Here is an 85,705-nt window from a genome sequence, read left to right as displayed (position 1 = left end):
AAGCAGTGTTTCAATGATGGCATGATGATTCCGGTTTCGCACAACGCCACTCTCAAACCAATACTTCCCATGACAACCGAACTTCATATCCTCGCCTGGACGCTAGTGCTCGCCCTTATTCAGGTGCTGCTGCCATCGGTGGTGCGCACCCGCGAGACGGGGATCGGACATAACGGCGGACCGCGCGACCAGCCGGGGCCGCCCGTCGGCAAGGTGACCGGGCGTCTGATGCGTGCCCAGAGCAACCTGTTCGAGACCTTGCCCGTGTTCGCCATCGCCATCCTGATCGCGCACATGGCCGGCCGTGAAGGTACGCTGACGCTTTACGGCGCGTGGTTGTACATCGTCGCGCGCGTGGTCTACGTGCCCTTGTATGCGGCGGGAATTCCGTTCCTGCGCTCGCTCGTATGGATGGTTTCGCTTTTCGGCATCGTTCTCGTTCTCGTCCCTATCATCTGATCTGAAACTGGAGTCCAGTCAATGACTGCTTTGCTTACCACCATCGACGTGGAATCTGCGCCAAATCCCGAGTACGCCGTGATCCTGATGCACGGCCTGGGCGCCGACGCCAACGATTTCATCCCGCTCGTGCCCGAGCTGCGCCTGGGTGATTTGCCCGCCGTGCGTTTCGTTTTCCCGAACGCTACTGAAATGCCGGTGACCGGCAACAACGGTTATGTGATGCGGGCGTGGTACGACATTTTGTCGTTCGAAGGCGTGAACCACCGGGTCGATGAAGCCGGGTTGAAGGCATCGTGTGAACGGATTCGCGAACTGATCGCGCGGGAGAACGAGCGTGGCATCCCGACCTCGAAGATCTTCCTGGCCGGGTTTTCGCAAGGTGGGGCAATGACGTACACGGCAGGGCTCACTCATCCCGAGAAACTGGCGGGACTGATCGTGCTGTCTGGTTACGTGCCGTCGCCAGGTTTGATCGATGCGTCGTTTAGCGAAGCAAATCGCGATACGCCGATATTCGCCGCACATGGCACGCAAGACCCCGTGCTACCCATTGAACTGGCGACTCAAGGCCGCGACTTCGCGCTCGCGCACGGTTGCAAGCTGGAATGGCATACCTACCCGATGCCGCATTCAGTCTGTGCTGAAGAAGTCGAAGCCTTGCGCGTGTGGCTAGGGGCAAGGCTCTCCAGTTAAAGTTAAAGCGTCTTGAGCAAGGTGTTTTTGTATAGATCGAGCATGCCCGCCGCATCCACGCCGATGCAAACCGACTGCGTCGGACGGGTGTCCCAGTCCGGCGCGGGAACGCGCATGGTCGACGGTTTTTGTATCGTCTGACCCGTCGCGATACCGTTGGTCAGCACCCGCACGGGGCCGTGGCGCACCGTATAAAGATGCGGCGCCAGCACGTACGCTACCGCCGATGAATCATGCACGTAGATGCCTTCGAGTCCGGCGCTGTCGTGGTGAAACTGCGCGTAATGCCTTGATACGTCCCACACGAAACGGCCGGCCTCACCGGCGCCATCACGGATCGATGCCAGCCAGTCGTTCGGCATGATCGTGTTTTGCGTGACGTCGAGGCCGACGAGCGTGACCGGCCACGCCGCGCCAAGGACGAGATCTGCCGCATCCGGGTCGCACAGGATGTTGGCTTCAGCCGCCGGCGATACGTTGCCGAGCACGCCGGCCGTACCAAACGCGCCGCCCATGATGACGACCTGCTTCACCAGCGCGGCAATGTCCGGGTCGGCTTGCAGTGCGTGTGCGAGATTCGTCAATGGACCGACCGCGATCAGCGTCACTTCACCGGGAAGGGCGCGAATCGTATCGATCATGAATTGATGCGCGGGGCGCGGATCGAGCGTTGTATCGGCGGGCCGGTTCAGCTCGATATTGCCGAGGCCGTTGTCGCCATGAATCCAGCCGAGCGGCGCAGGCGGTGCGCGATGCAACGGCGCCGCCGCCCCGCGTGCGACCGGCACGCCGGGCGCAAAACGCGAGCGCAGGTAGAGCGCGTTGGCCGTGGTCGTTTCTATGGTTGCGTTGCCGAACACACTCGTGATGCCAAGGAGTTCGATCTCGGGATGCAGCGCCTGGAACACCAGCGCCATGGCGTCGTCGACACCTGGGTCGGTGTCGTAGATGACCTTATGCTTTGTCATAGGTAAAACGCGTCGGGGAGTTGTTCGCGGGCCGTGGTGTCGCGGATCGCGCCATTGAGGTTGCCAAGGCGGATGGTCAACTCGGGGCCGCCCAGTTCAATGATCACCTGACGGCATGCGCCGCAGGGCGCAATGGGTCCGTCCGTGTCGCCGATCACGGCGAGCGCTGCGAATTGGTCGCGCGTGTAGCCTGCGGCAATTGCGCTGAAAAACGCGGTACGTTCCGCACAATTGCACAATCCGTACGATGCATTCTCGACGTTGCAGCCATCGAATACACTGCCGTCTTTGGTGAGCAAGGCTGCACCCACCTTGAACCTGGAATAGGGTGCATAAGCGCGTTCGCGAGCGTTCTTCGCGCGTTCGAGCAACTCGTCCATCGTCATGATTTTCTCCTCAGTTCAGCGTCAGGAACATGCCCGCGATCGTCGCGCTCATCAGGTTCGAGAGCGTGGCGGCGAGCACGACCCGCAAGCCGTAGCGTGCCACTTCCGCGCGCCGCTCCGGCGCAACCGCGCTGAAGCCGCCGGTTAATACAGCGATCGACGAAAAGTTTGCGAAGCCGCACAGCGCGAAAGACAAGATCGCTATGGTACGCGGATCGAGTACCTGCAATCCAGCCGCGGCGACGCTGGCGGAGTCCTTCAAATACGGAGACAGCGACGCGTACGCCACGAACTCGTTGAGAATGAGTTTCTGCCCAAGGAAGTTGCCGGCGAGCGCGGCCTGATCCCAGGGCACGCCGATCAAATAGGCGATGGGCGCGAACACGGCGCCGAGCACGGATTGCATCGATACATTGGGGTCACCGAACCAGCCTCCAATGCCGCCCACAATCCCGTTCAACATCGCGATCAGGCCAACGAACGCAATCATCATGGCGCCGACCATGACCGCGATCTTCAGGCCGACGGTTGCTCCCGAACTGGCGGCTTCAATCACATTGGCCGGGCGTTTTTCATCGAAGTTCATGTTTTGAAGCGTGACGCGGCTGGCTTCGCTCGTCGGGTGGATGATCTTGGCGAACAGCAATCCGCCCGGTACGGCCATGAACGACGCAGCAAGCAGGTATTCGACCTTCACGCCGAGACCGGCATACCCTGCGAGCACCGAGCCCGCGACTGCAGCCATGCCGCTCGACATGACGGCGAACAATTCCGCGCTGGTCATGTCGCGTGCGAACGGCTTCACGACCGCCGGCATTTCGCTTTGACCGAGGAAGATGGTGGTGACGGCCGAGAACGATTCGATCTTCGATACCCCGAGCAGCTTCTGGAAGATCGTACCGAGCACGATCACGATCCATCGCATGATGCCGAGGTAATAGAGCACTGAGATCAGTGCGGTCACGAAGATGATGACAGGCAGCACGCGAACGGCGAAGACGAAACCGCCGCTGCCGAAGAGGTCGAACATCTTTGACTGGACCAGGCCGCCGAACAGGAACTCAATGCCTGCGTTGCCGTAGCCGAGTACATGATTTACCCCCGCCGCCGCCGCGGAGAGTACGTTCTTGCCGAAAGGAACGAACAGGATGAAGGCGCCAATGCCCACCTGCACCAGCAGTGCAGGCACGATGGTGCGCAGGCGAATGCCGCGGCGATTGGTGGAGAAGATGAAAGCGATGAGCAGCAGTACGGCGATGCCAAGCAGATTGCGCGCGATCAGGGCCATGTCTCGTTTATATGATTATCAGAGGAATGCGCGGATGCTACGCCAAGTGAAGCGTTTAGAGAATAGGGCGAGGTTCGACGAAACCGCGTGCTTGCGGGGTGTCTGCGGGAACCCGCCCTGACGCCTCGGGCAAACAAAAACCCTACGCGAATAGCTCGATGACCGGCCAGTCGCGCTCGGCTGCAATCGCTCGCAATTTCGCATCGGGGTTGGTTGCAACCGGATGCGTGACACGTTCCATTAGCGGGACGTCGTTGACGGAATCACTATAGAAATAGCTTGCCTCGAAATCGGTGAGTTTCAGTCCCTGCGAAGCCAGCCATTGCTCGGTGCGGACAATCTTGCCTTCGCGGAATGTCACCACACCCACCGAGCGCCCGGTGTAACGTCCGAGCGGATCATCGCCTTCAGTGCCCAGGTCGATTGCCAGCAGATGCTCAACGCCGAGCGCCTTTGCAATGGGCGCGGTGATGAACACATTGGTCGCCGTAACGATGCAGCACATGTGCCCCGCCTCAAGATGGCGGCGCAGCAGCGCAATCGCTTCAGGGCGGATAGCCGGTTCGATCACCGTCTTCATGAATGCCGCATGCCACGCGTCAAGCTGCGCTCGCGGATGACGCGCGAGCGGTGCAAGCGTCAGGTCCAGGTACTCATCCATGTTGAGCGTGCCGGCGACGTACTGCTGATAGTACGCATCGATTTCCTGCGCGTGGTCGGCACTGCCCTCGAAACCCAGCGTGGCGTAGAAGCGAGCCCACGACTGATCGCTGTCCAGCGGTAGCAATGTGTGATCCAGATCGAACAGCGCCAGAGTACGACTCATCCGTATAGCCCTTGATTGCAGGTGAAAAGCAGGTAAATAGCAGGTAAGCGGTGGGTAATCAGGTCGCCGGACCATACTGCCGGGCGCAGGCTACCCAGGCCGATTAGATCCTAGCTTTAAATACCCAAAAGTACAACAATGCAAAATTGTACAACTCATTTGCGTGGCATCATGGCACGGATGGCAGTACAGTCGGAACGAACAACGGACGTAGCCACATGTTGATCCTCTTGAATATTTTGTCGGGCGTCGCGTTGCTCGTGTGGGGCACGCATATTGTCCGGACCGGCATCCTGCGGGTCTTCGGCGCTGAATTGCGGCGCGTGTTGGGACGCAGTGCGAACAGCCGCTTCCGGGCGTTCGGCGCAGGCTTGTGCGTGACGAGTCTGGTCCAGAGCAGCAATGCGACCGCGGTGCTGGCTTCGTCGTTCGCGGCGCAAGGCCTGTTGCCGCTCGCTCCGGGACTCGCGATCATGCTCGGCGCAGATGTCGGCACCGCACTGATGTCGCGCGTGCTCACGCTCGATCTCTCGTGGCTGTCGCCCATCCTGCTGCTCGGCGGCGTGATCGCATTCCTGTCGTTCAAACAGACTCGCACGGGCCAGGTGGGGCGCACGGTTATCGGGCTGGGGCTGATCCTGCTGGCGCTGCACCTGATCGTGGAGGCCGCGCAGCCCGTGATGCAGGGCGAGGGCGTGAAGGTCATGTTCGGCGCGCTGACGGGTGACTCCATGCTCGACACGCTGGTAGGGGCGGCCTTCGCCATGATCTCCTACTCCAGTCTTGCGGCGGTCCTGCTGACGGCGACGCTGGCGTCCTCGGGCGTGATCTCGCTGAAGGTGGCGGTGTGCCTCGTGATTGGGGCTAACCTGGGTAGCGGCCTCCTGGCCGTGATCGGCACGCTGGGACAAAACCCGGCCGGCCGCCGTCTCGCGCTCGGTAACGTGCTGTTCAAGCTGGCCGGTGCATTGATCGTGCTGCCGTTCGCGCCGTGGATCGCACAAGGCATTGGCGCGTTGATCCCGTATCCGCGCGAGGCGGTGATCACATTCCATCTTCTATACAACCTGGTGCGCTGCGTAGCGTGCATGCCGCTGATCGATCCGGTCTCGCGCCTGTGTATCCGGCTGCTGCCGGACCGGCCCGAAGCGAACCCGGAACTACGGCCGCTGTATCTGGATCCTGTCGCGCTCTCCACGCCCACGCTTGCGCTGGCGAACGCCGCGCGCGAAGCGCTTCGCATAGGCGACATCATCCGTACCATGCTCGACAACCTGCTCGACATGATGCGGGCCAACGACCCGGTCAAGGCACGCTCGACCATCCGCATGGACGACGACGTCGATCAGCTCTATGCAGCGGTAAAGACCTATCTGGCGCGCATCTCGCGTGAGCAGCTTGACGAAGCGGATAGCCGGCGCTGGACCGACATCATTACGCTGACGATCAACCTGGAGCATGCTGGGGACATCATCGAGCGGGTGGTGACCAATATCCTTGAGAAGAAGATTACGCACCGGCTCGCGTTTTCGCCCGAGGGTCTGAGCGAGCTGGAAGACCTGCATTCGCGCGTGATCCTGACCTTGCAACTCGGCCTGAGCGTATTTCTTAATAGCGACTTGCGCAGCGCCGAGCGCTTGCTGGCCGAGAAGGAACGGTTTCGCGATCTCGAGCGCAGTTATTCGTATGCGCACCTGGATCGGCTGGCCGGGCAGAGCGCTCGCAGCATTGAAACCAGTGCGTTGCATCTCGACATCATCAGCGACCTCAAGCGCCTCAACTCGCTGTTCTGCTCGACGGCCTATCCGGTGCTCGACGCAGCCGGCGCGTTGCGCGACACGCGCTTGCGCCGCCGGGTGCTCGACGCCACCTACGGGAATGACGGCGTTTAAACGACGGCGTCTAAAACGCTAAGCCAGAATCACTTGCGGCAGCTTCTTGCGCAGTGACAGCAGCGCCGGACCTTCGGCGCCTTTCTTGTTGGTGATCAGGATATCCACGCGATTGATCGGGCAGAACGCAATCCTGCTGCACTGTCCGATCTTGCTGTAGTCGGCCAGGATCACGACCCGGTCGGCGTGCGCAACCATCGCACGGGCTACTTCGGTTTCCGCGTGATCGAAGTTGGTCGCACCATGCCGGTGATCGATGGCGACCGGCGAGAGCAACGCCACGTCAGCGCGATACCTGAGGATTTCGGAGACCGTCGTGCCGCCCACCGTGGCGAATGCCCGGTCGCTGATGGAGCCGCCTAGCAGGATGATCTCGTTGCTTGACTCGGTCTTTTCGCCGGTCGCCCGCATCTTCTGGGCGACGTCGATGGAGTTCGTGATGATGGTCAGGTTAGCCAGCTTCGCGAGTTCTTCGGCCAGGATGGCGGTGGTCGTGCCGGCATCGATGAACAAGGTTTGTCCACTGCTGACCAGCGCCGTGGCGGCCCGCGCGATGGCGTTCTTTGACTTGACGTGTGTATGGCTGCGCTCGGCGATCGGCGCTTCGTCAGCCGGACGCGTCACGCCGCCATGTACCCGCCGCAATTCACCCAATGCTTCCAGATCTACCAGATCGCGCCTGACCGTCTCGCGCGACACACCGAGCTCGGCCATGATGCGCTCGGTCGACACGCGTTCAAGCGTAGCGAGCAGCGCGCGAATTCTCTGATGACGATCTTCCTGCCACATGCTGTATTCCCGAGCGTTCAAGTCGAATGGATATTAGTGAAAACGAGCACACGCTGGCTGATGAAGTTGCAAGCGCAGTTGCAAACTGCCGATCCACGCTGATCCAGTTAGGCAGCCTAAGGCTTTGTGAGCGGACAATGTGTCGCCCGTGTGTCGCCAATATTAATTGGCTGCTGAGCGCCGTGCGTTAGTTCAGTTACTCGAAAATCCAGTGAAAGACTAACAAGAACTGGCGCTGCCAAGGTTGCATTTTTTTGGATACTTGCGAATTTGGGTATTTGATCTTAGTCTCTCCGTCACACTCGCGGATAGTTCCCTTCGACCTCCCGCAGTGCCTGAAACGAGTCCTGAATTGCTGTCTTTTTCACCGTCGTCATCGTTCTTAAACATTTGGCCGCCAGAGTCGCGTGCGCGTCAAATGTGAGTGCGCATTAAAAAACAAGTTTCGGACTATGCAGCATGGACGCAGCACGCAACTTTCCAAAAACGTAAGCACGAAGGCAGAGGATGGAAACATCATGAATCAAGACGGGTTGCGAGTGACCTCCACATTTCGCCGCTTGAGCGGCCGGGCATCCATCACGGCCGCTATCGCCGCCCTGACCGCGGTGGCGGGGCAGGCCGTGGCGGCGCCGCCGGCGTCCCTTATCGCTGCTGCGAAGAAGGAAGGCCAGTTGACCACGATCGCATTGCCGCACGACTGGTGCGGTTATGGCGCGTTGATCGAAGGCTTCAAGGCGAAGTACGGCATCACGGTGAACGAGCTGAATCCGGACGCTGGTTCGGGCGACGAAGTAGAAGCCATCAAGGCGAACAAGGGCAACACGGGACCGCAGGCGCCGGACGTGATCGACGTCGGCTTGTCGTTTGGACCGACGGCACAGGCCGCCGGCTTGCTGCAGCCCTACAAGGTGTCGACGTGGGCAAGCATTCCGGATTCGGCCAAGGAGAAGGACGGCTATTGGTACGGTGATTACTACGGCGTGCTGGCGTTTGAAGTGAACACCGACATGATCGACAAGGTCCCGGCTGATTGGGCCGACCTGCTCAAGTCCGACTACAAGAATGCAGTTGCGCTCGCGGGCGACCCGCGCTCCGCTAACCAGGCCATTCAAGCTGTGTATGCAGCCGGTCTGTCGCAAAGCAAGGGCGATGCATCGAAGGCGGGCGCTGCGGGCTTGAGCTTCTTCAGCACATTGAACAAGAACGGCAACTTCGTGCCGGTGATCGGCAAGGCCGCGTCGCTGGCGCAGGGCACCACGCCGATCATTGTGCGCTGGGACTACAACGCGCTGGCCGATCGCGATACGCTGAAGGGCAATCCGAAGGTGGCCGTAGTCGTGCCGAAGACGGGCGTGGTGGCCGGCGTCTACGTGCAGGGTATCAGCGCTTATGCACCGCACCCGAATGCTGCGAAGCTGTGGATGGAATACCTGTACTCGGACGAAGGCCAGATTGGCTGGCTCACCGGCTACTGTCATCCGATCCGCTTCAAGGATCTCGAAGCGAACAAGAAGATCCCGGCAGCGCTGCTCGCCAAGCTGCCGCCGCCGTCGGCCTACAAGAACGTGGTGTTCCCGACGCTCGACGAGCAAAACGCTTCGAAGGCGCTCATCACGAAGCAGTGGGATCAAGTGGTTGGCGCCAACGTGAAGTAACTGCCTGAGCCGTACACGATTGGTACACGAGGTAACGTAGTGCACGGTTAGCCGGACTTCACGTCCGGCTAACCTTCCGGTTCGCGCTTTGTGCTTTTCTCCAGCGCGGCCTGTCAGTCAAGAGCGACATCATGAGCACTTCATCGAAGATCGCCACGCCCATGTCCGGACATGAGGAGCGCGAGGGTCAGTCGAACCCGTCGCTCGGTCCCGGCATGAAGGCGGCGCGACGCGTGTCGCCCGCATGGAATTATCTCGGCGTCTTACCGTTTTTTGCGTTTGCCGTCTTGTTCTTGTTGCTGCCCACTGCATGGCTGATGGTCGGGGCATTCCAGGACCCGCAAGGCCATTTCACGCTTGAGAATTTCCGCCAGTTGCTGCAACCCAGCGTGCTCGACGCGTACTGGATCAGTTTCAAGGTCAGCGCGGCATCGGCGTTAGGCGGTGGCGTACTCGGACTCCTGCTGGCGTGGGCCGCTGTGCAGGGCAAGCTGCCGGTGTGGATTCGCCCGACTTTGATGACGTTTTCCGGCGTGGCGTCGAACTTCGCGGGCGTGCCGCTCGCGTTTGCGTTCATCTGCACGTTAGGGCGCGTCGGGCTCGTCACGGTGCTGCTGAAGAAGTACGTTGGCATCAACCTGTATTCAACAGGCTTCAGCATCCTGAGCTTCACGGGGCTGACGCTGACCTACCTGTACTTCCAGATTCCGCTGATGGTTCTCATCATCACGCCCGCGCTCGATGGCCTGAAGCGCGAATGGCGCGAGGCCTGCGATTGTCTGGGCGGCAGTGCTTACCATTACTGGATGTTCGTCGCGCTGCCCGTTCTCTGGCCGAGCGTACTCGGCGCCACGCTGCTGCTGTTCGCGAATGCGTTCGGCGCGGTGGCAACAGCATATGCGCTCACGGGCAGCTCGCTCAACATCGTGCCGATCGTGCTGTATGCGCAGATTCGCGGCGACGTGCTGCACAACGAAAATCTCGGTTATGCGCTCGCGCTCGGCATGGTGCTGGTGACCGGCTTGTCCAACGGTGGTTATATCTGGTTGCGCTCACGCGCTGAAAGGGGCCGTCGATGAGCAGCATTACCACAGCCAATCCGGCACCGGACAACAAGGTACGGGCCCAAACGCGGGCTGGCGCCTGGATCGCCATGATCGTTGGCGCGCTGTACTTCCTGCTGCCGCTCGCGGCCACCGTGGATTTCAGCTTGAAGATGCGGCGCGGTGAATACAGCTTCGACGCTTACCGCGTTGTCCTGACCGATCCTCATTTCCAGGCGTCGTTCGGCTACTCGATCATGATGGGCGTGTTCGCCATCGTGCTTGGCGTGCTGCTGGTTGTCCCGACCGCCTATTGGGTGCAGTTGCGCTTGCCGAAGCTGCGTCCGCTGATCGAGTTCATCACGCTGCTGCCGCTGGTGATTCCCGCTATCGTGATCGTGTTCGGCTATCTGCATATCTACAACAGCAGTTCGTTCCTGCCGCTCACCGGGAATGAACGCGCGACCGATTTCCTGCTGATGTGCGGGTACGTCACGCTGTGTTTGCCCTACATGTACCGCTCCGTCGACGCAGGCCTGCGTGCCGTCGATGTCCGCTCGCTCACCGAAGCCGCGGAATGCCTCGGGGCGAACTGGCCGACGATCCTCTTCAAGATCATCTTTCCGAATGTGCGCTCCGGGATCCTGTCGGGCGCGTTCCTGACCTTCGCGGTGGTCATCGGCGAATTCACGCTGGCGAGCTTGCTCAACCGTCCGGCGTTCGGGCCGTATCTGCAGCTGATTGGCGCGAACCGGGCGTATGAACCGTCGGCGCTCGCGATCATCGCATTTGCTATTACGTGGGCCTCGATGGGGCTTATTCAGGTCTTCGGCTCGGCGCGCGCTCTCGCCGGACAAAAAATTTAAAGGGCAGGCTTGTCATGGCACTTCTCGAGATCGAAAACCTTTCCAAGACGTTCGGTACGAACACAGTGCTGCATCAGTTCGATATGCAAATCGAACGCGGCGAATTCATCACCTTCCTCGGGCCGTCGGGTTGCGGCAAAACGACGGTGCTACGGATGATCGCCGGCTTTGAAACGCCCACGCGCGGTACGATCAAGCTCGCCGGTCGTGACGTCACCCATGTGCGCACGCGGCAACGCAAGGTCGGCATGGTGTTCCAGTCGTACGCGCTGTTTCCGAACATGACGGTGGCGGACAACATCGGCTTCGGGCTGAAGGTGCTGGGGCGGCCGCAGGCAGAGATCAAAGGGCGCGTGAAGGAAATGCTCGAGCTGATCAAGCTGCCTCACTTGGCCGATCGGTATCCGTGGCAAATGTCGGGTGGTCAGCAGCAACGGGTGGCACTTGCGCGCGCACTGGCCAACAAACCGCAGGTGCTGTTGCTCGACGAACCGCTCTCGGCTCTGGATGCAAAGATTCGCGTTTCGTTGCGTGAGGACATTCGCAGCCTGCAGCGCGAACTGGGCATTACTTCGATTTTCGTGACGCACGATCAGGAAGAGGCGCTGTCGATTTCTGACCGGATCGTGGTGATGAACGAAGGGCGCGTGGAGCAGATCGGCACACCGTCAGAGATCTATAACTTTCCGCGTACGCGGTTCGTGGCGTCGTTTGTCGGAACGTTGAACTTGCTATCGGGGCAGGTGGTGGATCCGGCAAGCGGGAAGATCGTGGTTGGCGGCCAGGAGTTGCGAACGTCGCACGCACTCAATTCCGGCGATGCCGGCAAGCAGCGGATGCTCGCCGTGCGCCCGGAGGCGATCGTGCTCGAAGCCCCGGCGAACGGTCGCAATACGCTTGCAGCTACCGTGGAGGAGGTCAATTTCCTTGGCGCCGTGGTGCGGATCAGAACACGCGTGGACCAGTCCGTGATTTCCCTCGATGTCTTCAACGACCCGAATCGGCGTCTACCGGAACGCGGACAACCTGTGGCACTTGGGTTCTCGCATGAAAACTTGCTGGTGCTGGAGGAGGGGGCTTGAGCAGTTGGCTAGCTGAAGCGCCGGAAGCGTTCTGAAGACAGGCGCCGGTTCAAGAGGCCGCTTTGCATTGCGCAGGCGGCCTTTTCGTTTGGACACGGACGGGACTGCAGGCCGGACGGTTAATTTCAGTAGCTACAAAAAGTAGTTGTGCAGCACTGCTTTATGCATCTACAATAAGTGGATGGAAATTGCATTCGATCGCGTGAAAGACGCCGCTAACTTGCAAAAGCACGGCGTCTCGCTGGTCGATGCAGTTCATCTTGACTGGTCGAGCCTGTTGACTACGACCGATACCCGCCGTGACTACGGTGAAGATCGGTATCAAGGCTTGGGAGATATTGCGGCCGGTTGTACTTCGTGGCGTTCACACCCCGTGACGACACCATGCGGGTTATCAGCTTTCGAAAAGCAAATAACCGGGAGATACACGACTATGAGCAAAATTAAATTGAGGCGAAACACGGCGGAAGAAGAAGCCGCGATCAATCGCGGTATTGCCGCTGACCCCGACGCGGAGTCGCTGTCGACGCAAGAGATGAAGGCGTTGCGCCCGTTGCCGGAAGTGATGGCCGAACGTCGCATGGGACGCCCTCCGAAAGAGCATCGGAAGGAGCAGGTCAGCGTGCGTTATGACGCGGATGTGATTGCGGCCTTCCGCGCGACGGGCGAAGGCTGGCAAACGCGCATGAACAACGCGCTGCGCACTTATCTCAGCGAGCATCCGTTAAAAGCGGCTTGAGCATAAACAAGAATCGGCGCGCGAACCGCGAACAAGCGTGGTCGCTTGGCGAGTCCTGAAGCTGCGCGCCGTTTCATTCTGAAAAAAATCGATAGAGAAGCATCAGGGCCGTTCCGGATCTCAGCGCCGGCATGGCCCTTGTTTTTTGGAGTGTCGTTACCGTCCGACACCCTTCCTAAAATCGGCACAATCTACGCGCTCGTCTCAAAATGTTAAGGTAGTGCTCGGTTTATTTTGAGACGGACAGCAAAAGCGTGATTTTCACCACCTATTTGAAGGCTCCTGGCGTTTGCATCGCCGCATCTATTCTCTTTCTTGGCGCCTGTGCGCCCTTGCCTCCCAACGACAACGCCAGCAGCGCGCAGCCCGCGTCAAGCGTCGCGCCGGTGGTCGCCGCCAAACTGCAACCCGCGGCACGACGTTCAGCGCAGGTCGATGCCTCCGGCGCGCCCGCCGCGCAAAGCATCGAAGTCGGCGGGCCTGCTGGCTACCATACGGAAGTCTCCATTACGCCGCCCAAGCAGGTCTGCGATCTGGACGCGTTTGCCGACGGTGTCGAATATGGCTACGCCTACACGTGGAATCGCCTCGTGATGGAGCAGGTGCGCGACGGCGGCAAGACCGCCAGTGCGCCGCCGCCCCAGTTCGATCCGTCAGCCATCCGTTTGCAGGACGAGCAGTACAAGATCGTGTGGAATGGCGACAAGCGGGTGAATGCGTGCGCGTCGGATGGTTATCTGATCGGGCGCATCGTGGGCACGCACAAGGCTTACACCGATCTCAAGGGCGCGGCGAGCTGATTCAGTCCCGCGTCGTTTAGTCGCATTTGTGGGCGTCGGCCACGTAGACTGACGCGCCCACGATATCGCCGTAAATTGTATATCCCGTCCCGTTCGCCGATGGTTCTGCGTCGATCAGCAACATGGTCTGGCCGTTCGCGCCGTGCACGGTGATTACATCGCCGTCCTGGTTCGGCGAATACTCGCCGGTCTTCAACGGCCGCGCGGCCCATTTCGCTTTGACGCAGGCCACGAACGGCAGCGTCTTGAGCTTCGATGTCCCCGAGCCGACGGGCACTGTCTTGATCAGCGAATCGTATTGGGTCACACAGGCGCTCAGGGCGAAGACGGCGACAGAAAGGGTCACGGCGGCGGCGAGGCGTTGCGTTTTCATACGGTAGAACCTTTTATCGATGATAAATGCCGCGCCTGAGGGTGTTCCCGGGGGCGTGCATCGGAGCCAAGATGCTAACCGCTCGCCCGATCAGGTGTGAAGAAAACCGCCGAAATCTGTGAAAAGCGGGTGCAAAACCGCTGCTGGACTTGTCCGAACGGCATAGACTCGCACACTTTTCTTAAGTCCCGTCAACCTACGCCGTTATACAGCCGTTGCTAACCGTAACGTTCTATTCAGGATTCTGAAATCTGAGTGAGCGTCGGATAGACGCGAAACGGTCCCGGCATCTGCCGATCAGAACCAAGAACCAACAAAACGCCTACAAGCCGCAAGGCCAGAAGGCGTTGAAGCAAGTCCGGTAATCAGCATGTCTCGCAGAAATAGTGTCAGTTCAAACCCGTTGTTGGAATCGCTGCTTCGTTGGTCGAAAGCGTGGCGATTACAGCGGTTCACCGCGCCTGTTTTGGCGCTGATCGTGTGTGCGTTGCTGCTGGTGGTGTTCCAGCATCTGTCGCACGCCGTCGACTATAAAACGGTCGTTCACGAATTGCGCGCGCTTCGCTTCGAAGCGTGGGCTGGGGCGCTTGCCGCCACCGTGCTGAGTTATGTGGCATTGGCTGGCCGCGACGCCGTCGGCCTGCGCTACCTCGACGTCAAAGTGCCCCGTTCGGTGCTGTGGGTCGGCTCGACAGTCGCTTCCGCACTGGGCAACGCGACCGGTTTCGGCGCGCTGACCGGCGGCGCGGTGCGCTGCCGCGTGTATGGCGTCGCAGGTGTCACGACCGCGCAGGTCGGCCGCCTGACGGTGTTCACGAGCGTCACGCTGGCGCTCGCGCTGGCGTTGATGACAGCGATCGGCATGGTGTGCGCCGCCAATACCTTGGCCGCCATGCTGCATGCATCGGCGGATATCTTGCGAGTCAGCGGCGGCGCGGTCCTGATCGGTTTCGCGGTCATGATCGTGCTGTGCCGCGCCGCTCCCCGGACCCTGCAAACGCGCTGGGGCTGGCTTGCTTTCACCATTCCGGCACGTCGCGACCTGGTTGCGCAGCTCTTGCTCGCCGCCCTTGATGTATGCGCCGCAGCGCTCGCGCTGTGGGCCGTGCTGCCGCACGCCCAAGTGGGCTTCGGCGAATTCCTGACGGTGTTTTCCGCGGCCATGCTGCTCGGCATGATCGGCCACACGCCCGGCGGTGTCGGCGTGTTCGAGGCTGCGATGGTGTTCGCGCTCGGCGGCAGCGTGAATACCCCCGAGATGCTGGCTGCGCTGCTCGCCTATCGCGCGATCTATTTCGGCCTGCCCTTGATCGCCGCCACGTTCGTCCTGGCGGCTTTCGAAGGCCGCGCGCTCAAGGGACGTTTCGCGTTTTTGAATCCATCGAATGTGTCGCAGCTCGCGCCTGTGTTCCTGAGCGTGGTGACCTTCGTGGTCGGCGGCATGCTCGTGATTTCCGGCGCCACGCCCGCGTTCGGCAAACGGATCGAGGCGCTGCAAGCCGTGTTGCCGTTGTGGGTGCTCGAAAGCTCGCAACTGCTGGGAAGCGTGCTGGGCGTCGTTCTGCTGTTCGTTGCGCGCGGTTTGCTGCGTCGTCTCGATGCCGCCTGGTGGCTCGCCATCACGCTCGCCGTGGCCAACCTGGCGTTGTCGATGGCAAAGGGGCTGGCGTTTGTCGAAACCGGCGTGCTCGCGATGCTGATCACGTTGTTGCTCGCTACCCGCGACCGCTTTAACCGGCGCTCGTCGCTGCTGGCTGAGCGCTTCACGGCGAGCTGGCTGGTGTCGGTGGGCATCGTGATCGGGCTGGCGGTCTGGATCATGTTGTTCGCTTTTCGCGATGTCAATTACAGCCGCGACCTCTGGTGGCAATTCGCCTTCGACGAACGCGCGCCGCGCGCGTTGCGCGCGACGCTCGCGGCGGGTTTGTTCGCGGCGCTGTTCGCCGTGTGGCAGTTACTGCGTCCGGCGGCCGGCCGCTTCGAGAAACCCGCGCCGCAAGACTTGCTCGATGCCGCGCGCATTTTCCGCGCGCAGGAACGCAGCGACGCCGGCCTCGCGATGATGGGCGACAAGAGTTTCCTCTTCTCGACCTCGCGCGAGGCGTTCCTGATGTACGCGAAACACGGCCGCACCTGGGCCGCGTTGCACGATCCGGTCGGGCCGCGCCGCGAATGGGCGGAGCTGATCCGCCGCTTCGTGGAAATGGCGCACGCGCACAATGGTCGCGCCGCGTTCTATCAGGTTCGCGCCGACGCACTTCCGCTTTACCTCGATGCCGGTCTCACGCTGATGAAACTCGGCGAGGAGGCGCATGTGGTGCTGGAAGATTTCGACCTGAAGGGCTCGCATCGCGCTCATTTGCGATACGCGCTGAAGCGTGGTGAACGTGATGGTTTCGACGTCGAAGTCATCGATAGCCAGCACGTGCCTGTCGCCATGCCGGTCCTGCGCGAGATATCAAACGCGTGGCTCGGCAGCCGCGAAGCGCGGGAAAAGAGCTTTTCGGTAGCGGCCTTCACCGACGATTACCTCGCTGCGCAGTCGGTGTTGCTGGTGCGCCAGGAAGGCAAGCCGGTCGCGTTCGTCACGTTCATGACAACCGACCTGAATACCGAAGCCACGGTCGGCGTGATGCGGCATGTGCCCGACGCGTCGCCGTACGCGATGGAATACCTGTTCACGAAGCTCGCGCTGCATTTGAAGCAGGCCGGGTTCCAGACCTTGAGCCTGGGCATTGCGCCGTTGTCCGGCATGCAGCCGACACCGCTTGCTTCGCCGTGGCATCGGCTGGCTGGCCTGGTTTGGCGGTTTGGCGGACGTTTCTATAATTTCCGGGGCTTGCGCGGTTTCAAGAGCAAGTTCCAGCCACGCTGGGAACCGCGTTATCTCGCGGCATCCGGCTCGGTCGGCGTGTTTTTCACACTCGCAGATCTCTCGTTGCTGGCGGGAGGCTGGCGTTCATGATTTTCTTCAAGAAGTTGGCGGTTGTTTTGCTGTTGTCGGTCTCAATGGCGCATGAAATGGCCCATGCCGGCACCTTGCCGGGCGGCCGCTATGGCGACGTGACATTCACGAAACCCACCGGTTCGATGCGCGGTTTTGTCGTGCTGTTCTCCGACAGAAACTGGACCCCCGCCGACACGCAAACCGCCGAGGCATTGGCCAAAAATGGCGCGATGGTGGTTGGCGTCGACACGGCGCGTTACGCGGCGAAGTTGCCAGCGGAGAAGGAGACTTGCCACAACCTGGTGGGCGATGCCGAGTCGGTCAGCCATCAGCTTGAACGCGAAGTGCAATCGAGCCGATATTTCTCGCCAATCCTGATGGGCACGGGCCAAGGCGGTGTGCTGGCCACGAAGATCCTGGCCCAGGCGCCGGACAATACAGTCGCGGGCGCACTTGCTTTGAATTCCGATCCGCAACTGGACGCGCGTTTCAACCTGTGCCCGCCCGATCCGACCATCACGCACGCGAAGGGTCTCCCCGGTTTCTTCGATAAAACCACGCAGCCCGCCACTAGCTCACAGGCCGATGCGCTGCTCGCGCTCGCCACGCCGCATCTGAAGGTGGAGCAACTCCGCGACGAAGACGTATCGGATTTGCCGCTCGTGGAACTGCCCGCCGCGCATCCGACGAACCTGCTTGCCATTGTGATTTCCGGCGACGGCGGCTGGCGCGATCTCGATAAAACCATCGCGGAGTCGTTGCAGAAGGATGGGGTATCGGTGATCGGCATCGACAGCTTGCGTTATTTCTGGAGCGCGAAGACGCCTGAGCAGACTGCCCACGACCTTGCACGCGTGATCCAGGCTTACAGCGCGCGCTGGCATTCTGAGCACGTTGCGCTGATCGGCTATTCGTTCGGCGCGGACGTGATGCCTTTCGCCTACAACCGGCTGCCGGATTCGGTGCGCGCGAAAGTGTCGTTTGTATCGTTGATGGGTTTTTCACCCGATGCCGATTTCCAGATCCGCGTCACCGGCTGGCTTGGCATGCCGGCCAGCAAGGACGCGTTTAAAGTTCGGCCCGAACTGGCGAAACTGCCGCCATCGATTGTGCAGTGTATCTACGGCGCGGCCGAGGAAGACACGCTCTGTCCCGCGCTGACGCAGACAGGCATCGAAGTGGTGAAGACCACAGGCGATCATCACTTCGGCGGCGATTACAACGTGCTCGCACGACGCATCCTGGCCAGCTGGCAGAAGCAGATCGCCGCGCGGACCTGACCCGGACCAGGCCGGACTACGCTCGATTACGCGGGCTGGAGCGGCCCGAGAAAATCGAGCTTTCCTACCGGTACCCCGAGGTGCCGGAGGATGTCGTAAGCCGTGACAATATGGAAATAGAAGTTCGCCAGCCCGAACTGGAACAAATACTCTGCACCGCTGAAATTCAGCTCGAAACCCTTTTGCTTGATGGTCACGACACGCGTGTCGGCGCCGTCAAACGTTGTGGCGTCGATACCTTTCAGGTACGCCGTCGTCTTCAGAATGCGCTCCCGCAGTTCCGCGAAGGTCGTTTCGGTGTCTTCGAAGCGGGGCGCGGCGACGCCTGACAAACGTTCCGCCGATGCCTTCGATGTATCGCTTGCGCGCTGGACTTGCGCCGCGAACGGCAGCATGTCGTCGAATAGCCGTGCGCTCGTGATGTCGGTGTCGCTCAAGCCTTTTTCTTTTGCGTGGGCGGCGGCTTTGTCGAGCAGGGAAGCGAGCACATCGAGGCTGCGGATGAAAACGGGAACGGTCGCGCGATACATTGAAACGGACATAAGGAGGCTCCTGATTTTGATGGGGCCACAAGCATACCGGGACGTCGCCCATAGCGCTTTTTCCGCCGCTTGAGCAGCGTGTTTCCACAGCACGTACGTGCGATTTTCACAGTTGATCCACGCGGGCTTCATGCTTTCGAAACGGCCGCCGCACTTGCTTCCAAAGGTGAAAAGCCGCACGCGCAATACGTCGCCCATGAGAAACTGTGCATTCGAATTGCCGCTAAACACGGCTATCATTGACATTTAAACGGCCGGGACGCCCGTCATGAGCTCAGACGATATAACTCAAGAAATACAACGCATCGACCGTGAGGCATTGCGCGAATTCATCGACCGGAAGTGGGACGACGAAATTCTCCCCGCGCTCACCGACTACATCGCGGTGCCCGCCAAGAGCCCGATGTTCGACCTCGATTGGGCTGGCAACGGGTTTATCGAACGCGTGATTACGGACGCTGCGCAATGGGCTGAACGGCAACCCGTTCGTGGCCTGAAAGTGGAAATCATCCGCTTACCCAATCGAACGCCCGTGATCTTTTTCGAAGCCCCGGCTACGCGTTCGAACAGCAGCGACACCATCGTCCTTTACGGCCATCTCGACAAACAGCCTGAGTTCGACGGCTGGCGTCGTGATCTCGGTCCGTGGTCGCCCAAGTATGAAGACGGCAAACTCTACGGACGCGGCGGCGCGGACGACGGATACGCCACGTACTCTTCAATCAGCGCGATCGCCGCGCTCGATGCGCAAGGCATTGAACGGCCGCGTTGCGTTGGCATTATCGAAACGTGTGAAGAATCGGGCAGCTACGACTTGCTGCCGTATATCGATGCATTGCGTGAGCGGCTCGGCAATGTGAGCCTCGTGATTTGCCTCGATTCCGGTGCAGGCAACTACGATCAGCTCTGGCTGACAACGTCGCTGCGCGGCCTGGTTGCGGGCGACCTGGAAGTGCAAGTGCTCGATGAAGGCATTCACTCCGGCACGAACGGCGGCATTGCGCCGTCCACGTTTCGCATCATGCGCCAGCTGCTGGAACGGCTTGAGGATTCCAGCACCGGCAACCTGCTGCCGAAGGGTTTTCATTGCGATATCCCGTCGCGCCGCTTGAGCGAAGCGGAAGCAACGGCCCGCATTCTCGGCGACGACGTATGGAAGAAACTCCCGTGGACCTGCGGCCAGAATGGCGGCACGGTGTTGCCCGTCACCACGGACCCGCGTGAAGCGCTGCTTGATTCCACGTGGCGGCCGTCGCTGGCGGTGACCGGGGCTGAAGGGCTGCCGTCGCTGATCAATGCGGGCAACGTGCTGCGCCCGCGTACCGCGTTCAAGTTGTCGTTGCGCCTGCCGCCGCTCGTCGAAGCCACGAAAGCGCTTGCCGAACTGAAGGCCATGCTCGAAGCCGATCCGCCCTACAACGCAAAGGTTACGTTCAAGCCCGAGCGCGGCGAAGCAACCGGCTGGAGCGCGCCCGACCTGTCGCCGTGGCTGGGTGACGCGCTCAATGACGCGTCGCGCCGGCATTTCGGCGCGGATGTTGCGTTCCTTGGTCAGGGCGGCACCATTCCGTTGATGAACACATTGCAGGAAGGCTTTCCGCGTTCGCAGTTCATGGTATGCGGCGTGCTGGGACCGAGGTCGAATGCGCACGGTCCGAACGAATTCCTGCATGTGCCTTTCGCGAAGAAACTCACGGCAACGGTGGCCGAGGTGATCGCGGCGACGCCTTGATGGCGGGAGCCCCATCCTGACTTTTTTAGACGGCGCGCAGCTTTTGCGCGCCGTTTTAGTTTGAGCGGTATGGTGACGAACCAGCGCGCCGGTTCGCCTGAACCGCAGTCATTCTTATATTGGAGACACAGTCGCATGAGCACTGAAACCACGCGCGAATCGCGCATCGCCCCGGAAACCTTGCACGCGTTTGTCAGCGCGATATGGACCCACGCCGGCAGCACGCCGCGCGAAGCGCAACTGGTCGCCGATCATTTGGTGATGGCGAATTTGTCGGGACACGATTCGCACGGCGTCGGCATGATTCCGCGCTATATGGCGTCGCTCGCGGACAACGAATTGCAGCTCAATACGCACGCTGAAGTTGTCCGCGATGTTGGCGCGGTGCTGACGATCGATGGCCGCAAGGGCTTCGGCCAGGTCGTGGCGTTTGAAGCGATGGAACTCGGTATCGAGCGGGCGAAAAAGCTCGGCGTGTGCGCGGTCGGTTTGCGCAATGCGCATCACATTGGGCGTATTGGGCATTGGGCGGAGCAGTGCGCGGCAGCCGGCCTTGTGTCGTTTCACTTCGTCAACGTGGCAGGTGATCCGCTGGTTGCGCCGTTTGGGGGGATCGACCGGCGCTTTGGCACGAACCCGTTTTGCGCCGCGTTTCCGCGCGAAGGCAACACGCCGCTGTTGCTCGACTTTGCGACCGCGGGGATCGCTTACGGCAAGACGCGCGTGGCCTTTAACAAGGGCGTGAAGGTCGCGCCCGGCTACCTGATCGACCATGCAGGCGTGCCGACCGTCGAACCGAAAGTCATGCATGAAGCACCGTTTGGTTCGCTCACGGCGATGGGCGCGCATAAAGGGTACGGCCTCGCCGCGATGTGCGAGATTTTCGGCGGCGCGCTGTCGGGCGGATTCACCACGCACGCGGACACGCTGGGGACGACGAACGCGATCATCAATTGCATGACATCGGTGATCGTCGATCCGAATGCCTTCGATGCCCCCAACGCGCAGGCTGAAGCCGATGCGTTCGTCGAATGGGTGAAGGCGTCGCCGCTGGCCGAGGGTACTGAGAGGATCATGGTGCCGGGCGAGCCGGAACAGGCGCGGCGGGCCGATCTCAACGCGAACGGCGTTCCCATCGATCCCACCACGTGGCAGCAAATCCGCGCCGCCGCTGTGCAATCGGGCATGCCGGCGGGCGAGATCGAAGAGTTTGTGCAAGCGTTTAAATGAGCGTGGGCGCGGGCGAGGATTCTTATACCCAGCCCGCGCCGCTTGAACGTACCGGTTAGCTCGTCTGCAACATCTCGTTGCTGATCCAGTCAGTCACCGACGTCCGCTTCGGTTCCCAGCCCAGCAGTTCCCGCGCGTGCTTGCCACGCACCCGGCTATTCGATCCCAGCCCGTACGACGCCATTTCGTAGCCCCATTCTTTCTTGGCTTCTTCGAGCGGCCAGTCTTGCGGCGCGCCGAGGCCGAGCGCTTTAGCCATCGCCGCCGTCATATCGCGGAAAGCCGCTTCGCCGCTTTCGACGAAATAGAACGTGCCAGCCGGCGATTTTTCAAGCGCACGCGCGTAGAGATCGGCGACATCGTCAATATGCACGTTCGACCAGATATTGCGTCCCGGCCCCACGTGCCGCACGATGCCGCTTTTTTGCGCCTGGGAAAGCAGACGCGGCAACTGCACGCTCTTCGCGTTGGCCATGGCGCCGTGGCCGTAGATCAGCGTGTTGCACAGCACGGAAGCGCGCACGCCGCGTTTGGCAGCGCCGAGCACGAGGGTATCGATGGCCACGCGCGCGGCTTTATCGGCGGTCGGTTCGGGCAGCGCGTCTTCGTAATAGATCTTGTCCGTTCCTTCGCCACCGGACGCATCGCCGACAATGCTTGAGCCGCTCGTGTGCAGCAGCGGTTTGTTCGAACCTTCGAGTCCTTCGATTAATGCCTCGACCGCACCGCGATGGTCGCTGCTGGCGGCATTGATGACACCATCGGCTGCTTTCGCCTGCGCAATCAGCAATTTCCGGTCGTCCAGGCCGCCGATGACGGGTTCAATGCCCAGCGTCTTGAGTTCGTCCGCCTGTTCCGGGCGACGAATGAGGCCGCTGACCTGATGGCCGTCGCGAACCAGGCGCGCTGCAATCGAGCCGCCGATAAAACCGCCTGCGCCAGTGACGAAAATCTTCATGTCCGTTCTCCAGGTAAGTCATATGGATTTGAGTCGATGCATGCAGTATCCGCGTCTTCGACTTTCGCAGAAACAGTGTTAGTCTCAAATCAATCTTGATTCAGAATCAACAATGAATAGATGAAAACGACGACCGAAGAATTGCTGGCGTTTGTCACCGTGATCGACAGCGGTTCGATCACAGCGGCCGCCGAGGCATTGCAGCAAACCGTGTCGGGCGTTAGCCGGGCACTGACGCGGCTGGAGCACAAACTGGACGCTACGCTGGTGCGGCGCACGACGCGCCGTTTGCAACTCACCGACGAAGGCGAACTCTTTCTTGTGCGCGCCCGCGCCATCCTCACCGCGATGGAAGATGCCGAGGAGTCGATCGCCCGGCAACGCGAGCGTCCGGCGGGGCGGCTGCGGGTCGATGCAGCGTCACCTTTCGTGCTCCATTGCATCGTGCCGCATGTTCAGGCGTTCGCCGCCGCGTATCCGGAGATTGTGCTGGAGCTGAGCAGCAATGAGCGGATTGTCGACTTGATGGAGCAACGCGTGGATATCGCGATCCGGATTGGTGCTTTGCAGGATTCCACGTTGCACGCACGTTCGCTTGGGAGCAGCCGGGTGCGCATCCTGGCGAGCCCGGGATATCTGGCTGAACACGGGGAGCCACGCACGGTGGCTGAGTTGCGGCGGCATCGGCTGATTGGTTTTACAGCGCCCGATAGCCTGAACGACTGGCCTTTAATCGATGACGACACCGAAAACCGCGACGCGGGCGGGCGCTTCCGGATCGTGCCGGACATTGCGGCATCGAGTGGCGAGACCATGCGGCAACTTGCGCTGGCCGGCGGCGGCATTGTGTCGCTGGCTGCGTACATGACCAACGCCGATGTAACCAGCGGACGCCTGCAGACCGTGATGGACCCCGTTCTGCTCGATGTCCGGCAGCCAATCAGCGCGGTGTTTTACCAGAGCGCCTCCATGGCGGGGCGCGCGAAAGCCTTCCTCGATTTCATCGCCGGACGGTTGGTGCTTTGATGCGCACGACGTATGCTGCCGTTTGTTTTCTTCCATTTCCTGAACGCTTATATGCCTATTGAACTCATCAACGCGCCAGGCCTGCCCATTCCCGCCGGCCATTACAGCCACGCGACCCGCGCGGGCAATCTTGTTTGTGTATCCGGACAATTGCCGATGCGTCCCGACGGCACCCACACCGGCGACTTGCCGTTCGAACAACAGGCCCAACAGGCGCTCGATAACGTCAGCACGGTGCTGGCGGCGGCCGGCGCGGGGTTGAAGGACGTGATCGAAGTGACGGTTTATCTCGTCGGCGTGGATCACTGGAAGACCTTCAACGAAATCTACGCGCGTCATTTCGGTGACTGGAAACCTGCTCGGGCTGTCGTTCCTGTCGGCGCACTGCATTACGGTTATCTGCTGGAAATCGCTGCGCGGGCCTGGGTGGAACCGGCTTGAGTGGTGGTCTCGAGTTAGCGGTCAGTTCGAACCAAGGCGAGCGCACAGTCGTTCGAATCCCGTTGGCGTAACGCGGCAGCGCTTTTATCATGGCGAGGTCGCGTTCTTACAGGTGACGTCATGATCCAACTCGTGCTGTTTCTGCTGGGCGTGGACTATTTGCGCCGCCGATGGGTCACGCTTGCCGTGGCCGGAGGCATCTGGCTGGTGATCGGGGTATCGGTGTTTATCGATGCCCTCGACGGCGTACTGTATTTTCCTATTCACGTCTTCGCCTGGCTGCTGCTCATTGAAGGTCTCGCGACGCTCGCCGTTGCCCATATTGGCGTGGGCGGCCAGCGCACGCTGCGTTACGTGAAAGGCGGCGCGTTCACGCTCGCCGCGCTGCTGATCATGGCGGGCAATCATCACGGCAACTTCGTTCTGTCGATGATCTTCGGCACGCTTTTTCTCGCCGATGGCCTGCTGCAAAGCGTGTCGGCCATCGTGGTGCGTTATAGCCGATGGAGGATCGTGCTGGCATTGGCCATTGTCGAGATCCTGCTCGCTGTATTTTTCTTCGAACCGTATCCCACGCATTACGTTGGCACCGCGCCTTACGCAATTGGGCTTGGACTCGCGTTCGGCGGCTGGAACATGCTGTGGATCGCGTTTCGCGTGCGCCGCATGGAAACCCTGCCGCCTGAAAACGAGAAGGCGCTGTCGCTCTCCGATGACGTCATCGCCGATCCCACCCTCGCCGAAAAATCCGCCACCGCAAAGGCTGCCGCCGGCGCGGTGGCGACTGAAGCGGACAGCCCGTTCGAATGGGACGGCCCTCCCGCCGCCGATGAAAAAGCGCTGACCGTGCATGTGTGGACGCCGGTCGGGTCCGCGCGGGCGCAGGCCAACCGGCGCCTGATCGTGGACCGCTACATTGCGGCCGTCGATGCCAACGGCGTCATCTCGACGGGCCACGCGGCGCTTGAGTCGCCCGAGGGCATTTACATCAGCCTATATCCGGGCGTCGAAATCGACCGTTCGCCGGATGAGTTCGGGCGCCTCTTGCGCGCGACTCGCGAGAACAACGTGCCGGGCACATTCCAGCCGGATTACGCGACGGAATCGAAGGCTTGGTGCGAATCCACGACCCGTGTGCGCATTCGCAATTACCGGCCGGACCGGCTGCAGGCGTTCTGGGACAAATATCGGCAGGATCCGACGTACAACCTCACGTACCGGAATTGTTCGAGCACGGTTTCCAAGGCGCTGGAAGCGGCGCTCGAAGGGGCGGTGGGGACATTCGATGGCCGCGATACCGGTTGGCGCGCGTTCCTGCGCCTGATCGTCACGCCGGAGTTATGGGTCGCGGCGCAGATCCGCAAGCGCGCGGCCACCATGGCCTGGACGCCCGGCCTGACATTGGACTATGCGAGGGCGCTGAGCATGCTGGCCGATCCGCGGCCATTCGGCTATCTCAAGATGGCGCGGCTCGCGGTGCGCAAGATGCTGCGCTCGCGGCGCGAATGGCGCGAGGAAGCGTCAGATGCCGCCGACGCCCGTGCGGGCCGGATCGACGGCTCGCGGGTGTCTTAGCGGGTGTGCGGCGTTCGCTTGGCGATCCCTTTCCAGTTGCACTGCCTACGTTCCTTGCAGCGGCGCGTGGTAGTGAGCGGTTCGTCGCCCGGGCATTTCACGGCCAAGGCCTTCACGGTCGCGGCGCTCGCGGCCGAGGCATTTGCTGCCGGGGCGTATGCGATTCAACCGTCCGCCACCCTGACGTATGCGCGGCTCAAGCGAGATCGAGCGTCGCTATCATGTCCCCTAGCGGCGCTTCGCCATTTGCCGCAAATGCACGGTCGCGCGCGACAACACCGTCAAGTGGCACCAGGTCGTGGACGCGCGTGATAAAGCGCAGGATCGAGTTCGTGTCATACACCGTATGGTCAACCACCCCTTTCTTCGCGAACGGCGCAATCACCAGGGCCGGAATGCGCGACCCCGGTCCCCATCGATCCCCTTTCGGCGGCGGCACGTGATCCCACCAGCCGCCGTTCTCGTCGTGCGTGATGATCACGACCGTGTTTTCCCATTGCGGCCCGCGCTGGATTCGCTCGACCAGGTTGGCGAGATGCCGGTCACCCGATTCGACATCGGCGTAACCCGCATGCATGTTCAGATTGCCCTGCGGTTTATAGAAGGTCACAGCCGGCAGGCGCCCCGCGTCAATATCCGCGATGAGTTTGTTCGTCGACGGATCGTCACCCAGACCCGCGTCGCGCAGATGTTGCGTGCGAGCCTGCGTGCCGGGCGCGAAGCTGCGGAAATAATTGAACGGTTGATGGTGATACTGGAAATCGGGAACCATGCCGGTGTCGCGATGCGTGAGCGCATAGTCCCAGCCGCCGCTGTACCACGCCCAGTCCACGCCTTTGTCCGACAAGCGGTCGCCGATGGTCGCGTAAGTCTGCGCCGGCAGCACGCGATAGTTCGATGGGTCCGCCAGCGCCGGATCGCCGCCTTCCGCAGGGCGAACATTGCTCGGCTGATACGGCGGCGCCATGGTGTTGACGGCATAGCCGTCGGCTGTGAGCGCGCCGTCGTTGACGTAGGACGGGGGGCCGTCCAGCGCCGATGCCGGTGAATCAGCCGCGAGCTTCAGCCGCGTGCCCAGCGGATCGCCGCCATCTACAACGGACAGGAGCTTTTTCGCGGGGCCGTTCTGTGCGTCCGGATAAAACGGGGCTTGCGCTGAAATCAGATAAATATGATTGAGCCAGGACCCGCCGAACGCGGCCATAAAGAAATTGTCGCACAGCACGTTATTCTGGGCGATGTTCCAGAGCTTCAGCGATTCAGCGGAATTGCGGTAATGCCCCATGACCAGGCCGCCGGAATCGCCCCATGCGGCGAACTGGTTATTGCGGCCCGCGTTGATCTGCATCTGGTTCTGATAAAAACGATGCACGAGATCGCGCGTAATCACGCCGTTGGGCAGCGGCTGTCCCTCAGCGTCGACGAGATGAAACGGTCCGTTCGGCACGCCATCAATCTGTTTCTCCGAAATCATGTAGCGCCTGCCGTCCACTTCTTGCGCTTGCGGCACGAGGCCGCCCCAGATTTTCGGCAGGACAGGCATGGGCGTACGGCCGTCGCGGTCAAGCTGCACGTAGCGCGACGCAGGCACGGCCTCCAGCGGATATTGCACGCCGGGATAGTTACCCCAAAGATTGCTGAAGCTGCGATTCTCCGCGTAGATCACCACGATATGACGGACACGTGCCTGCAGCGTTCGGTCGAGTGCAATGTCAGCAGCGGTCTTAGGAGTAGCCGGGCGCGAGTCAAAGAGATTGCAGCCGCTTAGCGACAATCCGGTCAGGCCTGCCAAGCCGACGCCGGCCACAAGCAGGCGCCGACGGGCGGGATCTTGAGGCAGGTCGGACGCGGGTGATTCGTCGCGGGGATCCTCAGTGTGGCTCATCGCAGCTCCTGGATGTCTGGCGGCTAAACAACGCTTAATGACGTAGCGAAACAATGATGTGGCTAAACAATATGCTTATTGAGGTGACTAAATAATAGGTCTCAACAAATGCGGCTCAATTGTCGCGGACTATTTTGAATCAAACCCGCGAATCAAAGCAATGCACGAGCACGCGATGGTAACGGGCCGCCATGGTGGAGCGTCTGCGCATCGCCCTTTGCGGATTGCTTGAGCCCCTTCCGTCCACCTGAATCTTGCCCGAAACCTAGCGCTTTCCGATAGCTGACCAAACGGCCTATGCGCCCAAAAACGGCTCGTCCAGGACCCCTATGCCGTTCGGTCGACTGGAAAGCGTCACGCTGGGCGACTACTATCGTTCGAACTGCCCGAGAATCAACTGAGAACCAGTTTTACGCCAACAATCACCAGGGTGGCCGCCAGCACGTTTCGCAGCAGTACCTCCGGCGCCCGGGAGGAAAGCATGCTGCCCAGCACGATCCCTGGCAGCGAACCCACGAGCAGGGACAGCAGCAGGTCCCAGTTGACGGAACCGAGCAGCCAGTGGCCGGTCCCTGCAATGAGCGTAAGCGGAACCGCATGCGCAATGTCCGATCCGACTATCCGCGCAGTCGGCAAACGCGGGTAGAGCAGCAACAGAACGGTCACGCCAATGGCGCCCGCGCCGACCGAGGTGATTGAAACGAGTACACCCAGGATCGCGCCGGTGAGTACGGTCCAGGCCACGGTGCGGGTCTCACGGCTCGCAGTCCCCGGCTTGCCGCTGGCTTCGCGGGCCATGCCGGTCTTGTAGGCCAGGCGCGCAAGCTGCGGACGGAACACGAGCGAGACGGCGGTCACCAGCAGCGCGTAGCCAAGGACGAGCTGGATCACCCGGGCGGCGGCGGGTGTGTTCAAACCGTACCGGTTAAGCAGGAGCAGGGTGATGGCTGCCGCGGGGATGCTTCCCGCCGCGAGCCGGCCGGTGATGCGCCAGTCCACGGAACCCTTGATGCCGTGGACCAGCGTGCCGGCGGTCTTGGTCGCGGCCGCGTAGAGCAAGTCCGTGCCGACCGCGGTGGCCGGGTGGATGCCGAACAGGAGCACGAGCAGCGGCGTCATCAGCGAGCCGCCGCCTACTCCGGTCAGGCCCACGAGGAAGCCGACGGCCAGGCCGGATGCTGAATACAGTAAGTCGATGTGAGGAAAAGACATGCGGCGGGGAGAACCGGTTGGGTGAACGTCGGTCGAAAAACGGTCGATGATAGCGGCTCCGCGTTGCGCTTGCCTCGGGTCCGCAAAAATTTGATCCGCAGGCTCTGGCCGTACAATCGGCCGGGTGTCCAGGCAACTCTTTCAGGAAGGTGTAATGGAAACGAAGGAACAACAGCAAGCAAAGCAGGCACTCAGCGACCAGCAGCCCAGTGACATCGCTCGCGAATCTGCCCATGGCCCCGCTCATGACGACATGCCCGACCCGATCCGCAGCACGGCCGGCGTTCTTGAGGTTCCTCCGTCGACGCCCGAAACAAACACGGACGGCGCGTTTATCGCAACTGAACATACGAATTACGCGAACGAGCGTCAGTTTGTGCTCAAGGCCGGCAATACCTTCGTGGTCAACGACGCGAATGGCGACATTCGCGGTAATGACGACGGTCTTTTCGTGAATGACACCCGCGTGTTGTCGCAGTTGCGCCTGACCTTCGGCGGGCGTTCGCCGTCGCTTCTGTCGGGCAGCGTGTCGAGCGACAACGCCGTGTTTACCGCGCATTTGACCAACCGGCCGCTACCGCTCATTGGCGGGGCGAGCACGCCTGAGGGTGTGATCCACGTCGAGCGCCGCCGCGTGTTGTCGCGGCACGTGCTGCACGAAGCCATTGTGTTGACCAACTACGGCACGGAACCAGCCACCGTGCCGCTTTCCATCAACTTCGCCGCCGACTTCCACGACATGTTCGAGGTGCGCGGCTCCACGCGCCCGAAACGCGGAACCATGCGCGAACCGTGCATCGAAAACGGCGAGGTCGTATTGCGCTATACGGGTCTGGACGAAGTCGAGCGGACCGCGCGCATCCAGTTTTCGCCTGCGCCGCATTCGCTCTCGGTCAATCGCGCGGATTACGTACTGCGAATCCAGTCGGAAACCGCCATGTCGATCTATTTGTCGATCACGGCCGTTACCCACGCGTTGAGCGATGCCAGCGCGGAAAGCAAGAAGATCGCGGAGGAAGGCGCCGAATGTGCGCCGGAATCGGGGCGGCCGGCGATTCGCGAGGCGCTTGTCGATGCCCACCGGCGCATGCGCGAGCGGCGGCGTTCAGTGGCACGCGTGCGCTCGAGCAATCCGCTGTTCAGCGAATGGATCGATCGTTCGCTCGCCGATCTTGGTTTGCTGACGACTGATCTTGAAACGGGACCGTATCCGTACGCGGGTATTCCTTGGTTTTCCACGGCTTTCGGCCGCGACGCCATCATTACGTCGCTGCAAATGTTGTGGATCGATCCGTCTCTTGCTCGTGGCGTGCTGCGCTTTCTCGCGGCGCATCAGGCGCGGGAGGACTCCGCATTTCGTGATGCGGAAGTCGGCAAGATCATGCACGAGACCCGCAATAGCGAAATGGCTGCGACGGGCGAAGTGCCGTTTGCGATGTACTACGGCGGGGTCGACAGCACGCCGCTGTTCGTCGCGCTGGCCGGCGCGTACGCCGAGCGCACGGGTGACGCGGCGCTGATCGATGAATTGTGGCCCGCGCTGCAACTCGCGGCGCAATGGATCGCGCGTCATTGCGACAAGAACGAATTCGGCCTGCTGAGCTATCAGCGCGCAACCGAAGCGGGGCTTGCCAACCAAGGCTGGAAAGACAGCGGCGACTCCGTGTTTCACGCCGACGGCAGTTTCCCCATCGGGCCAATCTCACTCGTTGAGGTTCAGGCCTATGCATCCACCGCGTTCGCCACCATGGCGCGCTTCGCAAGGCAGCGCAACGCACCGGATCAGGCGACGGACTTCGAGCAACGCGCGCAAAACATCCGTGAGCGCGTGGAAACCATGTTCTGGATGCCCGAGTCGGAGTTCTACGGGATTGCGCTCGATGGCAAGGGCGAGTTGTGCAAGGTGTTGGCATCGAATGCGGGACACTTGCTGGCCTTCGATCTCGTCGAGCGCAGCCGCGGTGAAGCAGTCGCGCGCCAGCTTGAGTCGACCTTGTTCAACACCGGCTGGGGCGTCCGTACGCTGGCGGCAGGCCAGCCGCGGTTTAATCCGATGTCGTATCACAACGGCTCCGTTTGGCCGCACGACAGCGCCATGTGCGCTCGCGGACTCGCGCGCTACGGTGACCGCAGCGGCGCGGTGCGCTTGTTGCAGGCATTGTTCGAAGCGGCGGTCACGTTCGACATGCGTTTGCCCGAGCTGTTCTGCGGCTTCACCCGGCAACGTGGCGAGCGGCCGATCGGCTATCCGGTCGCGTGTCTGCCGCAAGCCTGGGCAGCCGGGTCGCCGTTCATGATCCTCGAGGCTTGTCTCGGGGTCACGATCGATGCCGAGCGGCAGGAGGTGCGTATCGACCGGCCGCAGTTGCCCGATGGTATCGACTGGCTGGAGATTGGTGAGTTGCGGGTCGGCGACAAGACCGTGTCGATAACCTTTCGGCGCGTGGGCGGGCAGGTCGTGCCGTCTATCGAAGGCGATATCCGGGTTGTGGCGGTGCTTTAACCAGCGCGAAAAACGCTGCCACCGTGGCTAAGCGGCGTTACCACTAAGCCGCTTAGCGCGCCGCTACTCGCCAACTAAACCGCGACGCTGCCGACGTAATTTTCGGCCAGCGCCGTGGCGGCGGCGCGTGAGGTAGTCACGTGTTCGAGCTCGGCCACTTGCAGGCGTTGTTCGAATGGCGAGGTGTCGTCGAGCTTGTGCAGCATCCGGGTCATCCACCACGAAAAATGCTCCGCGCGCCAGACGCGCTTTAGCGCAGTTTCGGTGTAGCGATCCAGCTTGTCGCTCGTCCCTTCTTCGTAGAACGCCTGCAAGGCGACGGTGAGGATACGAACGTCGGATACCGCTAAATTCATACCCTTTGCGCCGGTGGGCGGGACAATGTGCGCGGCGTCGCCGGCGAGGAACAGCTTGCCGGATTGCATCGGCGTGGAGACAAAGCTGCGCATGCCGACAATATTCTTCTGGAAAATCCGCCCCTCAGTGATCTGCCAGCCATCGAGCGTGTCGACGCGTGCATGGAGTTCTGACCAGATGCGGTCGTCGGACCAGGCATCGACTGATTCTTTCGGGTCGCATTGGAAGTACATGCGCTGCACATTCGGCGAGCGGGTGCTGATAAGCGCAAAACCGCGATCGTGGCGAGCGTAAATCAACTCGTGCGCCGAAGGCGGCGCTTCGACCAGGATCCCGAACCAGCCGAACGGATAAATGCGCTGATAGTCGTGCCTCCCTGCCTGGGGCATCGACCCGCGTGCAACACCTTGCGAGCCGTCGCAGCCAATAATGAAGTCGCACTCCAGTTCGTGCTCGAACCCTTCGTGTCTGTAGCGGATGCTGGGACGGGTAGTGCCGGCGCCATCGTCGAAGTCGTGTAACGACACGTCGGTGACGCCGAATTTCAACGCGCCGTCGGCTGCCACCCGCGCGGCGACCAGATCCTTGATGACTTCGTGCTGAGCGTAGACGGTGATCGAATGGCCAGTGAGCTCGGTCAGTGCAATGCGCTTTCGTTGCCCTTCGAACGCGAGTTCGAAGCCGTGATGCACCGCGCCTTCGGCCAGCATCCGTGCGCCGAGTCCCGCCTCGTTCAGCAGGTCCATCGTGCCTTGTTCGAGAACGCCTGCACGGATGGTGGATTCAATATCGCCGCGGCTGCGTGCCTCGAGCACGACCGATTCAATGCCGCGAAGATGGAGAAGATGGGAGAGCAGGAGGCCCGCAGGACCCGCGCCAATAATGCCGACTTGTGTACGCATGAATGTCTCCTGAATGCGCGTTGATTTTGTGGACACAGTCTTGCGCACTGTCGGGTATCGCGCAACGCGATAACGTGGATAGGCTATATCTGGAATGCGGATAAAGGTTTTGGCTACGAACGCGCGCCATTAGCGAAACCCGCGAAATGGTCATCTTTCCTTGGGTCCGCTGCTTGCTGAATCCTGGTCTTCCATCAATCGTTTTCTGTGAGACCGCCATGGCCCAGATTTCCTATCCCAAACCACCCTTCCCGGACCAGCAGCAGGACGCGCAACCCGGCCATAGCGCGCCGATGAATCCCGCGCCCGATCACGGCGAGAAAACCTACAAGGGTTCGGGCAAGCTTGACGGCAAGATTGCGTTGATCACCGGCGCGGACAGCGGCATCGGCCGCGCGGTGGCGATCGCGTTCGCCCGGGAAGGCGCGGACGTCGCCATCGCCTATCTGAACGAGCACGAGGACGCGAAGGAAACCGCTCGCTGGGTCGAGGAAGCGGGCCGGAAATCGCTGCTGCTGCCCGGCGATATCACTGACCACGCGTTTTGCCGCGAACTGGTCGCGAAGACCGTGGAGTCGTTCGGGCGCATCGATGTGCTCGTCAACAATGCCGCTTACCAGATGGTCTACGACAGCCTCGAGGACATCAGCGACGAAGAATGGGACAAGACCTTTTCGACGAATATCGGCGCGATGTTCCGCATCACGAAAGCCGCCGTGCCGCACATGCAACCGGGCAGCGCGATTGTCAACACGACGTCGGTGAACGCGGATAGTCCGAATCCCGGATTGATCGCGTATGCCACCACGAAGGGCGCTATCCAGAACTTTACGGGTGGCCTCGCGCAGTTGCTGGCGGAGAAGGGCATCCGCGCGAACGGCGTGGCGCCGGGGCCGATCTGGACACCGCTGATTCCATCGACGATGAAACCCGAGCAGGTCAGGAATTTCGGCTCGCAAGTGCCGATGAAACGCCCCGGGCAGCCGGCCGAACTGGCGGCGGCATATGTGCTGCTGGCATCGGATGAAGGGAGTTACATCTCCGGCGCGACGATCGCGGTGACGGGCGGCAAGCCGATCATCTAGGCCGATGGCTTGGGCAATCCGGCTTGGAGCGGGCGCGCCGTGCGTGCGAAACTGGCGCTTTTACCAGCGTTCCCGCGCGCCCAGTCACCGCTCAAGGTTCTCATGTCCATGCCATTCACCATCCGCCGTCTCACTGCCTCCGATGCCAGCGCATATCGCGATATCAGGCTCGAAGGTCTCGCCCGGCACCCCGATGGTTTCGGATCGGCATGGGAAGACGAAGCCGAGCAACCACTTGCGTGGTTCGAGCAGCGGATCGTGAATTCTGCCGTGTTCGGCGGTTTTTTGAACAACGGAAGCGAAAACGGCAGCGAACTGGCCGGCGTCGCCGGACTGGTGGTACAGCAAGGCGCCAAACAGCGGCACAAGGGCTCGCTGGTGGGCATGTACGTGCGCCCGGCAGCGCGCGGGACCGGATTGGCACTTGCTCTCGTGCAAGCCGTCCTGAGCCACGCACGCACGGTGGTGGAGGAAGTCCAACTGACGGTTGCGCCGCACAACGAAGCGGCGCAACGGCTGTATCGCTCGGTCGGGTTCGTCGAGTACGCGCGTGAACCGCGTTCGCTAAAAATAGACGGCAAGTATCACGAGTCGGTGCTCATGACCTTGCCGCTTCAACACGTGGCTAACTAAACAACCGGCTATTCCCCGCTCGATTCCTTCAATTGCATCAAGCGATATTCGCCCTGACGTGCAAACATCCAGCCCGGATATTCGCTGGCAAGTTGGCTGACTTCGTCGAGTGCGGCGAGTTCGTCGTCGTTCAGCTTCACTTGCGTCGCCGCGATATTGTCGTCGAGTTGCTCGATCCGCTTCGCCCCGACAATCACGCTCGTCACCGCCTTCTGATGCAGCAGCCACGCGAGCGCGATTTGCGCCACGGTCACGCCCTTGGCTTCGGCCATTTTGGTCATGGCATCGATGCAATCAAATGCACGATCCATGTTCACCGGCGGAAACGAGAAGTTCGTGCGCCGGCCCGGTTCCGCTGAACTGCCGTCGCGCTTGTATTTGCCGCTCAGCAGACCGCCGGCAAGCGGACTCCAGACCATCAGGCCGACGTTCTCGCTCTTCAGCATCGGGATGATTTCACGTTCGAGGTCGCGTCCGGCAATCGTGTAATACGCCTGCAGCGACTCGAAACGCGCCAGGCCGAGCCGCTCCGAAATGCCAAGCGCCTTGGCGATCTGCCACGCTGCCCAGTTCGATACGCCGATGTACCGAACATGACCGTGCTGCACGAGGTTATCGAGTGCACGCAGCGCTTCTTCGATAGGCGTGGCGGTATCGAAGCCATGCAGCTGATACAAATCGATGTGATCGAGTTGCAGCCGTTTCAGGCTCGCCTTCACGCCGTCGATAATGTGATACCGCGACGCACCACGCGAGTTGATGCCCTTCGTGCCGGTTTCGCCGTGGATCTTGGTGGCAACCACCACGTTTTCTCGCGGCACTTTCAGGTTTTTAAGCGCCTGGCCGGTCATGATCTCCGATGTACCGTCGGCATAGACGTCGGCGGTATCGATGAAGTTGATGCCCGCGTCCAGCGCGCGGCCCACGAGTTTGTCCGCGTCCGCCTGTTTCAGGCCGCCAATATTGGTCCACATGCCGCCTTCGCCGAATGTCATCGTACCGAGGCACAATTCCGAAACGAACAAGCCGGTATTGCCGAATTTTCTGTTACGCATGCTGGGTCCCTTAGAATTCATCCTGAACTAGCGGCCTGTAAGCTTTACGCTGGCCGCTTCGCGACCGAACAACCGAACGCCCGTTCGGTGTTTCAGCATCGCCGCGATGAAGCAGTATCTGCCTGTGCCGCGAAGCGTGGCTAGCCTGATCCTGTCGGATCATTGCCCGATCCTGCAAACGCCGTGTGTAGCGCTGGGCGAAAACACGCGGGCGCGAGTAAGCTGGATGCCATTCGCCGGCAATGCGCGATTGATCGCCATTAGCATTTTGAATGGAAGCTGAATGGCATCCGGTCGGCACCTGACAGACGGCAACTCTTCTCCATCCTTGCATGACTGTGGCCGTTTCCGGGCAACAGCCGAGCAAACTCACTATCTGCGAATCATGGCCCTGAATGAGACGGCGGATTCCGCCATCGACTCTACGAACCACACTGATCACGCTGTCAATGGTGATGCTGCCTCCGCGCCGCTTGATCCAGGCCTCGATCACGCCCGGCTCGATCTTGTCGCGTTGCTGGATCGCTTCACGGCGGATACCACCGGTACATGCCAGACGGCGGTGCACGGTTTGTTCCTGCATCGGATCGTGCATTGCGGCGGCCCGAGTCACGGCATCCAGACGCCGGCGCTTGGCGTGATCGCGCAAGGATCGAAGCGGATCATGGTGGGCGACGAACTGTATGTGTACGACCCCATGCATTATCTGGTTTCATCGGTGGATCTGCCGGTGATGGGGCAGGTGACCGGCGCGACCGAGGACAAGCCGTACTTAGGCATGCGGCTTGACCTCGATGTCGAGGAAATCACCAAGCTGATCCGCGACGAAAGCCTGCCGCCGTCGACGCCCGCGGACGCTTCGCGCGGTCTTTATGTGAACCGCCTCGGCACGTCGCTGATGGATGCCGTGTTGCGCTTGCTGCGCCTGCTCGACACGCCCGAGGACATTCCGATCCTCGCGCCGCTGGTCAAGCGCGAGATTTTGTATCGGCTGCTGATGAACGGTCCCGGCGCGCGCTTGCGCCAGATTGCGCTGCAGGACAGCCAGACGCAGCGCATTGCAAAGGCGATCATGCTGCTGCGTCAGCATTTCGATCAGCCGTTGCGCGTGGAGTCGATTGCTCGCGACGTGCATATGAGCGTGTCGTCGCTGCATCATCATTTCAAGGCCGTCACGGCGATGAGCCCGCTTCAATACCAGAAGCAGTTGCGGCTTCAGGAAGCGCGCCGCCTGATGATGATCGACATGACCGATGCAGCAACAGCGGCGCATCGCGTGGGGTATGAGAGCGCATCGCAATTCAGCCGCGAGTACAGCCGCCTGTTCGGTGCGCCGCCGTTACGCGATACCCGCAAATGGCGTGAGACTGCCAGCGCGTGATCAAGGCGCGCTGCTTTAAGCCGGCCGAAAACGAAAAAGCCAGGGACGTCCCTGGCTTTTTCGCTTTTAAGGCCTGTTAAGGCCTGCAAACGCAGCCGCTCAACGATCAATAGTAACGATGCGGAGGGCCGTAATTACGCGGCGCGTGATGGCGTTCCCACTCGCGCCGTTCCCAGTAGCGATGCCCATCGTAATACCGGTCGCCATGCCAGCCACGACTGTCTACATGAACATAGCCGGGACGGAAGTGTTCGTCGGCGGACGCTGTAGTGGTGAAGCCGAGACTCGTTGCTGCCGCCACCGCGAGCGATGCGACTGCCAAGCTTTTTTTGAGTGTCAACATGTTGGTTTCCTTCGCGCTTGTTGTTTGGTTTGAAGCTCTATCCAGCTAAGCCACGCTTGGCAGCATGCTTAATAACGGCCGTAGTCGTGATGATGGTATCCACCGCCATCCGGTACGACGATACAACCGCCAAGAGTGCTGCCGAGGAGTACTGCGAGCGTGGCAAGAATTGCTAATCGTTTCATCGGTTTCTCCAAGTGAAATCCGTGAAATCAATTTAGCAATTAGATAAATGACAAGCCGTTTGCGTTTGTAAGGAAAAGTATGATTGGAAATATTCGCGAAAGGCGCTGAAGCCTTTCGCCTCCGGCGCTGTTACCGAACGATCTGCGGCCTTACATTTGGGGTCAGCGACACGCCGACCACACGGCCTTCGCGCACGCCGCAGCGGCTGTCTACACGCGTCCATTGCGACTTTCCGCGGACTTTGGCGAACGCGCGCATGGCGATGACCTCGTCTACGGGTATGGGGTTGACCGCACTAAAGATGGTGGTGTCGTTGTCGACCTTGGCGCGCAGCACGCGCCGGTCCGGGACGATGAACGTGTCGTACTTGGGCGTCATGGCGACCCATCGATCAAACGCGGCCACGCAGCGGATCACCGGGTCAGGCACGTGCATGCGGGTCAGGTACGCGTAGTCTTCTTTCAAAGGACCGGGCGTTTTCGTTGTCTGCGCGTGACTGAATTGAACGATCGATGCGCAGAGGATCAAGCCGAATACGAGAGGTCCAGATTTCATGCAGGATTTCATGCGGATAGCAGTAGATGGCACAGAGCGGTTGACGGATATTGAAACACGGCATCAGACCGTGACGTGAAGTGTACCGCGTGAACGGCGCCTTCATGCTTTATGCGAGTTACGCCTGAATCGGCAAGCGCGACTCGCGGGTCACCACGTTCTCAGGCAACAAGCACGATAATATCGGCCACACGCCACTTTGCCGGATAACCGCGAATGACTGATCTCAAGCTGAATTCAACCCCGTCGCCCCGACTGACCAGCCTGTCCCACGGTGGCGGCTGCGGTTGCAAGATCGCGCCGGGCGTCCTTGCCGACTTGTTGAAACGCAGCGTTCCATTGCCGTTTTTCCCCGACTTGCTGGTCGGCAACGACACCGCCGACGACGCGGCGGTTTATCGTTTGAACGATGAGCAGGCGATTGTTGCCACCACCGACTTCTTCATGCCGATTGTCGATGACCCGTTCGACTTCGGCCGTATTGCCGCGACCAACGCGCTCTCCGATGTCTACGCCATGGGCGGCAAACCGATCCTCGCGCTCGCGCTCGTCGGCATGCCGATCAACGTGCTGCCGCACGAGGTGATCGCGGCCGTGCTGAAGGGCGGCGAGTCGGTCTGCGCCGAAGCAGGCATCCCGCTCGCGGGCGGTCATTCAATCGATTCCGTCGAGCCCATTTATGGCCTCGCGGCAATTGGGATCGTGCATCCGAAGCGCGTGAAGCGTAACGCGTCGGCTCGCCCCGGCGACGTGCTGATCCTTGGCAAGCCGCTCGGCGTGGGCGTGTTGTCGGCGGCGCTAAAGAAGGATCAACTCGATGCCGCCGGCTACGCCGCGATGATCGCCGCCACGACCAAGCTCAATCGCCCGGGCGCGGATCTGGCTCTACTCGACCCCGTGCACGCGCTCACCGACGTAACCGGCTTCGGCCTGCTCGGTCACACGCTGGAACTCAGCCGCGGCGCCGGGCTCACTGCACGCCTGCGATACGCCGACTTGCCGTGGCTTCCCGGCGTCGAGGCGTTTGCGAAAGCGGGCGTGGTCACCGGCGCATCCGGGCGCAACTGGACTGCTTACGGGCACGACATCACGCTGTCGTCGTCATTGCACGATGTGGCCCGAAATCTGCTCACCGACCCGCAGACTTCAGGCGGCTTGCTGGTGTCGTGCGCGACCGAGGCAGTCGACGAAGTGCTCGCCATCTTCCGCGCGGACGGCTTTGATCAGGCGGCCGTGATTGGAGAAATGGTCGATGGAGCGGGCCGCGTGGAAGTCGTATAGCGCGCCTGTAGCCGGAACCCCGCGAGGTTGAATTCCCGAGAGCGTCCCTGACCCCCGTCCGCCAGGAGCACGATGAAAGAAGAATCGCCGAAAGCCATTTTTTACGCGCTCGCAGCCAACTTTGGCATCGCCGTCTGCAAGTTTGGCGCGGCCGCGTTCACCGGTTCCGGCTCCATGTTTGCCGAGGCCATTCACTCCACCGCTGACTGCGGCAACCAGCTCTTGCTGCTGTTCGGACTCAAGCGTTCCCAGGCGCCTGCCGACGTGCTGCATCCGCTCGGTTCGGGCCGCGAAATCTACTTCTATTCCATGCTCGTCGCGCTGCTGCTGTTCTTCGTCGGCGGCGCGTTTTCGGTGTATGAAGGCGTGCATCGGATCGCCGGGCATGAAGTGGTCAGTAACCCGATTGTCGCGCTCGTCGTGCTAGGGGTATCGGTTGTGCTCGAATCGTTTTCGCTGGCCGGCGCGTTGCGCGAGATTCGCAAGACGTCTGGAAACAAGTCCCTCTGGCGATGGTTTCGCGAGACACGCGAGTCCGAATTGATCGTGGTCACAGGCGAAGACGTTGCTGCGCTGGCGGGTTTGGCAATCGCGTTCTGCGCCGTGCTCATGACCATGATCACCGGCAATCCTGTGTACGACGCTGCGGGTTCGATTGGCGTCGGCGTGCTGCTCATGGTGATCGCGTATCTGGTCGCCCGCGAGGTGAAGTCGATGATCGTCGGTGAATCGGCGAGTCCGGAAGTGCGCCGGGCTATCGATGCTCACTTGCGCGCGCGCCCGGAAATTGTTCGCGTGATCAACCTGATTACGCTGCAGTGGGGCAAGCAGATCGTGGTCGCCGTGCAAGCGGAGATGGTGGATTACGACAGCGGCCGCGCGATGGTCGATGCTATCAATGTGATCGAAGCAGATCTGCAACGCGCGTTTCCCGAAGCGCGTTGGGTCTTCTTCGAACCGGATATTCCGCGCGTGGCTGAGGCGCGCGCTTAGTGACGTACCTGGTGTTGTACATAAGCACGCAACCACAATTCCCCTAAACTTCACGATGCCGTGCAAGATCCACAATCACGGCAAATGCGCAGGCGGCCGGCCATAGTGCGGTCGTGGGGTATCGGGTGTCGCGGGAAGCTGGGTGTCGCCGCTGGCAGGGAGCAACGTGGTGCCTTCATCCGGCGGTGCAACGCTGTCAACGTGCTTGTTCACTGCTGCAGCCGATGGCGGGATGGGCTTCGCGGCCCGCTCAAGATTGGCGCGCTCCGCGGCGGAGGCTCGCCCGGGCGCGAGAAGTGCTAACAGCAGTCCGGTCGCCGACAGCGCCAGCGCTGCAGCGGAAAGGCCCATTCGAATGGGTCGCGTGGATCGTTTAGTGCGCGTAATTTGGACATGCATACGCGATTCCGGTAGTTTTGATCAGATGTTTGATGCACGAACCATTCCAGCTTGAGAGTGATCACCGCAGGTTCAATCGCGCTGCCGGCCGGGCGCATCCGTGGCGGTTTTCCTAACCGAGTTCCTCATCCTCGCCCATGCGCAAAATTGTTCTCGTTGTCCTGGTTTTTCTTGGCGTCCTGAGCAGCACGCTCGCCCCTGCAGCGAATGCAGCCAGCGCTGCCCATCCAGTCCCTGGTTCTTCAACGGTCACGCTGACCCCCGAACAGGCGCGCGCCGCGCTGGCGGTCCTCAACGACCCTGCACGCCGCAGCCAGATCGAAGACACACTGCGCGCCGTCGCGGCTGCTGGAGCGCTTGCAACGCCCGTACAGGCCGCCTCAGCGAGCCCGGCGACGGCGACCGCGTCGGCGGCGAGCGGCGCATCGGGCGCCGCGAGCGTGCTGGCGAAATCCCTCACGAGCAACGGTCTGGCGTCGCAGATTTCACATGAGGCGGGTGGCTGGCTCGTCGAGCTGAGCGGCGGCTTGCGCCGCTCCGTTACTGCGCTGCTCGACTACGGCTCGGTGATGCGATGGTGGCACCAGCGCACCGCGACCGCCAGCGGCCGGGATCTCGTCGGCCAGGTGATCTGGTCGATCTCCATCTCTTTGTTACCCGCACTGCTGCTGGAATACCTGAGTTCACGATGGCTGCGCCGGCTGCGCGCGCGGATCGCGGCTCGCGGGATCGTGGACGTGGATGCAGCCAAGCCCGAGCTTGCGCAGGAGGAGCGCGCTGCCGTTCGCGCCGAGGCCGTCGCGGACCGTTCGGGCAACGAGGCGGCTATCGAGGTCGCCGAGCGCAAGACCGATACCGCCCGTGGCGTGCGCCATGCAGCGCGTCACTGGACGCTCTTGCAGCGGTTGCCGAGCGCTGTCCTTCACGGCTTGCTCGCGTTGGCGCCGCTGATCGTGTTCACGGCCGTGGCGGCGGTGCTGATGTCCATTTTCATCGACGACACGACGCCGCAAGGCCGTTCCGTCGCCGCGCTGATCGATGTGTACCTGGTGTGCCGGGGCATTGTGATCGCCACCGATTTCTTCATCGCACCGCGCGCGCCGGGTCTGCGCCTGATCCAGATCAGCGACGACGCAGCGCGCTTCGCGCACGACTGGCTGGTGCGCATCGTGTGGGTGGCGGGAGCGGGCTCGGCGCTCGCTGAGGCTGCGGAGCCGCTGGGCATGACCGATACCGCGCACGATGCCATCCTCAAGGCAGTCGCGCTGGTCGCGCATGTGCTGATCGCTATCGTGATCCTCAAGTGCCGCGTACCGGTGGCTGCGTGGATTCGCGAGAGCGTCAGGGGGCGTCGTTCATTCGTACTGCTGGGTAACTGGATCGCCGATGTCTGGGCCGGGCTCGCCGTGTTCTTCGTGCTCGCGCTGTGGTTCGTCTGGGCGCTCGATGTACACAACGGCTATCGCACGCTGTTTCATCTGTTCGGCGTCTCGGTGCTCGTGCTGGTGGCGGCGCGCGTGGTCGCCATTGTGGCGTTCGGTGCGCTAGGCCGGCTCTTTCATACCGCGGGCGGCGATGACGACCTGGCGAGCAAGTCGATCGTGCACCAGCACGCGTATCGCTATTACCCGCTGATGCGGCGTGTCGTGAGGACGGCGATCGTCGTCGTAACCTTGCTGACGTTGCTGCAGGTCTGGGGGCTTCACGTCCTGTCACTGTTCTCATCCGGCGGCGTGGGTCATCGGCTTGCATCGGCGCTCATCACGATCGGGGTCGCAGCAGCGTTCGCCGTGATCGTGTGGGAAGGCGCGAACGTGATGGTCGAGCAACGGCTTGAAACGTGGACCAACAGCGGCGACCGCTTGCGGGCCGCGCGTCTTACCACGCTGCTGCCCATGATGCGTAGCGCGCTGTTTATCGTGATCGCGATGGTCGTTGTGTTGACCGGGTTAAGCGAGATCGGCGTGAACACGGCGCCGTTGCTCGCGAGCGCGAGCATCTTCGGCGTAGCGCTGGGTTTCGGTTCTCAAAAGCTCGTGCAGGACCTGATCACCGGCATCTTCCTGTTGATGGAGAACGCGATGCAAGTGGGCGACTCGGTCACGCTCGCGGGCGTGTCGGGGACGGTCGAATATCTGTCGATCCGCACCGTGCGTTTGCGGGGCGGTGACGGGTCGCTGTTTACCGTGCCGTTCAGTTCGGTATCGACGGTGAACAACACGAATCGCGGCATTGGCAATGCCGCGGTGCGCGTGAGTATCGCGCTCGGGGAAGACGTGGACCTGGCATCGGATACCCTCAAGGAGATCGGGGCGTCGCTGCGTGAAGACGATGCGTTCAAGGACGGCATCATCTCCGACTTCAGCTTGTGGGGCGTGGACGCGGTCGATGGTTCCAGCGTCACGCTGGCCGGCCAGATCCAGTGTCGCGATACTGCGCGCTGGGGCGTGCAGCGTGAATTCAACCGGCGCATTGTGGATCGCTTCAAGGAGCGCGGCATCGAGATAGCGAATCCGCAGCGCAATTTCGTGATCGTGAAGGGCGGCGATACGGAAGAGCTGGATACAGCCTTGAAGGGCGATCAACGCGGCGATGCCTCAGGCGATCCTTCAACTGACACGCACGCCGATCAACGCGGCGAGCGCACCATCACTGGCGAGCCTTCGAACTTGCCCCCGGAACGTTCGAATCCCAGCCGGCCATAAAACGCTTCGAGCGCGGCGCTGGCAGGCGCGGTGTGATCGACGGATGGCGTGGCGGGGTCTTCTCCTTTTTGCGTGAGCGGACGCGGCACGAGCGAGAGCATGACTCCGTGCGTGTCCGCCAGCGCGACCAGCCGGTCCATGGCCGCGCGCGCATGTCCCCGATGATGTTCACCCTCGGACCACAACGCCTCGAGTGCGACGGCGCTGTCGCCGGTCGCCTCGAGCCACAACTCGACGTGCTGACGGTCCTCGACACGGCTGGCGTGAAACGCATCGATCATTCGTGAAGCGGCAGTGTTGGACATGGATGCCTTGCGGACAAGTGGATTCGACAACAAACAAGCGGGCAAACGAATCAGCAAGACTAGTGCTTGAGAGCTGTTACCGGAACATTCTATGTCTCTTACAACGGCATACATCGTCCCTCTATAATGCGCTCAACGCAGGAGCGTCCGGCAAGCGGTACTGAAGGGTCCAAGCTTACCGGCCAGATTGCCGCACGGTCCAGTCCGGCTTCCTGTCGTGTGTTTCACCTCGCGTTCTCCTTCCACTTACGGTGCCGCCAAGATGAAATCGATCCTCCGTTCGTCGCTCGACTCTCTCGTTTCCAATCGCAGCCGCCGCCGTGTAGTCGCCCGTGCCGTCACCCGGATTCCCGCATTGAGCCTGGCAACCGCGACGGCCGCGTTTTTGTTCAGCGCGTGCGCGTCAACGTTTGCGCAGGATTCGGATAACTTCGGCAGCGACAATGGTTTTGCCGGCCACCACGGCCAGCCCGTCAAGGTCATGATCATTTCCATGTTCGGCCCTGAGGGCCAGGTCTGGCTCGACAAACTCGGCCCCTGGAAGGCCATTCACGTGGCCGGACTATCTCCGGATTATCCGGTCGTGAATTGCAATCGGCACGAGGTCTGCGTGATGACCACCGGCATGGGCCACGCAAACGCGGCGGCTTCGCTGATGGCGCTCACGTTCTCCGATAAATTCGATCTGCGCCGAACCTATTTCATGATCGCGGGGATCGCGGGTATCGACCCGGCGCAAGGCACGATCGGGTCCGCTGCGTGGGCAAAATATCTTGTCGATTTCGGTATCCAGTGGGAGCTCGATGCGCGTGAAAAGCCGGATAGCTGGCCGAGCGGTTTTATCGGTATCAATACGAAAGGCCCGACCGAGAAACCTCCGTTCGATTACAAGACCGAGGTGTTCCAGCTAAATCCGGCTCTGGCCGATGCAGCCTATGCGTTATCGAAGAATGTAACGCTCGCCGATAGCCCCGAAGCGCAGACCGCGCGCGCCAAGTTCAGCTACGCGCCGGCAAACCAGCCGCCCAAGGTGATCCAGTGCGACACGCTGGCAGGCGATACATGGTGGTCGGGGAAGTACATCGGCGAGAGGGCGCGCGACCGGACGAAGCTCGTGACCGACGGTCGCGGCGTGTATTGCACGACGCAGCAGGAGGACAACGCGACGTACGAGGCGTTGTCGCGGGCGGCGAGTGTGCATCGCGTGGATTTGAACCGGGTGGCGGCCGTGCGTGCGGGTTCGGATTTTGACCGGCCTTACGACGGGCAATCCGCCTCCGACAATCTCCTCAATTACGCATCTCAGGGCGGTTTCACGCCGGCTATCGACAATTTGTATCGGGCGGGCAATCCGCTGGTACAGGAGATTGCAACGCATTGGGCTGAATGGCGTGAAGGCGTGCCACAGCACTAGCGGTGCAAAACCGGCGGCGTCGCGCACGTCTTTCTTTAAGCGCTCTACATGCGGAAGTGGCGCCGCGCGGAAGACGGGTTATCTATCGACCCGCCGGCTTCATAGTTTCCGCAGACCCTGTTACAACTCGGGGCAACATATTCCTTCCGGTGTTCGCTCGACGTCCCAATGGTTAAATTTCCGCGTCAAAAATGAAAGCGAGATGACAGTTTATATGCCCGGGTTTTCCTTAGCCGCCATTCCCCAAGGCTGACTGGATAGTTGTAACAACTTGACGGTTCTTCACAATCCGATTAATTCGTCGAGCTTGTCAACCGTCTCTCCGCCCCATCCGTTTTTTCCCCACGAAATCAATCGACAAGCGAACCCTCTGTCAATTGAGCCGGTCCGTTTCGCCTCAAAATAGCGGCCAAAAATCGGTCACACTTGCTTGTTACAGTTTCAAGAAAAAGTTACCGATTTTGTTTGTTGTTTTATGGAAATTTATTATTGAGATGTTCTTGATTTCCCGCTGCGTCGTACTTACAATCCGTTTCACAGTGTTGTTACAAGATGTAACTCACTGAAACAAAGTTTAAACGTAGCCGAACAAAACAAACGTTTGGCTAGGCAAAAAGATAGCTGGCAAAAAATGCTGGCAGGGTACTCGGGGTTTATATCGAACGCGGGAAAATCATGAACGGTCGCGAAACGCTGGACTCGATTCGAGAAATCAACTTGTCGTACATCATGCTCGCGCAGCGCATGCTGAGAGATGACCGTGCCATCGGGATGTTTCGACTGGGTTTGTCTAAGGAACTCGCCGACCTTCTGTCCGGGCTGACGCTCGCGCAGGTTGTCAAGCTGGCGGCTTCCGACCAGTTGCTGTGTTTTTTCCGCTTCAACGATCACACCATGCTGGCCGCTCTGACGTCGCCCGCGAAGCATGCGGATATCGCGCCGACGCACGCAGCCATCTTGCTGGCCGGCCAGCCAGCAGAACAGTTCCTCTAAGCACGAGAGCGCGCCATGCTTAAGAAGAGCCTCACAGAAGATGCACAAGAAGTTTTCCGCGCGATCGCATTGATCGAACTCGGGGCGCGGATGCAGGTGCTCGAAAGTGAACTGACGCTGTCGCGTGACCGGATGATCCGGTTGTATCGCGAGGTGAAGGGCGTATCGCCGCCGAAGGGCATGCTGCCTTTCTCGGCTGACTGGTATATGACGTGGCTGGCGAATATTCACGCTTCGCTCTTCTACAACACGTACATGTTCCTGAAGAAAGAAGCAGGCTGTTCGCACCTCGATGCCCTGACGAAGGGATATCGGTTGTATCTCGAACATTGCAGGAATAGCGATGTCGAGGCAGTACTTGATTTGACGCGGGCCTGGACCCTTGTGCGCTTCTTCGATGCAGGCATGCTGCAGCTCACCAAATGCTGCCGCTGCACTGGAAAGTTCATTGCGCACAAACATGATTTGCAAGAAAACGTGGTGTGCGGGGCTTGTCAGCCGCCGTCACGCGCGGGGAAGACCAAGAAAGCGGCGGCTGCCCGTCAGGCGAGCCTCGAGACCGCGCTGTTGGAGTTGAGTGTTGTATCGACTAACGAAGTGCCGGAACCGACGGTGCTCGAACACGTGGCGATGTTACAGCCGCGAACAGAAAGCCTGATTGCACAGGCTGCATAGGCGGAAACGGACCGGCGGCCCCGAGGACCATCGCTCGATGGTGTGGCCGCAGGACCCGTAGCTGTTATTTTAAGTTTTAAAGGGGTGTTGGAATTTTTGGGGCTACCGCCTTTGGTAGCCCTTTTGCTTTTAGACTTTTAGTTTTGGATTTTTAGTTTTGCCCCTTCAACTTTCTACGCCGATAACAACGACCCCGTCCTGTACGCAGTAGCGCTCGCGACCCGGGCCACCTCCATTCCCGCAGTCGCAAACCGTGCAATCTGCCGGGCGTACAACATGCCGGTGGTCGTGCAATTCAAAGGCGTAACCGTATCCGTCAGCGGATCGACGACATCGGCGATGGCATCGCCGGCTTTGACCACCGTCCCGACCTTCGCGCGAAACACCAGCACGCCGCTCACGGGAGCAACAATAGGCTCGGCGCCGGCCAGCGGCGTTGCCGGATAGACAAGCTCAGGCATGGCGGGCGCGGTTGCATCGATCACGCCGCGATGGATCAGGTAATTGATGATGCCCTGCGCGTCGGCATCGGCGAATTCATACGATACGTCGTGCTGGCTGCGCAGCTCCACCGTCACCGAAATGCCGCCGTTCGGCACCGGGAAACGCGCGCCGAACCTGGCGCGCAGATCCGACCAGCAGAAGCTGTGAATCTCGTCGAACGGGTTGCCCACCGAATTCAACGCCAGCAGCGACGCCTTCGAATCCAGGTATCGCGCCAGCGGCTCGACTTCGTCCCAGATATCCGGGTTGGTGTAGATGTGCAGCGCCGCGTCGAGGTCGCAATGCAGGTCGAGCACGACATCGGCGTCATAAGAGAGCTTCTGTAACGCCAGGCGTTGCGACTCAAGCTCGGTGTGCGGTCTTTGCTCGTCCAGCGCCTCACGCATTGCGCGGCGCACGGCAAGCTTGTTCGATTCGATATCCCCGGACAGCCGGCCTTCAATGCGTGGCGCGATCAGCGCGGCGAGATCGTGGAAATTGCGGTTGAAGTTGTGGCCGCTATTCAGCTCGAAACGCCCTAGTAGCGTGCCATGCATGTTCTGGTTCAACCCAATAGGATTCGATACCGGCACGATCACCACTTCGCCGCGCAGCTTGCCTGCTGCTTCGAATTCGGCCAGCTGACGCCGCAGACGCCAGGCGACCAGCATGCCGGGGAGTTCGTCGGCATGCAGCGAGGACTGGATATAGATCTTTTCGCCGCCGCCCGGGCCGTAGTGAAAACTCAGGATATTGCGGGTGGTGCCAATCGACGGCGAAATCAGGGTGTGCGTTTTGGTTTGCATGATTGTCGATGCACGGCGCTCGGATACGCGTCGCGCTTGGGAAAAGTGTCGGCGTGTTCAGGAGAGTTGGGCGGAGCGTTCGCGACGGGGCGCCGGCTTGCTGCGCACCGGCCGCATCAGGTAGCACTTGGCAATTACCTCTGTTGCCTCCGATCCCAGACGTTCGATCTTAGCCGAAAACGGCGGTTTTGCCGCGCCGGGCATAAAAGACGTCCAGAGGCGCCATAAGAACCCAAAAACAAAACGGGCTCCGCGTTTTATCGCGGAGCCCGTCTTTTCAAGCGCTGAAGCTGTGCCCGGAACGCGTTCCGGACTTAAGGCTTAGGGACTGCTTAGCTGCCGTACACGTCGAAGTCGAAGTACTTCTTTTCAAGCTTCTTGTACGTACCGTCCTTGATGATCGAGGCAATTGCCTTGTCGATCTGAGCCTTCAGGTCGGTGTCTTCCTTGCGCAGGCCGATACCCGCGCCGTTGCCGAGGATCGCCGGATCGACCAGATCCTTGCCCACGAACTCATAACCCGTACCGCGCGGCGTCTTCAGGAAGCCCACTTCAGCTTGCACTGCATCTTGCAGCGCAGCGTCCAGGCGTCCAGCTTGCAAGTCGGCGTAGACGCCGTCCTGGTTCTGGTACGGCGTAACCGTCACACCCTTCGGCGCCCAATACGTCTTGGCGTAGGTTTCCTGGATCGTGCCTTGTTCCACGCCCACCGTCTTGCCCTTCAGGCCATCGGCGGTCGGCAGGATGCCGCTGCCCTTCTTGGCGATCAGGCGCGTCGGCGTGTTGAACAGCTTGCTCGAGAAAGCAATTTGTTCTGCGCGTTGCGGCGTCATGGACATCGACGACAGCACGCCGTCGAATTTCTTCGCCTTCAAGGCCGGGATCATGCCGTCGAAATCGTTTTCCACCCATACGCACTTCGCATGCAGGCGTGCGCAGATTTCATTGCCGAGGTCGATGTCGAAGCCAACCAGCTTGCCATCCGGACCTTTCGATTCGAACGGGGCATAAGAGGCGTCAACGCCGAAACGGATGGTCGAGTAATCCTTCGCATTGGCGGTGACGGAGGTGATCGATGTGACGGCGAGCAGGGAAATCGTCAAAGCCGCGAGCAGTTTTTTCACTGTTTTTACTCCAAAGGTGGTCAGTACATCCCGGATAGGTCAGTACCCGGGTTCGTCCGGCGCGAGGCCCCTCGGCGCCGGGCAACTTACATTCAGCAGATTGTGTCCGCATAGAACCGCAGCAGGTTACCAAGCCAAAAAAATAAGAGAGTTGGTGAAAGTCCCGATAGCTAATCTTGCAACCGTTGTGCGGCGCGGCATTTCGGCCTGTGCGGATAAATGAATCAATTTTTGCGCACCGCGATTGTAAGTCGGATTCGTAAGCCCGATTCATAAGTCCGATGGGCGAGTCTTGTCCTGAGGACCTGTGCGCTCGCCGCCGTTACGATCCGGCGGCGAGGCGGAACACGTACCGGGGTTATTGCGCGACGTCGATCCGGCCGTAAATACCGGTTGTCGGGCTCGGACCCGCTGCGAAGAAGAGAGTATTCAGCGGCTGGTTATCGACGTTGTTGCCGAACGAGATGCCCCAGATGCCCTTTTGCTGGATCATCGTGCCATCGGCTTGCGTCAGCGCGCCGATGAACGCGCCGGTCGCCGGGTTGAACGCATCGATGGTGCCGTCGCCGAAATTGCCGATCAGCAGGTCATTGCTCGCACCGCCGAAATTCGCCGGCGCCATGGCAATGCCCCAAGGCGAATTCAGGAACCCGTTCGTGGCGATGCGCTTGACGAAGTGACCGTCGGTATCGAAGGTGTCGATCACGCCATTGCCCGCGCCATTCACCTGCGTGCGCCCGTCCTGACCGACTTTGGCGTAGGTGACGAAGACGGTGTTGCCCGTCACGCTGATGCCGAAAGGCGCGAAACCTGCGGGAAGCGTGGGGTCCTGGAACGGGCCATCGAGTTGCACCTTGTTGAAGGACTTGTCGAAGACATCGATCTTGCCGTTATGGAAGTCGGTTGCATACAACAGGTTGGCCGTCCCGTTTTTGCCAATGGCAAGGCCCTTGTACACCGCGCCGCCTGCGCCGTCGTCGTAAGCCTTGACCGCCGAGGTCGGCAGCACCTTGGGCGACCAGCCTGCAATCGTCCCGGCTTCCGTCGCCCAGATAAACAGCGCGTTGCTGGTGCTGCCGTTTGCGGTGACCTGGAAGTCGGTGCTGGTGTTGAAGACGATGCCCGTTGGGCCACCGGTCTGGCCGCCCGCCGCCGGCGGGATTGTCACCACCAGCGACTGTACGACACCGTTGCCGTCGTACAGCGTCGATTTGCTCGTGGTGTTATCGGAGACCCACACTACGCCGGTTGGATTGAACGCGATACCCCAGCCGTTTTGCAGGTTGGCGTCGCTGTGGGGGGCCGAGGTGCTGCCGTCGGAGACCAGCACGGTAGATCTGAACGCGCCGACATTCGGTGCATTGTTCGAGTTGGAATCACTGCCGCCGCATGCCGCCAGCGTTGCAACTGCCGCGCCCAGTAGCACTGACAAAGTGAGCCTCTGCTGAAGTTTCATGGGTGTTCTCCTCTTGCGGTTCGATTGGTGTTCGTCGAGGTCGACTCTCCGTATGCGACACCCGGCCAACAGACGAGATGGATTCGCTGGATGAGCGCACATGCCGGTTGTCGCGGCGGCTTGCCCGTCTCCTTGCAGCGTTCGATCGTCCCAGTCTGAACGTGTGCAACAAAACATTTATTCCATGCAGGTAAGGATTAGGCTTTTATCTAATTTTGATTTCTATTCCTAATTAATACGTGACAACGAATAAAAGGGTTCATCAGCTTCCAAGCTGGCACGAACCGCAGAACAGCCGGCATGCTGAAGATATTCCAGTCCTGCGAACTATTTTTTTTGCAGTTCTTAGCGCAAAATTTTGCGTCCGTATGGAATAAGGACGGCATTGAAAACGTTTAGGCGCCCGTATTCAGAACCGGCTGGTCTGGTAGCTATCCTACGCAGTCAGGTTTTCTATCGGCGTACCCGTCAATGAAACGATGAAGTCGAAGAACGCTCGCACTTTGGCCGGCACATGATGGCGCGACGGATAAGCCGCGTAGAGTGGAAAGGTCTCGTCGGGCCAATCGGGAAAGAGGTCTATCAAGCGGCCACTGGCTAGCAATTGCTCGGTGCCGAGCGCGAGGACCTGCGCGATCCCATGTCCTGCGAGACATACGCCGTGCATCGTGCCCACGTCGTTCGCAGTCAGGCGTCCCCGGGCGGCAACAAGGATCTTCTTCTTGCCGCGATGAAATTCCCACTGGAAGGGCCGCCCGGTTTCGGGGTTCCGGAACTGGATACATGTGTGCGGTTCACGTTCGAGATCGACGGGCGCGAACGGGCGGCCGTGTTTCTTGATGTAGGCAGGCGATGCCACGGTAATGACGCGTGTCTCCAGAAGCTTGCGCGCAATCAGCGTGGATTCACGCGGCTGGCCAAAGCGAACGGCAAGATCGAAACCGTCGGCGACCATGTCGCCAAGCTGATCGCGTGTGATCAGGTCGAGTTGCAAGTCGGGATGCTTCTCGACAAACGCACCCAGTCGCGGTCCAAGGAACAGGCGCGAAAAGAACGGATCGATATTCACGCGCAAGCGTCCGCGCACTGCACTAGCTCCTTGTGACGCGGAGGCGGCGGCTTCTTCAAGTCCGCTTAGCAGCGGCACGATCTGCTCGTAGAAACGTCGCCCTTCGTCGGTCAGCTTGACTGAGCGCGTAGTGCGGTCGAACAGGCGAATACCCAACCGGGCTTCGAGTCGTGCCACCGAGCGGCTCACGCCCGATTGCGACATATCCAGCGCCTCGCTCGCCGCGGCAAAACTGCCGCTGTCGACGATTGCACTTAATACGCCCATGCCATTCAACATCCGTTCATCGAAGCTCATGAGCATGCTCTCCTGTCATTAATCAGCCGGAGATCATGCTAGCGTGAAATGAGTGGATTAGTGGAAAAACAGGCGATCAAACGCTGAGTACAGCGTAGTCATGCCCATTACGTGCTTGCCCGCATTCACACTCTTTCAGTGACCTTGGTGTGCTTAAGCGCGAACCCGAAGTCGGTGGCGTTTTTCGCCGCCATCTTCGCTTCCGCCACGCCCGCGCATATGTCGCCGGTCACCTTCGCGGCGATGCTTGCCATGGTCGCTCTGGTCGCCACGACGTGGTATGGCTTCGTCGCACTCGTGCTGTCGCACGCGGGGATTGCGTCGGGCTACCGTGGGTATCGGGCATGGATCGACCGCGTCTGCGGCGGGTTGATCGTGGCGCTGGGCGTTCGCCAGTTATTGACGCGCTGAAATTGACACGCCCGTGACGAAGACCGGAGGCGAGTGGCGTTGCGAACGCTCTTCGCTCAAGGCTGCGAATGCGCACCCTTGTCGTCCGCACGTTGCGTTTTCTTGGTCTTCTTATGCTTGGACGGCGGCGTGTGGTGCGAAGCGCCGCCGGATCCGGACATGGACGACTGCCCTTCGCCGAAATTAAAAGTCTCCGCCAGTGCGGCGGTCGAGATAAAAGCAAAAGCGCTGAGGGTCGAGGCGATGACTATTTTTGTAAGCTTCATTGAGCGGACGCTCCGAGGTTAAAGTGCGTCAGCTTAAACCAAAGCGTTGCTGACGCATCCCGTCCCATCCCTTGCCTTACTTGCCGCGAAGCGGCTTGTCCTGCATGAACCAGGACAACGCGAACGCGAGTAACACGACCGCACCGGCCACGAAAAACACCACGTGCATCGATCCCGAGAATGCGTTGAGATACGTCTCGCGCAAAGCGGCGGGAAGATGCTGGACCATGGTTGGCCCCATCGATTGCGGTAACTCTGTTCCTGGCGGCATGGCGTCGGCCAGTCGCGAATGCAGACCGTTCGTAAAGATTGCGCCGAACGTGGCGACTCCCACCGAACCGCCGATCGACCGGAACAGCGTGGCGCCGGACGTTGCCACGCCAATGTTCTTGAACGGCACCGCATTCTGCACGGCGAGCACCAGCACCTGCATCACCATGCCGAGTCCAAGTCCCAGCAGCAGCATGAACAGGTACATGGTGTGAAGCGGGGTATCGAGTTGCAGGGTGGACAGCAAGAACATGCCGCAGGCCACGATCGCGGTCCCGCAGATCGGGAACCATCGATATTTGCCGATCCGGCTAATCACGCGGCCGCTTATGATGGACGTGGACAAGATGCCCGCCATCATCGGCAAAACTTGAAGGCCGGCTTGCGAAGGCGTCGAACCCTTCGCCACTTGCAGATACAGCGGCAGGAACGTGATCGCGCCGAACAGCGAAAATCCGATGATGAAACCAATCAGCCCGCTCAGCACGAACGTGCGCTCCTTGAAAAGCTCGAGCGGCATGATCGGTTCGTCGGCGGAACGTTCTTCGTAGATAAAACCGCCCAGCGTAATGAATCCAAGTGCGAGCGTGAACCAAAGCTGCGGCGAACTCCACGGCAACAGCGTGCCGCCCTGACTGGTAAAAAGGATGATACAAGTAAGCGATGTGGCCAGAAACGCGGCGCCCATGTAATCGATTTTATGCTTCACGTGCGCCACGTGCGGTTTGAACACGAGTCCGATCACAATCAGCGCCAGCACGCCCAGCGGCACGTTGATGTAGAAGATCCAGCGCCAGGAAAGATGCTCGACGATAAACCCGCCCAACAGCGGTCCGACGACCGTCGCGAGTCCGAATACGCCGCCGAACAAGCCCTGGTAGCGGCCGCGTTCGGCGGGCGGAATGACATCGGCAATGGCGGCCATGGTCACGACCATCAGACCGCCGCCGCCGAGCCCCTGCAACGCGCGCAGCACGATCAACTGAGTCATGTCCTGCGCGACGCCGCACAGGATTGAACCGGCAAGAAAAATGAGGATCGACGCCTGGATGACGACTTTGCGACCGAACAGATCGCCGAACTTGCCGTACAGCGGCACTACGATAGTCGACGTCAACAGGTATGACGTCACGACCCAAGAGAGGCTTTCGAGGCCGCCCAGCTCGCCCACAATGGTGGGCAACGCGGTGGAGACGATCGTCTGGTCGAGCGCGCCGAGCAGCATGACGAGCAGCAGCGCCGTGAAAAGCAGCCGGATTGGCGGCCGCTCTTCAATGGCGGGAAGTGCGACAGAGGGTTGCAGGGTTTCCATTCAGCTGCCCGATGAGTTAAATTAATGTTGGAGTTAATATTAGGCCACACCAATCACGGGGTCAATTGCCACCATGACTAAAGATGTAACCGATCCTTCCCAGCAGGCTGTTTCTTCTGTCCCCATTGAGCAGCCAAAGGCCGGTCGCCGACCTGGGCGGCCTAGTGGCGCGCAGCACGGCGAGCCTCGGACGCTGTTGCTGGATGTGGCCCTGGTTTTATTCGCGCGCCAGGGAATCATGGAGACCACGCTCGGCGCGATTGCGCGCGAGGCGGGCGTGACGCCGGCCATGGTCCATTACTACTTCAAGACGCGCGATCAACTGCTGGACGTATTGATCGATGAGCGATTCGTGCCGTTGCGTGCCGAACTCGGCCGCGCGTTCGCCGACTCGGACGCGGAACCGGCGGAAGCATTGCGCGGGTTCGCCGAAGGTCTCATTGCTGTGTGCGAGCGGTATCCGTGGTTTGCGACGCTCTGGGTTCGCGAGGTGATCAGCGAAGGCGGGTTGCTGCGCCAGCGTATTGCAGAGCGTTTCGGCGATGCCAACAAGAAAGCGTCGATTGCACGCATCGCGCAGTGGCAGAAAGAAGGCAAGCTTAACCCGCACCTGGAGCCGTCGCTGCTGTTTGTATCGGTATTCGGATTGACAGTGCTGCCGCTGGCGGTGACTTATAAGTGGGCTGAGGAGAGCGGCGGTTGTGCGCCCAGGCGCGACCAGGTCGCGAAACACGCGGTGGCGCTGCTGATGCACGGCGTCGGACCGGTTTGAGCGTCACGGGCAGCGGGCGCCGGGCCGCTTTACTTCGCGCACTCGGAGACAGGTCGCCGGGTGGAAAGTAACGCGGTGTTGCGCGGGCTGGATCGAAAAATCATCGTCAATGACGATCGGGCAAGAATGTTCCGGAACCTGTAACAAATCTGCAAATACGCCGTTAAAATGCGCGCCGGCGCGCGACAAAAAGGGCGCATCAAAGGGCGTGCCGCAGGCCAGGCCCCGGCCACAACAAGCGCCCAAGACAAGGAGACATAAATCGATGACCACCGCTCAGGACCTCGCTGAATCCCGCACTGATCACCACGTTCGTTCTTCGGATTCACTAAGCGCAGGCACGATCTCCGCACGGCTCGATCGCCTGCCGGCGACTCGTTCGATGTGGGTCCTCGTGGTTTTGCTGAGCCTCGGATTTTTCTTCGAACTCTACGATCTGCTCTACTCCGGGTACGTTGCGCCGGGGCTGGTCAAGAGCGGCATTCTCACGTCTACCACCGTCGGTTTGTTCGGCATGACGGGCGTCGCGAGTTTCATCGCGTCGCTGTTCCTCGGCTTGTTCATCGGCACGATTGCTTGCGGTTTTCTCGCCGATCGTTTCGGGCGACGCGCCATCTTCACTTACTCGCTGCTTTGGTACACGGCCGCGAACGTCATCATGGCTTTCCAGGACACCGCTGGCGGCCTCAACTTCTGGCGCTTCATGGCGGGTTTGGGCATTGGCGTGGAGCTGGTAACGATCGGAACCTACATCTCCGAACTGGTCCCCAAACACATCCGAGGCCGCGCCTTCGCCTGCGAGCAAGCGGTGGGTTTCATGGCCGTGCCGGTCGTCGCATTCCTTTCTTACGCGCTGGTGCCGAACAAACCCTTCGGTTTCGATGGCTGGCGCTGGGTCGTATTGATCGGCGCACACGGCGCGTTGTTCGTCTGGTTTATCCGGCGCGCGTTGCCTGAGAGCCCGCGCTGGCTGGCGCAAAAAGGGCGGCTTGCCGAAGCGGACGCGGTGATGACGGCGCTGGAATCGAAGGTCGAAAAAGAATACGGCCGGCCGTTGCCGCCGCCTGCCGCGCCTGAGCCGGTCAGCACACGCGGATCGTTCCGCGACATGTGGGTCGCGCCGTACGGCAAGCGCGCGACCATGATGATCATCTTCAACGTCTTCCAGACGGTCGGTTTCTACGGCTTCGCCAACTGGGTGCCGACGCTCCTGATCCACCAGGGCATCACGATCACGACCAGCCTGATGTATTCGACGATCATCGCGCTGGCCGCCCCGGTCGGGCCGATCATCGGCTTGTTCATGGCCGATAAATTTGAGCGCAAGAGCGTGATCGTCGTGATGGCGGGCGCGATCGTGGTCTGCGGACTGGTGTTCAGCCAGGTCTCGGGCGCAGCGCTGCTGGTCTGCATGGGCGTGGGCCTGACGCTCGCCAGCAACATCATGTCGTATAGCTTCCACGCATATCAGACCGAGCTTTTCCCCACCAGCATCCGCGCGCGTGCGGTCGGTTTCGTGTACTCGTGGAGCCGCTTTTCGGCCATCTTTACGTCTTTTTTCATCGCGGGCGTGTTGAAGGCGTTCGGCACGACGGGGGTGTTCATGTTTATCGCCGGCGCGATGGTGGTGGTCATGCTGGCTATCGGGCTGATGGGACCGAAGACGCGCGATCTGGCGCTGGAGCAAATCTCGCATTGATCGTTTCGATAGTCGCAATAGGACGCTATATGGCCTGGTGCGCTTGACCAAGCCATCGCGGCAGAAGCGCGCGCGTTATGCCAAAATCTGCATAACGCGATTAATTCTCCCGTTACGCTATGTCCGACACGCTCACGCCTGCCGAAGCCGACTACGCGATGCGTCACTGGACGTATCGATCCACCGGCCAGATCAAGATTGGCTCCGCACAACATAAACGCATGTTCTGCGAGATGCTGCTGACGACTCACAATCCCTATAAGCCCGCAGTCACCGACTGGCCCATGCTCGCGCCCGCCGTGCTCAAGCGCGTCACGTCGCTGCCTATCTGGGATATTGCGGTGCAGACCGAAGGCCGCGCGTCGATTCGCGTGTCGACCTATGCACGTAGTATTGAAGATCCGGTGCTGCGCGAAGCCGTCACCATGAACGGCGCTGAAGAGGCGCGGCACAAGGTGGTGCTGTCGCGGCTCGTCCAGGCCTACGGCATCGAACTTGCGCCCGAGCCGCCCTATCCCGCCCCAAAGGACGCGCTGCGCGCATGGATGCTTACGGGCTACAGCGAATGTATCGATAGTTTCTTTGCCTTCGGCTTATTCGAAGCTGCGCGCCAATCGGGTTATTTCCCTGAAGAACTGGTTGAAACGTTCGAGCCGGTGATCCAGGAGGAGGCGCGCCATATTCTGTTCTTTGCAAACTGGGTGGCGTGGTACCGGCGCAGCTTGCCGTGGTACCGGCGGCCCTGGTTCCTCATGAAGACCGCCAGCGTGTGGTTCTCGCTGATATGCGACCGGATATCGCTGGCACGAGGTTTCGACACCAGCGGCGCCGCGCAGGATATGAATTTCCCCGCGAACGTGGGCGATTCGGTGGGCGGCGGGGTATCGGCGAGGGCGCTGGTGGATTTGTGCCTGACCGAAAACGAGCGCCGTATGGGCGGTTACGACGCGCGTCTATTGCGGCCGGTGACCGTGCCGCGACTCGCCCGGATTGCCCAGCGGTTTATTAAATAGCAACTAACTGTCCTTTGTTTTGGGCGCCGCGAATGCGGCGGGGCGTTATTACGCTTTGCTTTGTTGACGAGGATTTGCAACTAACTGTCGGACCAACTTGCGTCCGCAAGTTTCCACACACTTACTTCTCCCGGCTCGCCGCCTCGTCAAACCGCCTCGACGCTTCTTCCACGTCCTGTCTGAACTGCGCAAGCGCACTCAGGCTGGCAGCAGGGGGCTGCAGCGCGGTCCACAGGACGTCGATGAGTTCATCGGCGGTCGTATCGATCTGAGCCTGACTCAGATGCCGTTTCGCGAGCGTCGCGTCCCACAGTACGTGTTCCGTTGGCCCGAAGACCAGCGAGCGCATCAGCCGCAGCGGCAAGTCGGCCCGCACCTGGCCGACTGTCTGGCCATGAGCGAGCACGTTCATCAGCGGCGCGGTATAGCGGCGTTGAAGGTCGGTGAGGGCGTCGCTGAGATCATGATGTTTCGTCCGTCCCTCCGATAAAACCAGCGCGCACAAGCCCGTCCCGTTCACCAGCATCAGCCGCAAATGCGTCCTCACGATAAACGCAAACTGCTGGCGCACGCTGCCGTCGCGTGGAAGGCCGGATTCGAAAGCATCGATGATCTCGTCATACCAATCCGCGATCACCCGCGCGCACAACTCCCGTTTGCCGCTGAAATAGCTGAACACGGTGGCCTCCGAAATCCCGGCGCGCTGGGCGATTTCGGCGCTGGTCGCGGCGTCGTAGCCTTTCTCGGCGAAGACGTCACGTCCGGCCTGGAGAATGTCCTTCACGCGCTGTTGCGACTTGACGCCTGCGGGCGTGCGGCGATTTCCGGTGACAGCGGTAGAGGACATAAGAAGGCATGTACGATGATGAACCAGATGTGAGCGTAGCTCAAATCCCTATTGACGGGAAGGAGTATTCGGCGTGAAACTGCCGTCCATATTGGAAATTACCGCGTGTGAGTGCGACTCATAGTTGAGTAGAAAACCACCACGCTGCCGACCCCGAGCCGAACCACCGAAGAAGGAGATCCGCATGAACGACGTACCCGGTCTGAATTTCGCCTTGGGCGAAGACATCGACATGTTGCGCGACTCGCTCGCCAATTTCGCTGCAAAGGAGATTGCGCCGCGCGCGGCTGAAATCGATAAAACCGACCAGTTCCCCATGGACCTCTGGAAGAAATTCGGCGATCTCGGCGTGCTCGGCATGACGGTGTCCGAAGAGTACGGCGGCGCGAACATGGGCTATACGGCGCACATGGTCGCGATGGAAGAGATCTCGCGGGCGTCGGCGTCGGTGGGGTTGTCGTATGGCGCGCATTCCAATCTGTGCGTGAACCAGATTCATCGCAACGGCACTGAGGCGCAAAAGCGCAAATATCTGCCGGGGCTCGTCTCGGGCGAGCACATTGGCGCGCTGGCCATGAGCGAGCCGAACGCAGGGTCGGACGTGGTCAGCATGAAGCTGCGCGCCGACGAAAAGAGCGACCACTACGTGCTCAACGGCACGAAGATGTGGATCACTAACGGACCGGATTGCGACACGCTCGTGGTGTATGCGAAGACCGATATTGAAGCGGGCTCGAAGGGCATTACGGCGTTTATCGTCGAGAAGGGCATGAAGGGGTTTTCGGTCGCGCAGAAACTCGACAAGCTCGGCATGCGCGGCTCGCATACCGGCGAACTCGTGTTCGAGAACGTTGAAGTGCCGAAGGAAAATATCCTTGGGACATTGAACGGCGGCGTGAAGGTTTTGATGAGCGGCCTCGACTATGAACGTGCGGTGTTGGCGGGCGGCCCGACGGGCATCATGGTCGCGTGCATGGACGCGGTTGTGCCGTACATCCACGACCGCAAGCAGTTCGGTCAGGCGATCGGCGAGTTCCAGTTGATTCAAGGCAAGGTCGCCGATCTTTATACGACCCTGCAGGCATGCCGCGCGTATCTCTACGCGGTGGGACGTCAACTCGATACACTCGGCGCAGGACATGGCCGCCAGGTCCGCAAGGATTGCGCGGGCGTGATTCTCTACACGGCTGAAAAGGCGACATGGATGGCTGGCGAAGCGATCCAGATTCTTGGCGGCAATGGTTATATCAACGAGTACCCGGTGGGCCGCTTGTGGCGCGATGCAAAGTTGTATGAGATCGGCGCGGGCACGAGCGAGATTCGCCGCATGCTGATCGGCCGTGAACTCTTCGCTGAAACAGCTTGAGCGAGCGGGCAAACTTATGCCGATCATCGAATCGAAACTGAATCCACGCAGCGATGAATTTCGCGCCAACGCGGCGGCGCTCGAAGCGCTCGTCGCGGATCTGAAGGAAAAGATCGCGAAGATCACGTTGGGCGGCGGACAAGCGGCCCGCGATAAACACGTGTCACGCGGCAAGCTCTTGCCACGCGATCGCATCGCGCAATTGCTCGATCCGGGCACGCCGTTTCTGGAGTTGTCGCAACTGGCCGCGTACGGCATGTATAACGACGACGCTCCCGGTGCCGGCGTGATTACGGGCATCGGCAGGATTGCGGGGCAGGAGTGCGTGATCGTTTGCAACGACGCAACCGTCAAGGGCGGCACGTATTATCCGGTGACGGTTAAAAAGCATCTTCGGGCGCAGGAGATTGCGGAAGAGAATCGCTTGCCGTGTGTGTATCTCGTCGATTCCGGCGGCGCGAACCTGCCGAATCAGGACGATGTATTCCCTGATCGCGACCACTTTGGCCGCATCTTTTATAACCAGGCGAACATGTCGGCGAAGAGCATTTCGCAGATCGCCGTGGTGATGGGCTCGTGCACTGCGGGCGGCGCTTATGTCCCGGCGATGAGCGATGAATCGATCATCGTGAAGAACCAGGGAACGATCTTCCTGGGCGGTCCGCCGCTGGTAAAAGCGGCAACGGGTGAAGAGGTCAGCGCGGAGGATCTGGGCGGCGGTGACGTGCATACGCGCCTCTCAGGCGTGGTCGATCACCTCGCGCAAAACGATGCCCACGCGTTAGGGATCGCGCGCAGCATTGTTGGCAACCTGAATCGAGTGAAGGTCTCGCCGGTGGCGCTCAAAGAACCGCTGCCGCCGCGTCACGATCCGCATAGTCTCTATGGCGTGATTCCGGCCGACACCCGCAAGCCGTTCGACATCCGCGAAGTGATCGCGCGCATTGTTGATGACTCCGCCTTCGATGAATTCAAGGCTCGTTATGGCACGACGCTCGTGTGCGGTTTTGCGCATATCTGGGGGCATCCGGTCGGCATCATTGCGAACAACGGCATTTTGTTTTCCGAGTCTGCGTTGAAGGGCGCGCACTTCATTGAGCTGTGCTGCCAGCGCAAGATTCCGCTCGTGTTCCTGCAGAACATCACGGGTTTCATGGTCGGCCGCAAGTATGAAAACGAAGGCATCGCGCGTAATGGCGCGAAGATGGTGACGGCGGTTGCTACGGCGAAGGTGCCGAAGTTTACGGTGATTATCGGCGGCTCGTTTGGTGCGGGAAATTACGGCATGTGCGGCCGGGCATATTCGCCGCGCTTCCTCTGGATGTGGCCGAATGCGCGCATCTCCGTGATGGGCGGCGAGCAGGCAGCATCCGTCCTTGCGACGGTGCGCCGCGATGGCATTGAGGGCAAGGGCGGTACATGGTCGAAGGAAGAAGAAGAAGCGTTCAAGTCACCTATTCGTGAGCAATACGAAGTACAGGGGCATCCGTATTATGCAAGCGCACGCCTGTGGGACGACGGCGTGATCGATCCGGCGCAGACCCGCGATGTACTGGGACTTGGTCTCGCCGCTTCCATGAATGCGCCTATCGAGGACACGCGTTTCGGCGTGTTCCGCATGTGATCTCCTTCTTCCAGGCTTCGTCATGTTCAACAAAATACTGATTGCGAATCGCGGCGAGATTGCGTGCCGTGTGGCTGCGACCTGCAAACGATTAGGCGTGGGCAGCGTGGCGGTCTATTCGGATGCCGATGCCCAGGCGAAGCACGTTGCCGTCTGCGATGAAGCCGTGCACGTCGGCGGCGCTGCTGCGTCCGAGAGTTATCTGCGGATCGAAAAGATCATTAACGCCGCGTTAGAAACCGGCGCGCAAGCCGTGCATCCGGGCTACGGGTTCTTGTCGGAGAACGAGGATTTTGCGCGGGCGTGCGAGAAGGCCGGGCTGGTGTTCATCGGGCCACCGGTCGAGGCCATCTCCGCGATGGGATCGAAGGCCGCGGCCAAGGCGCTGATGCAGTCGGCGTCCGTGCCCTTGGTGCCGGGATATCACGGCGACAGCCAGGACCCGGCGTTGCTGCAAAAAGAAGCCGATGGCATTGGCTACCCCGTGCTGCTGAAAGCAAGCGCGGGCGGCGGTGGCAAGGGCATGCGCGTGGTCGAGAAGAGCGCTGACTTTGCCTCGGCGTTGTTGTCTTGCAAACGCGAAGCCGCGAGCAGTTTCGGCAATGATCGTGTGTTGATCGAAAAATATCTGCAGCGTCCGAGGCATGTGGAAGTCCAGGTATTCGCCGATCAGCATGGCAACGCCGTGTATCTTTTCGATCGCGATTGCTCGGTGCAGCGGCGCCATCAAAAAGTATTGGAAGAAGCACCCGCGCCCGGCCTCTCCGATGAGGTGCGTAAAGCCATGGGCGAAGCCGCGGTCGCGGCCGCGCGCGCGGTGAACTACGTTGGCGCCGGCACGGTAGAGTTCATCATGACCGGCGACGGCCAGTTCTATTTCATGGAGATGAACACCCGGCTGCAGGTTGAACATCCGGTGACCGAAATGGTGACCGGCCTCGACCTGGTCGAGTGGCAACTGCGCGTGGCGAGCGGTGAACCGTTGCCGTTGTTGCAGGATCAGTTGAAGGTGAACGGCCACGCGATCGAAGCGCGTATCTACGCGGAGAATCCATCGCGCGGATTCTTGCCATCGACGGGAACGCTGAAGCATTTGAGTCTGCCCGAAGCCGTCGAATTTCAGTTGAATGGAAATGTACGCATTGATAGCGGCGTGCGTGAAGGCGACACCATTACCCCGTTTTACGATCCGATGATCGCCAAGCTGATCGTGCATGGTCATGATCGTGACCATGCATTGTTGCGCATGGCGCTGGCGTTGAAACAATGCGAAGTGGTGGGGCCGTCGACGAATATCGAGTTCCTGCATCGGATCGTGGTCAGCGTTCCGTTCTCTGCGGGTGATCTTGATACGGGTCTGATTGAACGTCATCACGACACGTTGTTTGCACGATCGACGGTGCCAAAAACGCAAGCGCTCGCGTTGGCTTGCGCTGCATTGCTCACGCGTGAGGGCGGCGAGGCGCACGGTGTATCGCCGTGGGATGCGTTGTCTCATTGGCGCATGAGCGGCGGCTACACGCAGGCGTTGAACTGGCGCCTCGTTGGTTCGGACGACGAAATCCTGGCCGTCTTTACCCGGGATTCAACATCAGGCCGCGCCGACAACAAACAGCTCGAACTGCTTGGCGAAACGCTCACGTTCGACTGGTCGCACGGGGACGAGCCACAAGCATTCGTCGTGCTGATCGGCGATAAGCGGATCAAGGGGCGCGTGTTTATCGACGGCGATGTGTTCCATGTGTTCTACGCGGGCGCGTCGCTGGCGTTCGAATGGCAGAATCTGCTGGCGCATGCCGCCGATGCCGAGCATGGCGAGGGCCGCCTGACAGCGCCGATGCCGGGCAAGGTGATCGCGGTTCTGGTGGAGGTGGGCGCGGTGGTCGAGAAGGGCGCGCCGCTGCTGGTGATGGAAGCCATGAAAATGGAGCACACCATTGTTGCGCCGGCGGGCGGCACGGTGGGCGAAATCTTGTTCAGCGTCGGCGACCAGGTAACCGATGGCGCCCAGCTATTGGTGATGGAAGTACAGCACGCGAAATGACGCTTTACATCGTTCCGCGCATCATTTCGTCTTCAATTTTCCCAGCAGTGTTTCTTCAGTCTCCGTCTTTACAATAATCTCCACGCGCCGGTTCAACGCACGCCCTTCGGGCGTGTCGTTGGTCGCGATCGGTTGCAAGAATGCGATCCCTTTTGTCTTGATACGCGCAGCAGGAACGCCGCGTGCGACTAGCGCATCGCCCACGGCATTCGCGCGCGCCGTGGACAGTGCCTGGTTGTAGTCGAACGGACCGACGTTGTCCGTGTGCCCTTCGACCATGATCGGGCGCGTGCTGCGCTTGAGGAGGACGGCTGCACGATTGAGCACGGCGATGCTTTCGGGACGCATGGAGGCTTCGTCGAAGTCGAATAGCGCCGATTCCTGAAGCCGCAGTTCCACGCCCTCGTGCACCGGATGGACGACAATGCCGACCTTCTGGTTGATTGCTTCTTCCTTCGACCGATTCAGGCCGGACGCGCAGCCGGCGAGCAAGGCCGTTGTTGCGCACGCGTTGACAATCGTTTGGATAGCTTTCACTGCATGTCTCTTGAACGGATGCCGGGGCGGGGGTTTCGATTATAGGGAAACGGAATTGGCGAAGTGTGAAATTAGAACAACATGCGGAAAGCCGGTTGAAAGTGCTTTCGCCTTGATTCTGGCCGATAGCGGCCCGACTTACAATGCAGGGTTGGTACTCAGTGCGTCACAGAACTAAGACTCTCACCTAAGACGCGGAAAGACTTGATTTAAAGCAGGCTTGTGGGCTTTCACTTAAAGAAGAAATAACAAGGGCGTTTTATATGAATCCACGCGATCAAACCTCTGCGGACGAAAAGGACCGCACGCGGCGTCTGCAACGAACCGCGTCGGGGTTGCTGTACGCGGTGCTCGTCGCCGTCGCGATCTGGATGATCCGCGACTTCATTCCTGCTGTCGTGTGGGCTGCGGTCATCGCCATTGCGTTGTGGCCGTTGCTGACCTGGCTCGAGCAGCGGCCGGTGTTCAAGGATCGGCACATCTGGCTCGCGGTGGTTTTGACCGTTGTGATCGGGCTGGTATTCGTCGTGCCGTTTATCCTGGTCGTGGCGCAGGCGGGCAGCGAGGCCCGCGACTTGATACGCTGGTTTCAAGAATCGCTGCGCTCGGGCATTCCCATGCCTGATCTTGTCAACCATCTGCCCACCGGGTCGTCACAGATATCGGCGTGGTGGCAGGAAAATCTTGCTACACCGCTGAGTTCTTCGCCGGCGGCCAAGCATTTCCATAGCGCGACGGTTGTCGCCATGACCCGGCATTTCGGCGGTCGGGTCGCGCACGGTCTGGTCGTGTTCGGCTTCATGCTCGTTACGCTGTTTTTCCTGTTCAAGGCGGGGTCGAAGCTTGGTGAACAGTTGCTTGAGGCGTCGAGGCGCGGGTTCGGTTCGGATGGCGCCTCGCTTGCGCGACGGATGGCCGAGTCGGTTCGCAGCACGGTGACGGGGCTGGTGGTGGTCGGTCTGGGTGAAGGCGCGTTGCTTGGCGTGGCTTATGCCGTGACCGGCGTGCCGCATGCCACGTTGCTGGGCATGCTGACCGCCATCGCCGCGATGCTGCCGTTCTGCGCGCCGATTGTGTTCATAGGCGCGGCGTTGTGGCTGCTTGCTCAGGGCTCGATGGCGGCAGCGGTGTGCGTCGCGGTGTTCGGATTTGTGGTTGTGTTCGTGGCCGAGCACGCTATCAGGCCGGTGCTGATTGGCGGCGCGGCGCGCTTGCCGTTTTTGCTGGTGCTATTCGGGATTCTGGGCGGCGCGGAAACGTTCGGGCTGGTGGGCCTGTTTATTGGGCCGGCGTTGATGACGATTCTGGTCGTGCTTTGGAATGACTGGGTGCATTGAGCCACGCTGTGCTTATTGAGGGCCGTTTCAACTCGCGTTGGAACGGCCTTTTCACATTACGGGCTAACGCGTCTCGCCTTGCTCAAATCACATACAAGTCAACATACTCATTGACCGGCATGGCTTCGAGCGCTGCCTGATCCAGCGATACCGCGAGGATCGCCTCTTGCTGCTTGGCTGGGAAACGCCGTGCGAGGTTAACCTTGAACTTCTCAACCAGAAGCGGGATGCCGTCTTCACGACGACGCCTGTGTCCAATCGGATATTCGACGACCACCTCGTCGAACTTGCTGCCGTCATTGAACTCAACGGTCAGCGCATTGGCGATCGAACGCTGCTCCGGATCGTGATAATCCTTCGTGAATTGCGGGTCTTCCACGCATTCCATCTTCGCGCGCAACGTATCGATACGCTGATCCTTCGCCACTGAATCTTCATAATCCGATGCGGTCAGCCGGCCATGAATCAGCGGCACGGCAACCATGTACTGGATGCAGTGATCGCGATCGGCGGGGTTATCGAGCGGTCCTTTTTTATCGATGATCCGAATTGCTGCTTCGTGCGTGCGGATCGTGATCTTCTTGATGTCTTCAACCTTCTTGCCCGTTTCCGCGAGCTTCGCGTGCAAGGTCATCGCGGCTTCCACGGCGGTTTGCGAGTGGAATTCGGCCGGGAACGAAATCTTGAACAGCACGTTTTCCATTACGTACGAACCGTACGGGCGCTGGAACTTGAACTCGTTGCCCTTGAAGAGCACGTCGTAGAAGCCCCATGTTTTAGCGGTCAGAACCGACGGATAGCCCATCTCGCCGGTCTTCGCGATCAGCGCAAGGCGCACGGCGCGCGAAGTTGCATCGCCTGCGGCCCACGATTTGCGCGAGCCCGTATTCGGCGCATGCCGATACGTGCGCAGCGAATGACCGTCGACGAAGGCCAGCGAAACAGCGTTTATCAACTCATCGCGCGTGAGGTCGATCATCTGACCGACGACTGCCGTTGAAGCCAGCTTCACGAGCAAAACGTGATCGAGCCCGACCTTGTTGAACGAGTTTTCCAGCGCGATACAGCCTTGAATTTCGTGCGCCTTGATCATCGCGATCAAGACGTCTTTCATCGATAGCGGCTTCTTGCCGGTAGCCACCGCGTTACGCGAAAGCCAGTCTGCCGTTGCGAGAATGCCACCGAGATTGTCCGACGGATGGCCCCATTCGGCAGCCAACCATGTGTCGTTGAAGTCGAGCCAGCGGATCATCGCGCCAATGTTGAACGCAGCCTGAACCGGGTCGAGCTGGAAAGAGGTGCCGGGCACCTTGGCGCCGTTGGGGACTATCGTGCCGGGCACGATGGGTCCCATCAGCTTGGTGCAGGCGGGATAAGTTAGTGCTTCGAGTCCGCAGCCGAGCGTATCGATCAGGCAGTTGCGCGCGGTGTCGAGCGCGAGCGTGCTGTCGATCTTGTAGTTGAGAACGTAGTCGACGATATCGACTAATACTCGATCCGGCTCGGGCCGGACGTTTGAAATATGGCTCATGTGCTTGACGTGTCTCTGTAATTTATTTGCGTTTGTTCAGCGGCTCGAACTTCAAATCGTCAGGCCCGGTGTAATTTGCACTCGGCCGGATGATCTTGTTATCGATACGTTGTTCAATGATGTGAGCGCTCCAGCCCGATGTCCGCGAGATCACGAACAGCGGCGTGAACATGGCCGTGGGCACGCCCATCGCGTGATAGGAAACGGCGCTGAACCAGTCCAGGTTCGGGAACATCTTCTTCGCGTCCCACATCGTTGTTTCGAGGCGTTCGGCGACGTCGTAGAGCTTGGTGTCGCCGGCTTCTTTCGATAACTTCTTCGCGATTTCCTTGATCACCTTGTTACGCGGATCGGAGATCGTGTACACCGGATGACCGAAGCCGATCACGACTTCCTTTGCTTCCACGCGGCGACGGATATCGGCTTGCGCTTCGTCGGGCGTCTGATAACGCGATTGAATATCGAACGCAGCTTCATTCGCGCCGCCGTGCTTCGGGCCGCGCAACGCGCCGATGCCGCCGGTAATCGCCGAGTACATGTCCGAGCCCGTGCCGGCGATCACACGACACGTGAACGTCGATGCGTTGAATTCGTGCTCGGCGTAAAGAATCAGCGACGCGTGCATTGCATCGACCCATGACTTCGACGGTGGAACACCATGCAGCAAATGCAGGAAGTGCCCGCCGATGGAATCGTCATCGCTCTCGGTCTCAATGCGCCGGCCGTTATGAGAATAGTGGTACCAGTACAGCAGAATGGAGCCGAGCGAGGCCATCAGGCGGTCGGCAATATCCTTGGCACCGGCAATGTTGTGATCCTCTTTCTCAGGCAACACGGTGCCGAGCACGGAGACACCGGTGCGCATCACATCCATCGGATGAGCCGATGCGGGAATCCATTCGAGCGCGGCTTTCAGGTTCGCGGGCAACCCACGCAAACCCTTGAGCTTGGCCTTGTACGTCTTGAGTTCAGCGACGGTCGGCAGCTTGCCATGCACGAGCAGATATGCGATCTCTTCGAACTCGGAGGTGCCGGCAATATCGAGGATGTCATAGCCACGATAATGCAAATCATTGCCCGTCTTGCCGACGGTGCACAGCGCGGTATTGCCCGCTGTCACACCCGACAGTGCGACTGATTTCTTCGGTTTGAAACCGCCGGTGGCGGGTGCCTCTTTCTCTAACGTATCGCTCATTTGATTCAGTCTCCTGATTAAATTGACGCGTCACTTCGCCTGATTGAACAGGGCGTCGAGCTTGTCTTCGAAATCGTGATAACCAATGCTCGCGTACAGTTCCTCGCGCGTCTGCATGGTGTCGAGCACATTGCTTTGCGTGCCGTCGGTGCGGATCGCGCGATACACGTTCTCTGCCGCCTTGTTCATCGCGCGGAACGCTGAGAGCGGGTACAACACGATCGATACATCCACGCTGCGCAGTTCTTCGACCGTGAAAAGCGGCGTCGAACCGAACTCCGTGATGTTCGCGAGAACCGGCACCTTCACGGCATCGACGAATTGCTTGTACATCTTCAAGTCTGTCATGGCTTCGGGAAAAATCATGTCGGCGCCGGCTTCAACGCAAGCACGCGCCCGCTCAATCGCCGCTTCCAGACCTTCCACCGCGAGCGCATCCGTTCGCGCCATCACGACGAAGTTCTCATCGGTCCGCGCATCGACTGCAGCCTTCACGCGATCGGCCATTTCCTGCTGCGAGACGATCGCCTTTCCCGGCCGATGACCACATCGCTTGGCGCCGACCTGATCTTCGATATGCATCGCGCCCGCGCCCGCCTTGATCAGCGACTTGACCGTGCGTGCAATGTTGAAGGCGCTCGGACCGAAGCCTGTGTCGACATCGACCATCAGCGGCAGATCGCAGACATCGGTGATGCGGCGAACGTCGGTCAGGACGTCGTCGAGCGTGGAAATGCCGAGATCCGGCAAGCCCAGCGAGCCTGCGGATACGCCACCGCCGGACAGGTAAATTGCCTTGAAGCCCGCGTGTTTGGCAAGCAGCGCGTGATTCGCATTGATCGCGCCGACGAGTTGAAGAGGCTTTTCAGCCGCGACGGCGGCGCGAAATTTCGCGCCGGCGCTCAGTGTGGAATGTGAACTCATGGATATGTCTCCGTTGACCCGCTGATATAGGGCAAGTTGCCTGCCAGATTGGGACCCGATCTTAAGGTTCTGATTTTTAAGAGATTAGACCTTCCAAGGAGGGCTCGTGGATTTCAAAAATGAAATCGGTGATTGCAAAAATGGGTTTAAACTTCGGATTTCACCGGTTCGACGATCAGTCATGAATCCACCTCCACGCATCTGGGCAGTCGGTATCAGCAAGTTGCGCGACCTGTATCGCGACATCGCGGCGGAGTACGACGGCATCGCCGATCTGCGCATTGTGCCGCTGGGCTATGAGGACGCGGTGCACGAGATCGAGAACGCGGGTGATGCGCGTCCGGACGTGGTCGTATCGGCGGGATCGAACGGGGCCTACCTGAAGGCGCGGATCAGCGTGCCGGTCGTCCTGATCAATCCCACGGGCTTCGACGTGATGCATGCATTGGCGCGGGCACGTCGTGAGAGCGACTCGGTCGGTCTCGTGATGCACGGCGAAACGCCGTCTGAGCTCAAGCGGTTTTTCCGCGCGTTTGGCGCAGAGGTGGAGTGCGCTTCGTATCTGTCGGCGGAAGACGCGGAGGCTTGCGTGCTCGATCTGCGCGACCGGGGTGTGCTGGCTGTTGTCGGGCCGGGACTCGTTACCGAACTGGCCGAGAAAGCAGGCATGAAGGCGGTGTTTTTATACTCGCGTGCCTCGGTTCAGGGGGCGTTTGAAACGGCGCTGGAAGTTGCGCGCGCGACGCTCGGTGAGACGCAGCGGCGCCGGCGGCTGGATCAGGTGCTGCAGCATTTGCGCGACGGCGTGATCGCGCTGACCGCCGATGGCCGCATCGAAGCATTGAGCGGCAAGATGGCCGACATGTTGCGGCTCGCGCCGTCACAAGCGGTGGGCAAGCGGTTGGCCGATCTCGCGCCAGAGGTGGCCGGCGCAGTGCCGAAGGAGCCCGGCGAGTCGCTCGAAACGGTTCGGGGTGCGACGTATGTGGTGCATCGAAGTGCATGGGGCGATGCGTCGGCATCGGCGGCTTCCGGTTCGATCATCACCTTCCAGGAGTCGGTGGCGTTGCAGCGCATGGACCGCTCGGTGCGCACGCGGCAACGCGCGCCGCAACTGGTCGCGCGGTATCGGATCGAGGATCTGAGCGGGACGAGCGAAGCGATAGAACAAGTGCGCGAGCGTGCCCGGCGATATGCACGAACGGACGCCACCGTGCTCATCCGGGGCGAAAGCGGCACGGGCAAGGAACTGGTCGCGCAAGGCATCCATACGGCAAGCGCACGACGCGAGTTTGCGTTCGTCGCGCTCAATTGCGGCGCGTTTCCGGACACCTTGCTGGAAAGCGAATTGTTCGGTTACGAAGAAGGCGCGTTCACCGGTGCGCGACGCGGGGGCAAAGCGGGGCTGATTGAATCGGCGCATCGCGGCACGCTTTTCCTCGATGAAATCGGCGAGATGCCAATGCCCTTGCAAAGCCGTTTGCTGCGCGTGCTGCAGGAGCGCGAAGTGGTGCGTCTAGGGTCCACGGAACCGCTGCAAGTCGATGTGCGCGTGGTAGCCGCGACGCATCGCGGGCTGAATGAACAGCTGCAGGCGGGGCAGTTTCGGGCCGATCTTTATTATCGGCTGAATATCCTGAACCTGGTTTTGCCGCCGCTGCGTGAGCGTTCACCGGATATTGCCGGGCTGGCTGCGCAGTTGTTATCGCAGACGGGACGCGCCGTTTCCGTCGATGCGGCGCGCGGCGTGCTTGAACCGGCATTAGCGTTGCTGGTTGCGTACCGGTGGCCTGGGAACGTGCGCGAATTGCAGAACGTGATTGAGCGGATTGCGGTGGAACTGGACGAGACGCCGGGGATGCGGGTAACGCCTGAACTGCTGAGGTCGATTGCGCCGGAACTTCAAGACAGCGAATCTGCGTCGGGCCCGGAAACGCTCAAGCAGCGCAGCCGGAAAGTGGAAGCCGACGAAATTCGCGCAATGCTGGATTCCTTCGATGGCAACCGCGAGGAGGTCGCCCGGGCACTTGGCATCAGCAAGACGACGTTGTGGCGGAAGTTATCGGGAAAATGAGAGCGCGCTGCTCAACCCCGTTCCTGCACACACACCCACGGCGACACCACCACAGCCCACAGTTCGGGATTGCGCGCAGCAAGATCCTCAGCCGTCGCGGGTTCGACACGTTCGAGCAACCCGGCCGACAACCACTCGGCGACCTGCTTCGTATCGTCGCTGGCAACGGCTTCGGCGACGCTCACCAGATCGATATCGCGTGCCACTTTCAACAACACGCCGCGCGCGAAAAACCGCTGCAGTTCAGACCATTCGATCTGCGCGGTTTCGGCGAGAAGTTTGAGGTACAACGGACTGGCGGACTGAGCGTCTTTCATAGGGGAATCACAGGCAAGTTCGAGCGACCGACATCATAAACCATCGCGCCGGACGCTCTGCCTGCTCACCCCGAAGCGCTTAGAGATCGAAGAACACAGTTTCCTTCGGCCCTTGCAAGTGAATATCGATGCGATAAATCGTATTCGATGTCCCCGCTTCACGCTTGGCGATCAACGTGCCGCGCCGCTCCGCGGGAACTTGCGCCAGGACGTCATCGCGAGCGTTAGCGTCGGTTTCGTCGTCGAAATAAATGCGCGTATAGGCGTGCAGCAGCATGCCGCGCATCAATACGATCACATCGATATGCGGCGCCGAATCACCTCCCGTACTACCCGGCTTGACCGTGTCCACCACGAAGCGCAACTCGGGATCGGTCCCCGTGCCCACGCGCGCGAAGCCCCGAAAACCGGACTTGCGTGCCTCGGCAGTCGTGCTCACATAGCGGCCGGTGGAATCGGCCTGAATCATTTCGATGACGGCATCGCCAACGACTTTCTCTTCACCATCGAACACTTGCCCCACGATGCTGATGTGCTGCCCGGCCGATTCCCGATCGGCGATCGACGGCGTGAACAAGCTCTTCAGGTCGAAGTTGTATTGCTCGGGACACAAGCCGTAGGCGAAGTACGGTCCGACCGTTTGCGACGGCGTTTGTTTATAGACAGTCATGTTCAAGCCTCCGTCGGCGTCTGGTTCGCACCGCGCAGCACGATGTCGAACTCATAACCGAGCGCATAGCCTTCCTCGGTTGTATCGATGGAAAAGCGCGAGATCATCCGGTCGCGTGCGTGCTCCGGCGTGCCCTGGAAGATCGGGTCGAGATCGATCAGCGGGTCGCCGGGGAAATACATCTGCGTGACGAGACGCGAGCCGAAGTAGTCGCCGAACAACGAGAAGTGAATGTGATTCGGACGCCACGCGTTCGAATGATTGCCCCACGGGTACGCGCCCGGCTTGATCGTGAGGAAGCGATACCGCCCTTCGTTATCGGTCAGGCAACGGCCGGCGCCCAGGAAGTTTGGATCGAGCGGTGCGGCGTGCTGGTCGGCTTTATGAACATAACGTCCGGCCGCGTTCGCTTGCCAGATCTCGACCAGCGTATTGCACACCGGCCGGCCGCCTTCGTCGAGCACGCGGCCCGTCACGATAATGCGTTCGCCCAGCGGCTCGCCGTTCTTTGCGGCGTTGCGCGTGAGGTCATGGTCGAGTTTGCCGAGATCATCCGCGCCATATACCGGCACGCGCCGGTCTCTCAGGTTCTGTTTTAGCGGGATCAATGGACGCGACGGGCTGCGCAGAACCGACGACTTGTAACCCGCATGGCGATAAGGCGGGTGGGAATCCCAGTCGCGCGGGGTCAGGATGAGGGAGGGGGCAGTCGCGGGGGAGGTCACTTTTTTGTCTCCGACTTTTAAAATATGAATCAACACTTTATCGAAGTGACGAAGTTATGGAAAATGACGTTTTATGCATTCAGGCATAACCAATCGTCATGGCTAAAAAACCTATGCCGTCGGTCCCGGCGGTGGCGCCGAACACGCTGAACAAGCCTATAGCGCCGCTCGCCAACCTGACCAGCGGCCGGATCAAGTTCCGGCATCTGCAATGCTTCCTGGCAGTGACGCAATTCGGCAGCGTGCAGCGCGCCGCCGACAGCCTCTCGATCACGCAGCCGGCGGTATCGAAAACGATAGGCGAGCTTGAATCCATTCTCGGCGTCCGGCTGTTCGAACGGGGCCGCCGCGGCGCGGCGCCCACGCGCGAAGGCCGATTGTTTGCGCCCCACGCCGCGGCCTGCGTAGGGGCTTTGCGGGAAGGGGTGGACGAGTTGTCCCGGCATGGCGTCGACTTGCCCGGCACGGTCGCGCTGGGCGTCCTGCCGACTGTCGCGCCCGCGTTGCTGCCGCCCACGCTCGCCGCGTTTCGGGCGCACTGGCCGGATGTCTCCGTGCGGGTATGGACCGGGTCGAACTCTCAGTTGCTCGAACGCCTGAAATCCGCCGATACCGACCTGGTCATCGGCCGGCTGTCTGAACCGGGAGGCATGCAGGGGATGACGTTCGAGCAGTTGTACCGTGAGCCGCTGACCGTCGTCGTGCGCCACGATCATCCGCTCGTCCATGAAAGCAACATCACGGCGTCGGTGCTTGCGCGCTTTCCCGTGGTCGTGCCGCCGTTCGGGACGTTGATCCGCCAATCCGCTGAAAGCGTCCTGACGGCATTCGGCGCGCAGGCGCTGAGTTCGTTGATTGAAACCTTGTCGGTGTCGCTGGGCCGCGCTCTTGCATTGCACAATGACGCGGTATGGTTCGTTCCTTCGAGCGTGGTGGAACATGACATCGAATTGAAGCTGCTGGCCCGCTTGCCGATGCCCTTCGCCGGCGCCGATGAACCTATCGGCCTGATACTGCGCCATGACCGCGTCCGCTCGCCTGCGCTGGATAGCCTCATCGATGCAATCCGGGAAGCAGGAAGGCAGCGGGAGGCAATTCGTATCGGTATGAAATAGTGTGCGCGCAGCCTTGCTGCAGGCACTTGTTACCGCAAATGCGGGATCGGCAAAACCCCATTAGCATACGTGCGATAAAAGCTATATAAGTGGGCCAAGCCTGCTTCAAAGCGTGCTTCGACGCCTGCCTCGGTCGGCAGGCAAGGCAAGCGCATTGCAGTCTTGAAAGGCCCAATAAACGCAGAACGTCACGAGCAACGTACGAGCGTCGCAAGCAACCGTTCTGTAAGTAAACGCAATAGGAATTGCGTGCAACCAAAGTCCGTTTTGCGCTGTCTGACTCCGCAACTCTCCAATCATCAGGACGATCATCAAAGCCGCCAGCACGATGAAAACCGTATTGCTCGTCGACGACGACCCCGCCACTCTCGAAGCCTGGACGCTGTGCATGCAGTCGGCGGACTGCACGGTGCTGTCCGCGTTCGACGGCAACGGTGCGCTTGCATTATTGGGCGAGCACAGTGTGGATATCGTGGTATCGGACTGGATGATGCCGGGGCTCGGCGGCGCGCTGTTATGCCAGACCATGAAGACCAACTCGGCCCTGGCGCACATTCCCTTCCTGATGATCTCGGGCCATCCGCATCCGCCGGCTTTCGTTCACTACGACGGCTATTTGCAGAAGCCCGTCGAGATGGAAGCGCTGATGTCGGCGGTGGACCGGCTGTGCGCGGCGAAGCGCCGCCGGCCGTTCTGAGGTTCTGATGTTTTGACGTTCTGACGCAGCGCGTCGAACCGATGCTTATTACGGTTGCCTGGCGCGTGGCCTGCGCAATCCATTCTGTTCAATCTCAAGCCAGCCGGGCCAGTTCCTTCTCCATCCGTTCTTGCGCCATCCGGTTCAACTCTTGCGGCACCACACAATCGGCGGGCAAGGGCGGCAGCACGATCACGCGGATATGCCCGGGCTGATCGGGCCAGCCTTTCGCCGGCCAATATTTGCCGGCGTTATGCACGACCGGCACGGCGGGCACTTGCGTGGAACACGCGAGCCTCACGCCGCCTGAAGCCAGCTTGAGCGGCGCATCGTGTGCGACCCGCGTGCCTTCCGGAAAGATCACCACCACATCGCCCAGCGCAAGCTTTTCGGCACACTCACGCGTCACAGCCTGATGCGCCTGACGGGGCGAACCGCGATCCAGGCTTACCATATCCAGGCCCTTCAGCACCCAGCCGAAGAACGGAATGCGCTTGAGGTCGCTCTTGAAAACGAAGCTGATGCGGCGCGGAAACAGCGCCATGAACGCGAGTGTTTCCCATGTCGATTCATGCCGGCACAGCATGATGAACGGTTCATCCGGCAGGTTCGAAAGGCCTTCGACCGAGCACGATACGCCGGTGATCACGCGCATCATTTTGACCATCGCGCGGCACCATTGTTTGGCGAGCCAATAACGGCCGTTGCGGCCGACAAACGGAAACAAAGGCAGAATCAGGATCGACCACACCGTACCGCTGCCAAGCAGGTAGGTCGCGAATAGCCACTTGACGAAGGTTCGATGCATTAAGAAATAGACGGTGGTAAAAGTGTGCGAAAGGGATGCGGCGGGTTGCAAAACGTCTCGGGTGGGCTGACCTGCCCGGCGTTTGAGCCAGCGTGCGAAACCCGAAGGATAGCCTGTGCGGCGGCGCATGTCCCGGAATCACGCCCTGAGCTACCGCCTAATGACAATCAGAGAGGCACGAGCCTCTCTTTAACGGAGTTGCAATGACGGACGAAGCAAACAGCGAAGTGAAGGGCGAAGTGAAGGCCGAATCTACGAATGGTGACGCCGCCAAGCCGACCGCCGAACCGGCGCCCGCCTACGAGGACGGCATGCTCGATGTCGGCGATGGCCACGCGATGTACTGGCGTGCGCAAGGACCGAAGGACGCTCCCGTGATGCTGATTGTCCACGGCGGCCCCGGCGGCGCGATGAACCTGAAGTGGGCCGATGTGCTCGATGCATCGAAGTGGCGGATGGTTTTCTTCGATCAGCGCGGCTGCGGCAAATCCACGCCTTTCGGGAAGCTGGAACACAACGGCACGAATGATCTTATCGGCGATATGGAAAAGTTGCGGGTCACGCTCGGCATCGAGAAATGGGCGCTGTTCGGCGGCTCGTGGGGCACGACGCTCGCGCTTAGTTATGGCGTGACGCATCCCGAACGCTGCCTCGGCTTTTTGCTCCGCGGGATTTTCCTCGCGCGCAAGGAGGATATCGACTGGTTCCTGTGGGATGTGCGGCGCGTGTTTCCGGACGCGCACCGGGCTTTCCTCGACGCCATCGAGACCGCGAGCGGTCAGCGTCCACGCAATGCCGCCGAGATCCTGACGCTCACCGGCGCGCCGCTCGCCCGTTTCGATGACGCCGGCATCAAGCTCGCGCGCGCGTGGTCGGGGTTTGAAGCGACGTTATCGGTGGTGAACAAACCTGCGTCGAAGAAGCCTGCTGACCCGGCGCAAAAGGATGAATCGGTCATGGCAACTCAAACCGATGCCGCACAAACCACCGCCACGCTGCCCGACGCGCCGCAAGCCGAGCCGGCCGCTCCCGAAGCTACGCCCGAAGCCACCCGCGAGGCCAACGCCGCTGCAATCTCCATGTCGCTGCTGGAGCATCACTACATGGCGCATGAGTTGCCGCCGGAGCCGCTGCTGCCGCGTATCGGCAGGATTGCGCATCTGCCGTGCGTGCTCGTGCACGGCCGCTTCGACATGGTGTGTCTCGCCGAGCAGGCACAAGACCTGGCCGACGTGTGGCCGGGCGCGCAGCTATCCATCGTCGATGCCGCGGGTCACTGGACCTTCGAACCCGGCAACGTGACCGCGTTGAAAGCGGGCGGCGAGTATCTCGCGCGAACGCTGGCCGAAGCCCGGCGCTAGGATGAAGGCGGCAGCAACCCCGTCGCCGACGCGGCGAGTCGCTCCCAGTCGAGATCCGCGACGAACACGATCGGACTGCCGCGATAAGTGATGTAGATGGATAGCGTCACGCAGAGCCCGGTGCCGGTCGCCGATAAATACGGAGCACTGACCATCAGCCGTTGCGGATACGCGAGGGCATCGACGAAATAAGGCCGGTTGTCCCAGCGGCCGATCGACGGTTTGCTCAGCGGCGCGAGGCGGGGAGCGATCGGGGCCGCGGCCGCGCCTTCGATTGCCGGGATACATTCGCGGCCGCCCTGATCGAGGAAAAAGCAGCTTCCCATGCACGGCAGCGCGCGCAGATCCTCGCAGGCGCGCTCCGGCAACGCGCCGGCGCACATTCGCTCAGCTGCCTCCGCAAAGCGCGTCCTATACGGCATCAGCAGCAAGTCGACGGCAAGCTCGCGAGTCTGGCGCGTGTGAGCGAGGGTATCGAAGACGGATTCGATCTGCTGCGTCGCGGTTTCCTCCGGCGAGGATCCGCGACCGGGCTGACCGAACAGGAAACCCTGCACCAGGTCCACGCCCGAGCGCGCCGCCAGCAGCAAGTCCTGCTTGGTCTCGATCCCTTCGGCGACCACCAGCATGCCTGCCTCGTGCAACAAGCTCACCAGCTTCGGCATGACCGACTCGCGCAAATCCGGCTGATGCGCATGGATCAGGCTGCGATCCAGTTTCACGATATCCGGCCGCAAGGTCAGCAGCCGGTCCAGGTTCGAGTGCCCTGCGCCAAAGTCGTCGACCGCCACCATAAAACCGTGCGAGCGGAACGCCTGGGTAGCATGGGCGAACGCGCAGACATCGTCGCCGCCTGATTCCAGCAATTCGATCACGATTTCTTCTGGCCGCATGCCCGACTCAAGCGCGTGATCGGCGAGTTGCCGCGCATAGCCCGGATCGATAAAGCTTGCCGGCGTCACGTTCAGGAACAACCAGGACTGCCCGGGCAACCATCCGGCGGCGTTGTGCAAATGCGTGACGTGACTGAGGCGGTCGAGCGTCCCGGTCGAGTTCTCCACAATCGCCTTCGCGAACAGTTCGAACGGCGTTATCAATTCGCCCGCCGACGCAGCGCCGCGCAACAAGGCTTCGTAACCGACCTGGCGCTGGTGGGGCAGGCTGTAGATCGGCTGGAAGTGCGAACAGAGCACGATGCCGTCAAACGCGACGTGCGGAGGAGGTTTCCCGAGCGCGCGCCGCATCACGAAGCTGCTGCCTGGAGACGGGCGCCGCAGGTCGGCGTAGCCGTGAGGGCTTGCGCAAGATTTCCCTCGACCAATGGCGAAACAAATAACGAAAAGGCGCGCAGGATGAACGGCATGAACCGTGTCAGCCCCACCGTCTCACGACGGTGAACCTGCTTGGTCAGATCGGCTGTACAAACAGGAGCCAGGAACAGTTCGAACATGATGTTGGTGTGCGCGTATGGATATGACGACAACTCGGGTGACGACCCGGAAGTCATAGGACGATCGGACGTGTGCGACGGGACTTGGCAGCGCTTGACGCCGGACAACATCTTATCGGATCAAACGGCAGCCGACTTGAGCACAAAGGGATCGTTCCGGTCGTTGCCGGGATGCTTGCAGCTTTGATGGGCGGGCGTTTGCGGGGTGCTAAAAATTCCGCACGAGGCCCCTCAGGCGGTAAATTTGGAACAGGAATGGTACGATCGCGCCTTGCAAGCCGGCGCGCGATGCTCGTCGAATAGTGAATCAAGTTACGGAGGCGACCCGATGGCCCAACAGAAAACCAACCCGAAGCTGGAGCAGGCGCTGACGCGCGGCGACCTCGCGATTCGCCAGGCCAACTCCGGCCGCGCAACGGCCGTGTTGCGCGCGCTTGGCAAGATGATTGTGGAGGCTTCGGCGACCATCGGCGTGGAAGCGTTTGTCGTGATTCACGACGGCGACAAGATCTACGATCCCGCCGACGGCATGTGGCCGCAACAACTGCTGGTGTCACTCGATGGGCCCGTGGAAGACGCGGACCCGGACGAGCTGCGCACCGTGACCTTGATGGCCGACACCCCGGCGACCGTGTTTCGATGCGAATGGCAACGGGCAGACGGCAAGATCGGCCGTCAGGAAGGGCGCCCGCTCGCGATGGTGGCGTTCATCACCGACGTAGATATCCCCTGGCTCGACGACGAGGACTGAGGACGAACCCGGCTGCTGGACTTGCGTCCAGCGGGTCAAACCGGCGGATGCGCCCTGCATCCGCTGTCCTCGAGCTTCTTCATACGGCAAAAACGGGCAACGGCGCCAGGCTCGGTCGGCATTCTCTTCCGGTTTAAAAAGCGCGCATACCGGACATCTGCAAATTACTTCCGATTTATATCGAAATTCCATAGTCCGATAAGGGTTAGTTAAAGCATTCTTTATTCGTCGGATTAATAGACTGCCAAATCGCCCAGGCAATAGGCCGTCTCGTGCGAACAGTCGCTTCTCCGGCCGGTCGTGGATGGTTCCTTCACTTGTTCGCTATTCGCCAATACATATAAAGTCGGCGATAAAAAAGCCGTTATAAAGCAGGAGCACCCGAACGGTGCAGCACCGGCGATAAGCGGAGGCGGAAACGCATCTTTAGAATATTTGGCGTCCTATTTAATGGAAAAAAGAATGGCGTTTCACGTGGGCGACACATACTGACTCTCCGGGAATTTTTCATAATACGAAATTCCCGGAGATGTTTAGGCCGCCGAACGCGAAAAGCCCTGAAAATGCATAATTTTTTCAAGTTTCTTTAAAGATTTATTTGGTAGCGCGCACCCCATCAATTGCCTTTGGGCGAGACTAAATCCGTCGTGTGTTTCGTTTGCGTGAAGTCAAACGTTCCACGGCGTCCTCCTTCTCGCCAAAAATGGGGTAGCACAAATGGAACAGCTTAATCAGGTAGGTCAAAGCAGCGTCTTCCGTAACGGACATATTGAACATGGTGAACGAACCGATCGGCTCGAACGGGCAGTTGTACAAGCTCAGGAGAAGCGCGAGTCCATGCCATTTACCATCCGTATTGTTCGTGAAAACGCTGACCTTGAAAAAGTCGTTGAGATCCGGCGCATGGCTTATGGACGGCATTTGCCGGCTTTTGCCCAGAAACTGGGCATTGAGGAATGCGATCGGGACCCGGGCGTGGCCGTGCTTCTTGCAGAATCGAAGCTGGATGGCGCGCCGCTGGGTACCATGCGGATTCAAACCAACGAATATGCGCCGCTGGCAGTGGAACAATCGGTGCGTCTACCTGACTGGCTGGCCGGCAGCCGCCTGGCGGAAGCCACCCGGCTTGGTGTGGCGGGCGGTGGGGTGGGCCGGGTTGTCAAGGTAATGCTTTGCAAGGCTTTGTGGCTTTATTGCGAACAGCAGTTGGTCGACTATATGGTGATTACCGCGCGTTCGCCGCTGGACAAGGAATATGAAGCCATGCTGTTCGAAGATGTATTTGGAGAAAAAGAATTCCTGCCAATGGCACATGTTGGCGGATTACCGCACCGGGTACTTGCAAAAGACGTGATGGCGGCTCGGCGCCGTTGGGAGGAAGCGAAGCATCCGTTATTCCAGTTCATGGTCCATACGCATCATCCGGATCTGGATTTACGGAGGTCGGATTTATCTTTCCAGCAGGAACCGGTACGATGCCCGGAGGCACCGCAAATTGCTTACGGCAGGTAATAGAAGATAGCCCGGCCGTTCATTGACCGAGGCCACAAAGAAGACGGTGGCGATTCATTGCTGTTTCGCCACCGCCGGCGCGACGTTTGTCGCGCAACACGGGGGATTTAAAGGTATGGCGTCGGTTGCCTTATTTTCGCGGGCGAAGTCCGGATATACCGGGTCGAATATGGACCGGTTTCTGTACGCGTTCGCCGTCTATATTGTCCCGGCATTGATTGCTCTCGGCACCCTCGCCACGCTGGTATGGGGAACGCCTCAATTCGATTCAAGGGGTGGCCTCACGCTGCCTCTTCACGTCCTGAAAGATCCGTCCGGAACGCTCGATCCCGCTACCGCGCTCGAGCGCATGCCCACGGCCGTCCTGTCGAACCGCTTCAACACGCAGCTCGCCGAAACGCCATTCTGGTTCGAATTCCCCGTTCCAAACATGAGCCAGGATCAGACGACGTACGCGGAATTACCGTCGCGCCACGCGCAAACGCTGTCGTGCTGGATCGCGTCGACCATGCAGCCGCTCGGCAGCGCCGACCGTCTCACCACGACCAATGAATTCAGCCAGGTCAAGGCGGGTTTTGCGCTGGATCTCGGTCATCTTGCACAGCAGGTCAGCGTGCTGTGCCGCGGCACCTTTTCCGGACCAGCGCAAATTTCCGCGCTGGCCTGGAGCAGTCCGATGCTGCGAAAGAGTGCGCTCGACTTCCAGGAGAGTTCGGGATTGATCGCGGGCGGCCTGCTGACGCTGGCCGTTTTTGTTTTTGTCACGGCAATGATCAACCGCGAATGGACCTACGTGATCTTCGCGGTCTGGCTGGTCGGCAACCTGCGGCTGTGCGCGAACGCCATGGGTTGGGACATGGAGTGGGTCGGTCGCGTGATCCCGCCGGAATACCTGCAGATCATCCGGCAACTGACATTCGCCGTGTATTACCTTCTGACGGCCGCATTATTCAGTTCGTTGTTCCGGCGCGAGCTGAAAGTCATTGGATATAAATGGCTCCTGAGAATCGTGCACTACGTCGGGCTCGTGCTGCTGGGCGCTGCCATCGTATTGCCGTATGCACGGTTTATTCCGACGCTCTGGGTCATCACCGGATTCGGCGTCTTCGTACTGATCTTCCTGCTGGCGCGGCTCGTGTGGATGACCCGCTCGCGTACGGTGATGTGGTACGTGGGTTCGCTTGCCATTGTCCTGTTCGCGACTTTTTCCGAAGTCATGGGCGCGGCGTTCGGCATCAAGTTGCTGGTCGGCGGCGTGAATACGGTGATGGCCGCTCTGTCGTCGAGCATGATGGCGGCCTTCGCCATCGCCGAGCAGATGCGCGCCGAACGGGAACATCGGCGGCAGGCGCAAACGGAATTGCGCAACACCTATGACGTGACGCCCATTGGCCTCTTCACGCTCGACAGCGCCGGTCACTTCGTGCGCGCGAATCCGGCATTGCGGACCATGCTGTCGCTGCAGAAAACGGAGTACAAGGTTCGGCACTGGAACGACTACTTCGAATCGGGCGCTTGGGGTGCGCTGCAAGCGCTGGCATCGAAGGGAAGTGAAGGCGAACTTGAGATGGGCGGCGCATCGTCGCGGGGCAATGGCGAACGTCGCTTCCTGCTCAAGGCCACGCGCTCGAACGGCTGGATTGAAGGCTCGCTGCAGGATGTGACCGAGCGTTCGAAAGCCATCGAGCGACTGCGGTTCCTGGCTGAACACGACCCGCTCACGGGGTCGCTGAACCGGCGCGGCGTGGAGAAGGCTATCGCTGCACAAAGCGAGGAAGGAACGTCCTGGGCGCTCGCGTACGTGGACCTGGATCGCTTCAAGCTCGTCAACGATTTGTTCGGCCATCGTGCAGGCGACGAAGTCCTGAAGCAGGTCGCTACTCGAACGCGAGCGCTGTTTGCAGCCGGGTTTCCGTTCGGGCGGATTGGCGGCGACGAGTTCGTCTGCGTGATGGGCGGGATGTCGATCGATGAAGCTATTGACTGCTGTCAGCACCTGATCAGTGCGTTGAGCGATGCGCCGTATCAGGTCGGCAACCGTGCGTTCCAGGTGAAGGCGTCGGTGGGACTGGTGGAGTGCTCGCACGGCGTGCGTGTGCAGGACGCGCTCTCGCATGCGGACCGTGCATGCCGCGAGGCCAAGAAGAGCTCGAACGCGCGAATGGTGACGTATCGCAAGGGCGCGGCGGCGTTCGAAGAGCGCGCAGAAGAATTGAAACTGGTTGAGACGCTGGGACGCAATCGGCTGCCTCCGGGTCTGTTCCTCGTGATGCAGCCAATCATGTCGCTGTCTGCGCCAACCGAGTCGCTTAATTTCGAAGTGCTGCTGCGCATGCGCGCGCCCGATGGCGCAACCTTGCCGGCCGGCAAGGTGATCGTGGCGGCGGAGGAGTCCGGCAACATTGCGGCCATCGATAAATGGGTGATCACCACGTTGCTCGAATGGATTGAGAAGAATCAGGCGTCGCTCACGAATACGCGTTTCATTTGCGTCAATCTCAGTGGCGGTTCACTGAACGACGAGCAATTCATGGAAGACGTCTTTGCGTTGTTCGCGCGCTTTCGGCATATCGTGCCTTATCTTTGTCTCGAGATTACCGAGAGTGTCGCGTTGCACGATCTCGGCAATACGCAGCGCTTTATCGCGCGGGTTCATGAGATGGGCGGCAAGATCGCACTCGATGATTTCGGCGCGGGGTATACGTCGTTTAAATATCTCAAGGATCTTTCCGCCGATGCTCTCAAGATCGATGGCGAATTTATTCGCACGATGTGCGCGCATCCAGCTGATATCGCTATTGTTGAGGCTATTGTTGCGCTCGCTCGCAATCTTGGAATGCGGAGTGTCGCGGAGTGGGTTGAGGATGTGGATACGCTACGCGCGCTGAAGGAAATAGGCGTGGATTACGTACAGGGTTATCTGATTGCCAAGCCGCAAGAAAGCAGCGCGATTCTTGCCGCATCGTCAGCGGCGAGTTTTGTGAAGGACTCGGATGTCGTGCAGTTTATTGACAGTATTGTCGTGCCTGATAAATCGCTGGCTTTTACTTTTGATGTGATTGCTAAGGCGGGGTTGCACTAGGGGGCGCGGCGCGGTGGGTGGGTTGTTGCGGGTTCAGCGATAGCGGTTCTGGGTCTTTGCCGGGTTGCTGCTTTTTAGGTCTTCGCGGGTTATACGTTAGCTGATTTCTTTTGCGCTATTAGCCACTGCGCGTGGCGGCGCGTCATTTCTTGGTCCTTAGCGACCAAGAAACGAAGCAAAGAAAGCGCTTTTAACAGCTCTACCCTAAGCGTCCACAGCGTGCAGTTCCAATTCATGGGTGCCCCAAAAGCACGGTGCTCGCCAGAGCTTAGGATGTGTGAACCCCTCCTTCTCGCGAATCCTGACAGTAACACGCTTCGCCCCGTACGCTCTCGGGCCAGCACCCGTGTTCCACAGACTCGCACCGCCTTATGCGCGCTTGCCGTTTCTCTTCTTTGGCTTTGCCCGCGGTTCACGCGATACGGCTGGCTTAGCTCGTTTTCATCTCGTTCAGGATCTTGGTTGCCGCAATCGGAATGCGTGTGTCATCCCATTGCGCAAGCCACTGCACTTCCTTCGTCGTGAAAAAACCAGGCTGGTTGCGCAACGCAAACTGCAACGAATCCACTATGTGATCACGAATAATCTGGGGCGAATCTTCATTGGTAACAATCGCGTGAAGGGCTTCAAGTGCACTCATGGTTCAGGGACCAAATTGGTAGGTTGGCAAAAATGCTGGTAAACCATAACTCGTTAAAAATCCAAAAAACAATTCAATTCAACACCTTTTTCAACCATTTCCAAGCCCTCAGTGTTTTTACGTAGACGCATCGCAACAATCCCCGTCTGCGTATCTTCCATTGATGTTCAAGATGATTTAATCAGTGTTGTGCTGCACTGCAGCGTTTGGGTTTTGCTTCATTTTCTTGACTTGTCTCCCCGCGGCTGCTGTACTAAATAAAGTCAATTGATTTAGTCGGCGAACGCGCTCAGTGCGCTTCTTCTCGAAGCCGCGGGCGAATAAAAATCTATGGAGCGAGACATGAAAAATCTTCGGCGTGCTGTCGCACGTGCGTCCTTCCTCGGCCTTGCAGTCGCGTCACTGGCGGGCTCAGGCGCAGCAATGGCGGCTGATCAGGTCGCCATCGGCCTGATCACCAAGACCGATACCAATCCGTTCTTCGTCAAGATGAAACAGGGCGCCGAAGAAGCGGCCGCGAAAGGCGGCGTCAAACTGATCACCGCCGCCGGCAAGTTCGACGGCGACAACGCCACCCAGGTGACCGCAGTCGAGAACATGATGACGGCCGGCGTGAAAGCCATCCTCATCACGCCGAGCGATACCAAGGCCATCGTTCCAACGCTCAAGAAAGCGCGCGCGGCAGGCATCCTCGTGATCGCACTCGACACACCAACCGATCCGCAAGACGCCACCGACGCACTGTTCGCCACCGATAACTTCAAGGCCGGCGTACTGATCGGCGAATACGCAAAAGCCGCTTTCGCCGGCAAGCCCGCAAAGATCGCCACGCTCGACCTCGCGCCGGGCGTGACCGTCGGCGTCCTGCGTCATAACGGCTTCCTGCAAGGCTTCGGCGTGAAAGAAGGTGATCCATCGGTCGTGTGCAGCCAGGACACGCGCGGCGACCAGTCGAAGGGCCAGACAGCAATGGAAAACTGCCTGCAGAAAGTGCCTGATATCAACCTGGTTTATACGATCAACGAACCTGCCGCGGCCGGTGCGTATCGCGCGCTCAAAGCAGCAGGCAAAGACAAGGGCGTGATGATCGTGTCCATCGACGGGGGCTGTGAAGGCGTGCGCAACGTAAAGGCCGGCAGCTTCGCCGCCACCTCGCAGCAATACCCGCTCGTGATGGCAGCGCAAGGCGTGCAAGCAGGGATCGAATACGCGAAGACGGGCAAGAAGGCGAGCGGCTATCACGACACAGGCGTCACGCTCATCACCGACAAACCCGTGTCCGGCGTCACAGGCAAGGACACGAAGTTCGGCCTGGATAACTGCTGGGGCAACAAGTAAGACGTTGCACCGTATCCGCATGTGAACCAGTATGTGAACCCGCTTTCGAACGCGTCGCCCGGACTTGAATCCCTAAGGCATTTCAAGCCCGGGCCGCGCGAGCGGCGCATTTTTTCGATGTTGCTGTCGAGGTCCCTGTCATGACGCAATCCACTTCCCCCACGGCCGGCCGCGCGACGTTCTCCGATCGTCTGCCATCGCTTGCCGATATCGGTCCGCTGGCAGCGCTTGTAATCGCATGCGCTTTCTTCATCTGGCAGAGCAACCGGTTTTTATCGATACAAAATCTCTCGCTGATTCTTCAGCAGACCATGGTCGTGGCGG

At 60.4% G+C, this 85,705-nt stretch carries 77 protein-coding genes and 1 pseudogene (1 of these 78 only partly in view); 44 read left to right on the top strand and 34 right to left on the bottom strand.

Annotated elements, in window-relative coordinates; translation table 11 throughout:
* Both ACSQ83_RS20970 and ACSQ83_RS20965 read left to right on the top strand, forming a co-directional pair.
* On the top strand, nucleotides 1–459 hold a 459-nt coding region (locus ACSQ83_RS20970; protein ID WP_436229451.1), incomplete at its 5' end, for an MAPEG family protein.
* Nucleotides 460–480: 21 nt separating this feature from the next.
* Nucleotides 481–1,155 carry an alpha/beta hydrolase gene (locus ACSQ83_RS20965; protein WP_436229450.1) on the top strand — a complete coding sequence of 225 codons (675 nt, stop codon included), beginning with the start codon at nucleotides 481–483 and terminating at the stop codon, nucleotides 1,153–1,155.
* Between the two features lie 2 nt (nucleotides 1,156–1,157).
* Here ACSQ83_RS20965 and ACSQ83_RS20960 read toward each other — a convergent pair whose 3' ends face one another.
* The 4 genes from ACSQ83_RS20960 to ACSQ83_RS20945 form a co-directional block, all read right to left on the bottom strand.
* Complete coding sequence (locus tag ACSQ83_RS20960) at nucleotides 1,158–2,123, bottom strand: nucleoside hydrolase (protein WP_436229449.1); 966 nt, start codon at nucleotides 2,121–2,123, stop codon at nucleotides 1,158–1,160.
* Nucleotides 2,120–2,509: a cytidine deaminase gene (locus tag ACSQ83_RS20955; protein ID WP_414950854.1), complete on the bottom strand. Its 390-nt coding sequence runs from the start codon at nucleotides 2,507–2,509 to the stop codon at nucleotides 2,120–2,122. The genes ACSQ83_RS20960 and ACSQ83_RS20955 overlap by 4 nt, the downstream gene beginning before the upstream one ends.
* Nucleotides 2,510–2,519: 10 nt before the next feature.
* Nucleotides 2,520–3,797, bottom strand: a complete 1,278-nt coding sequence (locus tag ACSQ83_RS20950) for a NupC/NupG family nucleoside CNT transporter (RefSeq protein WP_414950855.1) — start codon at nucleotides 3,795–3,797, stop codon at nucleotides 2,520–2,522.
* A gap of 142 nt (nucleotides 3,798–3,939) precedes the next feature.
* Nucleotides 3,940–4,623, bottom strand: coding sequence for an HAD family hydrolase (locus ACSQ83_RS20945; RefSeq protein WP_436229448.1), 684 nt, complete (start codon nucleotides 4,621–4,623; stop codon nucleotides 3,940–3,942).
* A gap of 218 nt (nucleotides 4,624–4,841) precedes the next feature.
* Here ACSQ83_RS20945 and ACSQ83_RS20940 point away from each other — a divergent pair, with 218 nt between their 5' ends.
* Nucleotides 4,842–6,515, top strand: a complete 1,674-nt coding sequence (locus ACSQ83_RS20940; RefSeq protein WP_414950857.1) for a Na/Pi cotransporter family protein — start codon at nucleotides 4,842–4,844, stop codon at nucleotides 6,513–6,515.
* 18 nt (nucleotides 6,516–6,533) lie between these two features.
* Here the strand turns inward: ACSQ83_RS20940 and ACSQ83_RS20935 are convergent, their stop codons facing one another.
* A complete protein-coding gene (locus ACSQ83_RS20935) occupies nucleotides 6,534–7,304 on the bottom strand; it encodes a DeoR/GlpR family DNA-binding transcription regulator (protein WP_277038182.1) in 771 nt (256 codons plus the stop codon).
* A 518-nt stretch (nucleotides 7,305–7,822) separates the two neighbouring features.
* On the opposite strand from ACSQ83_RS20935, the gene ACSQ83_RS20930 reads away from it, so the two are divergent.
* The 7 genes and pseudogenes from ACSQ83_RS20930 to ACSQ83_RS20900 all read left to right on the top strand — a co-directional run bounded on the left by ACSQ83_RS20930 (nucleotide 7,823) and on the right by ACSQ83_RS20900 (nucleotide 13,492).
* Nucleotides 7,823–8,962 carry an ABC transporter substrate-binding protein gene (locus ACSQ83_RS20930; protein WP_414950859.1) on the top strand — a complete coding sequence of 380 codons (1,140 nt, stop codon included), beginning with the start codon at nucleotides 7,823–7,825 and terminating at the stop codon, nucleotides 8,960–8,962.
* Nucleotides 8,963–9,177: 215 nt separating this feature from the next.
* On the top strand, nucleotides 9,178–10,041 hold the full coding sequence (locus ACSQ83_RS20925) for an ABC transporter permease (RefSeq protein ID WP_231937196.1): 864 nt from the start codon (nucleotides 9,178–9,180) through the stop codon (nucleotides 10,039–10,041).
* The gene (locus ACSQ83_RS20920; RefSeq protein ID WP_436229447.1) at nucleotides 10,038–10,871 is read left to right on the top strand and encodes an ABC transporter permease; all 834 of its coding nucleotides are present in this window, start codon (nucleotides 10,038–10,040) and stop codon (nucleotides 10,869–10,871) included. The genes ACSQ83_RS20925 and ACSQ83_RS20920 overlap by 4 nt, the downstream gene beginning before the upstream one ends.
* 14 nt (nucleotides 10,872–10,885) lie before the next feature.
* The gene (locus ACSQ83_RS20915) at nucleotides 10,886–11,953 is read left to right on the top strand and encodes an ABC transporter ATP-binding protein (RefSeq protein ID WP_414950862.1); all 1,068 of its coding nucleotides are present in this window, start codon (nucleotides 10,886–10,888) and stop codon (nucleotides 11,951–11,953) included.
* A 181-nt stretch (nucleotides 11,954–12,134) separates the two neighbouring features.
* Nucleotides 12,135–12,236 (top strand): annotated as a pseudogene (locus ACSQ83_RS20910) (BrnT family toxin); the annotation flags it as partial.
* Nucleotides 12,237–12,386: 150 nt separating this feature from the next.
* Nucleotides 12,387–12,692: a BrnA antitoxin family protein gene (locus ACSQ83_RS20905; RefSeq protein WP_436229456.1), complete on the top strand. Its 306-nt coding sequence runs from the start codon at nucleotides 12,387–12,389 to the stop codon at nucleotides 12,690–12,692.
* Between the two features lie 254 nt (nucleotides 12,693–12,946).
* On the top strand, nucleotides 12,947–13,492 hold the full coding sequence (locus ACSQ83_RS20900; RefSeq protein ID WP_436229446.1) for a hypothetical protein: 546 nt from the start codon (nucleotides 12,947–12,949) through the stop codon (nucleotides 13,490–13,492).
* A gap of 16 nt (nucleotides 13,493–13,508) precedes the next feature.
* On the opposite strand, the gene ACSQ83_RS20895 is transcribed toward ACSQ83_RS20900, so the two are convergent.
* On the bottom strand, nucleotides 13,509–13,865 hold the full coding sequence (locus ACSQ83_RS20895) for a hypothetical protein (RefSeq protein ID WP_436229445.1): 357 nt from the start codon (nucleotides 13,863–13,865) through the stop codon (nucleotides 13,509–13,511).
* A 370-nt stretch (nucleotides 13,866–14,235) separates the two neighbouring features.
* Between ACSQ83_RS20895 and mprF the strand changes: the two genes are divergently transcribed.
* Nucleotides 14,236–16,830: a bifunctional lysylphosphatidylglycerol flippase/synthetase MprF gene (gene mprF, locus ACSQ83_RS20890; RefSeq protein ID WP_436229444.1), complete on the top strand. Its 2,595-nt coding sequence runs from the start codon at nucleotides 14,236–14,238 to the stop codon at nucleotides 16,828–16,830.
* A complete protein-coding gene (locus tag ACSQ83_RS20885) occupies nucleotides 16,827–18,092 on the top strand; it encodes a virulence factor family protein (RefSeq protein ID WP_436229443.1) in 1,266 nt (421 codons plus the stop codon). Before mprF ends, ACSQ83_RS20885 begins: the two co-directional genes overlap by 4 nt.
* A gap of 26 nt (nucleotides 18,093–18,118) precedes the next feature.
* On the opposite strand, the gene ACSQ83_RS20880 is transcribed toward ACSQ83_RS20885, so the two are convergent.
* On the bottom strand, nucleotides 18,119–18,634 hold the full coding sequence (locus tag ACSQ83_RS20880; RefSeq protein ID WP_436229442.1) for a DUF1993 domain-containing protein: 516 nt from the start codon (nucleotides 18,632–18,634) through the stop codon (nucleotides 18,119–18,121).
* 268 nt (nucleotides 18,635–18,902) lie between these two features.
* On the opposite strand from ACSQ83_RS20880, the gene ACSQ83_RS20875 reads away from it, so the two are divergent.
* Together ACSQ83_RS20875 and ACSQ83_RS20870 are read left to right on the top strand one after the other, a co-directional pair.
* Nucleotides 18,903–20,366, top strand: coding sequence for a M20 family metallopeptidase (locus ACSQ83_RS20875; protein WP_414968271.1), 1,464 nt, complete (start codon nucleotides 18,903–18,905; stop codon nucleotides 20,364–20,366).
* 135 nt (nucleotides 20,367–20,501) lie between these two features.
* Nucleotides 20,502–21,596, top strand: a complete 1,095-nt coding sequence (locus ACSQ83_RS20870; RefSeq protein ID WP_436229441.1) for a malate/lactate/ureidoglycolate dehydrogenase — start codon at nucleotides 20,502–20,504, stop codon at nucleotides 21,594–21,596.
* Nucleotides 21,597–21,651: 55 nt separating this feature from the next.
* Here ACSQ83_RS20870 and ACSQ83_RS20865 read toward each other — a convergent pair whose 3' ends face one another.
* Nucleotides 21,652–22,554, bottom strand: a complete 903-nt coding sequence (locus ACSQ83_RS20865; protein ID WP_414950873.1) for an NAD-dependent epimerase/dehydratase family protein — start codon at nucleotides 22,552–22,554, stop codon at nucleotides 21,652–21,654.
* Nucleotides 22,555–22,674: 120 nt separating this feature from the next.
* Between ACSQ83_RS20865 and ACSQ83_RS20860 the strand changes: the two genes are divergently transcribed.
* The 3 genes from ACSQ83_RS20860 to ACSQ83_RS20850 all read left to right on the top strand — a co-directional run bounded on the left by ACSQ83_RS20860 (nucleotide 22,675) and on the right by ACSQ83_RS20850 (nucleotide 25,596).
* Nucleotides 22,675–23,580 carry a LysR family transcriptional regulator gene (locus ACSQ83_RS20860; RefSeq protein ID WP_414950874.1) on the top strand — a complete coding sequence of 302 codons (906 nt, stop codon included), beginning with the start codon at nucleotides 22,675–22,677 and terminating at the stop codon, nucleotides 23,578–23,580.
* A gap of 12 nt (nucleotides 23,581–23,592) precedes the next feature.
* A complete protein-coding gene (locus tag ACSQ83_RS20855) occupies nucleotides 23,593–24,021 on the top strand; it encodes a RidA family protein (RefSeq protein WP_414968269.1) in 429 nt (142 codons plus the stop codon).
* Between the two features lie 120 nt (nucleotides 24,022–24,141).
* Nucleotides 24,142–25,596, top strand: a complete 1,455-nt coding sequence (locus ACSQ83_RS20850; protein WP_414950876.1) for an HdeD family acid-resistance protein — start codon at nucleotides 24,142–24,144, stop codon at nucleotides 25,594–25,596.
* A 196-nt stretch (nucleotides 25,597–25,792) separates the two neighbouring features.
* Here ACSQ83_RS20850 and ACSQ83_RS20845 read toward each other — a convergent pair whose 3' ends face one another.
* Both ACSQ83_RS20845 and ACSQ83_RS20840 read right to left on the bottom strand, forming a co-directional pair.
* On the bottom strand, nucleotides 25,793–27,481 hold the full coding sequence (locus tag ACSQ83_RS20845; protein ID WP_436229440.1) for an acid phosphatase: 1,689 nt from the start codon (nucleotides 27,479–27,481) through the stop codon (nucleotides 25,793–25,795).
* Nucleotides 27,482–27,874: 393 nt separating this feature from the next.
* Nucleotides 27,875–28,693, bottom strand: coding sequence for a sulfite exporter TauE/SafE family protein (locus ACSQ83_RS20840; RefSeq protein WP_414968266.1), 819 nt, complete (start codon nucleotides 28,691–28,693; stop codon nucleotides 27,875–27,877).
* A gap of 253 nt (nucleotides 28,694–28,946) precedes the next feature.
* On the opposite strand from ACSQ83_RS20840, the gene ACSQ83_RS20835 reads away from it, so the two are divergent.
* A complete protein-coding gene (locus tag ACSQ83_RS20835) occupies nucleotides 28,947–31,196 on the top strand; it encodes an amylo-alpha-1,6-glucosidase (RefSeq protein ID WP_436229455.1) in 2,250 nt (749 codons plus the stop codon).
* 74 nt (nucleotides 31,197–31,270) lie between these two features.
* Here ACSQ83_RS20835 and ACSQ83_RS20830 read toward each other — a convergent pair whose 3' ends face one another.
* A complete protein-coding gene (locus tag ACSQ83_RS20830) occupies nucleotides 31,271–32,455 on the bottom strand; it encodes a 4-hydroxybenzoate 3-monooxygenase (RefSeq protein ID WP_414968265.1) in 1,185 nt (394 codons plus the stop codon).
* A 218-nt stretch (nucleotides 32,456–32,673) separates the two neighbouring features.
* Between ACSQ83_RS20830 and ACSQ83_RS20825 the strand changes: the two genes are divergently transcribed.
* Nucleotides 32,674–33,540, top strand: a complete 867-nt coding sequence (locus tag ACSQ83_RS20825; protein ID WP_414968264.1) for a glucose 1-dehydrogenase — start codon at nucleotides 32,674–32,676, stop codon at nucleotides 33,538–33,540.
* Between the two features lie 108 nt (nucleotides 33,541–33,648).
* Nucleotides 33,649–34,173: a GNAT family N-acetyltransferase gene (locus tag ACSQ83_RS20820; RefSeq protein ID WP_414968263.1), complete on the top strand. Its 525-nt coding sequence runs from the start codon at nucleotides 33,649–33,651 to the stop codon at nucleotides 34,171–34,173.
* An 8-nt stretch (nucleotides 34,174–34,181) separates the two neighbouring features.
* Here ACSQ83_RS20820 and ACSQ83_RS20815 read toward each other — a convergent pair whose 3' ends face one another.
* Nucleotides 34,182–35,228 (bottom strand): aldo/keto reductase, encoded by a 1,047-nt coding sequence (locus ACSQ83_RS20815; RefSeq protein WP_436229439.1) that lies wholly within the window; start codon nucleotides 35,226–35,228, stop codon nucleotides 34,182–34,184.
* Between the two features lie 385 nt (nucleotides 35,229–35,613).
* Between ACSQ83_RS20815 and ACSQ83_RS20810 the strand changes: the two genes are divergently transcribed.
* Nucleotides 35,614–36,609: an AraC family transcriptional regulator gene (locus tag ACSQ83_RS20810; protein ID WP_414950884.1), complete on the top strand. Its 996-nt coding sequence runs from the start codon at nucleotides 35,614–35,616 to the stop codon at nucleotides 36,607–36,609.
* Between the two features lie 106 nt (nucleotides 36,610–36,715).
* Here the strand turns inward: ACSQ83_RS20810 and ACSQ83_RS20805 are convergent, their stop codons facing one another.
* Complete coding sequence (locus ACSQ83_RS20805) at nucleotides 36,716–36,952, bottom strand: hypothetical protein (protein ID WP_299706265.1); 237 nt, start codon at nucleotides 36,950–36,952, stop codon at nucleotides 36,716–36,718.
* Between the two features lie 315 nt (nucleotides 36,953–37,267).
* On the bottom strand, nucleotides 37,268–37,693 hold the full coding sequence (locus tag ACSQ83_RS20800; protein WP_414968261.1) for a BspC domain-containing protein: 426 nt from the start codon (nucleotides 37,691–37,693) through the stop codon (nucleotides 37,268–37,270).
* Nucleotides 37,694–37,909: 216 nt separating this feature from the next.
* On the opposite strand from ACSQ83_RS20800, the gene selD reads away from it, so the two are divergent.
* On the top strand, nucleotides 37,910–38,974 hold the full coding sequence (gene selD / locus ACSQ83_RS20795) for a selenide, water dikinase SelD (protein ID WP_436229438.1): 1,065 nt from the start codon (nucleotides 37,910–37,912) through the stop codon (nucleotides 38,972–38,974).
* A gap of 72 nt (nucleotides 38,975–39,046) precedes the next feature.
* A complete protein-coding gene (locus ACSQ83_RS20790; protein WP_414968259.1) occupies nucleotides 39,047–39,967 on the top strand; it encodes a cation diffusion facilitator family transporter in 921 nt (306 codons plus the stop codon).
* A 75-nt stretch (nucleotides 39,968–40,042) separates the two neighbouring features.
* Here ACSQ83_RS20790 and ACSQ83_RS20785 read toward each other — a convergent pair whose 3' ends face one another.
* Nucleotides 40,043–40,366 (bottom strand): hypothetical protein, encoded by a 324-nt coding sequence (locus ACSQ83_RS20785; RefSeq protein WP_414950888.1) that lies wholly within the window; start codon nucleotides 40,364–40,366, stop codon nucleotides 40,043–40,045.
* 137 nt (nucleotides 40,367–40,503) lie between these two features.
* Between ACSQ83_RS20785 and ACSQ83_RS20780 the strand changes: the two genes are divergently transcribed.
* Nucleotides 40,504–43,071 carry a mechanosensitive ion channel family protein gene (locus ACSQ83_RS20780; RefSeq protein ID WP_436229437.1) on the top strand — a complete coding sequence of 856 codons (2,568 nt, stop codon included), beginning with the start codon at nucleotides 40,504–40,506 and terminating at the stop codon, nucleotides 43,069–43,071.
* Here ACSQ83_RS20780 and ACSQ83_RS20775 read toward each other — a convergent pair.
* Complete coding sequence (locus ACSQ83_RS20775) at nucleotides 42,996–43,376, bottom strand: hypothetical protein (RefSeq protein ID WP_436229436.1); 381 nt, start codon at nucleotides 43,374–43,376, stop codon at nucleotides 42,996–42,998. The genes ACSQ83_RS20780 and ACSQ83_RS20775 overlap by 76 nt on opposite strands.
* Before the next feature lie 262 nt (nucleotides 43,377–43,638).
* On the opposite strand from ACSQ83_RS20775, the gene ACSQ83_RS20770 reads away from it, so the two are divergent.
* The 3 genes from ACSQ83_RS20770 (at nucleotide 43,639) to flhC (ending at nucleotide 46,458) form a co-directional block, all read left to right on the top strand.
* Complete coding sequence (locus ACSQ83_RS20770; protein ID WP_436229435.1) at nucleotides 43,639–44,790, top strand: purine-nucleoside phosphorylase; 1,152 nt, start codon at nucleotides 43,639–43,641, stop codon at nucleotides 44,788–44,790.
* Between the two features lie 675 nt (nucleotides 44,791–45,465).
* Complete coding sequence (gene flhD / locus ACSQ83_RS20765; RefSeq protein ID WP_031357172.1) at nucleotides 45,466–45,783, top strand: flagellar transcriptional regulator FlhD; 318 nt, start codon at nucleotides 45,466–45,468, stop codon at nucleotides 45,781–45,783.
* Nucleotides 45,784–45,798: 15 nt separating this feature from the next.
* Complete coding sequence (flhC, locus tag ACSQ83_RS20760; protein ID WP_414950895.1) at nucleotides 45,799–46,458, top strand: flagellar transcriptional regulator FlhC; 660 nt, start codon at nucleotides 45,799–45,801, stop codon at nucleotides 46,456–46,458.
* Between the two features lie 173 nt (nucleotides 46,459–46,631).
* Here flhC and ACSQ83_RS20755 read toward each other — a convergent pair whose 3' ends face one another.
* From ACSQ83_RS20755 to ACSQ83_RS20740, 4 genes are all read right to left on the bottom strand, one after another.
* A complete protein-coding gene (locus ACSQ83_RS20755; RefSeq protein WP_436229434.1) occupies nucleotides 46,632–47,747 on the bottom strand; it encodes a succinylglutamate desuccinylase/aspartoacylase family protein in 1,116 nt (371 codons plus the stop codon).
* Nucleotides 47,748–48,079: 332 nt separating this feature from the next.
* Nucleotides 48,080–48,871, bottom strand: a complete 792-nt coding sequence (locus tag ACSQ83_RS20750; protein WP_414950897.1) for an ABC transporter substrate-binding protein — start codon at nucleotides 48,869–48,871, stop codon at nucleotides 48,080–48,082.
* A 358-nt stretch (nucleotides 48,872–49,229) separates the two neighbouring features.
* A complete protein-coding gene (locus ACSQ83_RS20745) occupies nucleotides 49,230–50,327 on the bottom strand; it encodes a TIGR03118 family protein (RefSeq protein WP_436229433.1) in 1,098 nt (365 codons plus the stop codon).
* A 436-nt stretch (nucleotides 50,328–50,763) separates the two neighbouring features.
* Entirely contained in the window at nucleotides 50,764–51,693 is a 930-nt protein-coding gene (locus tag ACSQ83_RS20740) for a LysR family transcriptional regulator (protein ID WP_436229432.1), read from the bottom strand.
* A 111-nt stretch (nucleotides 51,694–51,804) separates the two neighbouring features.
* Between ACSQ83_RS20740 and ACSQ83_RS20735 the strand changes: the two genes are divergently transcribed.
* Nucleotides 51,805–52,104: a LysE family transporter gene (locus ACSQ83_RS20735; protein ID WP_436229431.1), complete on the top strand. Its 300-nt coding sequence runs from the start codon at nucleotides 51,805–51,807 to the stop codon at nucleotides 52,102–52,104.
* A gap of 56 nt (nucleotides 52,105–52,160) precedes the next feature.
* Here ACSQ83_RS20735 and ACSQ83_RS20730 read toward each other — a convergent pair whose 3' ends face one another.
* Nucleotides 52,161–52,370: a hypothetical protein gene (locus tag ACSQ83_RS20730; protein ID WP_414950912.1), complete on the bottom strand. Its 210-nt coding sequence runs from the start codon at nucleotides 52,368–52,370 to the stop codon at nucleotides 52,161–52,163.
* Between the two features lie 76 nt (nucleotides 52,371–52,446).
* Nucleotides 52,447–53,952, bottom strand: coding sequence for an MDR family MFS transporter (locus ACSQ83_RS20725; protein WP_414968252.1), 1,506 nt, complete (start codon nucleotides 53,950–53,952; stop codon nucleotides 52,447–52,449).
* Between the two features lie 124 nt (nucleotides 53,953–54,076).
* Here ACSQ83_RS20725 and ACSQ83_RS20720 point away from each other — a divergent pair, with 124 nt between their 5' ends.
* The 3 genes from ACSQ83_RS20720 to ACSQ83_RS20710 all read left to right on the top strand — a co-directional run bounded on the left by ACSQ83_RS20720 (nucleotide 54,077) and on the right by ACSQ83_RS20710 (nucleotide 57,436).
* Nucleotides 54,077–54,724 carry a TetR/AcrR family transcriptional regulator gene (locus ACSQ83_RS20720; protein ID WP_436229454.1) on the top strand — a complete coding sequence of 216 codons (648 nt, stop codon included), beginning with the start codon at nucleotides 54,077–54,079 and terminating at the stop codon, nucleotides 54,722–54,724.
* Nucleotides 54,725–54,989: 265 nt separating this feature from the next.
* Nucleotides 54,990–56,423, top strand: a complete 1,434-nt coding sequence (locus ACSQ83_RS20715) for an MFS transporter (RefSeq protein ID WP_436229430.1) — start codon at nucleotides 54,990–54,992, stop codon at nucleotides 56,421–56,423.
* Nucleotides 56,424–56,542: 119 nt separating this feature from the next.
* Nucleotides 56,543–57,436, top strand: coding sequence for a ferritin-like domain-containing protein (locus ACSQ83_RS20710; RefSeq protein ID WP_436229429.1), 894 nt, complete (start codon nucleotides 56,543–56,545; stop codon nucleotides 57,434–57,436).
* Between the two features lie 121 nt (nucleotides 57,437–57,557).
* On the opposite strand, the gene ACSQ83_RS20705 is transcribed toward ACSQ83_RS20710, so the two are convergent.
* Nucleotides 57,558–58,283: a TetR/AcrR family transcriptional regulator gene (locus tag ACSQ83_RS20705; RefSeq protein ID WP_436229428.1), complete on the bottom strand. Its 726-nt coding sequence runs from the start codon at nucleotides 58,281–58,283 to the stop codon at nucleotides 57,558–57,560.
* Nucleotides 58,284–58,467: 184 nt separating this feature from the next.
* Here ACSQ83_RS20705 and ACSQ83_RS20700 point away from each other — a divergent pair, with 184 nt between their 5' ends.
* Genes ACSQ83_RS20700 through ACSQ83_RS20690 form a run of 3 tightly spaced genes read left to right on the top strand, consistent with a single transcriptional unit; the run spans nucleotide 58,468 to nucleotide 63,317 of the window.
* The gene (locus ACSQ83_RS20700) at nucleotides 58,468–59,649 is read left to right on the top strand and encodes an isovaleryl-CoA dehydrogenase (protein WP_414968246.1); all 1,182 of its coding nucleotides are present in this window, start codon (nucleotides 58,468–58,470) and stop codon (nucleotides 59,647–59,649) included.
* A 16-nt stretch (nucleotides 59,650–59,665) separates the two neighbouring features.
* Complete coding sequence (locus ACSQ83_RS20695) at nucleotides 59,666–61,273, top strand: carboxyl transferase domain-containing protein (RefSeq protein ID WP_436229427.1); 1,608 nt, start codon at nucleotides 59,666–59,668, stop codon at nucleotides 61,271–61,273.
* A 22-nt stretch (nucleotides 61,274–61,295) separates the two neighbouring features.
* Nucleotides 61,296–63,317: an acetyl/propionyl/methylcrotonyl-CoA carboxylase subunit alpha gene (locus ACSQ83_RS20690; RefSeq protein ID WP_436229426.1), complete on the top strand. Its 2,022-nt coding sequence runs from the start codon at nucleotides 61,296–61,298 to the stop codon at nucleotides 63,315–63,317.
* Between the two features lie 21 nt (nucleotides 63,318–63,338).
* Here the strand turns inward: ACSQ83_RS20690 and ACSQ83_RS20685 are convergent, their stop codons facing one another.
* Nucleotides 63,339–63,854, bottom strand: coding sequence for an OmpA family protein (locus tag ACSQ83_RS20685; RefSeq protein WP_414950922.1), 516 nt, complete (start codon nucleotides 63,852–63,854; stop codon nucleotides 63,339–63,341).
* Nucleotides 63,855–64,117: 263 nt separating this feature from the next.
* Between ACSQ83_RS20685 and ACSQ83_RS20680 the strand changes: the two genes are divergently transcribed.
* Nucleotides 64,118–65,191, top strand: coding sequence for an AI-2E family transporter (locus ACSQ83_RS20680; RefSeq protein WP_414950923.1), 1,074 nt, complete (start codon nucleotides 64,118–64,120; stop codon nucleotides 65,189–65,191).
* Between the two features lie 82 nt (nucleotides 65,192–65,273).
* On the opposite strand, the gene ACSQ83_RS20675 is transcribed toward ACSQ83_RS20680, so the two are convergent.
* Genes ACSQ83_RS20675 through prpB form a run of 3 tightly spaced genes read right to left on the bottom strand, consistent with a single transcriptional unit; the run spans nucleotide 65,274 to nucleotide 68,841 of the window.
* On the bottom strand, nucleotides 65,274–66,722 hold the full coding sequence (locus tag ACSQ83_RS20675; RefSeq protein ID WP_436229425.1) for a bifunctional 2-methylcitrate dehydratase/aconitate hydratase: 1,449 nt from the start codon (nucleotides 66,720–66,722) through the stop codon (nucleotides 65,274–65,276).
* 22 nt (nucleotides 66,723–66,744) lie between these two features.
* Nucleotides 66,745–67,917, bottom strand: a complete 1,173-nt coding sequence (gene prpC, locus ACSQ83_RS20670; protein ID WP_436229424.1) for a bifunctional 2-methylcitrate synthase/citrate synthase — start codon at nucleotides 67,915–67,917, stop codon at nucleotides 66,745–66,747.
* Nucleotides 67,918–67,947: 30 nt separating this feature from the next.
* The gene (prpB, locus tag ACSQ83_RS20665; RefSeq protein ID WP_414955237.1) at nucleotides 67,948–68,841 is read right to left on the bottom strand and encodes a methylisocitrate lyase; all 894 of its coding nucleotides are present in this window, start codon (nucleotides 68,839–68,841) and stop codon (nucleotides 67,948–67,950) included.
* A 181-nt stretch (nucleotides 68,842–69,022) separates the two neighbouring features.
* On the opposite strand from prpB, the gene prpR reads away from it, so the two are divergent.
* On the top strand, nucleotides 69,023–70,915 hold the full coding sequence (prpR, locus tag ACSQ83_RS20660) for a propionate catabolism operon regulatory protein PrpR (RefSeq protein ID WP_436229423.1): 1,893 nt from the start codon (nucleotides 69,023–69,025) through the stop codon (nucleotides 70,913–70,915).
* Nucleotides 70,916–70,926: 11 nt separating this feature from the next.
* Here prpR and ACSQ83_RS20655 read toward each other — a convergent pair whose 3' ends face one another.
* The 3 genes from ACSQ83_RS20655 to pcaH all read right to left on the bottom strand — a co-directional run bounded on the left by ACSQ83_RS20655 (nucleotide 70,927) and on the right by pcaH (nucleotide 72,627).
* On the bottom strand, nucleotides 70,927–71,232 hold the full coding sequence (locus ACSQ83_RS20655; protein WP_414955235.1) for a DUF2288 domain-containing protein: 306 nt from the start codon (nucleotides 71,230–71,232) through the stop codon (nucleotides 70,927–70,929).
* Between the two features lie 79 nt (nucleotides 71,233–71,311).
* A complete protein-coding gene (gene pcaG / locus ACSQ83_RS20650; RefSeq protein WP_436229422.1) occupies nucleotides 71,312–71,902 on the bottom strand; it encodes a protocatechuate 3,4-dioxygenase subunit alpha in 591 nt (196 codons plus the stop codon).
* Nucleotides 71,903–71,904: 2 nt separating this feature from the next.
* Nucleotides 71,905–72,627: a protocatechuate 3,4-dioxygenase subunit beta gene (gene pcaH / locus ACSQ83_RS20645; protein ID WP_436229421.1), complete on the bottom strand. Its 723-nt coding sequence runs from the start codon at nucleotides 72,625–72,627 to the stop codon at nucleotides 71,905–71,907.
* A 113-nt stretch (nucleotides 72,628–72,740) separates the two neighbouring features.
* Between pcaH and pcaQ the strand changes: the two genes are divergently transcribed.
* Nucleotides 72,741–73,742, top strand: coding sequence for a pca operon transcription factor PcaQ (gene pcaQ, locus ACSQ83_RS20640; protein WP_436229453.1), 1,002 nt, complete (start codon nucleotides 72,741–72,743; stop codon nucleotides 73,740–73,742).
* Nucleotides 73,743–74,070: 328 nt separating this feature from the next.
* A complete protein-coding gene (locus ACSQ83_RS20635; RefSeq protein ID WP_414955232.1) occupies nucleotides 74,071–74,439 on the top strand; it encodes a response regulator in 369 nt (122 codons plus the stop codon).
* A gap of 94 nt (nucleotides 74,440–74,533) precedes the next feature.
* Here ACSQ83_RS20635 and ACSQ83_RS20630 read toward each other — a convergent pair whose 3' ends face one another.
* Complete coding sequence (locus tag ACSQ83_RS20630; protein ID WP_414955231.1) at nucleotides 74,534–75,247, bottom strand: lysophospholipid acyltransferase family protein; 714 nt, start codon at nucleotides 75,245–75,247, stop codon at nucleotides 74,534–74,536.
* Nucleotides 75,248–75,450: 203 nt separating this feature from the next.
* Between ACSQ83_RS20630 and ACSQ83_RS20625 the strand changes: the two genes are divergently transcribed.
* Entirely contained in the window at nucleotides 75,451–76,608 is a 1,158-nt protein-coding gene (locus tag ACSQ83_RS20625; RefSeq protein ID WP_436229420.1) for an alpha/beta fold hydrolase, read from the top strand.
* Here ACSQ83_RS20625 and ACSQ83_RS20620 read toward each other — a convergent pair.
* Complete coding sequence (locus ACSQ83_RS20620; RefSeq protein WP_436229419.1) at nucleotides 76,605–77,852, bottom strand: EAL domain-containing protein; 1,248 nt, start codon at nucleotides 77,850–77,852, stop codon at nucleotides 76,605–76,607. The two genes, ACSQ83_RS20625 and ACSQ83_RS20620, sit on opposite strands and share 4 nt — an antisense overlap.
* Nucleotides 77,852–78,058 (bottom strand): hypothetical protein, encoded by a 207-nt coding sequence (locus ACSQ83_RS20615; RefSeq protein WP_436229418.1) that lies wholly within the window; start codon nucleotides 78,056–78,058, stop codon nucleotides 77,852–77,854. The genes ACSQ83_RS20620 and ACSQ83_RS20615 overlap by 1 nt, the downstream gene beginning before the upstream one ends.
* Nucleotides 78,059–78,386: 328 nt before the next feature.
* Here ACSQ83_RS20615 and ACSQ83_RS20610 point away from each other — a divergent pair, with 328 nt between their 5' ends.
* The 3 genes from ACSQ83_RS20610 to ACSQ83_RS20600 all read left to right on the top strand — a co-directional run bounded on the left by ACSQ83_RS20610 (nucleotide 78,387) and on the right by ACSQ83_RS20600 (nucleotide 83,403).
* Complete coding sequence (locus ACSQ83_RS20610; protein ID WP_031357205.1) at nucleotides 78,387–78,809, top strand: hypothetical protein; 423 nt, start codon at nucleotides 78,387–78,389, stop codon at nucleotides 78,807–78,809.
* Between the two features lie 717 nt (nucleotides 78,810–79,526).
* The gene (locus tag ACSQ83_RS20605; RefSeq protein WP_436229417.1) at nucleotides 79,527–80,321 is read left to right on the top strand and encodes a hypothetical protein; all 795 of its coding nucleotides are present in this window, start codon (nucleotides 79,527–79,529) and stop codon (nucleotides 80,319–80,321) included.
* Between the two features lie 169 nt (nucleotides 80,322–80,490).
* On the top strand, nucleotides 80,491–83,403 hold the full coding sequence (locus ACSQ83_RS20600) for an EAL domain-containing protein (RefSeq protein ID WP_414970181.1): 2,913 nt from the start codon (nucleotides 80,491–80,493) through the stop codon (nucleotides 83,401–83,403).
* A gap of 430 nt (nucleotides 83,404–83,833) precedes the next feature.
* On the opposite strand, the gene ACSQ83_RS20595 is transcribed toward ACSQ83_RS20600, so the two are convergent.
* Nucleotides 83,834–84,043 carry a hypothetical protein gene (locus ACSQ83_RS20595; RefSeq protein ID WP_414955226.1) on the bottom strand — a complete coding sequence of 70 codons (210 nt, stop codon included), beginning with the start codon at nucleotides 84,041–84,043 and terminating at the stop codon, nucleotides 83,834–83,836.
* Nucleotides 84,044–84,385: 342 nt separating this feature from the next.
* Between ACSQ83_RS20595 and ACSQ83_RS20590 the strand changes: the two genes are divergently transcribed.
* Together ACSQ83_RS20590 and ACSQ83_RS20585 are read left to right on the top strand one after the other, a co-directional pair.
* Complete coding sequence (locus tag ACSQ83_RS20590; RefSeq protein ID WP_436229416.1) at nucleotides 84,386–85,381, top strand: sugar ABC transporter substrate-binding protein; 996 nt, start codon at nucleotides 84,386–84,388, stop codon at nucleotides 85,379–85,381.
* A 140-nt stretch (nucleotides 85,382–85,521) separates the two neighbouring features.
* Nucleotides 85,522–85,705, top strand: the 5' portion of a protein-coding gene (locus ACSQ83_RS20585; RefSeq protein WP_436229415.1) for an ABC transporter permease. Its footprint extends 803 nt past the window's final position; only the first 184 of its 987 coding nucleotides appear in the window; the start codon lies at nucleotides 85,522–85,524; the stop codon falls past the right edge of the window.

This window comes from Caballeronia sp. LjRoot29 (genome assembly GCF_964252755.1).
In the GTDB taxonomy this organism is placed as follows: domain Bacteria; phylum Pseudomonadota; class Gammaproteobacteria; order Burkholderiales; family Burkholderiaceae; genus Caballeronia.
The sequence above is the reverse complement of the archived record's forward strand: the minus strand, read 5'-3'. Positions and strand labels throughout refer to the sequence as shown.

Excerpts from the sequence above, each read along its gene's own strand:
- ACSQ83_RS20965 (WP_436229450.1), top strand. The coding sequence starts at position 481 with ATGACTGCTTTGCTTACCACCATCGACGTGGAATCTGCGCCAAATCCC.
- ACSQ83_RS20960 (WP_436229449.1), bottom strand. The coding sequence starts at position 2,123 with ATGACAAAGCATAAGGTCATCTACGACACCGACCCAGGTGTCGACGAC.
- ACSQ83_RS20955 (WP_414950854.1), bottom strand. The coding sequence starts at position 2,509 with ATGACGATGGACGAGTTGCTCGAACGCGCGAAGAACGCTCGCGAACGC.
- ACSQ83_RS20950 (WP_414950855.1), bottom strand. The coding sequence starts at position 3,797 with ATGGCCCTGATCGCGCGCAATCTGCTTGGCATCGCCGTACTGCTGCTC.
- ACSQ83_RS20945 (WP_436229448.1), bottom strand. The coding sequence starts at position 4,623 with ATGAGTCGTACTCTGGCGCTGTTCGATCTGGATCACACATTGCTACCG.
- ACSQ83_RS20940 (WP_414950857.1), top strand. The coding sequence starts at position 4,842 with ATGTTGATCCTCTTGAATATTTTGTCGGGCGTCGCGTTGCTCGTGTGG.
- ACSQ83_RS20935 (WP_277038182.1), bottom strand. The coding sequence starts at position 7,304 with ATGTGGCAGGAAGATCGTCATCAGAGAATTCGCGCGCTGCTCGCTACG.
- ACSQ83_RS20930 (WP_414950859.1), top strand. The coding sequence starts at position 7,823 with ATGAATCAAGACGGGTTGCGAGTGACCTCCACATTTCGCCGCTTGAGC.
- ACSQ83_RS20925 (WP_231937196.1), top strand. The coding sequence starts at position 9,178 with ATGAAGGCGGCGCGACGCGTGTCGCCCGCATGGAATTATCTCGGCGTC.
- ACSQ83_RS20920 (WP_436229447.1), top strand. The coding sequence starts at position 10,038 with ATGAGCAGCATTACCACAGCCAATCCGGCACCGGACAACAAGGTACGG.
- ACSQ83_RS20915 (WP_414950862.1), top strand. The coding sequence starts at position 10,886 with ATGGCACTTCTCGAGATCGAAAACCTTTCCAAGACGTTCGGTACGAAC.
- ACSQ83_RS20905 (WP_436229456.1), top strand. The coding sequence starts at position 12,387 with ATGAGCAAAATTAAATTGAGGCGAAACACGGCGGAAGAAGAAGCCGCG.
- ACSQ83_RS20895 (WP_436229445.1), bottom strand. The coding sequence starts at position 13,865 with ATGAAAACGCAACGCCTCGCCGCCGCCGTGACCCTTTCTGTCGCCGTC.
- mprF (WP_436229444.1), top strand. The coding sequence starts at position 14,236 with ATGTCTCGCAGAAATAGTGTCAGTTCAAACCCGTTGTTGGAATCGCTG.
- ACSQ83_RS20885 (WP_436229443.1), top strand. The coding sequence starts at position 16,827 with ATGATTTTCTTCAAGAAGTTGGCGGTTGTTTTGCTGTTGTCGGTCTCA.
- ACSQ83_RS20880 (WP_436229442.1), bottom strand. The coding sequence starts at position 18,634 with ATGTCCGTTTCAATGTATCGCGCGACCGTTCCCGTTTTCATCCGCAGC.
- ACSQ83_RS20875 (WP_414968271.1), top strand. The coding sequence starts at position 18,903 with ATGAGCTCAGACGATATAACTCAAGAAATACAACGCATCGACCGTGAG.
- ACSQ83_RS20870 (WP_436229441.1), top strand. The coding sequence starts at position 20,502 with ATGAGCACTGAAACCACGCGCGAATCGCGCATCGCCCCGGAAACCTTG.
- ACSQ83_RS20865 (WP_414950873.1), bottom strand. The coding sequence starts at position 22,554 with ATGAAGATTTTCGTCACTGGCGCAGGCGGTTTTATCGGCGGCTCGATT.
- ACSQ83_RS20860 (WP_414950874.1), top strand. The coding sequence starts at position 22,675 with ATGAAAACGACGACCGAAGAATTGCTGGCGTTTGTCACCGTGATCGAC.
- ACSQ83_RS20855 (WP_414968269.1), top strand. The coding sequence starts at position 23,593 with ATGCTGCCGTTTGTTTTCTTCCATTTCCTGAACGCTTATATGCCTATT.
- ACSQ83_RS20850 (WP_414950876.1), top strand. The coding sequence starts at position 24,142 with ATGATCCAACTCGTGCTGTTTCTGCTGGGCGTGGACTATTTGCGCCGC.
- ACSQ83_RS20845 (WP_436229440.1), bottom strand. The coding sequence starts at position 27,481 with ATGAGCCACACTGAGGATCCCCGCGACGAATCACCCGCGTCCGACCTG.
- ACSQ83_RS20840 (WP_414968266.1), bottom strand. The coding sequence starts at position 28,693 with ATGTCTTTTCCTCACATCGACTTACTGTATTCAGCATCCGGCCTGGCC.
- ACSQ83_RS20835 (WP_436229455.1), top strand. The coding sequence starts at position 28,947 with ATGCCCGACCCGATCCGCAGCACGGCCGGCGTTCTTGAGGTTCCTCCG.
- ACSQ83_RS20830 (WP_414968265.1), bottom strand. The coding sequence starts at position 32,455 with ATGCGTACACAAGTCGGCATTATTGGCGCGGGTCCTGCGGGCCTCCTG.
- ACSQ83_RS20825 (WP_414968264.1), top strand. The coding sequence starts at position 32,674 with ATGGCCCAGATTTCCTATCCCAAACCACCCTTCCCGGACCAGCAGCAG.
- ACSQ83_RS20820 (WP_414968263.1), top strand. The coding sequence starts at position 33,649 with ATGCCATTCACCATCCGCCGTCTCACTGCCTCCGATGCCAGCGCATAT.
- ACSQ83_RS20815 (WP_436229439.1), bottom strand. The coding sequence starts at position 35,228 with ATGCGTAACAGAAAATTCGGCAATACCGGCTTGTTCGTTTCGGAATTG.
- ACSQ83_RS20810 (WP_414950884.1), top strand. The coding sequence starts at position 35,614 with ATGGCCCTGAATGAGACGGCGGATTCCGCCATCGACTCTACGAACCAC.
- ACSQ83_RS20805 (WP_299706265.1), bottom strand. The coding sequence starts at position 36,952 with ATGTTGACACTCAAAAAAAGCTTGGCAGTCGCATCGCTCGCGGTGGCG.
- ACSQ83_RS20800 (WP_414968261.1), bottom strand. The coding sequence starts at position 37,693 with ATGAAATCTGGACCTCTCGTATTCGGCTTGATCCTCTGCGCATCGATC.
- selD (WP_436229438.1), top strand. The coding sequence starts at position 37,910 with ATGACTGATCTCAAGCTGAATTCAACCCCGTCGCCCCGACTGACCAGC.
- ACSQ83_RS20790 (WP_414968259.1), top strand. The coding sequence starts at position 39,047 with ATGAAAGAAGAATCGCCGAAAGCCATTTTTTACGCGCTCGCAGCCAAC.
- ACSQ83_RS20785 (WP_414950888.1), bottom strand. The coding sequence starts at position 40,366 with ATGCATGTCCAAATTACGCGCACTAAACGATCCACGCGACCCATTCGA.
- ACSQ83_RS20780 (WP_436229437.1), top strand. The coding sequence starts at position 40,504 with ATGCGCAAAATTGTTCTCGTTGTCCTGGTTTTTCTTGGCGTCCTGAGC.
- ACSQ83_RS20775 (WP_436229436.1), bottom strand. The coding sequence starts at position 43,376 with ATGTCCAACACTGCCGCTTCACGAATGATCGATGCGTTTCACGCCAGC.
- ACSQ83_RS20770 (WP_436229435.1), top strand. The coding sequence starts at position 43,639 with ATGAAATCGATCCTCCGTTCGTCGCTCGACTCTCTCGTTTCCAATCGC.
- flhD (WP_031357172.1), top strand. The coding sequence starts at position 45,466 with ATGAACGGTCGCGAAACGCTGGACTCGATTCGAGAAATCAACTTGTCG.
- flhC (WP_414950895.1), top strand. The coding sequence starts at position 45,799 with ATGCTTAAGAAGAGCCTCACAGAAGATGCACAAGAAGTTTTCCGCGCG.
- ACSQ83_RS20755 (WP_436229434.1), bottom strand. The coding sequence starts at position 47,747 with ATGCAAACCAAAACGCACACCCTGATTTCGCCGTCGATTGGCACCACC.
- ACSQ83_RS20745 (WP_436229433.1), bottom strand. The coding sequence starts at position 50,327 with ATGAAACTTCAGCAGAGGCTCACTTTGTCAGTGCTACTGGGCGCGGCA.
- ACSQ83_RS20740 (WP_436229432.1), bottom strand. The coding sequence starts at position 51,693 with ATGAGCTTCGATGAACGGATGTTGAATGGCATGGGCGTATTAAGTGCA.
- ACSQ83_RS20730 (WP_414950912.1), bottom strand. The coding sequence starts at position 52,370 with ATGAAGCTTACAAAAATAGTCATCGCCTCGACCCTCAGCGCTTTTGCT.
- ACSQ83_RS20725 (WP_414968252.1), bottom strand. The coding sequence starts at position 53,952 with ATGGAAACCCTGCAACCCTCTGTCGCACTTCCCGCCATTGAAGAGCGG.
- ACSQ83_RS20715 (WP_436229430.1), top strand. The coding sequence starts at position 54,990 with ATGACCACCGCTCAGGACCTCGCTGAATCCCGCACTGATCACCACGTT.
- ACSQ83_RS20710 (WP_436229429.1), top strand. The coding sequence starts at position 56,543 with ATGTCCGACACGCTCACGCCTGCCGAAGCCGACTACGCGATGCGTCAC.
- ACSQ83_RS20705 (WP_436229428.1), bottom strand. The coding sequence starts at position 58,283 with ATGTCCTCTACCGCTGTCACCGGAAATCGCCGCACGCCCGCAGGCGTC.
- ACSQ83_RS20700 (WP_414968246.1), top strand. The coding sequence starts at position 58,468 with ATGAACGACGTACCCGGTCTGAATTTCGCCTTGGGCGAAGACATCGAC.
- ACSQ83_RS20695 (WP_436229427.1), top strand. The coding sequence starts at position 59,666 with ATGCCGATCATCGAATCGAAACTGAATCCACGCAGCGATGAATTTCGC.
- ACSQ83_RS20690 (WP_436229426.1), top strand. The coding sequence starts at position 61,296 with ATGTTCAACAAAATACTGATTGCGAATCGCGGCGAGATTGCGTGCCGT.
- ACSQ83_RS20680 (WP_414950923.1), top strand. The coding sequence starts at position 64,118 with ATGAATCCACGCGATCAAACCTCTGCGGACGAAAAGGACCGCACGCGG.
- ACSQ83_RS20675 (WP_436229425.1), bottom strand. The coding sequence starts at position 66,722 with ATGAGCCATATTTCAAACGTCCGGCCCGAGCCGGATCGAGTATTAGTC.
- prpC (WP_436229424.1), bottom strand. The coding sequence starts at position 67,917 with ATGAGCGATACGTTAGAGAAAGAGGCACCCGCCACCGGCGGTTTCAAA.
- prpB (WP_414955237.1), bottom strand. The coding sequence starts at position 68,841 with ATGAGTTCACATTCCACACTGAGCGCCGGCGCGAAATTTCGCGCCGCC.
- prpR (WP_436229423.1), top strand. The coding sequence starts at position 69,023 with ATGAATCCACCTCCACGCATCTGGGCAGTCGGTATCAGCAAGTTGCGC.
- ACSQ83_RS20655 (WP_414955235.1), bottom strand. The coding sequence starts at position 71,232 with ATGAAAGACGCTCAGTCCGCCAGTCCGTTGTACCTCAAACTTCTCGCC.
- pcaG (WP_436229422.1), bottom strand. The coding sequence starts at position 71,902 with ATGACTGTCTATAAACAAACGCCGTCGCAAACGGTCGGACCGTACTTC.
- pcaQ (WP_436229453.1), top strand. The coding sequence starts at position 72,741 with ATGCCGTCGGTCCCGGCGGTGGCGCCGAACACGCTGAACAAGCCTATA.
- ACSQ83_RS20635 (WP_414955232.1), top strand. The coding sequence starts at position 74,071 with ATGAAAACCGTATTGCTCGTCGACGACGACCCCGCCACTCTCGAAGCC.
- ACSQ83_RS20630 (WP_414955231.1), bottom strand. The coding sequence starts at position 75,247 with ATGCATCGAACCTTCGTCAAGTGGCTATTCGCGACCTACCTGCTTGGC.
- ACSQ83_RS20625 (WP_436229420.1), top strand. The coding sequence starts at position 75,451 with ATGACGGACGAAGCAAACAGCGAAGTGAAGGGCGAAGTGAAGGCCGAA.
- ACSQ83_RS20620 (WP_436229419.1), bottom strand. The coding sequence starts at position 77,852 with ATGCGGCGCGCGCTCGGGAAACCTCCTCCGCACGTCGCGTTTGACGGC.
- ACSQ83_RS20615 (WP_436229418.1), bottom strand. The coding sequence starts at position 78,058 with ATGTTCGAACTGTTCCTGGCTCCTGTTTGTACAGCCGATCTGACCAAG.
- ACSQ83_RS20610 (WP_031357205.1), top strand. The coding sequence starts at position 78,387 with ATGGCCCAACAGAAAACCAACCCGAAGCTGGAGCAGGCGCTGACGCGC.
- ACSQ83_RS20605 (WP_436229417.1), top strand. The coding sequence starts at position 79,527 with ATGGAACAGCTTAATCAGGTAGGTCAAAGCAGCGTCTTCCGTAACGGA.
- ACSQ83_RS20600 (WP_414970181.1), top strand. The coding sequence starts at position 80,491 with ATGGACCGGTTTCTGTACGCGTTCGCCGTCTATATTGTCCCGGCATTG.
- ACSQ83_RS20595 (WP_414955226.1), bottom strand. The coding sequence starts at position 84,043 with ATGAGTGCACTTGAAGCCCTTCACGCGATTGTTACCAATGAAGATTCG.
- ACSQ83_RS20590 (WP_436229416.1), top strand. The coding sequence starts at position 84,386 with ATGAAAAATCTTCGGCGTGCTGTCGCACGTGCGTCCTTCCTCGGCCTT.